Source organism: Pseudomonas sp. SWRI50 (assembly GCF_014269095.1).
In the GTDB taxonomy this organism is placed as follows: domain Bacteria; phylum Pseudomonadota; class Gammaproteobacteria; order Pseudomonadales; family Pseudomonadaceae; genus Aquipseudomonas; species Aquipseudomonas kermanshahensis.
This window is the reverse complement of sequence record NZ_JABWRW010000008.1, coordinates 1-115343: the sequence shown is the minus strand read 5'-3', so window position 1 is coordinate 115343 and position 115343 is coordinate 1. Positions and strand designations below refer to the sequence as shown.

93 protein-coding genes, 6 tRNA genes and 2 pseudogenes (1 of these 101 running past the window's edge) are annotated in these 115343 nt (G+C 59.1%); 55 read left to right on the top strand and 46 right to left on the bottom strand.

Annotated features, from left to right (window positions below):
- The 4 genes in view from HU750_RS11390 to HU750_RS11375 are tightly spaced (at most 56 nt apart) and all read left to right on the top strand, a layout consistent with a single transcriptional unit that may run on beyond the window.
- Nucleotides 1–271: the end of a fimbrial protein gene (locus tag HU750_RS11390; RefSeq protein WP_186679583.1), read on the top strand. Its footprint begins 275 nt before the window's first position; 271 of the gene's 546 nt are visible here — the last part of the coding sequence; its start codon lies beyond the left edge, outside the window; its stop codon occupies nucleotides 269–271.
- Between the two features lie 56 nt (nucleotides 272–327).
- Complete coding sequence (locus HU750_RS11385; protein ID WP_186679581.1) at nucleotides 328–1107, top strand: fimbrial biogenesis chaperone; 780 nt, start codon at nucleotides 328–330, stop codon at nucleotides 1105–1107.
- 35 nt (nucleotides 1108–1142) lie between these two features.
- Nucleotides 1143–3656: a fimbria/pilus outer membrane usher protein gene (locus tag HU750_RS11380; RefSeq protein ID WP_186679578.1), complete on the top strand. Its 2514-nt coding sequence runs from the start codon at nucleotides 1143–1145 to the stop codon at nucleotides 3654–3656.
- Complete coding sequence (locus HU750_RS11375; RefSeq protein ID WP_186679576.1) at nucleotides 3653–4726, top strand: fimbrial protein; 1074 nt, start codon at nucleotides 3653–3655, stop codon at nucleotides 4724–4726. The genes HU750_RS11380 and HU750_RS11375 overlap by 4 nt, the downstream gene beginning before the upstream one ends.
- Nucleotides 4727–4799: 73 nt before the next feature.
- Here HU750_RS11375 and HU750_RS11370 read toward each other — a convergent pair whose 3' ends face one another.
- From HU750_RS11370 to HU750_RS11345, 6 genes are read right to left on the bottom strand one after another with little or no spacing between them, the layout of a single operon-like run.
- Nucleotides 4800–8717, bottom strand: coding sequence for an RHS repeat domain-containing protein (locus tag HU750_RS11370; protein ID WP_186679574.1), 3918 nt, complete (start codon nucleotides 8715–8717; stop codon nucleotides 4800–4802).
- Nucleotides 8718–8759: 42 nt separating this feature from the next.
- Complete coding sequence (locus tag HU750_RS11365) at nucleotides 8760–9233, bottom strand: hypothetical protein (protein WP_186679572.1); 474 nt, start codon at nucleotides 9231–9233, stop codon at nucleotides 8760–8762.
- A gap of 1 nt (nucleotide 9234) precedes the next feature.
- Nucleotides 9235–12276 (bottom strand): hypothetical protein, encoded by a 3042-nt coding sequence (locus tag HU750_RS11360; protein ID WP_186679570.1) that lies wholly within the window; start codon nucleotides 12274–12276, stop codon nucleotides 9235–9237.
- A 48-nt stretch (nucleotides 12277–12324) separates the two neighbouring features.
- Nucleotides 12325–14589, bottom strand: coding sequence for a hypothetical protein (locus tag HU750_RS11355; RefSeq protein WP_186679566.1), 2265 nt, complete (start codon nucleotides 14587–14589; stop codon nucleotides 12325–12327).
- 20 nt (nucleotides 14590–14609) lie between these two features.
- Complete coding sequence (locus HU750_RS11350) at nucleotides 14610–17105, bottom strand: hypothetical protein (protein ID WP_186679563.1); 2496 nt, start codon at nucleotides 17103–17105, stop codon at nucleotides 14610–14612.
- Between the two features lie 29 nt (nucleotides 17106–17134).
- Complete coding sequence (locus HU750_RS11345; RefSeq protein WP_186679561.1) at nucleotides 17135–18916, bottom strand: hypothetical protein; 1782 nt, start codon at nucleotides 18914–18916, stop codon at nucleotides 17135–17137.
- Between the two features lie 195 nt (nucleotides 18917–19111).
- On the opposite strand from HU750_RS11345, the gene HU750_RS11340 reads away from it, so the two are divergent.
- The 4 genes from HU750_RS11340 (at nucleotide 19112) to HU750_RS11325 (ending at nucleotide 30187) form a co-directional block, all read left to right on the top strand.
- Entirely contained in the window at nucleotides 19112–24028 is a 4917-nt protein-coding gene (locus HU750_RS11340; RefSeq protein ID WP_186679559.1) for an RHS repeat-associated core domain-containing protein, read from the top strand.
- A gap of 78 nt (nucleotides 24029–24106) precedes the next feature.
- Nucleotides 24107–26137, top strand: a complete 2031-nt coding sequence (locus tag HU750_RS11335) for a hypothetical protein (RefSeq protein ID WP_186679557.1) — start codon at nucleotides 24107–24109, stop codon at nucleotides 26135–26137.
- Between the two features lie 198 nt (nucleotides 26138–26335).
- Complete coding sequence (locus HU750_RS11330) at nucleotides 26336–28546, top strand: autotransporter outer membrane beta-barrel domain-containing protein (RefSeq protein ID WP_186679555.1); 2211 nt, start codon at nucleotides 26336–26338, stop codon at nucleotides 28544–28546.
- A 60-nt stretch (nucleotides 28547–28606) separates the two neighbouring features.
- A complete protein-coding gene (locus tag HU750_RS11325) occupies nucleotides 28607–30187 on the top strand; it encodes a hypothetical protein (RefSeq protein WP_186679553.1) in 1581 nt (526 codons plus the stop codon).
- A 136-nt stretch (nucleotides 30188–30323) separates the two neighbouring features.
- On the opposite strand, the gene HU750_RS11320 is transcribed toward HU750_RS11325, so the two are convergent.
- The 5 genes from HU750_RS11320 to HU750_RS11300 form a co-directional block, all read right to left on the bottom strand.
- Nucleotides 30324–30399: transfer RNA gene (locus tag HU750_RS11320), tRNA-Gly, on the bottom strand.
- A gap of 87 nt (nucleotides 30400–30486) precedes the next feature.
- Nucleotides 30487–30562: transfer RNA gene (locus tag HU750_RS11315), tRNA-Gly, on the bottom strand.
- A 3-nt stretch (nucleotides 30563–30565) separates the two neighbouring features.
- Nucleotides 30566–30641 (bottom strand) — tRNA-Glu (locus HU750_RS11310).
- A 92-nt stretch (nucleotides 30642–30733) separates the two neighbouring features.
- Nucleotides 30734–30809 (bottom strand) — tRNA-Gly (locus tag HU750_RS11305).
- 4 nt (nucleotides 30810–30813) lie between these two features.
- Nucleotides 30814–30889, bottom strand: a tRNA-Glu gene (locus HU750_RS11300).
- Between the two features lie 333 nt (nucleotides 30890–31222).
- Between HU750_RS11300 and HU750_RS11295 the strand changes: the two genes are divergently transcribed.
- Complete coding sequence (locus tag HU750_RS11295) at nucleotides 31223–31990, top strand: hypothetical protein (RefSeq protein WP_186679551.1); 768 nt, start codon at nucleotides 31223–31225, stop codon at nucleotides 31988–31990.
- Nucleotides 31991–32102: 112 nt separating this feature from the next.
- Here HU750_RS11295 and msrC read toward each other — a convergent pair whose 3' ends face one another.
- Nucleotides 32103–32585 carry a free L-methionine (R)-S-oxide reductase MsrC gene (gene msrC / locus HU750_RS11290; protein ID WP_027596054.1) on the bottom strand — a complete coding sequence of 161 codons (483 nt, stop codon included), beginning with the start codon at nucleotides 32583–32585 and terminating at the stop codon, nucleotides 32103–32105.
- The gene (locus HU750_RS11285) at nucleotides 32586–33473 is read right to left on the bottom strand and encodes an ATP-binding protein (protein WP_027596053.1); all 888 of its coding nucleotides are present in this window, start codon (nucleotides 33471–33473) and stop codon (nucleotides 32586–32588) included. It lies immediately after the preceding gene.
- 205 nt (nucleotides 33474–33678) lie between these two features.
- Here HU750_RS11285 and HU750_RS11280 point away from each other — a divergent pair, with 205 nt between their 5' ends.
- Nucleotides 33679–36036: a hybrid sensor histidine kinase/response regulator gene (locus HU750_RS11280; protein WP_186679548.1), complete on the top strand. Its 2358-nt coding sequence runs from the start codon at nucleotides 33679–33681 to the stop codon at nucleotides 36034–36036.
- Here HU750_RS11280 and HU750_RS11275 read toward each other — a convergent pair.
- Complete coding sequence (locus tag HU750_RS11275) at nucleotides 36026–36514, bottom strand: glutathione peroxidase (protein ID WP_027596051.1); 489 nt, start codon at nucleotides 36512–36514, stop codon at nucleotides 36026–36028. The genes HU750_RS11280 and HU750_RS11275 overlap by 11 nt on opposite strands.
- A 13-nt stretch (nucleotides 36515–36527) precedes the next feature.
- Nucleotides 36528–36923, bottom strand: coding sequence for a peptide-methionine (R)-S-oxide reductase MsrB (gene msrB / locus HU750_RS11270; protein ID WP_027596050.1), 396 nt, complete (start codon nucleotides 36921–36923; stop codon nucleotides 36528–36530).
- Between the two features lie 167 nt (nucleotides 36924–37090).
- Between msrB and HU750_RS11265 the strand changes: the two genes are divergently transcribed.
- Together HU750_RS11265 and htpX are read left to right on the top strand one after the other, a co-directional pair.
- Nucleotides 37091–38302 (top strand): pyridoxal phosphate-dependent aminotransferase, encoded by a 1212-nt coding sequence (locus HU750_RS11265; RefSeq protein ID WP_085273706.1) that lies wholly within the window; start codon nucleotides 37091–37093, stop codon nucleotides 38300–38302.
- Nucleotides 38303–38546: 244 nt separating this feature from the next.
- Nucleotides 38547–39434: a protease HtpX gene (gene htpX, locus HU750_RS11260; protein WP_016715101.1), complete on the top strand. Its 888-nt coding sequence runs from the start codon at nucleotides 38547–38549 to the stop codon at nucleotides 39432–39434.
- Nucleotides 39435–39494: 60 nt separating this feature from the next.
- Here htpX and HU750_RS11255 read toward each other — a convergent pair whose 3' ends face one another.
- The gene (locus tag HU750_RS11255) at nucleotides 39495–40145 is read right to left on the bottom strand and encodes a thiopurine S-methyltransferase (RefSeq protein ID WP_186679545.1); all 651 of its coding nucleotides are present in this window, start codon (nucleotides 40143–40145) and stop codon (nucleotides 39495–39497) included.
- 111 nt (nucleotides 40146–40256) lie between these two features.
- Between HU750_RS11255 and HU750_RS11250 the strand changes: the two genes are divergently transcribed.
- Nucleotides 40257–41024 carry a DODA-type extradiol aromatic ring-opening family dioxygenase gene (locus HU750_RS11250; protein WP_186679542.1) on the top strand — a complete coding sequence of 256 codons (768 nt, stop codon included), beginning with the start codon at nucleotides 40257–40259 and terminating at the stop codon, nucleotides 41022–41024.
- Between the two features lie 182 nt (nucleotides 41025–41206).
- Here HU750_RS11250 and HU750_RS11245 read toward each other — a convergent pair whose 3' ends face one another.
- Both HU750_RS11245 and HU750_RS11240 read right to left on the bottom strand, forming a co-directional pair.
- Nucleotides 41207–42889 carry a DEAD/DEAH box helicase gene (locus tag HU750_RS11245; RefSeq protein WP_027596046.1) on the bottom strand — a complete coding sequence of 561 codons (1683 nt, stop codon included), beginning with the start codon at nucleotides 42887–42889 and terminating at the stop codon, nucleotides 41207–41209.
- 432 nt (nucleotides 42890–43321) lie between these two features.
- On the bottom strand, nucleotides 43322–44077 hold the full coding sequence (locus tag HU750_RS11240) for a spermidine synthase (protein WP_186679539.1): 756 nt from the start codon (nucleotides 44075–44077) through the stop codon (nucleotides 43322–43324).
- Between the two features lie 116 nt (nucleotides 44078–44193).
- On the opposite strand from HU750_RS11240, the gene HU750_RS11235 reads away from it, so the two are divergent.
- On the top strand, nucleotides 44194–45540 hold the full coding sequence (locus tag HU750_RS11235; protein ID WP_186679536.1) for a class II 3-deoxy-7-phosphoheptulonate synthase: 1347 nt from the start codon (nucleotides 44194–44196) through the stop codon (nucleotides 45538–45540).
- 24 nt (nucleotides 45541–45564) lie between these two features.
- On the opposite strand, the gene HU750_RS11230 is transcribed toward HU750_RS11235, so the two are convergent.
- The gene (locus HU750_RS11230) at nucleotides 45565–45783 is read right to left on the bottom strand and encodes a DUF1127 domain-containing protein (protein WP_027596043.1); all 219 of its coding nucleotides are present in this window, start codon (nucleotides 45781–45783) and stop codon (nucleotides 45565–45567) included.
- A 96-nt stretch (nucleotides 45784–45879) separates the two neighbouring features.
- Here HU750_RS11230 and HU750_RS11225 point away from each other — a divergent pair, with 96 nt between their 5' ends.
- Complete coding sequence (locus HU750_RS11225) at nucleotides 45880–46731, top strand: LysR substrate-binding domain-containing protein (RefSeq protein WP_027596042.1); 852 nt, start codon at nucleotides 45880–45882, stop codon at nucleotides 46729–46731.
- 142 nt (nucleotides 46732–46873) lie between these two features.
- On the opposite strand, the gene HU750_RS11220 is transcribed toward HU750_RS11225, so the two are convergent.
- A complete protein-coding gene (locus HU750_RS11220) occupies nucleotides 46874–47623 on the bottom strand; it encodes a sulfite exporter TauE/SafE family protein (RefSeq protein ID WP_186679533.1) in 750 nt (249 codons plus the stop codon).
- Between the two features lie 113 nt (nucleotides 47624–47736).
- On the opposite strand from HU750_RS11220, the gene HU750_RS11215 reads away from it, so the two are divergent.
- From HU750_RS11215 to HU750_RS11205, 3 genes are all read left to right on the top strand, one after another.
- On the top strand, nucleotides 47737–48693 hold the full coding sequence (locus tag HU750_RS11215) for a LysR family transcriptional regulator (protein WP_186679531.1): 957 nt from the start codon (nucleotides 47737–47739) through the stop codon (nucleotides 48691–48693).
- 54 nt (nucleotides 48694–48747) lie between these two features.
- Entirely contained in the window at nucleotides 48748–49203 is a 456-nt protein-coding gene (locus HU750_RS11210; RefSeq protein WP_027596039.1) for a MarR family winged helix-turn-helix transcriptional regulator, read from the top strand.
- 140 nt (nucleotides 49204–49343) lie between these two features.
- Nucleotides 49344–49772: an organic hydroperoxide resistance protein gene (locus HU750_RS11205; protein ID WP_027596038.1), complete on the top strand. Its 429-nt coding sequence runs from the start codon at nucleotides 49344–49346 to the stop codon at nucleotides 49770–49772.
- A 58-nt stretch (nucleotides 49773–49830) separates the two neighbouring features.
- Here HU750_RS11205 and efp read toward each other — a convergent pair whose 3' ends face one another.
- Nucleotides 49831–50400: an elongation factor P gene (efp, locus tag HU750_RS11200; protein ID WP_099428595.1), complete on the bottom strand. Its 570-nt coding sequence runs from the start codon at nucleotides 50398–50400 to the stop codon at nucleotides 49831–49833.
- Nucleotides 50401–50448: 48 nt separating this feature from the next.
- Nucleotides 50449–51582, bottom strand: a complete 1134-nt coding sequence (earP, locus tag HU750_RS11195; RefSeq protein ID WP_186679529.1) for an elongation factor P maturation arginine rhamnosyltransferase EarP — start codon at nucleotides 51580–51582, stop codon at nucleotides 50449–50451.
- Between the two features lie 131 nt (nucleotides 51583–51713).
- On the opposite strand from earP, the gene HU750_RS11190 reads away from it, so the two are divergent.
- Together HU750_RS11190 and HU750_RS11185 are read left to right on the top strand one after the other, a co-directional pair.
- Complete coding sequence (locus HU750_RS11190) at nucleotides 51714–52100, top strand: hypothetical protein (RefSeq protein ID WP_186679520.1); 387 nt, start codon at nucleotides 51714–51716, stop codon at nucleotides 52098–52100.
- Nucleotides 52101–52102: 2 nt separating this feature from the next.
- The gene (locus HU750_RS11185) at nucleotides 52103–52573 is read left to right on the top strand and encodes a GreA/GreB family elongation factor (RefSeq protein WP_186679516.1); all 471 of its coding nucleotides are present in this window, start codon (nucleotides 52103–52105) and stop codon (nucleotides 52571–52573) included.
- A 98-nt stretch (nucleotides 52574–52671) separates the two neighbouring features.
- Here the strand turns inward: HU750_RS11185 and HU750_RS11180 are convergent, their stop codons facing one another.
- Complete coding sequence (locus HU750_RS11180; RefSeq protein WP_186679513.1) at nucleotides 52672–53610, bottom strand: LysR family transcriptional regulator; 939 nt, start codon at nucleotides 53608–53610, stop codon at nucleotides 52672–52674.
- Between the two features lie 118 nt (nucleotides 53611–53728).
- On the opposite strand from HU750_RS11180, the gene HU750_RS11175 reads away from it, so the two are divergent.
- The 4 genes from HU750_RS11175 to HU750_RS11160 all read left to right on the top strand — a co-directional run bounded on the left by HU750_RS11175 (nucleotide 53729) and on the right by HU750_RS11160 (nucleotide 58605).
- On the top strand, nucleotides 53729–54478 hold the full coding sequence (locus tag HU750_RS11175; RefSeq protein ID WP_085273713.1) for a 3-oxoacyl-ACP reductase family protein: 750 nt from the start codon (nucleotides 53729–53731) through the stop codon (nucleotides 54476–54478).
- Between the two features lie 156 nt (nucleotides 54479–54634).
- Complete coding sequence (locus HU750_RS11170) at nucleotides 54635–55846, top strand: MFS transporter (RefSeq protein ID WP_186679510.1); 1212 nt, start codon at nucleotides 54635–54637, stop codon at nucleotides 55844–55846.
- A 63-nt stretch (nucleotides 55847–55909) separates the two neighbouring features.
- Nucleotides 55910–56290, top strand: coding sequence for a hypothetical protein (locus HU750_RS11165; RefSeq protein WP_186679507.1), 381 nt, complete (start codon nucleotides 55910–55912; stop codon nucleotides 56288–56290).
- A 182-nt stretch (nucleotides 56291–56472) separates the two neighbouring features.
- Nucleotides 56473–58605 carry a TonB-dependent siderophore receptor gene (locus HU750_RS11160; RefSeq protein ID WP_186679505.1) on the top strand — a complete coding sequence of 711 codons (2133 nt, stop codon included), beginning with the start codon at nucleotides 56473–56475 and terminating at the stop codon, nucleotides 58603–58605.
- A gap of 218 nt (nucleotides 58606–58823) precedes the next feature.
- Here HU750_RS11160 and HU750_RS11155 read toward each other — a convergent pair.
- Nucleotides 58824–58913: transfer RNA gene (locus HU750_RS11155), tRNA-Ser, on the bottom strand.
- A 199-nt stretch (nucleotides 58914–59112) separates the two neighbouring features.
- Between HU750_RS11155 and HU750_RS11150 the strand changes: the two genes are divergently transcribed.
- The 3 genes from HU750_RS11150 to HU750_RS11140 all read left to right on the top strand — a co-directional run bounded on the left by HU750_RS11150 (nucleotide 59113) and on the right by HU750_RS11140 (nucleotide 61644).
- Nucleotides 59113–59802, top strand: coding sequence for a crotonase/enoyl-CoA hydratase family protein (locus tag HU750_RS11150; RefSeq protein WP_027596028.1), 690 nt, complete (start codon nucleotides 59113–59115; stop codon nucleotides 59800–59802).
- Between the two features lie 88 nt (nucleotides 59803–59890).
- Nucleotides 59891–60610, top strand: coding sequence for a lysophospholipid acyltransferase family protein (locus HU750_RS11145; protein WP_186679504.1), 720 nt, complete (start codon nucleotides 59891–59893; stop codon nucleotides 60608–60610).
- Nucleotides 60611–60672: 62 nt separating this feature from the next.
- The gene (locus HU750_RS11140; protein ID WP_027596026.1) at nucleotides 60673–61644 is read left to right on the top strand and encodes a magnesium and cobalt transport protein CorA; all 972 of its coding nucleotides are present in this window, start codon (nucleotides 60673–60675) and stop codon (nucleotides 61642–61644) included.
- A gap of 89 nt (nucleotides 61645–61733) precedes the next feature.
- On the opposite strand, the gene HU750_RS11135 is transcribed toward HU750_RS11140, so the two are convergent.
- Entirely contained in the window at nucleotides 61734–62465 is a 732-nt protein-coding gene (locus HU750_RS11135) for an amidotransferase (RefSeq protein WP_186679501.1), read from the bottom strand.
- A 528-nt stretch (nucleotides 62466–62993) separates the two neighbouring features.
- Between HU750_RS11135 and HU750_RS11130 the strand changes: the two genes are divergently transcribed.
- Nucleotides 62994–63794, top strand: a complete 801-nt coding sequence (locus HU750_RS11130) for a cytochrome c (protein ID WP_186679499.1) — start codon at nucleotides 62994–62996, stop codon at nucleotides 63792–63794.
- Between the two features lie 92 nt (nucleotides 63795–63886).
- On the opposite strand, the gene HU750_RS11125 is transcribed toward HU750_RS11130, so the two are convergent.
- From HU750_RS11125 to HU750_RS11110, 4 genes are all read right to left on the bottom strand, one after another.
- A complete protein-coding gene (locus tag HU750_RS11125) occupies nucleotides 63887–64219 on the bottom strand; it encodes a ribonuclease E inhibitor RraB (protein ID WP_027596023.1) in 333 nt (110 codons plus the stop codon).
- Nucleotides 64220–64402: 183 nt separating this feature from the next.
- Entirely contained in the window at nucleotides 64403–64639 is a 237-nt protein-coding gene (locus tag HU750_RS11120) for a hypothetical protein (RefSeq protein ID WP_027596022.1), read from the bottom strand.
- Nucleotides 64640–64770: 131 nt separating this feature from the next.
- Nucleotides 64771–66843, bottom strand: coding sequence for an LTA synthase family protein (locus tag HU750_RS11115; RefSeq protein WP_186679497.1), 2073 nt, complete (start codon nucleotides 66841–66843; stop codon nucleotides 64771–64773).
- A gap of 135 nt (nucleotides 66844–66978) precedes the next feature.
- Complete coding sequence (locus HU750_RS11110; RefSeq protein WP_027596020.1) at nucleotides 66979–67170, bottom strand: PLDc N-terminal domain-containing protein; 192 nt, start codon at nucleotides 67168–67170, stop codon at nucleotides 66979–66981.
- A 126-nt stretch (nucleotides 67171–67296) separates the two neighbouring features.
- Between HU750_RS11110 and HU750_RS11105 the strand changes: the two genes are divergently transcribed.
- The gene (locus tag HU750_RS11105; protein ID WP_027596019.1) at nucleotides 67297–68235 is read left to right on the top strand and encodes a ZIP family metal transporter; all 939 of its coding nucleotides are present in this window, start codon (nucleotides 67297–67299) and stop codon (nucleotides 68233–68235) included.
- A 163-nt stretch (nucleotides 68236–68398) separates the two neighbouring features.
- Here HU750_RS11105 and HU750_RS11100 read toward each other — a convergent pair whose 3' ends face one another.
- Together HU750_RS11100 and HU750_RS11095 are read right to left on the bottom strand one after the other, a co-directional pair.
- Complete coding sequence (locus HU750_RS11100) at nucleotides 68399–68929, bottom strand: hypothetical protein (protein ID WP_027596018.1); 531 nt, start codon at nucleotides 68927–68929, stop codon at nucleotides 68399–68401.
- A gap of 59 nt (nucleotides 68930–68988) precedes the next feature.
- Nucleotides 68989–69516: an ankyrin repeat domain-containing protein gene (locus HU750_RS11095; protein ID WP_027596017.1), complete on the bottom strand. Its 528-nt coding sequence runs from the start codon at nucleotides 69514–69516 to the stop codon at nucleotides 68989–68991.
- Nucleotides 69517–69782: 266 nt separating this feature from the next.
- Here HU750_RS11095 and HU750_RS11090 point away from each other — a divergent pair, with 266 nt between their 5' ends.
- The gene (locus tag HU750_RS11090) at nucleotides 69783–70055 is read left to right on the top strand and encodes a DUF3509 domain-containing protein (protein ID WP_027596016.1); all 273 of its coding nucleotides are present in this window, start codon (nucleotides 69783–69785) and stop codon (nucleotides 70053–70055) included.
- A gap of 127 nt (nucleotides 70056–70182) precedes the next feature.
- On the opposite strand, the gene HU750_RS11085 is transcribed toward HU750_RS11090, so the two are convergent.
- From HU750_RS11085 to aroC, 3 genes are all read right to left on the bottom strand, one after another.
- Nucleotides 70183–70719 (bottom strand): oxidase, encoded by a 537-nt coding sequence (locus tag HU750_RS11085; RefSeq protein WP_186679495.1) that lies wholly within the window; start codon nucleotides 70717–70719, stop codon nucleotides 70183–70185.
- Nucleotides 70719–71873 (bottom strand): MFS transporter, encoded by a 1155-nt coding sequence (locus HU750_RS11080; protein ID WP_186679494.1) that lies wholly within the window; start codon nucleotides 71871–71873, stop codon nucleotides 70719–70721. Before HU750_RS11080 ends, HU750_RS11085 begins: the two co-directional genes overlap by 1 nt.
- A 183-nt stretch (nucleotides 71874–72056) precedes the next feature.
- Nucleotides 72057–73148 (bottom strand): chorismate synthase, encoded by a 1092-nt coding sequence (aroC, locus tag HU750_RS11075; RefSeq protein WP_186679493.1) that lies wholly within the window; start codon nucleotides 73146–73148, stop codon nucleotides 72057–72059.
- Nucleotides 73149–73392: 244 nt separating this feature from the next.
- On the opposite strand from aroC, the gene HU750_RS11070 reads away from it, so the two are divergent.
- Both HU750_RS11070 and HU750_RS11065 read left to right on the top strand, forming a co-directional pair.
- Nucleotides 73393–74355: an alpha/beta hydrolase gene (locus HU750_RS11070; protein WP_186679490.1), complete on the top strand. Its 963-nt coding sequence runs from the start codon at nucleotides 73393–73395 to the stop codon at nucleotides 74353–74355.
- 204 nt (nucleotides 74356–74559) lie between these two features.
- Complete coding sequence (locus HU750_RS11065; protein WP_027596011.1) at nucleotides 74560–75348, top strand: hypothetical protein; 789 nt, start codon at nucleotides 74560–74562, stop codon at nucleotides 75346–75348.
- Nucleotides 75349–75466: 118 nt separating this feature from the next.
- Here HU750_RS11065 and prmB read toward each other — a convergent pair whose 3' ends face one another.
- Nucleotides 75467–76375, bottom strand: coding sequence for a 50S ribosomal protein L3 N(5)-glutamine methyltransferase (gene prmB, locus HU750_RS11060; protein ID WP_027596010.1), 909 nt, complete (start codon nucleotides 76373–76375; stop codon nucleotides 75467–75469).
- A 180-nt stretch (nucleotides 76376–76555) separates the two neighbouring features.
- Between prmB and HU750_RS11055 the strand changes: the two genes are divergently transcribed.
- The 5 genes from HU750_RS11055 to HU750_RS11035 all read left to right on the top strand — a co-directional run bounded on the left by HU750_RS11055 (nucleotide 76556) and on the right by HU750_RS11035 (nucleotide 79328).
- Complete coding sequence (locus tag HU750_RS11055) at nucleotides 76556–77146, top strand: cysteine hydrolase family protein (protein ID WP_085273722.1); 591 nt, start codon at nucleotides 76556–76558, stop codon at nucleotides 77144–77146.
- Between the two features lie 89 nt (nucleotides 77147–77235).
- Complete coding sequence (locus HU750_RS11050) at nucleotides 77236–77556, top strand: hypothetical protein (protein WP_027596008.1); 321 nt, start codon at nucleotides 77236–77238, stop codon at nucleotides 77554–77556.
- A gap of 165 nt (nucleotides 77557–77721) precedes the next feature.
- Entirely contained in the window at nucleotides 77722–78282 is a 561-nt protein-coding gene (locus tag HU750_RS11045; protein ID WP_027596007.1) for a Smr/MutS family protein, read from the top strand.
- A 69-nt stretch (nucleotides 78283–78351) separates the two neighbouring features.
- Nucleotides 78352–78897, top strand: coding sequence for a GTP cyclohydrolase I FolE (gene folE / locus HU750_RS11040; RefSeq protein ID WP_186679489.1), 546 nt, complete (start codon nucleotides 78352–78354; stop codon nucleotides 78895–78897).
- Nucleotides 78898–78956: 59 nt separating this feature from the next.
- Nucleotides 78957–79328 carry a glutaredoxin family protein gene (locus tag HU750_RS11035; protein ID WP_186679488.1) on the top strand — a complete coding sequence of 124 codons (372 nt, stop codon included), beginning with the start codon at nucleotides 78957–78959 and terminating at the stop codon, nucleotides 79326–79328.
- A gap of 67 nt (nucleotides 79329–79395) precedes the next feature.
- Here the strand turns inward: HU750_RS11035 and HU750_RS11030 are convergent, their stop codons facing one another.
- Nucleotides 79396–79998, bottom strand: coding sequence for a glutathione S-transferase family protein (locus tag HU750_RS11030; RefSeq protein ID WP_085273724.1), 603 nt, complete (start codon nucleotides 79996–79998; stop codon nucleotides 79396–79398).
- Between the two features lie 145 nt (nucleotides 79999–80143).
- Between HU750_RS11030 and HU750_RS11025 the strand changes: the two genes are divergently transcribed.
- Nucleotides 80144–81334, top strand: a complete 1191-nt coding sequence (locus HU750_RS11025) for a benzoate/H(+) symporter BenE family transporter (RefSeq protein WP_186679486.1) — start codon at nucleotides 80144–80146, stop codon at nucleotides 81332–81334.
- Nucleotides 81335–81467: 133 nt separating this feature from the next.
- Here the strand turns inward: HU750_RS11025 and HU750_RS27560 are convergent, their stop codons facing one another.
- The 3 genes and pseudogenes from HU750_RS27560 to HU750_RS11015 form a co-directional block, all read right to left on the bottom strand.
- Nucleotides 81468–82331: a methyl-accepting chemotaxis protein gene (locus HU750_RS27560; RefSeq protein ID WP_422631647.1), complete on the bottom strand. Its 864-nt coding sequence runs from the start codon at nucleotides 82329–82331 to the stop codon at nucleotides 81468–81470.
- A pseudogene (locus HU750_RS27555) lies at nucleotides 82329–82856 on the bottom strand (HAMP domain-containing protein); the annotation flags it as partial. The pseudogene HU750_RS27555 and the gene HU750_RS27560, both read right to left, overlap by 3 nt.
- A gap of 669 nt (nucleotides 82857–83525) precedes the next feature.
- Nucleotides 83526–84923, bottom strand: coding sequence for an aminotransferase-like domain-containing protein (locus HU750_RS11015; RefSeq protein ID WP_186679482.1), 1398 nt, complete (start codon nucleotides 84921–84923; stop codon nucleotides 83526–83528).
- A 313-nt stretch (nucleotides 84924–85236) separates the two neighbouring features.
- On the opposite strand from HU750_RS11015, the gene HU750_RS11010 reads away from it, so the two are divergent.
- The gene (locus HU750_RS11010) at nucleotides 85237–86403 is read left to right on the top strand and encodes an MFS transporter (RefSeq protein WP_186679480.1); all 1167 of its coding nucleotides are present in this window, start codon (nucleotides 85237–85239) and stop codon (nucleotides 86401–86403) included.
- 77 nt (nucleotides 86404–86480) lie between these two features.
- Here the strand turns inward: HU750_RS11010 and HU750_RS11005 are convergent, their stop codons facing one another.
- Complete coding sequence (locus tag HU750_RS11005; protein WP_186679476.1) at nucleotides 86481–87242, bottom strand: SDR family oxidoreductase; 762 nt, start codon at nucleotides 87240–87242, stop codon at nucleotides 86481–86483.
- 312 nt (nucleotides 87243–87554) lie between these two features.
- Here HU750_RS11005 and HU750_RS11000 point away from each other — a divergent pair, with 312 nt between their 5' ends.
- Nucleotides 87555–88556: an NADP-dependent oxidoreductase gene (locus HU750_RS11000; RefSeq protein WP_186679472.1), complete on the top strand. Its 1002-nt coding sequence runs from the start codon at nucleotides 87555–87557 to the stop codon at nucleotides 88554–88556.
- Nucleotides 88557–88886: 330 nt separating this feature from the next.
- Here HU750_RS11000 and pyrF read toward each other — a convergent pair whose 3' ends face one another.
- Nucleotides 88887–89588, bottom strand: coding sequence for an orotidine-5'-phosphate decarboxylase (pyrF, locus tag HU750_RS10995; protein WP_027595997.1), 702 nt, complete (start codon nucleotides 89586–89588; stop codon nucleotides 88887–88889).
- A 182-nt stretch (nucleotides 89589–89770) separates the two neighbouring features.
- On the opposite strand from pyrF, the gene HU750_RS10990 reads away from it, so the two are divergent.
- Nucleotides 89771–89938 carry a DUF2897 family protein gene (locus HU750_RS10990; protein ID WP_016500979.1) on the top strand — a complete coding sequence of 56 codons (168 nt, stop codon included), beginning with the start codon at nucleotides 89771–89773 and terminating at the stop codon, nucleotides 89936–89938.
- A gap of 253 nt (nucleotides 89939–90191) precedes the next feature.
- On the opposite strand, the gene HU750_RS10985 is transcribed toward HU750_RS10990, so the two are convergent.
- Nucleotides 90192–90524: a ComEA family DNA-binding protein gene (locus HU750_RS10985; RefSeq protein ID WP_027595996.1), complete on the bottom strand. Its 333-nt coding sequence runs from the start codon at nucleotides 90522–90524 to the stop codon at nucleotides 90192–90194.
- A 438-nt stretch (nucleotides 90525–90962) separates the two neighbouring features.
- Nucleotides 90963–92627, bottom strand: coding sequence for a glucose-6-phosphate isomerase (pgi, locus tag HU750_RS10980; protein ID WP_186679468.1), 1665 nt, complete (start codon nucleotides 92625–92627; stop codon nucleotides 90963–90965).
- A gap of 813 nt (nucleotides 92628–93440) precedes the next feature.
- Between pgi and HU750_RS10975 the strand changes: the two genes are divergently transcribed.
- The 10 genes from HU750_RS10975 to HU750_RS27305 all read left to right on the top strand — a co-directional run bounded on the left by HU750_RS10975 (nucleotide 93441) and on the right by HU750_RS27305 (nucleotide 103153).
- The gene (locus tag HU750_RS10975; protein WP_186679466.1) at nucleotides 93441–94232 is read left to right on the top strand and encodes an ABC transporter permease; all 792 of its coding nucleotides are present in this window, start codon (nucleotides 93441–93443) and stop codon (nucleotides 94230–94232) included.
- A gap of 12 nt (nucleotides 94233–94244) precedes the next feature.
- Entirely contained in the window at nucleotides 94245–94898 is a 654-nt protein-coding gene (locus HU750_RS10970; RefSeq protein ID WP_085273734.1) for an ABC transporter ATP-binding protein, read from the top strand.
- Nucleotides 94899–94943: 45 nt separating this feature from the next.
- Nucleotides 94944–96050 carry a KpsE/RkpR family capsule polysaccharide export protein gene (locus HU750_RS10965; protein WP_085273735.1) on the top strand — a complete coding sequence of 369 codons (1107 nt, stop codon included), beginning with the start codon at nucleotides 94944–94946 and terminating at the stop codon, nucleotides 96048–96050.
- Nucleotides 96043–97128, top strand: coding sequence for a polysaccharide biosynthesis/export family protein (locus HU750_RS10960; RefSeq protein WP_085273736.1), 1086 nt, complete (start codon nucleotides 96043–96045; stop codon nucleotides 97126–97128). The genes HU750_RS10965 and HU750_RS10960 overlap by 8 nt, the downstream gene beginning before the upstream one ends.
- A gap of 130 nt (nucleotides 97129–97258) precedes the next feature.
- Nucleotides 97259–98251, top strand: coding sequence for a capsular biosynthesis protein (locus tag HU750_RS10955; RefSeq protein ID WP_085273737.1), 993 nt, complete (start codon nucleotides 97259–97261; stop codon nucleotides 98249–98251).
- On the top strand, nucleotides 98244–99773 hold the full coding sequence (locus HU750_RS10950) for a stealth family protein (protein ID WP_085273738.1): 1530 nt from the start codon (nucleotides 98244–98246) through the stop codon (nucleotides 99771–99773). Before HU750_RS10955 ends, HU750_RS10950 begins: the two co-directional genes overlap by 8 nt.
- Nucleotides 99774–99808: 35 nt before the next feature.
- Nucleotides 99809–100582 (top strand): acyltransferase, encoded by a 774-nt coding sequence (locus HU750_RS10945; protein ID WP_186679459.1) that lies wholly within the window; start codon nucleotides 99809–99811, stop codon nucleotides 100580–100582.
- Nucleotides 100583–100641: 59 nt separating this feature from the next.
- A complete protein-coding gene (gene tagD / locus HU750_RS10940) occupies nucleotides 100642–101061 on the top strand; it encodes a glycerol-3-phosphate cytidylyltransferase (protein WP_085273740.1) in 420 nt (139 codons plus the stop codon).
- 11 nt (nucleotides 101062–101072) lie between these two features.
- Complete coding sequence (locus HU750_RS10935; protein ID WP_186679446.1) at nucleotides 101073–102077, top strand: CDP-glycerol glycerophosphotransferase family protein; 1005 nt, start codon at nucleotides 101073–101075, stop codon at nucleotides 102075–102077.
- Between the two features lie 272 nt (nucleotides 102078–102349).
- Nucleotides 102350–103153 carry a CatB-related O-acetyltransferase gene (locus HU750_RS27305; RefSeq protein WP_085273742.1) on the top strand — a complete coding sequence of 268 codons (804 nt, stop codon included), beginning with the start codon at nucleotides 102350–102352 and terminating at the stop codon, nucleotides 103151–103153.
- Nucleotides 103154–103244: 91 nt separating this feature from the next.
- On the opposite strand, the gene HU750_RS10925 is transcribed toward HU750_RS27305, so the two are convergent.
- The gene (locus HU750_RS10925) at nucleotides 103245–107984 is read right to left on the bottom strand and encodes a CDP-glycerol glycerophosphotransferase family protein (RefSeq protein WP_186679443.1); all 4740 of its coding nucleotides are present in this window, start codon (nucleotides 107982–107984) and stop codon (nucleotides 103245–103247) included.
- Nucleotides 107985–108260: 276 nt separating this feature from the next.
- On the opposite strand from HU750_RS10925, the gene HU750_RS10920 reads away from it, so the two are divergent.
- Together HU750_RS10920 and galU are read left to right on the top strand one after the other, a co-directional pair.
- Nucleotides 108261–109058 carry a S1/P1 nuclease gene (locus HU750_RS10920; RefSeq protein ID WP_186679441.1) on the top strand — a complete coding sequence of 266 codons (798 nt, stop codon included), beginning with the start codon at nucleotides 108261–108263 and terminating at the stop codon, nucleotides 109056–109058.
- 59 nt (nucleotides 109059–109117) lie between these two features.
- Complete coding sequence (gene galU, locus HU750_RS10915) at nucleotides 109118–109957, top strand: UTP--glucose-1-phosphate uridylyltransferase GalU (protein WP_085273745.1); 840 nt, start codon at nucleotides 109118–109120, stop codon at nucleotides 109955–109957.
- A gap of 62 nt (nucleotides 109958–110019) precedes the next feature.
- On the opposite strand, the gene HU750_RS10910 is transcribed toward galU, so the two are convergent.
- Nucleotides 110020–110997 (bottom strand): XcbB/CpsF family capsular polysaccharide biosynthesis protein, encoded by a 978-nt coding sequence (locus HU750_RS10910; protein WP_186679439.1) that lies wholly within the window; start codon nucleotides 110995–110997, stop codon nucleotides 110020–110022.
- Between the two features lie 418 nt (nucleotides 110998–111415).
- Nucleotides 111416–112351 carry a KpsF/GutQ family sugar-phosphate isomerase gene (locus tag HU750_RS10905; protein WP_085273747.1) on the bottom strand — a complete coding sequence of 312 codons (936 nt, stop codon included), beginning with the start codon at nucleotides 112349–112351 and terminating at the stop codon, nucleotides 111416–111418.
- Between the two features lie 282 nt (nucleotides 112352–112633).
- Between HU750_RS10905 and HU750_RS10900 the strand changes: the two genes are divergently transcribed.
- On the top strand, nucleotides 112634–113674 hold the full coding sequence (locus HU750_RS10900; protein ID WP_085273748.1) for a phosphotransferase: 1041 nt from the start codon (nucleotides 112634–112636) through the stop codon (nucleotides 113672–113674).
- Between the two features lie 162 nt (nucleotides 113675–113836).
- A pseudogene (locus tag HU750_RS10895) lies at nucleotides 113837–115222 on the top strand (capsular polysaccharide export protein, LipB/KpsS family); the annotation flags it as partial.
- Nucleotides 115223–115343: the final 121 nt, after the last annotated feature.

Here is a 115343-nt window from a genome sequence, read left to right as displayed (position 1 = left end):
CAACGCCTACGTCCAGTTCGACGGTGCTGCCGACACCAGCGGCAACTACTTCAGGGTCGACCCCGTTGCCGGCGCGGCAACCAACGTCTCTATCGTCATCAAAGACATCTCCAACACATCGATCGCGCCCGGTGGCACCTCGGTTAATTACCCCCTCAACGCTACAGGGCCGACCGACCTTCGCTTCGATGCCTACTACCGTTCTACGGCCACAGGCGTACAACCAGGGCTTGCATCGGCCAAGGTTCGTTACACCGTCGCTTATCGCTAAGCACATGCACTACCTCTGTGCCTACTGGCACTAGCCAAACCATCCGGGCGTAGTTGATGCGCCTGGATGCAGCGAGTTATCCGATGATAAAACAGTTCATACTCACGATACCCGTCCGTGTCGTCGCTTGCGCCTGCCTGACCCTGGCGACGCTCACGCTGTCGATGGCCAGCCATGCCGCCTTGACATTGAACAATACACGCATCGTATTCGACAGCGATAAACGCAATACATCCGTTGTTGTCAGAAACCCATCCAACAGCAGTTACGCCGTACAGACCTGGATCAACACGGAGACGGATGACACCACCACCACTGTTCCATTTGCGACCTCCCCGCCGCTGTTCAAGATCAACCCCAACAGCGAACAACTTCTGCAAATCAACGCGCTGCCCAATGCATTACCGCAAGATCGCGAGTCGCTATTTTTCTTTAACTTGCAGGAAATCCCACAAGCCAGCAAGGAGCCCGGCAATCAACTCAATATTGCCATGCGTACGCGCATCAAACTGTTCTATCGACCGCAACAACTTAAAGGCAAGCCAACCGAGCAACTCAAGTCTTTAACATTTTCCGTGAATGAAAGCCAGGGCGTTAAACAACTGCTGGTCAACAACCCGACCCCATTCCATATCACCTTCATTCGGCTGGAAGTCAGTACCAACGGCCACCTCCACAAAATCAGCAACCCGGAAATGCTCGCGCCACTGTCTCAGCAGGCCTACCCGCTGGCGGAGATGCACTTGAACGAAACATCCAGCGTTCTTTTCTCCGTGATCAACGATTTTGGCGGTTACACCCAACCGATGACTTTGCCGCTTCAATCGACTCGCTAGAGCCGCACCGCGTCACACCGCAAGGAGTCGCTTTCATGCCCCCCTTTTCCAAGCGCTGGTCGATCTGCGGCCGGCGTCACGTATTGCTGTACCTGACCGGTAGCCTCGCTGCACTGCACCACATCGCTATCGTGGAGGCGAACTCCAACCTTGGCTTCGAATCGGGCTTCCTCCGTGAATCCGATGGGGCGGGTGTGCACGCGCTCAGTTTTCTGGCAAGCGAACAAAGCCTCGCACCGGGGCGCTATCCGGTGACCGTTCTGGTCAACCTGCAACCGGCCGGCCGCCATGAACTCGATTTTCAGGCTGATGCCGACAACGCATTGCAACCTTGCCTGCCATCCACACGCCTCGGGGAGTGGGGGCTGCGCCTGGACGCCCTGGCCGCAGCAGGAGATGCCAAACAAGCCTGCCTGGACCTGGCGTCGGCAATCCCAGGTGCACGCGTCGACTTCGACAGTAGCCGCCTGCGTCTATCCATCTCCATACCGCAGATCGCCATGCGCCGTGATATCGCTGGTGGTGTCGATCCGTCGCGCTGGGACAGCGGCATCAATGCTGCTTTCCTCAATTACCAAGCGTCCACCCTGCAGGGACATAGCCGCTACAGGGGCCGCTATAGCAACGACGACCTGTACCTCAACGGTGGTATCAACCTCGGCGACTGGCGACTGCGCACCACCCAGTCGTGGCGCCAGGACAGCAATGGCACGCGCGAGTGGGCGCGCGCGCAAACCTATGCGCAGCGTGACCTGCCTGGCAACCGCGCCAACCTCACCCTGGGCGAGACCTTCACTGATAGCGACATCTTCAACGGCGTGCCGATCACGGGGGTTCGCGTGGCCTCGGACATGAGCATGTTGCCCGATGCCCTTCAAGGTTATGCACCGGTCATCCGGGGTGTCGCGCAGACTCGCGCGAAACTGGAAGTCTGGCAAAATGGCTACCCCATCTACGCGACCTATGTCAGCCCGGGGCCGTATGCCATCGAAGACTTGAGCGCCGTAGGCAACGGTGAGCTGGAAGTAGTGCTGACCGAAGCCGATGGCCAGGTGCGGCGGTTCATCCAGCCCTATTCCACCCTGACCAACCTGCTGCGCCAGGGAACGTGGCGTTACACCGCCACGGTTGGTCAATACAACCCGGCCAGCAGTGTGGATAAGCCATTAATCTGGCAGGCAACCTTCAGTCGAGGCATGGAGTGGGATCTGACGCTGTTTGGCGGCCTGATGGCCAGTCAATACTACCGTGCCACCAATTTGGGTGTCGGTAAGGACTTGGGCAGCCTGGGAGCCCTGTCGCTTGATGTCACTCAGGCCAGCAGCCAAATTGATGTTGCCGGTAGCACTGATGTCCAAGGCCATAGCTATGCCCTTAAGTACGGCAAGGCTTTCAATACGGGTACCAACCTGCGATTCGCGGGTTATCGCTATTCGACCGAGGGCTACCGGGACTTCAGCGAAGCTGTCCAGCAACGCAGCCACGCCGCAACGTTCATGGGCAGCCGCCGCAGCCGCGTGGAAGCTTCGGTGCATCAGCGCCTCGGTCAGCGCCATAGCTTGAGCCTAACCTTGTCGCAACAGGATTACTGGAGACTGGACAACACCCAGCGTCAGTATCAGCTTGGTTTCAATACCTACCATGCCGGTATCAGCTATAACCTGTTTGCCTCTCAGTCGCTGACTGACACGCGCGGCAGCGATCGTCAATTCGGCCTAAGCCTGTCAATGCCCTTGGACTTCGGTCGCTCGGCCAATGCCACGTTCGATGTACAAAAACAGGCGCACGGCTACAGTCAACGCGCCGCCTTGAGCGGCAGCGCCCGCGACGGCCAGCTGAGCTACAACACCAGCATCAGTCAAGATGAACGCCGTCAGCGAACCGCTGCACTGGCATTGGGCTACAGGACCGACTATGCAAGCTTCGGGACGGGGCTAAGCGACAGCACCGACTACCGCAGCCTATCGCTCAACGCCAGCGGCGCCTTGCTACTGCATGCCGACGGCTTGGAGTTCGGTACCTATCTGGGCGATACCGCAGGCCTGGTCGAGGTTCCCGGAATCGCCGACGTCGGCGTGCTGAACAGTGCAGGCGCACGAACCAATGAACGGGGATACGCGATCGTTTCGCACCTGCAACCGTACCGCAACAATACGCTGACACTGCAAACCGAGCGGCTGGGCCCTGATATTGAAATCGAGAACGGTAGCGCTCAGGTCGTCCCGCGACGCGGAGCCATTGTGAAGCACCACTTCAATGCCCGTCATGTTTCACGCTGGGTGCTTACCCTGCTGCACCAAAACGGCGCTCCCGTGCCATTCGGCAGTGTGGTCCTCGATGCCAATGCGGTACAGGTGGGCATGGTCGGGCAAGCAGGTTTGGCGCTGTTGAGCGCCGTCGATGGGGCGCAGACACTTACGCTCAGCTGGGGCAACCAAGACGACCAACGTTGCCAGGTAGACGTCGACCCACAATCAATGCAACGCACAGAGGGCTACTACCTGCAAACCCTGACGTGCAGCCAAGCTGGCATCAAGGAATCGTCATGATCACTCTCTCCCGCATCGCCCTGCCACTGGGATTGCTGCTTAGCCTCGTATCGGCCGTCGGCCACGCTCAGGATTCCTATTGTCGTTTCCAGGACGGAGGGGGCGGCCCTGTAACGTTCGAGCGAAACCTCAACACGGTATTCATGCCTCGCGACGCCGTTGTAGGCAATGCGTTTTTTGATGCCGGCCGTTCGAGCATCCCCAGCAACGAGAGGCGGACGTTGGAATGCTGGAATGGAGGTCAAGCGATCATGAGGTTCAGCTTGATCCCCACTCGCCCACCCTTGCCGCTCGCCGTTTACAGTGAACCTGGCCAGATTCTGCCTACCAACATCCCTGGCATCGGCGCCCGAATCCAACTGATTTCACACTTCAATAGCGAAGCAGGCGCCGACTTCCGCTCCGAGGACGGGCATAACTGGGTGCCATTCAACGCAGTGCGTGATACGCGACATCAGTTTTCGGCGTTTAACCTTATCAGCCTGATAAACCGGGTGATGCTGGTCAGGACCGGCCCAGTCGCCCCGGGTATTCATCAGATCGATGCAGAGATGTTTCGTGGCCATCTGGACTTCGACAATATCGGTGACGCTTTCAGGTACCGTCTGCGCGCCGAAGTCATTCAATCGCAGTGCAGCGTAGGTGCTGACGCCGTTACGCCCAATCCGGTACCGTTGGGTGAATTCAGCCGGTCGGACTTTACCCACGTCGGTTATACGACGCCGAAGGTTGACTTCCAGATCACCCTTTCCGCTTGCCAGACCGACCCTGACCAGAACGCCTTCGCAACACTGGAACTGGATGGCAAGAATGGCTCGCTGCCGATCGGCCCCATCGCAAATGGTGTCTTCAGCCTCACCGCCGACTCAGATGCTGCAGGTGTCGGTATCCAGATATTCAAGCAAGATGGCCTGCCGATGCCTCTGCAGACCGAAGAGCAAATGGTGCCCTTGAGCACGGGCAACACCGTACTCAACCTCAGTGCCAGCTTTCACCAAACCGAGGACAGCCATGCCATACGGGCCGGGCTTGCCAAGGGCGCACTCAACTTCGTGGTGCGCTATCGCTAAAGGCAATCGAAAGACCGGCTGGCAGTGACGAACACCGCCAGCCGGCATGATTGCAACCCATTAATGCAATCGCTCAAAGCGGTGACGTACCGCTTAGAATGTTTTCTGCATCGTAATGATAGGAAGCGCCGACGCCAGGCTCATTGGCACTCCCCGCACGCGGTCGAACCTCCAACAAGCGGTTGAGCGCGTCGTAACGCAGCGTGCGCCCCACCTCATCAGTGGTCAAATTGCCGTTAAGGTCATACCTCAGAGCAATGTCTTTGTCGTAACTCGCGTGGGTGTTGGTAATTCTCAGCAACTGCGCAGGATCCTCCCTCTTTGCGGGGTCGCCAAAGTAATACCGTGCCCGGTTTGAACCGACAACGAACGTGCTGAGCACCAGCGTGATGTTATCGATATCACTGAACGTAAACACCTGCGCCTTGATCTTGTTGCCATACGGGTCCTGAGGCCAATAATGGTCGTCTGGATTTTCCGGTGAGCTGTTATCGGCCGCCGTACAGCTGTATCTGACCAGGCGGCCTCGCGTATCGTAGACATACCCTTCCTGGCGCAACAGTACGCCTGCAGTCACGTCTTCCAGGTGCCGCTCAACGATACCGTCGAACGCATCGTACCATTGGGTCAATCGCTGCACGTTGCCATCGCCAAAGTTGAAAGTACGCGTGACCTCCCTGTCGAAGGCGTCGTACTCCAGGCTCGTCGTCAATTGATTGCCGGTAAGGATATCTGTTGTGGTGAACGTCTGCGTGCGCCCAAACTCGTCATACGTGAAATCAGCCTGAAGCAATAACGGGCCAACAACACTTGCGCGGCGGTGTTTCGTCGGTAAAGCCCCCTGCAAACGAGTCTGTTGGAGCCGCCCGGCTTCGTCGTAGTCGTACTGCTGGGTTTGTCCGAGCACATCGGTATAGCTGAGCATCCTGCTGCGGTAGCTGTAATCATAACGCATCGTGTACTTGTCCCCCTCCACGACACGCACTTCGGACTTGACTTCGCCGTGGGTGAAATACTCACGGGTGACCGATTGATCCGGCACATCGCACTTTAACAGGCGCGCGTTCTGGCGATCGTACTCATAGTTCGCTGCAATACCGCCCAGCACCCGCTTTGTAGGCTCTTCATTCAAAACCGGCGAGTACTCATACGTCACCTCCTCCCCACTGGGCATCGTCACCCAGCGCGGTTGAAGTTCGCCGTCCTTATACCTGAATGTCTGCTCGCGATAGCCTGTAGTCGCGCGGGTGCGTCGGCCCAAGCCATCGAACGCCTGCGTGCCCAGCAACACGGTGCCCACTTTGATACTGACGGGCAGGTCATCGCGACTGTGGCCTGCGTAGGTGCGGTAAACGATCGCCCCGCCCGGCAAGGTATGTTCAAGGATGCGATCGAACGCATCGTAGCCGTACTCATTGATGCGCGTAGCGTCACCCTCTCCATCACGCTCTTCGTGCAAGCGGCCGAGCCCGTCGTACCTCAGTACTTTGAGGCTTTCTCGGTGTTTGATCTGCTCGTCACCCTCACCTTCCACGGTGTACCGCTCAAGCCGTGTCGGTTCCTCGAACAGGTTGAGCCACGTCTCCGACACACCGCTGCTCCTACCATCGGTACCGACACGCCAGCGCTTGGTGATGGGCCCTCTGTGTTCGGTTGTCCCCAGTGGATCAGTCACTGCAAAATTGGCCACACCGTCTGGCCCAGTTTCACAGGACTGTTCGCCCCAGTCGTCGTACTCGAACGTGCTGGTGAGTTCGAGCAGCGCGTCGCCCAGCCAATCGATCTCAGTCTGCGTCTGCAGTTGTCCGAGCCCATTGTAGCGCGCACGGTAGATAGACCGTGGCGCACCCGCAAAGACCCGGCTGTCATCGTCGTTACGCGCTTCGTAGACGACCTGGTTCAATCCATTCACGACTGAACGGGTCTTGACGCCCTTGACGTCGAACATCGACTGCTCAGCCCTGTCGTTTGCATGGGCACACAGGTGGTACTCATATTTGCGACTCGCCTCGTACTGTGTACCCGGGCCAACCGTCTCGAACGTGACACGTCGCAGTGCGTCGTACGTGTAAGCAATCTCCACATCGCTGTCATCGCGATTGAGCACTGGTTCGCCGTGGATGATCGAGTGTTGCAAGGTAATGATCTTCACCGCACCATCGTAGCCTGTGATGGTTTCCTCGGTTTGCACAACGGGCTCATCGGCATCGCGACCATCAACCAAGCTATAGGCATATGACTTAGTTGTGCTCAGCGCCCCATCCGCCCCTGGGTAACTGAGCACATTGCGTTGTATCCGACCGTGCAAGAACGCATCGTCCGGATCGTTGAAAATCGTGTAGCAGGTTTGCTCCAGCAATCGTTCATCCTGTTTGAGCGTTTCACTGTCGACTTGGTGCCTGCCGTAACCCCTCCACGCATTATCCGGGTCGTCCTCGTCGTATTCGCTATCGAACACTGCCGGTAAACGGATATAGGTGTAGTGCCGGGTCAAGGTCGGTGCTTTGCCAAATCCTGTGGGCGCGGGTGCAAGGGTGGCCTGCTTCAGGTGGCGTACAAAACCTTCCGGGTCAGGCGGGCATGCATTTTCTTCGCCCTCGACGGGGTACCAGACATAGGCTTCCTCGACCTCATTGACGCGCTTGCGCCAGATCAGATTGCCGTAGTTGTCATAGGTAGACGCTACCGATTGCGAGCGCGGCGGCCATGAGTTGTCTACCAGCCTCCAACGCTTTTGTTCCTCGGTGGCCAACTGAAAGTTGGCAGGTTGCTGCTCGAACGGTCTTTCTTCATTCACGGGGTACGTGTACAACGTGTCCTGCACCGCATTCCCCTGTCGGGTGCTTTCTAGTGTCAACAGGTGAAAGCGGTTGAAACGCCGCTCAGTGACTTTGACCGGTATATCGTCGACCCACTGTGTTTCCAGCATTCCGTAAACAAATCGCCCTTGGCGTTTATAAAGGTTATCGAGCCCGTCGTCTTCCCCCCACGGCGTCGCATCATCGCCCAGAAAGTTATTGCGCCCCCAGCCGTCTGGCTCGCTGTTGTCGTAGGCATAACGTACATCGATCAGGGCGTGTTCTATTTCCAGCTCTGGGTCCGCTTTACCTAAGGTTTTCGTATGGCGATTGACGCGTGGCAAGGCTGGCCGGCCACTGGCGCTCGGGAAGGGGTGTCCGCCATCGGTGTACTCAAGGTCCTCCCGCGCCCCCGTTGGCGTCCTGACCCAACTGACGGAGAGGTAGCTCAGGCTGGGATCATACTGATAACCAAGCTCCCAACATGCAGCGTTGGCGGTTGGCAAGATGATTTTCCCTACCCGATTGTCACTGCCCTCCAAGGTGAGGATAAATCGCGCAATGGAACCGACGCCCAGCGAGTGTTCACGGATTTCAACCCGCCCGCTGCTACGGTTGATTGTGAGCAATTCATACTCTGTCCCGTCATAGTCCACCTCGCTGACCGAAGCTAGCATCCTGTGGTCGCTATCAAAGGGGACATACTTGAGTTTCAGCTTATGGCCCAACGTCACCAGGCCAACCGGCAAGGCAACGCGGCCGCCCTGAAGTTCGAGAATTTCCTTGAGCCCCGAGCGATGCTCTACGCGAAAACGGGTGGTCGCCCCCAGCGCGGCATTGCCCTCTTTGTACACGTGGAAACTGGCGATTTTCTGCTGAGGTACCGTCAGGCGTTTGTCCTCGCGATTACTGTCCTCGAGCCGGTAGGACTCCCCCGAACTCAAGGCCAGCACCTGATTGTGTGGGGTATATTGCGTCAGCCCAAGGTTCCAGCCTCTGCCGAACCCAGAATCGGCAGTATTAAGCGGGTTAAACGTAAGCGCGACGTTGAAATCAGGCCCGTTCAGGGCATAAGACTTGAGACTCGGCAAGTCGATTGACAGGGTATACAGCCCGGTACGGGGGTCTACCCCGCCCCGGGTAAAACTCATGAAACTAAAGGCATTGGAATGGACGGACGTGACATTGCTCATGACGGCGAATCTCCAGAAACACCTGCGTGACAGAACGCGTATTCAGTATTCATATCCAAAGCAGGACAGCTTTCCATCGATTTTCCCTCTTACGACTTTCCGTTCGAGACGCAGGCCAGGCTTCACCTGGTCACCCACATCAGATTCATCAAGCTTCTCAATTTTCATCCATTCCGTGCCCAGCGGGTGCTTTGTGCCTTTCACGGTAAAGAAGAAGTTCCCGCCGCTTCCACAATCAGGATCGTCCGCTAGCCAAAGTAGTGCTGCAGAGGGGAAATTCTCCACCTTAAAGTAGTAGACTTGGTCGTTACCGCAGGCCATATCCTTAAGATGGATTTGTTTTTTGGTACTCCAACTAAACTCCTTGGTGCACGACTTACCCGGGTTTTGGTCTTTATCATTAGCAAACGAAATTTTCACGGTGTTACTTGACTGTGGCGTAGTCTCCGCATAGGCGCATCCGAACGCCAGAACAGTGACTGTACACAACGCGACACTCCATTTGAATGCGCTCATTTTAGCGATCTCCTTGATTCGAGAGAGTGACGCCCACAAACCGACTGTGTTTCAGATGATTACGATGTCCAACGATTGATTCTGGCAAGAATGAAATCTTTCGCTGATGTAGATTTCCGTTTCGGTCACGCAAGCGCACTGCCATTTCTCTGGAGAGCGTTGCGATGGCGTCGTTCTTTTTGGAATCGATCCAGCTCACGTCATCGCGACGATGGTTGGTAATGATCAAGGTCTCGACTTCAAACTCCTTGAAATCCACGGGAATTTCCAAATCGATCAAGGATGGGAGCTGCTTTTGCAATGCATCATCAAACCTTACATGCGTCGGCGGTTGAGTATCCTTATCCGTTTTCGCATAAAATATCCAACCTGTGAAACTGACCCCTTGTTCGCTGCGGTGGTTGTTCTCCCAGCTGAGCGTACTGACATTTAACTTTCCTTCCACATCAGGCGGCAAGGTTTCCAGCCCAGACGGGACAAACTCACAGGTCATAAACGCCGACAGCTTATATTTTAACTTCCAGTAATCCACCGTACGCGGGAACAGGTAGAAATCATCGTGCCCGGGAAGGTCAGGAAGTTCGTAATAGTTACCACCACCGTCTACGCGGTATCCTTTGAACGAGTAGAGATCGTCATCCGTAAAGTCAGGAAGCGGCTTCGCCGTCACCTCAATTTTTGAATTAGTATCGCTGGTGCTATTGGAGTAGAACCACTCATTACTGTCAGACTGCAACCCTGAATAAAACGTAGGAATCTCACCTGCCGTGCCCAGGGTATGCAAATAGAACGTCGAGGTTTGCTCCGTCGCAGACCTCGTCGTCGGCAGCGACGAAAGCAGATTGCCAGGGATGGCAGGGTCGAAGCGATTACGGAGCTTGCGCGTGGCCCAACGGAGCTTACCAGTCTCTATACCTTCAGCGTCTTCCAGATCAGGCAGTTCTTGACGGGCAGCGCCCTCAAAAATACGAATACTGTTGAGTTCTTTGATGCTCAAAGGGTAATGCTTGCCATCCACTTCTGCCGTATCAACCGTCACCTCGATCTGCAGTTGCTGGAACCCATTAGGGAAGAGCGCCCCTGTCGTGCCCAGGTTCGCACCGCCTTTGACCTTGATGTTGTGAACCCTTAACGATTTCCAAGTAGGTTCTTGCTGCATTTGAGATTGCTGCACCACGCTGTAATCAGTGGCATAAACCACACCGTCCTTCAACACTTCGCAGAGCACTACATTGTTTTGGGTTTGGGTGTTGTCCGAAGCCGTAAATTGCCCGCTTTGGTTGATCGCACCCTTCCCAGCCATAATTCGCCAACGCTTGGGCAGCGTCGACAACATGCCCGAGGTCTCTGCCAGCTTCACACTGGCCTGGGATTGCAACCGCGGCACGAAACGCGGCTCAAGCGCGAGCAGTTGTTGCGCATTGACCATGACCAGGGCAGCCGTGCCCTCTTCGCTGTCCTTTGCCTGGATCTGTTGAACCGCCAGCGGCCTCAAGGTGGTATCCGCAAAGGGCACAAATACCGCCGAGTGCCCGTCGGTGACACCCAGCTCCCCCTGCTCAGCGCCTAGCAATCTCCAATCAATGGTTCCTGACCCACCCGTTTCCCAGGCACTGAGGTGAATTTCTCGTTGATTCGGGGCGAAACTGACGACCCGTGGCATCAGCTGGAGCCGTTCATAAGCGACTTGCACACGTGCAGACGCGATATACGTCTCACCGCCTTGATCAAACTCTGCCGTGACCAGCACCGTGAGGTTTTCGTGGCCAATATGGTCCACATCAGGCGCGCTATAGAGGCCTTTGGCTGTGATTTCCCCTTGCGCGGCAGCCGTATGATTAGTCAAGCCGGTGATGCTCCAGCGGCTGGCTTGCTGCTCTCGACCTGAACCGTCATACAGTTTGAACTGCACGTGCTCACCGGCATGAATGACGCGGCCAGAGGGCTGCACAGTCATGGTAGTACGCAGTGGATTGATGTTGCCAAACACCGCGAGATCACACGGCGTAGCTCGCTCGCGCTCGATGAATTCGTGGGAGGCCGGGAAGAGTATGCTATTGAGCAATACCAAATCGATTTCACTGGCATGCCCCAGCAAGTGGTCGGAAATCACCAACGTGGCGGAGTAGTCACCATCGGGTAGCAAATACGGAAAGTGCTGGTCGGGTGATGCACCGTCCCGACCATCTGCGCGCACGCGAATGAACACCAGTACCGCACCATCACCATAATTCATTGCACTTCTGACCTTCGCACCCGGTGCAGCCTGAGTTCGCAAAATAAACCCGGTAGGGGTCAGCGGGCCATATCCGTCAAGGTCGATAATCCCCAGCTCGAAAAGGCTGCAACGTGCCGGCAACCCTTTGAACCACTTGGCAAGGCTGGCAGTGAGTTGGGCATTGAGAACGCGGTTATCGGCAAACAGGTTGCACCGAAACGAACTGCCCTTGGCAAGGTCAAGCGTCACCCTGCCCCGGCGGTCCACCGAGCCAGTTACCATGGCCAGGTCTACATCGATCTCCACCTTGAAGTCCATGGCTTCACTGAAGTTGAATACCGAGAACAGCTTACTGTCGTCCCTGTTGGTACTCGAACAGGTGCCGGCAATGATGCTCATCGTCAGGCGGGCCCTGGAATTCGTCACCGAAGCCGTGCTGAATGACAGCAGCGGCGTACCCAGCTCGATATTCGTCAGGCTGATTGCAGTGGAGGGCGCTGAGGCACGATCGTTCTCAACTGCAGCCCCCTCATCGATATCTAGCGAGAGGTGCACGCGCGAATCGCTGACACGCTTGGCGCTGACCGAAGTCAATGAGGGGGCGCTACTGACAAGCTCGGGCTGCCCCCCAGTTGCCTCCCGCGCGCCTGTGCTCAGTTCAAGTGTCAGCAGTGGCAAATCCCGAGGGCCACCCAAGCGGTCTAGATACTGCTGGTGCAGCAACCGGTTGAGTCGCTCACGGCTATACACCGCCACGGCTCCCCACCCAAGGGTGACAGACTTTCCCCACATACGCGCCAGCACTTCCAGCATGGAATTGGACATGGTTTAATCCTCTTGACGATGCATCCGGTTCGATGCGTTGAATGATCACTAACCGATGGCGGCGTTACACGCCCTGCACGGCTGATTCAGTGGGCGTACCAAGTGCCCCTGCAGATCGCCAAACGGCGTATCGGGCAAGATGGCCGTAAACAGTGCATATGCAAGGGAGCCGTCATCGGGTGGCCAGTAGAGCCCAGCGTCTTCCAGGAAGCCGTCACCGAGCAGCTGTTTCCAGATCACCTTTTTGGTGAAGTCCGTACCGTTGAAGGACGCGCTCAATTGAACGCTACCGTCAGGCTTTGGTGCTCCTGCCTCTAGATACAGAAGAGGCTCTTCCTGCATGACCAGCACATGAACATGAGTGAGCTCACCCGTTTCACTGTTCTTCACCTCGATCTTTTCCAGCAGATAGGCCCCCTCATCCAGCTGCCAACCGGCCGTGTAGGTGCAACGGCGGCCGTCGTCACTGGGACTCACTTGCCCGCTTCCTTCCTGCTCAATGACACGCCACTGCGGGTCGCCACCCAGAGCGCCGGCGGTGAATGTCAGCTGATCGTCGAAGGAACAGACACGGATCTGCGGATTGGCAGTGATGCCCTGTGGTAAGACGGTCAGCATCGAGGTGCTGCGAGCACGGGTCTGGTTATCGGTCGCCACCACCAGCACACGGGCTTGGCGATAGCGCAACGCATGGGCCGGCGGGGCGCTGTAGCGGCCAGATACAGGGTCGATTTGCCCAATGTCCCCCGCATTACCGGGCATCCCTTCCAGCGCCCAGCTAACCGAAGCAAAGGGCGATTCGACCCTGAACGTATGAGTTTGCCCAGGCGATAGTCGTATGCCTTGATCAAGAATACGCAGGCGTTGAGCATTGCTAGCGATCGACCCGAACAACGCCAGGCCATGCGGAAGCTCCACATCCTGTCCAGCAAAGCGGTTGTTTCCGGCCAGGCTGAAGCCCTCGAGCACCCTCTCGGGGATTCTCGCCGTAAGCGTGCGCGACAACCCTTCAAGCAGTGCCTGCTTGAGTACTAATGCGACGAACTGATTGACCTCCTCACGCAGCGCCTCGGGAAGATTGCCTTCAAGCCCCTTACGCAGCGTGACCTCAACGTGCTCCGGCCAAGGCCATGCCACCTGAGCCATGAGCAAGCCGCCATCTGCCTCTTGCTCGGACGGTCGGAAGAAATAGAATCGATGATGCAGGCGAAATTCGAATGTTCCAGAAAGCCCCCGCCAGCCCTCTTCGCCCTTGGGTTTGTAGTCGAAGCCAAGGTCGCACTGAGAGTGCCAGTTCAGTTGCACTTCATCCTCATCGAACTCGGCGCGCAATGGCGTATCGCCTATCCACGCCTCAACGCTGAACCGCTCCGATTTGAACTCAAAGCGGTTGCCCTTGTGTTCAAGCCCAAAGACCGGAAGCTTTCCAGCAGTGGCTTGCATGCGTTCAATCACACCCTGCGGTGTCAGGCGGTAGTCGATCATGCCGCCTTCGATCATGGCCTCGAAGGCATAGGCATAGGCGGCCCGGTGCAACAGCCGCCGGGAGAGCAAAAGAGTGACCGGCGCACGCTCCGCCATCGCATCCGGCAGCAGGAAGGGTAAGTCCGAATCTTCCCTCGGATACTGGCCCACGGGGCCGTGCTCAAGCGCTGCAAAAACAACCAGCGCACCTTGCTTGTCAACACGACTGGTTTGGATCCGTGCCCCGATACCCCGCACCTGGAGGAATGGGTTATTGGATGTTGCTGAAACAGCCGCCAGCGCGTAAAGGCCACGGTCCTCAGGCAAGGTTTGAAGGAAGTCTGCAAGCTGCTGGCCACCTGCCCAACGTTCCTGAAGACTGTCACCCACATCGAACTCAAGGCTTTCAGCTTCAGGCCGTTTCAGGTCTAACCCAAGGCGAAGTGCCTGGGTATCAAAGCGCGTGCGCCCTCGCACCTGCAAACTGTCGAGCGCATCATGCGCAGAGACGGCCAGCACATCGTAGAAGTCATCCTCAATGATGTGTGTGCCGCCTTCCACCGCCAAACTGAAACTTACCCTGGGGTTATCGTAGGAGGCCACACGCCAGTCCAGAGACGGCGCGGTGAGCCGGTAGTTGTTCAGCACATGCGTTTGTTTGCTACTGGGAACCCTGATACTGAGCTGTTCCCAACCCACATCCCGCCCTTGAATGATGTGATTGATTTGGGCTTGCTCAACCAGTGAGCCGACCGTAGCGGGCGACATCGCGAAAATGAAATCCCAGTCCGACAGGTGTGGATTGCGTTTCATCCACTCCAACAAGGCCAATAGAGAATTACCAGGCATGGCGATCACCTCAAATGCGTTCAGGGCTTGGGCGCTTCAGTAGAAGCAGTGGAGGTCTGGGTGCTAGTGGCCAGGCGGCGGCGTCTCGTGACCGAGGACTGAGCTTCATAGGCTTCGATCGATGCGTCCAAAGGGAGTGGCAAAATAATGAAGCCTTCGAGATCACCCCATTCCTGGCTCTGGACACGCCCTGCAACTACGGCAAACCGGTCACGGCTGTTACGCTTGACCTCGTAGCGGTCCTGGCTGATGGTTCCCGGCCCGTACACTACGGACCACTCGACATCCTTTTGCTCGTCAGTGCCGACCCAAAGGGCTGGCCGAACCCAGTCCGTTTCGATTGAACTTCCCCACTCTTCGGGTGTGACCGGCATGGGCTTTTTCCGCTTCATGCGCGTTACCACACACGTGCTGCGCTCGCCGTAGACACCTTTATTGCGGACCGTGATGACGTCGACTTTGAATGCGTCGGTGCGCGAATCCGCACCTGCGATGTAAGTGTTGGCAGCACCTGAGGCATCTGGGTCAGCCAACCGACCATGAGGGTTCGCGTTAGCGAACGACCACTCAATGTCGACCGTTCCACCGTTCCCGGCAGTCAGTTCCAGCGACTCACCCGGCGCGGTCACCTCAAGCAACGGACTCAAGGCGATGGCATGATCGACCACGGTAACCAACGCTGAACGAGTCACGGCTGTGATTGGGTCCGTCGCGGTAATGCGTACTTGCGTGAAACCGCCTTTGAACCCAAGGGCAAACGGAGCGTGATAGGTCCCGTCGGGGTCAATGCTGCCGACCTCATCTGAAAACACCTGCAAGGCATCGACTTGCCAGCGCACGTTATTAACCGGCGGCTCGACCTTGAACTGTAAAGTGCCACCGGGCTGGAGAACGGGCTCCATTGGATGGACCGCAAAGTTATTGCCATCTGGGCTGACATTGCCAAAAACGGCAATGGCTTTAGCACCATGCACTTCATCGCCCACAAACGCATTACCAAAGTTAAAATGCAGCGTTTCCTTGACCAAGGGCTCAAGGAGCTGGTCCACGTTTAAATCCATGGCCAGCTTCTCCCGCAACAGCCCAACAACCTTATCCTCCACCGCTTTGCGGATAGCGTAGTGGTAAATCGCACGTATGAAGTTCTTGTGAAAATCGCCTAATCCCTTTCTCAAGCCTAATGACTGAGTGTTTGACGCTTCTAACCCGCCTGGCGACGCCTCTTCAAGACCGTCAAAAATAAAACTGGACAGTTCATAAGCACCGCCCTGACGGTCGGCACGACGATAGGCAATAAGGCACGTGATGTCCTTATTAATATTAACGACCTTGAGATCTGGGAAATCGTCAGCCGTGTGGAGGTTGTAGTTGTCTCTTAACGACAACATTTTGGCGCTGGCATTAAGTTTCATTAGCCACGTTACACGGGCGCCATCGTCATCGACTTCAACTCGAAGAGGTAACGCAGACACCGGCCCCCTCAAAGTTTCCATGTCAATTTCTACCAAATGACTAGGCCCTAGTGAAATAGGCACAGTGGTATTTATCATCGGCGATGAAATGACTCCCCAAAACTCACTTGCCCCTGTGAGCACACCCTTGGAATCTGCATCAATTTGATAACGTAGCCCGGAGGGCATCATCGGTATCATCAGTGACGTTAACCGCCCAAGCAGATGCTCCAGGATCAAACGGCGAGCGTTGAAAATTCCAGCGGCCGAAAAGTCCTTCGTCCCTTTGTCCGGGATCAAGTACCGAAAATCAGAGTTGCTGTCCGGCATGCTACCGCCTAGGCCCTTGTGCATGCGAATGAACGCAAGCATGGCGCCATCCCCTTCCTGGGAGCCCTCGGCAGCCGGCGCCAAGGCACTGGCTGGCTTGGCCTGCGTTCGCAATTTGAAGGACTCAGGGCGCAACAGGGGCCGGTTGCCCGACGCAATGGAGCCAAGCGGCCATACGCGCTGCTCATCCGGGAGACGCTGGAACAACTCTTTGAAGAAATTACCTCCTAACTCTCGCTCCTCTTCCTGATTGGAGAAGGTGAGCGTGAAGTTATCGCTCTTGCTGAGGTCGAGCATGATCGCTCCCCCGGCCGACACATCGCCGGGGACATCATCCAAGCGCAGATCCAGGCGCAACTCCGGCCCCGCCAACGGTCCAATCCAATCCAAGCGCTGCACATACCAGTGGCTGACATCCTTCCTCAACCCCAGTTGATTACCCCCGATAACAGCCATGCGCAACCGCGCCTTGGCATCAAACAGGTCAGCATTCTCAAACGACAACCGGGGGTGGGCGAGAAGAAAGTCATGAATAAGTGTCTTTGACTCATTGCTCACACTCAGCTCGCCATTGACCGGCTCAAGAAAACTTTGAGTATTGAAGCGACGAATATACTCCTGCGCCAACAGCGCATTGAGCTTGCCACGGTCAAGGGCCACAATCGCGTCCCAACCAAACAAACGGTCGTGTGCGCGCAACCACTGCAATACACTTTCAAGGGAAGTTGAAGACATGCTGCACCTCTCACGGTTCACGTGTGGTATCAAGCGATGAGTAAAATGTCGATGTGGCGGAAGCTTTTGAAACTGCGCCCACCGTCGAAGCTGACATTTGCCGATATCCGAAAATGTGTATTCACTTCCAGCTGACTCAGGAACGTAAGGGGTAAAGACGCCGAAGCGAGCCCGGCTTGATACTCGTCCCTGGTAATATCGGAGTCGCGCATCGACCAGCTGGCAGCGGTCTGGGACACCCCTTCTGCGACAATGCGCAACCGTTGCCCCTCGGCCATGAACGGCCAACTTCTCAACGTGAACAGCGCATCTGTATTAGATTCGGCAACTTCAGCCAAAGAAAGCTTCCCACCTCTGACTTGCATACTCTGTATGGGTGGAAAACTGCCAATCCCCAAATCAGCGATGCGCAGGTCGAACGGGTCTGAATCTTGTGGCCATTGGTCGGGTAGCGTAACGGTGTAGTACAAGCTCACGCGCTTGCCTAAGTTGGCGGGAATCGTGCCGGGCGGGACATTGAACAAACGGGGGTCGCCAACCGAAACGGGGAATTCCAGCGTTTCATGGCCCTGCCAAATCAACTTGACCTCCCCCCCACTGATCTCCGCGTTACCGGGAATACGCACTGTCGCGCCACTGCGTAAATCGGCCGGGTAAACCACGCCCTGATTTTCTTCACCTTCAGGTATCGAGTTTTCGACGATGGGCGCCGACAAAACCAACGGCTTACGCAACACCAACCCCAGCGCGTGCGAGTGCCTGTCCAGGTGTCGGCGGGCGTACTGATAGCTGATTGCGAAGGGCTTACCGAAGTTTTCGACATTGCTGACCCAGGCACGGTCGATTACCGCCATGAACTGGCTGTCCAGCGAGGTATGATCAACACGTGCGGCATAAACGACGCGCTCGACGCCTTCGATGTACACGATCAGTACATCGCCCATCCTCAATTCGGCGTTAGCCGGTATGATCAGTTCAATGCCATCTGGAAATGCGTCTGGATCCAGCGACCCACCCGAATGCCCTTTGACGCGCGGTGCCTCTAGCAGCGGCTCAGAAGGCGGTCGGCTGTAAGGGATATCAAAACGCTGCACTGAAGATTCAGTAAATCCACCGTTGGCATACTCAATGCGGTAGTGCAGATCAGCAAATCCATCTTCAAGCACGGCGATCTGATCATAGGGCAAGGTCCAGCTCACAGGGCGGCCAACATCTTCCGGCTTTAACGTATAGGAACGTACATACGGCTCAAACGGATCGTCTTCAGCAAAGTACCCCAACCACGTCAGTGTCAGAACGTCACCTGCTGTCATGGCCTGATAAGGGGGGGTTACTGCCGTTGCATCTTTATCTTCCAAGTCTTCGATTGCGATCTTCAAATCATGGGATTGGCGTACCTGAGCCACCCCCAACCGCAACCCAGCGGGTACGGGACGGTTGACGCGAAACGCGAGGCGCTTGGACTCCTCGCCTACAGCCCCGCCTGGCCCATCAAGCGCATAAGAGTAGAAAACATCGCCACCGTCCAATTCGCTCAGAATGGGGTATGGGATGTCGAGTTTGATGCGCCCTTCGTCATCCAGTTCTTGAACTTGAACACGGTCGACAATATCCCGCGCCTCACCGATTGCAGTGCGGCCCCACCAACGAATATGAAAGAAGTCATCAACGCTCATGGCCGGGGCCGGCAAGTACGTTGACAAGGCGCGACCGGCCAGCAGCGCGAGATCCACAGACTCAGTGTCGGGGTCTAGATAAGGTTCAGGGATGTGGGGTATGTCCATTGATTTCAATTTCTTATGGCGCCGCATGATTTCACCCTCATTGAGCGCTTGTGCTCGTTGAATGTGAGGAAGTATTAGCGCCAAGGTCCAGCGTTGAATACTAGTAAAAATGCCAGGTGACCCGTACCGCTCAAACAGATAGCGTGATCAGCAGCAATCGACTCTGCACCGACAGGAAGGTGCTAGCGCCTTCCCTCTCATGCACACGGGGGTTACTTCAAAATGTCGACCAATCTGTCACTGCATTCCAACGCGATGAACTTTCTAAGTTTCATGAAAAATGGGGTAGATCCGCGCACGGGGCAGTACACGTTGTCGGTCGAACTTCCCGCACTGCTCGGCAACCGCCAATGTGAGCCATCGCTTACCTTGAACCTTGACTTCAACCCTTTAAACCAGGCGGACTCTGGCTACGGAAAAGGGTGGAACTTAAACCTGTCACAGTATTCGACCCAGAATCAGATGTTGTCCCTGAGCACCGGTGAGTCCTTCCAATTGACAGACAGTAGTTCGGGGCAACGCCTGGGCGTGAGAGAACAAAAGTTGACCAGCTTCAATGTCTATAAAGAGGGCAAAGACAGCCTGGACAAGGTCACGCGGTTTCGAGTGATGCACCGTTCGGGCGTGGTCGAGATCCTTCAGGTGCATGGAAAAAGCACTGCACTTCCGGTGGAGATTCACTCACCGAATGGCCGCAAGTTGTATTTGACCTACACACATTTCCAAGGCGATGACTATGTCGTCAACACCATAAAGGACAGTGGCCAGGAACCCTTGTTGAAAGTTGAACGATCGGGCGGCCAGGTGACATTCGACTACTTGCCTTTTACCAAGGGTACGGCCACATCGCGCTTGCGTTACACCATGGTGTTGGAGGGCATCGAGAATTGGGTCAGCCAAATCACGCTGCCGGGTGATGAACCCGCCACGTGGCAATTCAGGTATCGAAACGTGCTCGGCATTCTCTGCCTGGATACCGTTCATACGCCCACCGGCGCTAGAGAATACCTGTCATACGAAGATGGCGGTCATCCGTTCCCAGGCAATATCCGCCAAAACTTACCGCGGGTGACCCGTCACCGCATCGAACCACGCTTCGGCCAGCCGCCCATGGAAGTCACTTACACCTACGGCTTCATGGACGCAGGCGGCGTGTTTCGTAACCACAGTTTCATCGGCAGCGGCACCAACATCGGCTGGGACGATTCAGGCCGAGACAACCTCTACAAGTACGTCGGTCCGTACGAGTATCGCTCGCAGGAACAGGCCAGGGTCAACGGCAATGTTGTTCGCACGGTCGAGCGCCGCTTCAATCGATTTCATCTGCAGACTGCAGAAATCACCACCCAAGGCAATTCGGTGGCTGAGGTGCTCAATGAATACGCCTCTATTGACGACAAGCCATTCGATCAGCAGCCCGCCACCTGCCAGCTCATTACCAAGGAGCAACGTCGCTGGCGCCTTCTCGACAATACTTGCCCGCCCCGCAGCGAGTACATCGAAACGACATACGATAACCACGGAAACATACGCACAAAAAAACTCGCCAATGGGGTGATCGAACGTTTCGAATGGTATTCCGCCGCGGGTGAAGAAGGCTGCCCGGCTGACCCAGAAGGCTTTGTCCGTCACCTCAAGCAAAAAACCACCACGCCTGCGCCCGCGCTGGGGGACACGCCAGCAAGGGTGCAATACGAGCGTTATCGCTACCTCACCCTGCCGCGCTTGAACGATCCCGAACACGACGAAACCAATCCGGACCACGCCTGGCACAAACAGCAGTGGCATGCCGTGCATAGTGAGACCCTGACCGAACAAACCGACACCGAACAGGTTCTTTCGCAGGCCCGTTACTACTATGCAAATTCAGCCGGTGATCTGCTGCTGCATGGCCGCCGTTACATGCAGGTCAAAGTGTGCAATGGCTTGGAAACCGTCACGCAGTGGCACTTCACCCAGGTCGATGGACCCGACGCAGGCCGACCCGTCCTGCAGACGGAGCAGGTACTGATCGGCTATGACGGCACCCGTCGCAGCACCCTGGACCAACGCTCATTGCAGCATGGCAAACCCCTGCTGGTACGCAACGAAAACGGCTTAGACACCTGCTACGAGTACGACCCACTGCTGAGGGTAACCAAGGAAACCGTGGCACCCGGCACTGCCTTCGAAGCCGTGCGCGAGTATGCCTATACCTTCGCCAACTCAACTGACAAACACACCTCCCAGACGTTGACCAACGCACGCAAGGTAAAGACCGTGACCTTGGTCGATGGCCTCGCCAGGGTCGTGGAAGAGCGTCGCGACAACGTATACGAGGGTTACCCACAACGCTTTCACACCACCCATACTCTACGTTACGACGCGCTCGGCCAACGCGCATCAGAAACGCGCTCGGACTGGCTCCACGCGCAAGGAAGCCGCGACCTGACCCAATACTTCGAGTATGACGAGTGGGGCCAGCAATGCTGCGTCATCGGCCCTGAAGGGGTGGACGCAACAGCGATCGGATCAGATGCCGTGCGTGTTTACGAAGTCACCAGCCCCCTCGGTAGCCGCGAGCATCCGGGTGGCCCGATCGTGACACGCTGGCGGCAGGTGGGTAAAGGAGCGGACAAGATCATCCGTGACTGGGAACAGGTCTGGCAGAACCTGTTCGAAAAACCCCAGCGCACCCTCCGCCTTGACGCATCGGGTGTGCAGTGCGTGACCCGAACTTACGCGTACGATGGCCTGGGCCGATGTGTAAGTGAGCTCGATGAGCGGTTGTATGCTACCGATTACAGCTATGACGGCTGGGGAAGGATGATCAGCACCCAGTTGGCGGATGGCACCCGCGTCGAACGCGACTACGCCCCTCATACCGAAGCAGACCTGCCCACCGGCATCACCGTCGTCCCTGACAATGCTAACCTTCCCCCCTGTCAGATTGGCGAGCGCTGGTTCGATGGCCTTGATCGGTTGGGCCTCAGCCGAACCGGTCCGCGAACCGAGTACTTCTACTACCGTGGCGGCGAATCGCAACCCCGCGAGCACAAAACGGCGGCAGGCGCCAGGGTCCTCTATGACTACAACCTGGCGCTTACCACAGAGCCGACCTCCAGCGTCGCTGAGGATGAGGAAAACGTTTTTGCCTTCAACCCGGTGAGTGCCCGTATTACAACCGCTGATAATGCTGAGAGTGGTCGCAGTTACGACTACAACATCGCCAATCAGATCGTTGAAGAGCGCTGGGTCAACCCGCAAGACGCAACGACCAAGTCGCGAAAATACCTCAGTTCCCTCGACGACCGGCTGCTGCAAAGCATTGAAGCCAATGGCATCACCACTCGGCACAGTTACGATTGTTATGGTCGACTGGCCACTACGGTACAAGGGGCAGTGAAGGTCGACCACGCGTATAACAAGCTCGCTCGGCTGTCGCGCATCACCACCCTTGATACCGTCACGTCCGCAGAGTTGGTGACTGAACTCACCTATGACCACCGAGACCGAGAGTGCCGAAGAACCTGGCGACAGGCCGGCCGACCGGACCGTCTCCAGGTACAGAAGTGGGGCGAAGACGACTTGCTGACCTGCCGCGAGCTGACCGAAAACAACCAGGTCTTGCTCAGGGAAACCTTCGTCTATGACAGGCGAAGCCGCCTTACCACTCATAAATGCGAAGGCACGCAATTGCCACGTGATGCCCTGGGGCGACCGATCAAATCGCAGACGTTCGTGATGGATGCTTATGACAACGTCAGCACGACTGTCACTCAATATGCGGATGGTTCACGCCAGGAACGCGCAAGGTACGTCTACGCCGCCAACGACCCCTGCCAACTGCGACGCATCGAGTACACCCCGGCACGCCCCACCGGCAACTCGGTGCTGCGCTACGATACCAATGGCAACCTGATCAGTGACGAACGCGGGCGCACGCTGACGTATGACAGCCGCAACAAGCTGCTCTCGGTCGATGCCACCCGCTACCGCTACGACGGTTTCGGGCACCTGCAGGGCAAGCAGGATGCCAGCGGTGAAGAGACCATGCTGTTGTTCGACGGCGACCGCCTACGCCTTGCCGTGCGTGGCAGCCTGAACAGCCTGTACTGCCACCTTGGCGACTGGCCGTTGGCGCAGCAGAGCAATGACGGCAAGGCGCCGCTGTTGTTACAGACGAACGCCAGCCACAGCGTCATCGCCGAAAGCCTGGCAGGTGACCATCGTTACGCGGCCTACACGGCGTACGGTGCTCAGCCTGTGAACCTCACCGAACCGCTTCGCGCAGGGCTGGGGTACAACGGCGAGGTAGTGGACGCTGACAGTGGCTGGTATCTGCTCGGCAATGGTTATCGTGCCTACAACCCAGCACTGATGCGCTTCCATAGCCCAGATGTTCAAAGCCCGTTCGGCGATGGCGGATTGAACTATTACGCCTATTGCCAAGGCAACCCCGTCAACTTCCGCGACCCGACCGGGGCGTCTGCTATCGGATGGAGCGGTCGGTTGCGCGAAGTCTATGAAGACGACCCAAACAACGGGACGGTGGGCGACGGGTCGACGACGTGGAGAACGATCGGGCTCTGGATCGCTTACGGCATCGGCGTTGTGATCACGGCTGTTACCGTGGCGGTAGCCGTGGTGGCTACCGCCGGCGCAGCCACACCCGCGGCATTTGCTGCGGCGGCATTACTCAAGGTCACTGCCGCCTCACTTGCGACCGCTTCAACGGTCGCCGGGGGTATTAGCTTGGCGGATCCTAATAATCAACTAGCGGGTGACATTGCGCTCTGGACAGGGATTGCAGCGGCTGCGACCTATCTACCAGGGGCAATTAATGCGGCTAGACAGGGTATGGGACAAGGGTTTAAGGCACTGGCCCAACATTCACCAAAATGGCTAAGCCACCATGCGAACAGAATAGGGATGGGCATGCCAAAATTCATGCGGTATGGGTTCAACAGAGTCCTTGGAACTCGGATAGGTAGCTACTCCGTCGAAGCGGCCGAATATGCTAGCTTCTCGGAAAGAATAATACCACAAATAAGAATCCCCATAGCCATCCCAGAGTTTGGTGAGGAACTGGCAAGCCGCTCTCATCGACTATTCGATGCCCAGCTAATTTCAAACGCAACATCATCTATACGACATTAAAACTATCTTCAACGACATTGAGTACGCCACACACGTATCTGCCCACGCATCCACCCGCCAGTCGAATGGAGCAAAACCATGAGCACACCACTCGCTTCATCCAACCCACGCAACACCGCCGAACAAGTTCGCCTTGATTACCGCACTGCACGCGAACAAGCCAGGCAATCACGCCTTGATGAATACGCAACACGTAAAAACACCAACCAGCCTCTGCAGCCTGTGGAGGTAAAAGACATGGTTCACCCCGACGGCACGTTGGCACGCAAAGCATTGGACAGCGACCTTGAGGTCACCATTCCCAGTTGGCAGTTGTTACCTGAAGATGGCGATACAGAGTATGTATACCTGCAACTTTCCAAAACGGGAGACACCGAGTCCGGCTATCAAGATGTCGCCTTCGAAACATTCAACGGGCCTACCGACGGTTCGATCTTCCCCTACCCCATGCACATCCCTCAGAACGAACTTCCTGCAAACGGCACCGTTCACGTCCGTTACCGTCATATCAACTTTGTGGGTCAACCTACTTTTTCCACTCCTCGCTCACTTATTTGCGACAGCCTGCCGCCGTGGGGAAGGGACGCTCAGCCCGAGGGCGTATTGTTTACCGCGCTGGTCATTGATGATTCGAACCTGGGTGCCGGCGTGCAAGGCACCCTCCCTGTCGACCCCCACGCCGGCGAGGGCGATACCTACGAACTGTATTTCCTCGACCGCTGGCCAGAAGAAGGCGACGATTTCGACAACCCTGTCGACAAGGGTATTGTACCTACTGACAGGTCCGTGGTGATTCCAGCTCACCACTTCACGTACAATGGGGACGGCAAATACCATGTGGCCTATTACCTTTGGGACAGGGCTGGTAATAAAAGTCGACTGTCCCTTCCTATTACGCTGAATGTGGTATTGGGTGATTTGCCCGATAACCTCAAACTTCCCACAGTGCCCCTGGCTCAACGCGATAACCTTATCGACCTGAAGGACGCGATCCAAGGCGTTACCGTGGAGATCGATCGATACGAGCACGCGCGCGAGAATGATCGCGTTGTGGTCCGCTGGGGTAACTCCGTGCTGGCCCCGGAGACCGTGGGGGTTAAAGATAAAATAACCGTACATGTCCCTAACCCGGTACTGCGCCGTGAGTTCGGTACCGCTGCAGGCCCGCTGACGACGACGGTCAGTTATCAGGTATTGCGCGGCGAGGTGCCTTTCCCTGCTGCCCCCTTGTCGGTGGCCGTCGAGGTCGATTTCAGCGTGGTCGGGCCTGAGCGCCCCGACCCCGACGACAGATGGCCTAACCCCGTCAACGATCAGCTCGTGGCACCGACCATTCGCGGGAAGGTATCTAACACCGACAACGTCCTGACACGCGCTGACAAAGAGCAGGATGCCACCCTGACATTTGCCCACTACCAGAACATCCTGAGCGGGCAGTATGTGGACTTTTACTGGGATGACGTGCGGGTCAGCGAGAAAGAATACGAGGTCGATACCAACGACCCTGATCCCATTTCGATCGATATCCCCTGGAAGTACATCCTGCAGGCCGGCAATAAACCTGACGTCAAGGTTTACTACACCGTACGTGCCGACATCGCTGCCCTGAATGAACAGTATTCCGTACCGCAATCGGTGAATGTGGATGCCATTGAACTCATCCTGCCGCTGCCCGGCTATGAGGGCATCGAGAACAATTGGCTGAACTGCGGCTCTTTGGCAGACCCGGCCAATCCAGGCGCGCCATTGTCACTTAGGGTGAAGATTCCAGATCTAAGCAACGATCTGAAGGTCGGTGATCGTGTGACCATGCACTGGGAACCCTGGATTGGTAGCAGTGACAACGATGGTTCCAGGCCTGTGCCCGGCGCCGCCGAAAGCAAAACCATCACACTGGACCCCGATAACATCGGTGGTTTCACCTGGCACATCGAACCTTATGCAGAGCGCTTGCTCCCGACATTCAACCCTTCGGTATCCATCAGGGCTCGGGCGCGCTTCCGCTACGCCAAGGAAGACGACTCGATCACGTCCGATTGGGCGGTGCAACGGCTCAGCCTGGCATCCGGTTCCAGTTCTTGCCCACTGCCGCCCCTACGCAAGCCGTAGTTAGCGAGGCCGTACCCACAGGGTACGGCCAGCTACTCCCCTGCCATTCAACGTGGGATTTTTCGCTTAGAGATGTAGGGGTTTTCCTACATCTTCGCGGAAACAAGGAATTTACGCTCGGCACCCTACCGATCCATCGACTGTTGGAGTCCTTCAGGATCACGTGTGTGACCTCACTTTCAATACAGGGTGCTCTCAATGACCAATCGCTCAACGCCCCAGCCCAACCTGCTGCTTCGCTTCGTGCCTACCTTGCTCGCCGGCCCGCTCTTGCTGCTTGGCACACCGGCGCTGGCACAGACCAACGTGACCAAGGACACTGTTATCAGCCCTGGGGCGCCTCTGGACAATTACCGGGTCATGAACGGCGCTACGCTGACCGGCAATGACGCCACGTTGCTCTATGTCGATGTCGAATCCGGCGCGTCGTTGGTGCTCAACGACGCCCAGGTCGATCCAGGCAGCAGGGGCGCGATCGGCGTAGCACTGGTGGGCGCCAATGCGTCCCTGAACCGCACCACGGTCACGGCCGCAGGCCGCGCTGTGACTGCGACCGTAGATAGCGCTGGCCGTGGCTCCCTGATCCAGGCCACGGATAGCATCCTTCACGGTGGCAACCGCGGCGCCGTGATTAACGACAGTCGAATAGAACTTGAGCGCAGCGAGCTGCGCGGGCTTGACGCGAACAGCGTTGGCGCAGAATTCTTCAACGGCACACTGGTGGCCAAAGACAGCAGCGTCAGCGGTGGACAAAACGGCGTACGCATGCGCGAAGCCCCCGGCGCGGCAGGCGGCGTTGCCACGCTGGTACTCGACAACAGCCTGGTCGAGGGCCGCGACGGCTCAGCGGTAGTGGTTGGCCGCGGCGCCGGACGCCCCACCTCGGCACAGGTCGAGGTGCGCAATGGCGCCGAGCTCCGCGCCAGCAATGGTGTGCTGCTGGAAGTTGCCGACAGTGCCACGGCAACCTTGCGCGTCAGTGACAGCAACACGCACCTGGTGGGTGACGTGCGCGTGGCGCAAGGAGGCAATGCCAGCGTAACGCTCGAACATTCCGCCACCCTCACAGGCCGCCTCGACAATGTAGAGCGGCTGGCAGTGGACAGCGGCGCGCAGTGGGTTACCGTCGGCGACAGCACGCTCGCCAACCTGGCGATGGCGGGCGGTAGCGTCCGTTTCGGCAACCCCGGCGACTTCCATACGCTTTCAGTAGACAATCTGTCCGGCAACGGCACCTTCATCATGGAAGGTAACTTTGCCACCGGCCAAGCGGACCTGCTCACCATCACCGGTAGCGCCACCGGCGAGCACACGCTGCGCATCGACAGCAGTGGCACGGACCCCGTGGCCGAAAGCAGCTTGCACGTGGTCCATGCCGCCAACGGCGATGCCCGCTTTGCCTTGGAGGGCGGCCCGGTAGACTTGGGCACATTCTCCTATGACCTGGTGAGCAAGGAAAACACGGACTGGTACCTCGACCTGACCACCCGCAAGGTAAGCCCTGCTGCAGGCTCGGTACTGGCCCTGTTCAACAGCGCACCCACCGTCTGGTACGGCGAGCTCGGCAGCCTGCGTAGCCGCATGGGCGAAGTGCGCCAGAACAGCGGCAAAGCTGGAGGATGGATACGTACGTTCGCCAACAAGTACAACGTTTCGGCAGCATCCGGTGTGGCCTACCAACAAGCCCAGCAGGGCTTTTCGTTCGGTGCCGATACGCCACTGCCGATCGGCGACGGCAACTGGCTGGCCGGTGTGACTGCAGGCTACAGCAGCTCCGAACTGAACCTTGACCGGGGCACATCGGCCAATGTCGACAGCTATCACCTGGGTGCATACACCACCTGGCTCGACCCGCAAAACGGTTACTACTTCGATGCTGCGGCACGGGTCAACCGCTACGAAAACAGCTCCGATGTACGCCTCAGCGACGGCCAGAAAACCAAAGGCAACTACAACAACCATGGCGTCGGTGTTTCCCTGGAGGGCGGCCGTCATCTGAAATTTGACCAAGGCTACTTCGTTGAACCCTTCGCCCAGTTGTCAGCACTGGTCATCGAAGGGAAAGACTACGACCTGGACAATGGCATGCGCGCCGAGGGCGGCAACACCCAGTCAGCGCTGGCCAAGCTCGGGACTACTGTCGGGCGCACCTACAACGTCGACGACGCACGCATGGTTCAACCTTATGTGCGGATGGCATGGGTGCATGAATTTGCCAACGACAATGCGGTCAAGGTCAACGGCAACCATTTCAACAACAACCTTTCAGGCTCGCGCGGTGAAGTGGGTGTCGGGGTTGCGGTGGCCTGGGCCGACAAATGGCAGGCTCACGCCGACTTCGACTACAGCAACGGCGAGAAGCTCGAACAGCCCTGGGGCGTGAATCTCGGGGTGCGTTACAACTGGTGATTTTTGTTCATGGGGAGGGTCGTCGGCGACCCTCCCCTTTTTGTCCATGGAGAACCGTCAATGGCCACTTCAAACACCTCGCCCAGCGGTAAACGATCAACCCCGGCTAAGCGCTCGAAAAGCAGCAGTACGCGTAATGACATGGTGTTCTATTTACCCCCCATCATTCCCGCCCTGCTCATGGACGTGGACGATGCGCCAAGCAATCAACTACCGTTCGCTGCCACCTACAAGCCACTGCGCGTGGAGTTCCCCAAATGGCTGTTCTCAGACCCTTCTGAGGAAGACCCTGAAACGCTGACGCTGTACATGGAAGTCTTGTATGACCTGGCCAGTGCCAGGACCGCCATGCGGGTCCCAGTCGCTTCTAAGACGTGGACTGCCCCGATTGCGGAAAACGACCTGTTCGTTGAAGTTCCCACCCGCTATTTGCGCGATGGTCGTTACAAGTACCACTATGAAGTCACGCTATTCAACGGCGATCTTACCCCGTCCAAAGAACTGATCATCAACATCGACACCACACCACCCTCGCTAGGCCAGACGCCCCTGTTCAGTTTCAACCCGGCTGTGGTCAGGAACACACTCACTGATGCCTACTTCCAGAACAACGACCAACAGCTCATAGGGGCATTGCCACCGCCTCGCGCTGAAGATATTCCACCAGGTTTCGAAGGCGAAACACTGCCTTATATCGGTGCTGCGGTCGGCGATGTGGTGATGTGGTACTGGAGCCAAGACCCCGCTGGCAATGAGTTGGTCGGCCGTCGTGAACTAAAAACGGTCGACTTGGGAAAGCCGCTGGAGGTGAGCTTTCCGGCTGACTTCATACGCCAATCCGGCAACGGGATGCATTTCCCTCGGTACGAAGTTCAGGACCGCGCCGGCACGGCGCTTCAGCGTTCGATGAGCGTGGCACTGAATTTTGAGGGTACTCCGGTTGCTGCCCGGACGCCGCCCAGCATCAAGGAAGCCTCTGGAAACGCGTTTTCCAGCGAACTCAAACCTGTCGATGCGAGCAATGGCGCAACAGTCCTAATACCGGCTTCAGCAGTAATCGAAGGGGCCAAAACCCGTGTGTATTGGGGGGCTCCTGGCACTGCCTTTGCCTATGAAACTGACACGCCAGTCTCTCCAGGTTCCAGAGAATATACAATCCCCAAGGCCTTCATTGCACCGCATATGAACAAGGTCGTCGAGGTCTACTACCACGTCCAAGTCGAGGGCGAGAAACCGTCGCAGATCCACCGCACCGCCGTGCAATGGATTACCGGCCTGCCCCGCACGCAGTCAGACCAGATCCAAGATGGGTTGTTGGTGTTGGATACCCTCAGCGGCGGCCCCGCCACCTTCACAATCGGCACTTGGTCACACATCGCCACCTCGCAGTACATCAGTGCCTGGATCGAAGGCGTGGAGCGCGGCAACGTGGAGAATGCAGTGATACTGCCGATCGCCACTGAGATGGAAGTGCCAAGCGAGGATACGACCATTACACTGGGCTCACTGGACAAAGCCATCCTCGAGAAGCTTGCGCCACTTTATCAGTTTCGGATCCACGTACGCGTAAGCTTCGACGATAAGGAAAGTTGGAGGGTCTTTCCGTTCGTGGACGCGACGTTGGTGGACTCCGAACGTTGAGCATTATTTGGAAAAAAAAACGCCACTCGATTGAGTGGCGTTTTTGTAACTGAATACTTAAATGCAACGAAAAAAGACGCCTAAGCGTCTATTTTCAATGATCCACAGAACAATAACGCCTCTGCAAATCAATAAATGGAGCGGGAAACGAGACTCGAACTCGCGACCCCGACCTTGGCAAGGTCGTGCTCTACCAACTGAGCTATTCCCGCATTGTGAAGCCTTTACCGCTAATCGGCGTGAAGCGCCTTGACGACCTTCACCACCACTGCACCGCATAGACGCCACAGTATTTAAACTGGAGCGGGAAACGAGACTCGAACTCGCGACCCCGACCTTGGCAAGGTCGTGCTCTACCAACTGAGCTATTCCCGCAAATGGCGTCCCCTAGGGGACTCGAACCCCTGTTACCGCCGTGAAAGGGCGGTGTCCTAGGCCACTAGACGAAGGGGACACACAACACTTTTCAGTGCGCCAGATATTGAACCTCACGATTCAACCTGGGCTTTCTTTTCCTGCCCCGCCGTTAAGCGTTGCCGGAGAAACTGGAGCGGGAAACGAGACTCGAACTCGCGACCCCGACCTTGGCAAGGTCGTGCTCTACCAACTGAGCTATTCCCGCAATATGGCGTCCCCTAGGGGACTCGAACCCCTGTTACCGCCGTGAAAGGGCGGTGTCCTAGGCCACTAGACGAAGGGGACACGCTGCAAGCATTTACATGCTGCTTTCACTCCCTGCCGCGTTTCGCTGTGTGCTTTACGCTGCAAGTGGCGCGCATTCTATGGATGCTTCGAAGATGCGTCAACCCCTTTGTAGAAATTTATTTAAATCAATGACTTCCGGGTGTGCCGAGCGCTGTTTCAGGCAGCCCGCAGGGGTTTGGCGTTGATTTTCTGGCGTCAAGTCAGCATTAATGTGCCAGCATCCAGCCATGGCACAGTTTGCCGATAGAAAAGAGAATGCCTGTCAGGGCCTCTCGCGAGCAAGCTCGCGCCTACACTCAATAATGCAAACCTATTCATGAGGCATTAACGGTGACACCACTTCTGATCACTCTGCTCATCGTGGCGGGTATCGCGTTGCTGATCGTGATCGGCTACCTCAACAATGTGGTCGAGAACAGCAAGCTGGAACGCGCACGGTTGAAGATCGAGCTGGCCGACCGCTTGCGCCGCTGCGGCGAAATCACCGAGACCTTCCCTGGCCAGTTCATGACACCGGCCCTCAAGCTGCTGCTGGCCCGCCTGGAGCTGAACCTCAACCAGCGCCAGCTGACGGTGGACAAGCACAATGCTGAACTCAAAGCGCGCATCGCCGAGCTGGAGGGCCTGATCGCCCTGGGCGAAAAGATCCCGGTGAACAACCCGCCTAACCCGATCCAGACCGAGGCCAAGGCCAAAGACGTACGTTTTCTGCTCGAAGCGCTGCACACGCAGGTCGCCCGCGCCGCACAGGAGGGCTTCCTGCCTGCCAACGAGGCCAAGCAGTGGGTTAAGGAGATCCGTCATATTCTGGTGCTGTTGCACATCGAGTTCTTCAACAACCTTGGCCAGCAGGCCTTGCAGAAAGCTCAGCCGGGCCAGGCACGCCTCGCCTTCGAGCGGGGTGTGCAGTATTTGCGCAAGCAGCCAGAGCCGAAGGTGTATGAAGAGCAGCTGACCTACTTGGAGAAACTGCTGGCACGGGCTAACGCCCAGGTGATGGACCGCATGGCGCCGGCGGAGGACGAGCACAACGAACTGACCGACGGGCTCAAGACCGACGAGGAAGAGACCTGGAAGAAGAAGGCGATGTACGACTGATTGCTAAACCTGCACTGGCCTCTTCGCGGGCAAGCCCGCTCCCACAGGGACCGCGCCGCCCCCTGTGGGAGCGGGCTTGCCCGCGAAGAGGCCGGAACAGGCAACCCAATTATCAGCAGTCGGTCAATTCCAGAAAGATCGCCGCCAACCGCTCCAACCCCACCTGGTCCGCCTCACTGAAGCGCCCCACCTTCGGGCTGTCCAGGTCCAGCACCCCAATCAACCTGCCCGCCTTCACCAACGGAATCACCAGCTCGCTGTTGGATGCGCTGTCACAGGCGATATGCCCCGGGAACGCATGCACGTCTTCCACCCGCTGGGTTTGCCGGGTGGCCGCAGCCGCACCACACACACCCTTGCTGAACGGAATGCGCACACACGCCACCTGCCCCTGGAACGGCCCGAGCACCAGCTCTTCATTGCGGTTCAGGTAAAACCCCGCCCAGTTCAGGTCGTCCACCTGGTTATAGAGAAACGCCGAAAACTGCGCGGCGTTGGCGATGAAGTCACGCTCGTCGGCAAACAGCGCCTGCACTTGCGCGGCCAGCAGGTTATAGCCATCGAGGCCAGCGCCACTGGCATTGAGGTCGATCATTTACTTTTGCTCCAGCAATTGCAGCCCGACCCAGTAGCGGGCGAACTGATAGGCACAACGGCCATTACGGTTGCCGCGGCCAGTGGCCCAGCGCACGGCGAGGATGTCCAGGGCTTCGTCACGCTGCCAGTTCAACCCGGCAGGGCGCGCCAACTGGCCGATCCAGTGTTCGACCACATTAAGGAAGTGGTCCTGGGTGAAGGGGTAGAACGACAGCCACAGGCCAAAGCGGTCAGACAGGGCAATCTTGTCTTCCACGGCTTCGCTGGGGTGCAGCTCGCCGTCGACGCGCTTCCAGTTCTCGTTGTCGCTCTCTTTTTCCGGCACCAGGTGGCGACGGTTGGAGGTGGCGTACAGCAAGACATTGTCGGGGGCTTGCTCCAGCGAGCCGTCGAGCACACTCTTGAGCACCCGGTAGTCGCCCTCCCCGGCTTCGAACGACAGGTCGTCGCAGAACAGGATGAAGCGCTGCGGCAGTTTTTGCAGTTGCTCGACCACCCGCGGCAGGTCGGCCAGGTGGTCGCGCTCGATTTCGATCAGGCGCAGGCCGGCACCTTCGTGCTCGGCCAGCAAGGCGCGCACCAGCGACGACTTGCCGGTGCCACGCGAGCCCCACAGCAAGGCATGGTTGGCCGGCAGGCCATTGATGAACTGATGGGTGTTGCGGCCCAACTGGTCGCGTTGCTGGTCGACCCCGATCAGGTCGCTCAGGCGGATGTCCAGGCTGACTTCAAGGGGCATCAGGTAACCGGTGCGGCCATCGCGCTGCCAGCGGGCGGCCAAAGTGGTGTGCCAGTCGATGTCCGGGCGTGGTGCGGGCAACAGCGGCTCAAGGCGCGCCAGTACCGATTCGGCGCGGTCCAGAAAAGCAATCAAGCGAGCGTCCATGACGACTCCTACAAATTTCAGTTTTTTGGGGCCGCTGTGCGTCCCTTCGCGGGGCAAGCCCGCTCCCACAGGGGCCGCGCAGAGCCAGGGGCTACGCTGTACCTGTAGGAGCGGGCTTGCCCCGCGAAGGGCTGCACAGCGGCCCCCGCTTGGCGATCAACTGAAATGAACAGACAGACCCGCCAGCAGCCGGGGCTATTCGGCTATGCTTGCGCAGCGCAAGGGACGTGAAACCGGCTCGGGACTCATGGATATCAAGTTCACCAATCGCCTGTCATACAAGCAAGCCCGGCTGACAGTCCTGGTCGGCTTCATCCTGGGAACATTGCTCAGTCTCATCCAGATCGGCATCGATTATGCCAGCGAAGACGCATCCATCAACCGTGAAGTGCGTGCACTGCTGCAAATCAGCCACAACCCGGCTTCGCGCATCGCCTACAACATCGATGCCGAACTGGCCCTGGAGCTGACCCGCGGCCTGCTGCAATCGCCAGCCGTGATCCGCGCCCGGCTGATCGACAACAACGATACCGTACTGGCCGACGTCGAGCGCCCGCGCCTCGAAGACCGCTACCGCCCGCTCAGCGACTTCCTGTTCGGCGAGCAGCGCCAGCTTCAAGACCGCCTGTTTCTCGCCCATATGCCCAATGAATACCTGGGCACCCTGTACCTGGACGTCGATACCTACGCCTTCGGCAGCCGCTTCCTCGACCGCGCCGGCATTACCTTGTTCAACGGCTTTGCCCGCAGCCTGGTGCTGACCGGGATCCTGCTGGCGCTGTTCTACATGATGCTGACCAAACCGCTGGTGACCGTGATTGGCGCGCTCAGCGGCAGCGACCCGCGCAAGCCGCGGCAAACCCGGCTGGAATGCCCCCACGGCCACGAACACGACGAGATCGGCGTGCTGGTCAAAGTCGCCAACCAGCAGTTCGTCAGCATGGCCACCGAGATCGAGCAGCGGCGTAACGCCGAAAACCGCCTGACCCAGTACCTGAACGAGCTGGAAGACATCGTGTCGGCGCGCACCGACCAGCTCAAGGCCAGCAACAGCAGCTTGAGCCTGACCAACCAAGAGCTCGAAGAAGCCCGGCGCCGGGCCCTGGACATGGCCCAGGCGCGCGCGGCCTTCCTGGCCAACATGAGCCACGAGATCCGCACCCCGCTCAACGGCATGCTCGGCATGATCGCCCTGGCCCTGGACAGCCCGCTGCCCAGTGAACAGCGCCAGCAGATGACCATCGCCCACGACTCGGGCAAGGTGCTGGTGGAGCTGCTGAACGATATTCTCGACCTGTCCAAGTTCGATGCCGGCCAACTGGAGCTGGAACGCATCGCCTTCGACATGAGCTCGATGGTCGAGGACACCGCCAACCTGCTGTCGCAGAACACCGCGCAAAGCGTCGAGCTGACCTGCCTGATCGCCCGCGACTTCCCCAGCAGCGTGCTCGGCGACCCGACACGGGTGCGCCAGATCGTCAGCAACCTCTTGTCCAACGCGCTCAAGTTCACCCGCTTCGGCCGCGTCGACATCCGCCTGGTGACGATTGTCGGCGGTGTGCGCCTGGAAGTGCGCGATACCGGCATCGGCATCCCCGAGGAGGCGCAGGCGCGAATTTTCCAACCCTTCACCCAGGCTGGCGCTGGCATCACCCGCCAGTACGGCGGCACCGGCCTGGGCCTGGCACTGACGCGCAACCTGTGCAAGGCCATGCAGGGGCACCTGCATATCCAGTCCGAACCAGGCTTTGGCAGCCGCTTCAGCGCAGAGCTGCCACTGGCCGTGCACACTGAAGCCATCCCGCCGGCGCCGCTGCAGGGCCGCGTGGTGGCCCTGAGCGATGCCAGCAGCGGGCTGCATGAGCTGCTGCAAGACCTGCTGCCCGCCTGGGGCCTGGCGTACCAACGGCACGACAGCAGCGCAGGCCTGCACACTGCAGCGTTCGACCTGCTGATCACCGACGACCTGGAGCACCTGCTGGCACTGCGCCCTGCACTGAAGACGCCCATCCTGCTGGTGACGGCCTACGGCAATTTCCTGCCCAATGAGCAATCCATCAACCTTGCACCGCTGCACCAGCTGGCCCGGCCACTGGCGCGCAACGCGCTGTACCAGACGCTGCGGCGCATCCTGCAAGGCCACGAGCCCGAGCACCCGCTGGCCAACCCGCACACCTCCCCGGAAGAAGGCCGTGCACGGATTCTGCTGGTGGAGGACAACCCGGTGAACCAACTGGTGGCCAAGGGCATGCTGGCCAAGCTCGGCTGCCAGGTACAGCTGGCTACCCAGGGCGCCGAGGCCCTGGCGTGGCTAGAACAAGAGGATTTCGACCTGGTGCTGATGGACTGCAACATGCCGGTGATGGACGGCTACGAAGCCAGCCGACGCATCCGCCAGAGCGGCCGCTGGCCAGACTTGCCAATCGTCGCGCTCACCGCCAATGCCATGCCCGAAGAGCGCGAACGCTGCCGGGCGGCGGGCATGAACGACTACCTGGCCAAGCCGTTCCGCCGCGAAGAACTGCTGGCGCTGGTCGAGCACTGGGTGCCGATCAGCGGCTGAGCAGGCGCTCGATGTCTGCTTCCAGTGCCTGCGGCTTGGTGGTCGGCGCGTAGCGCGTGACCTGGCCGCTGGCCGGGTCGACCAGGAACTTGGTGAAGTTCCACTTGATCTTCTGGCTACCCAGCAAGCCGGGGGCGCGCTGCTTGAGCTCGACGAACAGCGGGTGAGCACCCGGCCCGTTGACCTCGACCTTGCGAAACAGCGGGAAGCTCACGCCAAAATTGCGCTCGCAAAACTGCGCGATGTCCCGCGCTTCGCCCGGCTCTTGCTTGCCAAACTGGTTGCAGGGGAAGCCCAGCACCACCAGGCCGCGCTCGCGGTAGGCCTGCCACAGCTGCTCCAGGCCTTTGTATTGCGGGGTAAAGCCGCACTGGCTGGCGGTATTGACCACCAACAGGACTTTGCCCGGGAAGTCACCGAGCTTCTTGTGCTCGCCACCCAGGGTCACGCAGGGGATGTCCAGCATCGATCCAGCCATGTTCAGGCTCCGGTCAGTCACGTGGTCGAAGGTCGATGCACACCGAGTTGATGCAATAGCGCAGGCCGGTCGGGGGTGGCCCGTCGGGGAACACGTGGCCCAGGTGCGCATCGCAGCGGGCGCAGGTGACTTCGGTGCGGATCATGCCGTGGGTGGTGTCGCGAATCTCGATCATCGCGCTGTCTTCGATCGGCGCGTAGAAGCTCGGCCAGCCGCAACCGGAATCGAACTTGGTTTGCGCATCGAACAGCGGCAGGCTGCAGCAGATGCAATGGTAGATACCATCACGGCGCTCGCTGTTGTACTTGCCGCTGAACGGCCGCTCGGTGCCTTTGAGGCGGCACACCTGGTACTGCTCGGGGTCGAGCATCGACCGCCATTGTTCAAGTGTCTTCTCGATCTTTTGCATGTAGGGACCTCGACAGGCTTAATTTCACCCCGCGCCGTCTTTTCCGTAACGCGGGTGGCACGTATATTAGTTGGCTTCGTGTGCCAGGCGTTCAGTCTGGCACCCGCTTCCTGCCCTTTCAAACCTTTCGAAAGGGCGCGGTGCGTATTCTCAACCGGGACCCCATCATGCAGTTCAGCAAATCGAACAAGCTCGCCAATGTCTGCTACGACATTCGCGGCCCAGTGCTCAAGCACGCCAAACGCCTGGAGGAGGAAGGCCACCGCATCCTCAAGCTGAACATCGGCAACCCGGCGCCGTTTGGCTTCGAGGCGCCGGACGAAATCCTCCAGGATGTGATCCGCAACCTGCCCACCGCGCAGGGCTACAGCGACTCCAAAGGGCTGTTCAGCGCGCGCAAGGCGGTGATGCAGTACTGCCAGCAGAAGGAAATCGAAGGCGTCACCATCGAGGACATCTACCTCGGTAACGGCGTGTCCGAGCTGATCGTCATGTCGATGCAGGCGCTGCTCAACAACGGCGACGAAGTGCTGATCCCGGCCCCCGACTACCCACTGTGGACCGCCGCAGTGAGCCTGGCTGGCGGCAAGCCGGTGCACTACCTGTGCGACGAACAGGCCGACTGGTTCCCTGACCTTGAAGACATCAAGGCCAAGATCACCCCGAACACCAAGGCCCTGGTGATCATCAACCCGAACAACCCGACCGGCGCGGTGTACTCCAAGGAGCTGCTGTTGGGCATGCTGGAGCTGGCGCGCCAGCACAACCTGGTGGTGTTCTCCGACGAGATCTACGACAAGATCCTCTACGACGAAGCCGTGCACATCAGCACCGCCTCGCTGGCCCCCGACCTGCTGTGCCTGACCTTCAACGGCCTGTCCAAGTCGTACCGGGTGGCGGGTTTCCGTTCCGGCTGGCTGATCATCTCGGGGCCCAAGCACCACGCCCAGAGCTACATCGAAGGCATCGACATGCTGGCCAACATGCGCCTGTGCGCCAACGTGCCGGCCCAGCATGCCATCCAGACCGCCCTGGGCGGCTACCAGAGCATCAACGACCTGGTGCTGCCACAAGGCCGCCTGCTGGAGCAGCGCAACCGCACCTACGAGCTGCTCAACGACATCCCGGGCGTGAGCTGCGTGAAGCCGATGGGCGCGCTTTATGCGTTCCCGCGGATCGACCCGAAGGTCTGCCCGATCCTCAATGACGAGAAGTTCGCGCTAGACCTGCTGCTGTCGGAAAAACTACTGATCGTGCAAGGTACAGCGTTCAACTGGCCATGGCCGGACCACTTCCGCGTGGTGACCTTGCCGCGGGTGGACGACCTGGAAGCGGCGATCGGGCGGATCGGGAATTTCCTGCGGACTTATTCGCAGTAAGTGAAGGCCTCTTCGCAGCACAAGGCTGCTCCTGTAGGAGCAGCGTTGTGCTGCGAATGGGCTGCAAAGCAGCCCCAAAAGTTTCTTACATCCTGCAACGCTCTACCTCACAGCCCCCACCGCATCCTCTGCCATACTCCGCCGTACACAGTTTGAAATAGTCGCCCGATTGAATCGGCACGGCTTGCACCTTATATACCCCGCAGTAAGCAACACACTCATCCGTCAGGAGAACGTAACAACCATGATGCGCATTCTGTTGTTTGTAGCCACCAACCTCGCGGTGGTGCTGGTTGCAAGCATTACCCTGAGCCTGTTCGGTTTCAACGGGTTCATGGCCGCCAACGGGGTCGACCTCAACCTCAGCAGCCTGCTGGTGTTCTGCGCCGTGTTCGGCTTTGCCGGCTCCCTTGTCTCGCTGTTCATCTCCAAGTGGATGGCGAAGATGAGCACCGGCACCCAGATCATCTCCCAGCCGCGCACCCGCCACGAACAGTGGCTGTTGCAAACGGTCGAGGAGCTGTCGCGCGAGGCCGGCATCAAGATGCCCGAAGTGGGTATCTTCCCGGCCTACGAGGCCAACGCCTTCGCCACCGGCTGGAACCGCAACGATGCCCTGGTAGCGGTGTCCCAAGGCCTGCTGGAGCGTTTCTCGCCCGATGAAGTGCGTGCGGTGCTGGCCCACGAGATCGGCCACGTGGCCAACGGTGACATGGTCACCCTGGCGCTGGTGCAGGGCGTGGTGAACACCTTCGTGATGTTCTTTGCCCGCATCATCGGCAACTTCGTCGACAAGGTCATCTTCAAGAACGAAGAAGGCCAGGGTATTGCTTACTACGTCGCGACCATCGTTGCCGAGCTGATCCTGGGCATCCTGGCCAGCATGATCGTCATGTGGTTCTCGCGCCGCCGCGAGTACCGTGCCGACGAAGCCGGCGCACAACTGGCCGGCACGGCCGCGATGATCGGCGCCCTGCAGCGCCTGCGTGTGGAGCAAGGCCTGCCAGTCCATATGCCGGACACCATGAAGGCCTTCGGCATCAATGGCGGCCTCAAGCACGGCCTGGCCGGGCTGCTGATGAGCCACCCGCCGCTGGAAGACCGTATCGAGGCGCTGCGCCGTCGCGGATGATCCACCCAGCAAAAACAAAAAAGGGCGACTTCGGTCGCCCTTTTTTGTGGGTGGTCCCCTTCAGAGGCCTATGCGATACACCCGCTCGAGCAGGCTGGTAGCACCGGCCTGGGCGAACTTCGGGCTCTGCTCAATGATTTCCAGCACCGCCAGCGGCTCCACCTGCCGACCGGCAAAGCCGTGCCGCACCTCATCATCGGCGACCGAAAACGGCGGGCCAGCCAACAGCGCCTGGTCATAACCCAGCGTCACCAACAGCCCTTGGCACCCCGCTGGCAGCACGTCAGCCAACAGCCGCATGTAGCGCAGGCGCATCTCGGGCGGTAAAGCAATCAACGCCGCACGGTCATAGAACCCCGCGCAATCGGCCACATCCTCGGCCCGCAAGGCAAAGAAGTCCCCGCACCACAGCTCCACCTCGGCGCTTCTCCAAACCTCGAACGCGCCCTTCTGCGAGACTTCAGCCTCAAGCCCGTGCTCTTGGAAAAAGCCCTCCACTGCCCGCCGCGACAGCTCCACCCCCAGCACCCGATGCCCCTGCCCTGCCAGCCAGGCCAGGTCCAGGCTCTTGCCACACAACGGCACCAGCACACGGCTGCCAGCCGGCAGCGCCAGCACTGGCCAGTGCGCTTGCAGGTACGGGTTGACCTGCGCTTGATGGAAGCCGATCTGGTTGTCGGCCCATCGTTTGTGCCAGAACGCTGGCTCCATGGGTGCTCCTGTACTTATCAAGCGCTTCGATACATAGCGCAGAAAACTTGGTTTGGATTTCGATCGGTAACTGATCGAAGATGACTGCATCTTAACCCTCAGGACATCACCATGCTGCCCAGCCTGTTCATTTCCCATGGTTCCCCCATGCTTGCCCTGCAGCCGGGCGCCAGCGGGCCGGCCCTGGCCGGGTTGGCCAATGCCCTGCCGCAACCCAAGGCGATCGTAGTGGTGTCGGCGCACTGGGAAAGCCGTGAGCTGCTGGTGACCGGCAGCCAGCAGCCCGAGACCTGGCACGACTTCCACGGCTTCCCCCAGGCGCTGTATGCCGTGCAGTACCCAGCACCGGGCGCCCCTGCGCTGGCTGAGCAGGTGTGCGCATTGCTGGGCGCTGCCGGCTTGCCGGCGCGCACCGATGCGCACCGGCCGTTCGACCATGGCGCCTGGGTGCCGTTATCGCTGATGTACCCGGGCGCCAACATCCCGGTGCTCCAGGTGTCGCTACCCAGTCAGCTAGGGCCTGCCTTGCAGCTCAAGGTTGGCCAGGCACTGGCAGGGTTGCGCGCGCAGGGGGTACTGCTGGTGGGCTCGGGAAGCATTACCCATAACCTAGGCGAACTGGACTGGCACGCCGGGCCGGATGTGATAGAACCTTGGGCGCTGGCGTTTCGGGATTGGGTGGTGGCGCGGCTGCAGGAGGATGACCGGGATGCGCTGGTGGGTTACCGGCAAGCGGCACCGTTTGCGGTGCGTAACCATCCCAGTGATGAGCATTTGCTACCGCTGTTTTTTGCCCTCGGGGCTGGGGGCACGTTCGGCATCGTCCACCAGGGGTTCACCTTGGGGGCACTGGGGATGGATATCTACAGGTTCGACTGAAACACAGATCCCCTGTAGGAGCAGCCTTGTGCTGCGAAGAGGCCGGTGCAAGCACAGTGAATGCTCGCTGCTTGCACTGGCCTCTTCGCAGCGCAAGGCTGCTCCTACAAGGGGCCTTGTGCGCTTCACTCAGGCAAAAAAAATCCCCAGCTCAGGCCGGGGATTTTTTTATTACGCCAGGATCAATCTTCGCGGTAGCGACGCAGCTTCAGCTGCTTGCCAGCCACGCGGGTGTCCTTGAGCTTGGACAGCAGACGCTCCAGGCCATCTTCCGGCAGCTCAACCAGGCTGAAGCTGTCGCGTACCTGGATACGGCCGATAGCGTCACGGGCCAGGCCGCCTTCGTTGAGGATCGCACCCAACAGGTTCTTGGCAGCGATGCCGTCACGGGCACCCAGGGCAGTACGGCAACGCACGCGGCCTTCAGCCAGCGGCATTGGCGCACGACGCTCACGGTCACCACGGTCACTGCGCTCGCCACGCTCGGCACGCTCACCGGTACGCTCACGCGGTGCACCAACGCCCGGTACCAGCGGCTGCTCGCGCTCTACGGCAGCCAGGTCCAGCGCCTGACCATTGGTGGCTTTGCGCAGCAAGGCCGAAGCCAGGGCACGCGGGCTGCAACCCAGGTCGGTGGTCAGGCGGTCGAGCAGGTCGCCATGGCTGGCTTCCGATTCGGCCACCAGCGGCGCCAGGCTCGAGGTCAGTTTCTTGATGCGAGCATCCAGAACGGCCTGGGCATTGGGCAGGCGTGCTTCGGCAACTTTCTGCCCGGTAACACGCTCGATCACTTGCAGCATGCGGCGCTCACGCGGGGTGACCAGCAGCAGTGCACGGCCTTCGCGACCGGCACGGCCGGTACGGCCGATACGGTGAACGTAGGACTCTGGGTCGTACGGCATGTCGACGTTGAACACGTGCGTGATGCGCGGTACGTCCAGACCACGGGCAGCGACGTCGGTGGCGACGACGATGTCCAGGCGGCCATCCTTGAGCGAGTCGATGACGCGCTCACGCTGGTTCTGGGCGATGTCGCCGTTCAGCGCAGCAGCCTTGTAGCCCTTGGCTTCCAGCGCGGCGGCCAGGTCCAGGGTGGCTTGCTTGGTACGCACGAAGGCGATCAGCGCATCGAACTCTTCAACTTCCAGCAGACGCAGAACAGCCGGGATCTTCTGGTCGGCATGGACCATCAGGTGAGCCTGATCGATCGCGGTAACGGTCTGGGTCTTGCTCTGGATCTTGACGTGCTTGGGTTCACGCAGGTGACGTTCGGCGATCGAGCGGATCGACGACGGCAGGGTTGCGGAGAACAGGACGGTCTGACGGCTAGCTGGGATTGCGTCGAAGATCACTTCGAGGTCATCCATGAAGCCCAGCTTGAGCATCTCGTCGGCTTCGTCCAGTACCAGGTACTGTACGGTCGACAGGACTTTTTCGTCACGACGCAGGTGATCGCACAGACGGCCTGGGGTAGCGACGACGATTTGCGCGCCGTTACGGATGGCACGCAGCTGTGGGCCCATCGGGGCACCACCGTAAACAGCGACCACGTTAACGCCCGGCATCTGCTTGGCGTAGGTTTCGAAAGCGGTAGCAACTTGCAGCGCCAACTCACGGGTTGGCGCCAGGATCAGGGCTTGCGGTTCGCGCTTGCTCACGTCGATCTTGTTGAGGATCGGCAGGGCGAAGGCAGCGGTCTTGCCGGTGCCAGTCTGCGCCTGGCCGATCATGTCGTGACCGGCGAGGATGATCGGGATCGACTGATGCTGAATGGCGGACGGCTCTTCATAGCCGGTAGCCAGTACAGCAGCAACAATATTCGGATTGAGATCGAGAGCGGCGAATCCGCCGGTTTCCTGGGTCATGGGTCTGCCTCTAGGTGCATCCGCAAAGACCCATGCTCCAAAGCTGCACATGCCTTGAAAGACCAGAAGGTCACCCAGGCAGCTTTGGCGGCGGGGATTTGCGAAAACGATTGAAAAAGAAAAACTTGGGAAGGTCCGCCTAGCGGACGTGCAGCCGAAGCTGGACTCGGAGGATTTGCACCACCTGATTTTGAGGTCCGCTAAAAGACCGGCGCGTACTATACCCGAATTAGTGGGTTACGTGAGGAAAATTTTCAGTAGACCGGAGCCACCAGGTAGCCACTAGCGACCACGGGCTGAATCGTTAATTCACACCCCCTTGTAGGAGCAGCCTTGCGCTGCGAAGAGGCCGGTGAAAGCAGCAAGAATCTACGCTGCCTGCAAGGGCCTCTTCGCAGCGCAAGGCTGCGCCTACAAGGGGGTGTCAGCAGCTCAGGTCGCAGGCCGAATTTCTTTGATCAGCCCGTCAAGGGTATACCCCAACTGCGGCGCCAGCGCCTCGGCACGCGCCCGCAGCCCTTGCATGTCCAGCGTTTGCTCAAGGTCCGCCGGCACCAAGAGGATCACGTTGCCCTCCTTCACCGGCAACTCCCAATAATGCCGGTGGTACAAGCCGCGCAGCAGCGCCGCGCCCAGCGGCCTGCCGTCATCGCTGGCCCACTGGTTGATCACCAGCCACCCCCCAGGGTTGAGCTGTTTCTGGCAGTTGTCCAGAAAACCCCAGGCCAGATGCCCGACACCCGGGCCAAAGTCGGTGTACAGGTCGACGAAGACCAGGTCGGCCTTTTCTGCGCTGGGCAGCAGCTCGATGGCATCGCCCACCCGCACATACAGGCGCGGGTCATCATCCAGGCCCAGGTATTCCATGGCCAGGCGCGGCACGTCTGGGCGCAGCTCGATGGCTTCGATATCGTCCAGCGGCAGAAACTTCATGCAGGCCTGGGTCAGCGTGCCGGCGCCCAGGCCCAGAAACAGCGCACTCTCGGGCTGCGCGTGGCACAAGGCGCCGACCAGCATGGCGCGGGTGTAGTCATATTCCAGCCAGCTGGGGTCGGCGGTGAACACGCAGCTCTGCTCGATCGCGTCGCCGAATTCGAGAAAACGGTAGTCGTCCACCTCGTACACGCTGATGACGCCAAAGGCATCTTCGACCCGTGCCAGTAGCCGCTCTTCCCGTTCCGCCGTCATGTTCGCCACTCGCCCGTGCAAAAACGCGCATTGTCCGCCAACACCCCCGATGCAACAAGCGCGGCGGCAACTGTTACCATGACCCAAAGCCTACAACCCACAAGATCGAGCCCGAAATGAACGCACCGTGGAGCCCTGACAGCTGGCGTGCCCTGCCTATCCAGCAGCAACCGACCTACCCCGACGCCGCGCACCTGCTCAAGGTCGAACAGACCTTGGCCAGCTACCCGCCGCTGGTGTTCGCGGGCGAGGCCCGCGAGCTGCGCCGGCAGTTCGCCGAGGTCACCGAAGGCCGCGCGTTCCTGTTGCAGGGCGGCGACTGCGCCGAGAGCTTTGCCGAATTTTCCGCCGCGAAGATCCGCGACACGTTCAAGGTGCTGCTGCAGATGGCCATCGTCATGACCTTTGCTGCCGGCTGCCCGGTGGTCAAGGTCGGGCGCATGGCCGGGCAATTTGCCAAGCCGCGCTCTGCGGGCGACGAGACCATCGGCAACGTCACCCTGCCCGCCTACCGTGGCGATATCGTCAACGGCATCGGCTTTGATGAAAAAAGCCGTGTCCCCGACCCGGACCGCCTGCTGCAGGCCTACCACCAGGCCACCGCCAGCCTCAACCTGTTGCGCGCCTTTGCCCAGGGTGGCTTTGCCGACCTGCACCAGGTGCACAAGTGGAACCTGGACTTCATCGCCAACTCGGCGTTGGCCGACAAGTACCATCAACTGGCCAACCGTATCGACGAGACCCTGGCCTTCATGCGCGCCTGCGGGCTGGACAGCGCGCCGCAACTGCGCGAGACCAGCTTCTTCACCGCCCACGAAGCGCTGCTGCTCAACTATGAAGAAGCTTTCGTGCGCCAGGACAGCCTGACCGGCGACTACTACGATTGCTCGGCGCACATGCTGTGGATCGGCGACCGCACGCGCCAGCTCGACGGCGCCCATGTCGAGTTCCTGCGCGGCGTGCACAACCCGATCGGGGTCAAGGTCGGCCCCAGCATGAACCCCGAAGAACTGATCCGCCTGATCGACACCCTCAACCCGAGCAACGACCCCGGCCGCCTCAACCTGATCGTGCGCATGGGCGCCAACAAGGTCGGCGACCACCTGCCAGGGTTGATCCGCACTGTCGAGCGCGAGGGGCGCAAGGTGCTGTGGAGCTCAGACCCGATGCACGGCAACACCATCAAGGCCAGCAGTGGCTACAAGACCCGTGACTTTGCGCAGATCCTCGATGAGGTGAAGCAGTTCTTCCAGGTGCACCAGGCCGAAGGCAGCCATGCAGGCGGGATCCACATTGAGATGACCGGGCAGAACGTCACCGAATGCATCGGCGGCGCCCGCCCGATCACCGAAGACGGCCTGTCGGACCGTTACCACACCCACTGCGACCCCCGCATGAATGCCGATCAGTCGCTTGAACTGGCGTTTCTGATTGCCGAAACCCTCAAGCAGGTGCGTCGCTAAACCGCCGCACCTACAAAAAACGGCCTATTTGCGCAGCGGATCATCCCAGAAGTGCCGCTCGGCCTCTTGCTGGATATCCGCCCGGCTCAAGCCCAGGTCGTGCAATGTCGCATCGCTGAGGCTGGCCAGCTCCTGGCGCTGACGGTACAGCTCCCACCAACGCGCCGGGCGCTGCAGGGCTGCGTGCCACAGGTGGTTCAGGGAAAAGGCAGGTTGCTGGATGCTGCTGACATGACCTTTCATCGTGAAGCCCTCCGTGTTGATGGCTCCAGTCTCGCGCCGGGCTTAAGATCAATCCAACGAATGTTTCTGATGCCATGCATCTCGGAGATTGATGCAATGTCCCAGTATCAAAGCCTTGATGCCGACGTGTTGCGCACCTTCGTCGCCATTGCCGAGCAAGGCGGTTTCACCCGCGCCGGCGAGGTGGTCAACCGCACCCAGTCGGCGGTCAGCATGCAAATGAAACGCCTGGAGGAAGACATCCTGCAGCGCCAGCTGTTCGAGCGCGAGGGCCGCCAGGTACGCCTCACCGCTGAAGGGCAGGTACTGCTTGGCTATGCCCGGCGCATCCTCAAGCTGCACGGCGAAGTGTTCAATACCTTGCGCATGCCGCACATGGTCGGGGTGGTACGCATCGGCACACCCGACGATTACGCCATGCGCTTTCTGCCGACCATCCTGTCGAGTTTTGCCCAGGCTTACCCGCTGGTGCAGGTGGAGGTGCATTGCGATTCGTCAAAGCAATTGATGCTGCGTCAGGACCTGGACCTGACCATCGTCACCCGCGAACCGGGCAACGAAGTCGGCCAGCTGTTGCGCCAGGAACGGTTGGTGTGGGCTGCCGCCGAAGGGTTTTGCCCGCAGGAGCAACGGCCCATGCCGGTGGCGCTGTTCAACACCGACTGCTTTTGCCGCGCCTGGACCTGCAATGCGCTAGAAGCGCAAGGCATCGACTACCGCATTGCCTACACCAGCCCAAGCCTGGCGGCGATCTTTGCCATCGTCACTGCCGGGTTGGCGGTGACGGCACAGTTGCAGAGCCTGATCGGCGGCAACATACGGATTTTGGGCGAGAGCGACGGGCTGCCGCAGTTGCCGGTGGCCAATGTGATGCTGGTGCGCAGCACGCAGCACCCGTCCCCGATCACCGATTGCATGGCCGATTACATCGTCGAAGGGTTCAAATAGATCAGTGGCAGCCATAGCTTTGTGTAGGAGCAGCCTTGTGCTGCGAAGAGGCCGGTGATTTCAGCGACATTTTGCGCTGCTTGGACGGGCCTCTTCGCAGCGCAAGGCTGCTCCTACAGGGAGATGGCTGCAGCATGTACGCTCAAAGCTCAAACCCCAACATCACCGCACACACCACCAGAAACGCACAAAACATCGCCCGCAACACCTTCTCTGGCAGGGCATGCGCCAACCTCACCCCCCAGCTGATGCTGAGCAGCCCACCCACCGCCAAGGGGATCCCTACCCCCCAATCAACACTCTGGTGCACGCCATAGGTCAACAGGGTCACCGTCGTACTGGGCGCCGCCAACGCCAGCGACAACCCCTGCGCCACCACCTGCGTGGTCCCGAACACACTGGTCAGAATAGGCGTGGCGACTACCGCGCCCCCTACCCCGAACAACCCACCCATGGTCCCGGCAAAACTGCCCAGCACGCCCAGCCACGGCCAGGCGTAACGCAGTTCAGGGCTGGGCGGCGCGACCTTGAGGAACATCCGCGCCACGTTCCACACCGCCAGCGCCACCAGAAAGCCGACAAAGCCCAGCCGCATGGACTGGGCATCGATGCCCACCGCCCAAATCGACCCCAGCCAGGCGAACAGGAAACTGCACAGTGCCAACGGCAGCGCATGGCGCAGCTCGATGCGGTTGCGCTGGTGGTAGCGCCACAGCGCCAGCAACACATTCGGCACCACCATGACCAACGCAGTGCCCTGCGCCAGCTGTTGGTCCAAGCCGAACAACACCCCCAGCGCCGGGATTGCAATCAACCCCCCACCAATCCCGAACAAACCACCCATGGTGCCCAGGGCAGCGCCCAACGCGATATACAACAACCACTCGATCATCAGGGCCTCTGCGCCTCTCGCTTGTAATGGTGAGCATGCTACCGAGTCGGGGCTGGTGGGGAAACGCACAGCAGCGCACAATGGCTGTGCGTTTTATGCAAAGCCGAGCCACCATGAACCCCGATATCCTCACCGACCAACTCAGCCTGTTTCTCGACGTGCTGGAAACCGGCAGCTTCTCTGCCGCCGCGCGGCGCCACCCGTTGACGCCCTCGGCCGTTGCCCGGCGCATCGACAACCTCGAAAGCGCCGTGGGCAGCCGGCTGTTCACCCGCAGCACCCACGCGGTGCGTGCCACCCCGGCCGGCAACGCTTTTGCCGAACGCGCACGACGCATCATCGAGGAGCTGCGCCTGGCCCGCGCCGAAGCTGTCTCGTTGAGCAGCGCCCCGGAAGGCCTCATCCGCATCGACGCCCCCGCCGCGTTTGGCCGTCGCCACCTCGCCCCGGCCATCGCCGACTTCCTCGTGGCCTACCCCGGACTGGACGTGCACCTGCGCCTGATCGACAGCTTCGTCGACATGCAGGGCAGCCACCTTGGCGAAGTCGACCTGGTATTGCGTGCAGGCCCCCTGGCCGACACGCGCCTGGTCGCCACACCGCTGGCCTACATGGTGCGCATCGCCTGCGCCAGCCCGGCCTACCTGGCCAGCCGAGGCGTACCGGCGTGCCCCAGCGAGTTGCCTGCGCACGACGGCCTCGACTGGGACGGCCTGGCGCCACCGTTTGCCTGGCGCTTCAGCGTGGCCGGCCAGGCCCGCCTGTACCGGCCATCGCGCATGCGCATGGCCGCCAACAACGCCGAAACCCTGCTGTTCGGCGCCCTCGCGGGTTTGGGCATTGCCCATCTGCCCACCTGGCTGATCAGCGACTACCTGCTGCGCGGCGAACTGGTCCCGCTGTTTTGCGAAGGTGGCCTGCCAGCCGCCGAGTCCAGTGGCATTTATGCGTTACGCCTGGCACATGAAACGAACTCTCGCAGCCGTTTGCTGCTCGAATTTCTCAAGAGCCGTTTCAGCCCCATTCCACCCTGGGACCTGGCCCTGCGCAGTGAACTGCGCTGGCAATGAACGCACTAATGATCAGCGTGCTAGATTTCCCCATTGATTATTCCAAGGACCTGCATGAACGCCGACACCCAAGCCTCCTGTGACGAGCTGCTGCTGGACAACCAGGTCTGCTTCGCCCTGCATTCGACCTCGTTGCTGATGACCAAGGTCTACAAGCCGCTGCTGCAAGCGCTGGGCCTGACCTACCCGCAGTACCTGGCCATGCTGGTGCTGTGGGAGCGGGATGGCCTGACCGTGGGCGAGATCAGCCAACACCTGCTCACCGACCCTGGCTCGTTGACCCCGCTGCTCAAGCGCCTGGAAAGCGAAGGCCTGCTCAAGCGCACCCGCAGCCGCGAGGACGAACGGGTGGTACTGGTGCAGCTGACCGACAAGGGCCGTGATTTGCAACAACAGGCCAAACAGGTGCCCCCGTGCATCCTCAAGGCCAGCGGGCGCAGCCTGGAACGCCTGAAACAGCTGCAAGCCGACCTGCTCGAACTGCGCGACAACCTGCAGAAAAACCTCTGAGCGCTATGCTGTGTGATGGCCGTTCGGATGAACGGTGATGATTTATCTTGCGCGCAAACTAATTGCGCGCTAATTTAAATCCCACACCTACCCAGCGCCACCGCTACCCGGTAGCGCACAGCACATTAGCGAGGCTCAAGATGCAAAAGGTCACTCCGCTGTACATCGCAGAAGCCACCTCCACTGGCGGGCGCGACGGTAAATCCCGCTCCAGCGACGGCAAGCTGGAAGTCAAGCTGAGCACCCCCAAAGAACTGGGCGGCGCGGGCGGTGACGGCACCAACCCTGAACAGATGTTCGCGGCCGGCTACTCGGCCTGCTTCATCGGCGCACTGAAATTTGTCGCCGGGCAAGAGAAAAAAGCCCTGCCGGCCGATGCCTCGATCACTGCAAACGTGGGCATTGGCCAGATCCCGGGTGGTTTCGGCCTGGACATCGACCTGCACATCAACCTGCCGGGCCTGGCCCAGGCCGATGCCGAAGGTTTGGTGGAGAAGGCGCACAAGGTCTGCCCTTACTCCAACGCCACCCGCGGCAATGTGGATGTAAGGCTGCACGTGACGGTCTGAATGCAGGCATAAAAAAACCCGGCCGAGGCCGGGTTTTTTGTGCGCATCACAAGAAGATTTACTTCTTGGAACGGCCTTTGAAGCTGTTGTCGCGAGTGTCGATGTCGATCCACTCGTCGATCTGGATGAAGTCGGCAACCGAGATCTCGGTACCGTTTGCCAGCTTGGCAGGCTTCATCACTTTGCCGGAGGTGTCACCACGCGCAGCGTTCTCGGTGTAGACAACTTTACGGCTGATGGTGGTCGGCAGTTCAACCGATACCAGGCGGCCTTCGAAGAAGACGGCTTCGCAGATGTCTTCCATGCCTTCTTCGATGTACGGCAGAACGGCGTCGATGTCTTCGGCGTTCAGTTCGTACATGGTGTAGTCGGTGGTGTCCATGAAGGTGTACGAGTCACCGCTGATGAACGACAGGGTCGCTTCTTTGCGATCCAGGATCACGTCGTCCAGCTTGTCGTCCGCACCGTAGACGGTTTCGGTCTTGTAGCCGGTCAGCAGGTTCTTCAGCTTGGTTTTCATGATCGCGCTGTTACGGCCCGATTTGGTGAACTCAGCTTTTTGAACCAGCCACGGGTCGTTGTCGATCCGCAGTACGGTACCGGGTTTCAGTTCTTTACCAGTTTTCATTACGAAGTATCCGAATCTGGATGGATTTATAAAAATCGAGGCCGCATATCATAGCCAATTTCGGTAAAACTGTACCAGCGTCATGGCAAGGTCCGGCCGAGTGGCCTGCCGGGCCGCCCAATCTCGGGCATGCTGCTGCAGTTCTGGCCAGTGCCGCTGGGCCGCTTGCCACGCCTGGCCGACGTCGTTGTCCATGTTCCAGGCACGCCACAACGCAACCAGTGCGTCAGCGGCATCGTCTGACAGGCCCTGTCGATAATGCGCAAGGAACGCTTCGAGTTTTTCCCAGTGGGCGTTCTCGTCCTGCACGTAGATGTGCCACAGCATCGGCCGCCCAGCCCACTGCGCACGCACGAACGAGTCTTCACCGCGCACGGCATTGAAGTCGCAGGCCCACAGCAGGCGATCATAATCGTCCTGGCTGACGAACGGCAAAATTTGCACCGTCAGCGACCCGCGCAGGCGCACATCGCCCACCGCCAGCCCCGGCTCGCCCAGCCAATGGGCGACGTCAGCCAGGATGCGCCCTTGCGGTACCAGTAGGTGGGTCGGCTGGGTATCTGCTGCCAACGCATCCAGCCAGTTGCCCAGCTGGGTGTTCTCATAGGCGAACAGCGAGATCAGCCGCGCTTGCGCCTCGGGGTGTACACCCAGGCGCTGCAAGAATGCCTGCCGGGCTTCGGCAGACTGCGCGAAGGCTTCGCGCCGCGCCAGTAAATCGCCCTCACGCAACAGGCCACCGGTTTTTTCGGTAAAGCCTGGGAAGAAGAATACTTTGCGCAAGCCGTTGGGCTGGGGCGACGGCAAACCGTGGCAGCCCTCAACCCAGTCCTCTGCACTGAGGTAGTCGAGGTTCAGCCACAGCGGCGGCTTGGGCCGCGCACGCATGGCCTCGACATAGTGCACCGGCAGCTGGCAGGCGAACGCGCCGATCACCACCTCGGCAGGCTCCACCGGCAGCCACTCGGCAGGCCACTGGCGCACATCGACACCGTGCTGCCATTGTTGCAGCGCCGTGGCATCGGCACCGGGGCACATCGGCACGAAGGCGTTCAGGTCGTCCACCCACAGGCGCACCGCCAGATCGTGCTCGTCCACCAGTTGCCGCGCCAGGCGCCAGGTGACGCCGATGTCGCCATAATTGTCGACGACGGTGCAAAAGATGTCCCAGGTGGCCTTCATGTGCCCTCCCCCTCATGGTGCCCAAAACCGCGAATTCTGCGGATTAATTGCCGTGGACAAAAGCACCCACGGGTAAAATTCGCCGACAGCGTGCGACAATGCACCTCGAACTGCCCTGCCAGGAGGCTGCCATGCCCCGCCACCGCGAACTGAAAATCACCCTCAAGCCGTTGCAACTGATCCTCTGCGTGGCCTTTGGCCTGTGGCTGGGCGCCGTGGTCATCGCCATGAGCCTGTGGTTGGCGTTGCAGCTGTGGCCAGAGCAGGTGCAGCCGGTCGCCCAGGCCATGGCCCCTGCCCGCAGCCAACCCGCCGCGCCGCCACCGGCAGATGCCCAGGGCGAAATGTTCGAGCGCTACAAGGACATCCTGCACCAGCAGCAACTGCAACAGGCCGCCGAGGCCGCCCAAGGCAACCCTCGCAACCTTAACAGCCCCAAGTGCCAGTTCTGGCTGCAACAGAACCGCACCGCGCCCACCGAAAAAAGCCAGGCCCATGTGCTGGAGTTCTGTTACTGAAGATGGACAAGCCCCTGCTACTCACGCGCATCGTCGCGACCCTCGAACATGACGTAGACGTGCTGAGCCGCGCCGCGCAGACCGCGTACGAAGCCGCCACCGCGGAAGAGAACATCGCCGAAAACAAGTATGACACCTTGGGCCTTGAAGCTTCGTACCTGGCCACCGGCCAGGCGCGGCGTACTGCCGAGATTCGCCAGGCGTTGCAGATTTACCAGCAACTGCTGTTGCGTGACTACGACCCTGCGCATGGCGTGCAGGTGAGCAACCTGGTGACCCTTGAGGACGAGGATGGCCAGCAACGTAGGCTGTTCCTCGGGCCTGAGGCGGCCGGGTTGAAAGTGGGTGAAGGGGATGAGCTGGTGACCGTGATCACACCGCGCTCGCCGCTGGGGCAGCAGCTGGTGGGCAAGCGGGTGGATGACGAGGTGAGCTTGGGGGCGCAGGTATTTTTCATTGCTGATGTTGCCTGACCCGGCCTCTTCGCGGGGCAAGCCCGCTCCCACAGGTATTGCGCCATCCCTGTGGGAGCGGGTTTACCCGCGAAGAGGCCGGTTCAGGCAGCATCATTCTAGAGGCCCTGCAGCGCATCGAACTGCCCCGCCAACCCCTGCTGCGCGAACTGCTCCACGACAAAATCGATAAACGCCCGCGTCTTCCCGGGCAACAATTTGTGCTGGGCGAAATACACGCTGATATGCCCATCGTCCACATACCAATCCGGCAACACCCGCCGCAGCCCCCCGGCCTGCAGGTAAGGCACGGCAAACGGCAGACTGACCAAGGCAACCCCCAACCCCTGCTGCGCCACCGCGCAGGCCGCATCCGAATCACTCATGGTCATTGCTTGGCGCAGCACCAACGGCTGCTGCTCCTGCCAGCGACTGGTCAGTGGCCAGGAGCGCACCCGGCCGGTCTGCGGTGAGCGAATCAGAATGCCGGCGTGGCACTGCAGCGCCTGCGGGTCCTCGATCGGCGCCTGTTGGTCCAGGTAGGCAGGCGCTGCCACCAGCACCCGGTGCGCCGGGGTCAGCTTGCGCGCCACCACCCCCGGCGGCAAATCAAAACCGCCGCCGATGGCAGCATCGAAGCCTTGGCCGATCAGGTCGACCTGGCGATTGTCAAAATGCCAATCCGGGGTAATCGCCGGGTAACGGCGCAAGAATTCTCCCAACAGGGGTAACACGTACAACCGCCCAAACACCGTGCCCATGCTGACCCGCAGCAACCCGGCCGGTTGGCCTTCGGCACTGGCCAGGTTAGCCACGGCGTACTGGATGGTACGAAAACTGTCACTCACTTCACCCAGAAAACGCTGGCCTGCTTCGGTCAAGGTCAGCTTGCGGGTACTACGCTGGAACAGTCGCACGCCCAACCGGGCTTCCAGCTGAGCCACATGCTTGCCCACTGCGGCGGGGGTCAGGCTCAGGCGGCGAGCGGCCTCGGCGAAGCTGCCGACCTCGGCGCTGCGGATAAAGCATTCGAGGGCGTTGAAAGACTCCACGGCCATGATTAACAACCAAGGGTTTACTCTGCTAATAGTGATTGCCATCTTATCAGCAGGTAATTAGCCACCGATACTGCGCCCATCCAAGGCATTCGGCCTTGCTTCCCAGCAGGAGATCAGCATGTCCAAACAACTTCCACTCGACGGTAAGGTAGCCCTGGTCCAGGGCGGCTCCCGCGGCATTGGTGCGGCCATCGTGCGCCGCCTGGCCCGCGACGGTGCTCGGGTTGCCTTCACCTACGTCAGCTCCGCCGGCCCGGCAGAACAGCTGGCCCAGGAAATCATCGGCAACGGCGGCCAAGCCCTCGCCCTGCGCGCCGACAGCGCCGACGCCGCCGCCGTGCAATTGGCGGTGGATGACACCGCGAAGGCCTTTGGGGGGCTGGACATTCTGGTGAACAACGCCGGTGTGCTGACGGTGGCGCCGATCGCCGAGTTCGACCTGGGTGACTTCGACCGCATGCTGGCGGTGAATGTGCGCAGCGTGTTCGTCGCCAGCCAAGCGGCCGTGCGCTACATGGGCCAGGGCGGGCGCATCATCAACATCGGCAGCACCAACGCCGAGCGCATGCCCTTTGCCGGTGGCGCCCCCTACGCCATGAGCAAGTCGGCGCTGGTTGGCCTGACCCGCGGCATGGCACGCGACCTCGGCCCCCAGGGCATCACCGTCAACAACGTGCAGCCCGGCCCGGTTGACACCGATATGAACCCGGCCAGCGGTGAGTTTGCCGACAGCCTGATACCGCTGATGGCCATCGGGCGCTATGGGCAGGTGGATGAGATTGCCAGCTTCGTGGCCTACCTGGCGGGGCCGGAGGCGGGGTACATCACGGGGGCCAGTTTGACGGCGGATGGTGGGTTTGCGGCTTGAGGTGGGCGCAGTTCTAGGTGTCTGCCTTGGTTTTTTTTGCGCCTGTGAGATCGAGCGCCGCGCGGGCGGCGCTCGATCTCCCAGGCGCTAAACATCCCCCGCCATACCCTCAACGCCCTAGAATACAGCCCCCTGCCAATGCCCCCCGAGATCCCCATGAACGCCCCGACCCTCAGTCGCGCCCTGATCCTGCTGATGGCCACCGCCACCGGCCTGGCCGTGGCCAGCAACTACTACGCGCAACCGTTGCTGCACAGCATCGCCCTGCAGTTCGGCCTGAGCACCGCCGGCGCCGGCAGCATCGTCATCGCCGCCCAGCTCAGCTATGGCGCTGGCCTGTTGCTGCTGGCGCCCCTGGGCGACCTGTTCGAGCAACGCCGCCTGATCACGGTGATGACCGCCATTTCGACCCTCGGCCTGGTCATCAGCGCCTGCGCACCGAGCCTGCCGTGGTTGCTGCTCGGCACCGCGCTGACCGGCCTGTTCTCGGTGGTGGCGCAAATCCTGGTGCCGATGGCCGCGAGCCTGAGTGAGCCGCACCAGCGCGGGCGCGCAGTGGGCACACTGATGAGCGGCCTGTTGCTGGGCATTCTGCTGGCGCGTACGGCGGCCGGCTTCATGGCGGAGTTGGGTGGCTGGCGCAGCATCTATGTGCTGGCCGCGGTACTGATGGCCATCACCGCCCTGGCCCTGTATCGCAGCTTGCCGCAGCACCACAGCCATGCCGGTTTGAAGTACCCGGCCTTGATCGGCTCGGTGTTCCGCCTGTTCATCGAAGAGCCCGTGCTGCGCTTGCGCTCGCTGCTGGGCTTGCTGGCGTTCAGCCTGTTCGCGCTGTTCTGGACACCGCTGGCCTTCCTGCTGGCGCAAGCGCCCTACCACTACTCGGACGCGGTGATCGGCCTGTTCGGTTTGGCAGGCGCGGCGGGAGCGCTGTCGGCCAACTGGGCTGGGCGCCTGGCCGACCGCGGCAAAGGGGCGTTAGGCACCACGGTCGGGCTGATCGTACTGCTGCTGTCGTGGGTGCCGCTTGGTTTTGCCGAGTACTCGCTGCTGGCGTTGCTGCTGGGGGTATTGATGCTCGACCTGGCCGTACAGCTGGTACACGTGAGCAACCAAAACGCGGTGATCGCGCTGCGGCCAGAGGCGCGCACACGGCTGAATGCAGGCTATATCACTTGCTACTTCATCGGCGGTGCGCTGGGGTCGCTGCTGGGGACGCAGTTGTTCCAGCGTCAGGGCTGGATGGGCATTGTCGTGGCCGGCTTGGTGATCGGTACGCTGGCACTGTTGGCCTGGGCGCTGGCCGAGCGCAAGCGCATCAGCCGCGACATTGCAACGCACTACCCTCCGTCGCCTGAGCGTTGACTGCCTGCCTCGGGAGGGCTCAAGTAAGTGCTGGACAATGCCCCCTCCCTGAAGGACGACTTTATGACAAGACTCACGGTTCGATCCGGCGATTTCTTGCAAGGTGAAGGCGAGTATCGCAACGGATCGCTCACACTCAAGACCCCGCGCAGCCCCTCGCCTGGCGAGCGGATCTCACTCGCACGCATCAGTGACCTCAAGCTGTCCAGTTTGGAGTCCAGCCGCAGCCTGGGTACCGCCCTTGGCTGGGGTGTAGCTGGGGCCTTGGTGGCCGGGCCGGTGGGGCTGCTGGCCGGGCTCTGGCTCGGTGGCAAGGAAGAAGAAGCCACCTTCCTCGCCACCTTCAAGGACGGGCGCAAACTGCTGGCCGTCACCGATGGCAAGACCTGGTCGAAGATCGACGACAACTGGCGCCAGCACAAGCGCCCGGCCAGCAACGACTGAATATCGCGCGGGCGTGATCGTCCAATGTTGAAGGCGGCTGTTAAGATGCCGCCTTTTTCATGGCCTGTACCGGCCTCTTCGCGGGGCAAGCCCGCTCCCACAAGGGTTGCGCAAAATCCTGTAGGAGCGGGCTTGCCCCGCGAAGAGGCCGGCACAGGTGTCGCGTATCCAGGAGCCTCCGCATGCCCCCGCTTCGCCCCCGCCTGCCCCTGAGCTTGCTCAGCCTGGGCCTGGCCCTGCATTGCCCTCATTTGCTTGCCGAAGACAGCATCGTGCTGGACCCGCTGCGGGTCTCCGACAGCTATGGCAACGACGGCTACCAGGTGCGCGAAGCCTCGGTGGGTGGCTTCCAGCCCGCGCCGCTGCTCGACACCCCGGCCTCGGTCAGCGTGTTCAGCCAGCAACTGCTGGAGGACCGCCAGGTGCGCAAGCTCAGCGAAGTGCTGCAAAGCGACGCCTCTGTGGGGGAAAGCTATGCGCCCATCGGCTATTACGAAAACTTCAACGTGCGCGGCTTCGAGCTGAATGCCGCCAGCAGCTACCGGATCAATGGCCAGACTATCGCCGGCGAGCAGAACGTGGCCCTGGAAAACAAACAGCAAGTGGAATTGCTCAAGGGCTTGTCGGGGCTGCAAAGCGGCGTTTCGGAACCGGGCGGCCTGATCAACTACGTGACCAAGCGCGCCGAAGACGTGCGCAGCGTGACGGTATCGACCAACGAACAAGGCGAACGTTACCTGGCCACCGACCTGGGCGGCTGGTTCGGCAGCGAGCGGCAGTTCGGCCTGCGCGCCAACCTGGCCCATGAAGACATCCGCAGCTATGTCGACCATGCCGACGGCAAGCGCGACTTCGCCTCGCTGGCCTTCGACTGGCAGATCAACCCGGATGCCACGCTGCAGCTGGACGCCGAGTACCAGCACCGCGAACAACGCTCGGTGCCCGGTTACCAGTTGCTCGGCGGCACCGAGGTGCCACACGGTATCGACCCGCATGATCGCCTGGCCTACCAGCAGTGGGCCAAGCCGGTGCAGAACGATTCGCTGAACCTGGGCGGGCGTTTCGAGTACCGCTTCAACGAGGCTTGGACCGGCACGTTGAGTGCGTCGCGCAGCAAGGTGGTGATCGACGATTACAGTGCGTTTGCCTGGGGCTCGAGCGAGGGGGCGTTTTTCGGCAGCAATGGCGACTACGACATCTATGACTACCGCAGCCCGGATGACACCCGCCGCACCGATGAAGCACAGGCCACGCTCAACGGCCGCTTCGATGCCTTGGGCGTAGGGCACGACCTGACAATCGGCAGCAGCGCGCAACGCCGCACGGTGGATCAACGCCCCTATTACAACGAGTGGCTGGGTACCGGCAGTATCTACACCGGTGCGCCAGCACTCGCCCCGTCTGACAAGCCGATCGGCGCCAGCGAGCGCCGCCTCGACAGCCGCCAGTACGGCCTGTTCGTGAGTGATCGCATCAGCTTCAACGAGCAGTGGCAATCCGTGATCGGCGCTCGCGAACTGCGCCTGGACGAGCAGACCTGGGACGAGACCGGTGTTGCCGGGCGCCACACTCGCCAGTACCAGTTGCTGCCCAATGCTGCGCTCATCTACAAGCCACGCCCAGACACCACGCTGTACGCCAGCTATGCCAAAGGCCTGTCGGCTGGCGGTACCGCACCGTGGTTTGCCAGCAACGCGACTGAAATCCTCGCCCCCACCCTGTCACGCCAGCTGGAGTTGGGCATCAAACGCGACTGGCAAGGCATCAGCTTCAGTGCCGCACTGTTCCAGATCCGCCAGGCGTATCAATACGCACGCCCCGATGGCCAAGGCACCTTCACCTATGTCCAGCAAGGCCAACAGAAAAACACCGGCCTAGAGCTGGGCGCCAGTGGCTGGGTGACCTCGAACCTGCAAGTGCAGGCGAGTGCCGCAGCCATTCGCGCGCGGGTAAAAAACAGCGGGACCGAGGACTACGAAGGGCATCAGGCAATCAATGTGCCCAACCTGCGTGCGGCGTTGCAGGCCGAATACAGCCTGCCGGTACCAGGCCTGGCGCTGCTGGGCGGTGCGCGCTACAGCGCCAGCAAATATGCCAGCCAGGCGGGTAATGTCGAGGTGGGCGGTTATACCGTGTTCGACCTCGGCAGCCGCTACCGCACCCGCATTGGGGGGTATGACACGGTGCTGCGGTTGACCGTGGATAACGCGTTCGACAAGCGCTACTGGCGCGATGTGGGGGATTACCTGGGGGACAACTACCTGTTCCAGGGTGCGCCGCGTACGGCACGGTTGTCAGCGTCTGTGAGTTTCTGAAACCCTGCGCACTGCCTTTGTGTAGGCGCGGCCTTGCGTCGCGAAAGGGCTGCGAAGCAGCCCCAGCAATATGTGCGGCGACGCTGAAACCTGGGGCTGCTTTGCAGCCCTTTCGCGACGCAAGGCCGCTCCTACAGGGACCGCCATCACCTGACAGGTGAGCAGCCCAAAAACAAAAAGCCCCCGAGCTTTTCAGCGCGGGGGCTTTTTGTAGAATGTGGCGGTGAAGAAGGGATTTGAACCCTTGATACGATTTCTCGTATACACACTTTCCAGGCGTGCTCCTTCGACCACTCGGACACTTCACCGTTTTCTCTTCAAGCCTTTCAGCCTGTCGAGGCGCGCTAATTTAGTGGAAGGCCTTTCCTTTGGCAAGCATTTTTTTCAAATTTTTCATGCATTTGCATTTGAGGCCCGGTAAACGCTGACCGGCCAGTCAGCCTTGCTGCTTTACCTGGCCCACGGCGCTGGGTAACGTCGTCGCCACGCCAACAAAAGGACTCTGCAATGAGCGAGCTGATTACCTACCACGCCGAAGACGGCATCGCCACCCTGACCCTGAACAACGGCAAGGTCAACGCCATCTCGCCGGATGTCATCACTGCCTTCAACGCCGCCCTCGACCGCGCCGAACAGGAACGTGCCGTGGTGATCATCACCGGGCAGCCGGGCATTCTGTCTGGCGGCTACGACCTCAAGGTCATGACCAGTGGCCCCAAAGAGGCGATAGGCCTGGTTACCGCCGGCTCCACCCTCGCCCGCCGCCTGCTGTCGCACCCGTTCCCGGTGATCGTCGCCTGCCCCGGTAATGCCGTGGCCAAAGGGGCCTTCCTGCTGCTGTCGGCCGACTACCGCATTGGTGTCGACGGGCCCTACAAGGTCTGCCTGAACGAAGTGCAGATCGGCATGACCATGCACCATGCCGGCATCGAACTGGCCCGCGACCGCCTGCGCCGCTCGGCCTTCCACCGCTCGGTGATCAACGCCGAGATCTTCGACCCGCAAGGCGCACTGGACGCCGGCTTCCTCGACAAGGTGGTGCCGGCCGAGCAACTGCACGAGGCGGCCCTGGCAGCTGCCCGTGAACTGAAGAAGCTGAACATGCTGGCGCACAAAAACACCAAGCTGAAGGTGCGCAAGGGCCTGCTGGAGGCTCTGGACAAGGCTATCGAGCTGGATCAGAGCCACATGGGCTAACCCTGCCGATCGACAGACTCACCCCAGGTTTGCCTCTTTGAGTGCACAGTCGTACACTGGAATGCGACTATCTGGTGTGAGTCATCCCATGCTTTATTCGTTGCGCATGCTCCTGCTGGCCCTGCATTTTCTGTTGGTTGGCGCCGTCGGCCTGATTATCGGCCTGTGCCGCCCCTTCAACCCCGACAACAGCCGGGTATTTGCCCGGCTTTATAGCGTGCCGGCCGCCTGGCTGATGCGCGTCAAGGTCAAAGCCGAAGTCGGCCCATTGTTCGATCACCCGCCCGGTTGCGTCATCATCGCCAACCATCAATCCAATTTCGACCTGTTCCTCATTGGCCAGGCCGTGCCGCGGCGCACCGTGGCTATTGGTAAAAAAAGCCTGGGCTGGATCCCGTTGTTCGGCCAGCTGTTCTGGCTGGGCGGCAACGTGCTGGTCGACCGCAAGAATGCCTACCAGGCGCGCAAGGCGCTGCAAAAGACCACGCGGGTGCTGCAGGACGATACATCGATCTGGATTTTCCCCGAGGGCACCCGCAACCCGGCAGAGCACCTGCTGGCGTTCAAGAAAGGCGCCTTTCACATGGCCATCGAAGCCGGTGTACCGATCGTGCCGGTGTGCGTCAGCCGCTATGCCCGGCGTTTGAACCTGAACAGCTGGCGGCAGCGGACGGTGATCGTACGCTCGCTGCCGCCGATTGCTACCGCGGGTTTGAGCCAGCGCGACATCCCCGCCCTGGTCGAACAGTGCCGCAGCCAGATGCAGCAGTGCATCGACCGCATGGAAGATGAACTCGCACGCCGCTAGGTTGCCCTCTGGGCCCTTACAGCCCAAGCTGTAAGAGTGTTCAATCGAATAAGTGGACAACCATGGGTCGAGTCGTGGCGTCGGCGGTGTACAGCGCCGGCAGAAAGGTCACTAACATCAGCATCGACGAAGGCAGCGAATGGGCGCGCAAGCCCGGCCACTTCGTCTGGATCGGCCTCGAAGAGCCCAACGCCGAGGAGCTGGCCAACCTGCAGCGGCAGTTCAACCTGCACGAGCTGGCCATTGAAGACGCGCTGGAAAAGCACAGCCGGCCCAAGCTTGAAACCTTCGGTGATGCGCTGTTCATCGTCACCTATTCGCCGGTACGTCATGAAGGCAAGCTGGAGTTCATCGAAACCCATATCTTTGCTGGCAATGGCTACATCATCACCTGCCGCAACGGCCACTCGAAATCCTACGCCCTGGTGCGCCAACGCTGCGAAGCACGGCCGCTGCTGCTGGAGCATGGCGAGGACTTCGTGCTGTATGCGCTGCTCGACTTCGTGACCGAGAACTACCAGCCGGTCAGCGAGGCGATCCATGGCGAAATTGAAGAACTGGAACAAAGCGTGCTGGGCGGTTCGCTGCAAGAGGATGACATCCGCCGGCTGCACAGCCTGCGGCGCGACATCTTGCGCCTGCGCCGGTACGTGGCGCCGATGCTGGAGGTGAGCGAAGAACTGCAGCGCCTGAGCTTTCCGTTCATCGACAAGAACATGCGACCGTATTTTCGCGATGTGCAGATTCATGTCACGCGGCAGATGGAAGACCTGGTCGGCATTCGCGATATCGCCAGCCAGACCATCGAGATCGGCATGTTGCTGGAGTCGTCGCGCCAAAGCATCGTGCAACGCAAGTTCGCGGCCTGGGCGGCGATTCTGGCCTTCCCCACGGCGATTGCCGGGATTTATGGGATGAACTTTCAGAACATGCCGGAGTTGGCGTGGCAGTACGGGTATTTTGGTGTGTTAGGGGTGATTGGGTTGGGGTGTGCGGGGTTGTATGCCAGCTTCAAGAAGTCGGGTTGGCTTTGAGATGTTGGGGCCGCTGTGCGGCCCATCGCAGGCAAGCCAGCTCCTACAGGTACAGCACTGATGTTGGGGCCGCTGTGCGGCCCCCGCCATCACGCCACGCCGTCTTTACTCACCGACTGCCCAATGAACCGCAACATCCACTCGCCCACCAGGTCGCCCTGGTGCTCGGTGGCCAGGCTGGCAATGGCCTTGTGGTACACCTCATCCCCCAACGACGTCTGCCGCGCATCCAGCAACGCCCGGGAGTAGTCATGCACGAACTCCGGGTGCCCCTGGAAGCACAGCACCTGGTCACGAATGTGGTAGGCGGCGTTGGGGCAGAAGTCGCTGGAGGCAATTACGGTCGCGCCTTCCGGCAGCTCGGTGACCTGGTCCTGGTGGCTGATCAGCAGGGTCAGCTCGGAAACCTCCGGGTCCATCCAGGGCGCATGCGCCGCCAGTGAATAACGGTGGATGCCCACACCCCAGCCCTTCTCGGCACGCTCGGCCTTGCCACCCAGGGTCAAGGCCAGCAGCTGATGGCCAAAACACACGCCCAGCAGCTTCTCGCCCCGTGCGTAGAGTTTCAACAAGTAAGCCTTGAGCGTCTGGATCCAGGGATCGGAACCGAACGAATCGGCCTTGCTGCCCGTCACAAGGTAGGCATCGAACACTTCATCGTCGGCGGGATAGTCGCCGTTCATCACGTTGTACACGCGAAACTCGGCGGCGATCGGCTGACGCGAGAACAGCTGCTCGAACATCCTGCCATAGCCGTGGTACTGCGCCGTCAACTCCGGTCGCAGGACATCGGTTTCCAGGATGCAGATGCGTAACGACATAGAAATAGTCCTGAACGACATGGGTGGGAATCTGCTGTAGAGACTGCCGCGAAAGGCACGTACAAGCAAGTAGGCCGCACTGACGAACGGTCATATTTCGCCGGCGTGTCGTTTGCAGTAACGCCACTGTCTAGCGAGAGCATGCCAGCCAGCTGGCCATTGGCCTCATAACCCAATGAAATTAACCAGCCTTACAATTAGAACAAAGGGTTCTCAAACATGGATGACGCACACCCTACTGTTGGTTGTATATCGACTTTCAAGAGGCAAGCAGAACAGGCGTCAACTTACGCCACTGCGATCGACCCGAAACGCGACAGGGAAGCCAACGGGTATTCAGGAATAACAACAAGAAGGCGGTCCGCCATGTTCAGACAATCGAAAATACGCCAAGCAGGGCTCATTCTCTTCGCCACGACTCTACTGCTGATACTGCCGAACCTGACACGTTTGTTCGGCTGACGGTGGCTGTGGCGTCAACAGGCAGCGCGCATGTAACCTGCCGGCCTTGAAGGTCGGAGATTCCCCATGCGCCACTGCCTTGCCCTACTCGCCCTGCTTTTGAGCCTGCCACTGTCGGCGGCGCAGCTGCACCTTGAGCTGGGCGACACGTCGCGCCAGTGGAGCAGCGCCGAGCTGCTTGCCCATCCGCAGGCGCGCGACATCAGCATCGAGCAGGACGTTTCCTATAAGCGCCCCATGCAGTATCGCGCGGTCCCCTTGGCTGTGCTGCTGCAGGGTGTGGGTGTGAACGACCACTTGCAAGCCGTGGCGCTGGATGGTTTTGCTGCCGAAATGCCTGCCGCGCCGCTGCTGCAGCAAGGGCCGGCGCGTGCCTGGCTGGCCGTCGAAGACCCGGCCAAGCCGTGGCCCGCGTTGGGCAACGGCAAGCCGAGCGCCGGGCCGTTTTACCTGGTCTGGACAGCACCGCAGGCCAGCGGCATCCGCCCAGAGCAGTGGCCGTTCCAGATCGCCAGCATCCGCCGCCTGGCTTCGGTGGAGCAACGTTTCCCGGCACTGCTGCCAGACCCGAAGCTCCCGGCCGATAACCCGGTGCGCCAGGGGTTTGCGTTGTTCCAGCAGAACTGCCTGGCCTGCCACCGCCTCAATGGCGCGGGTGATGCCCAATTTGGGCCAGACTTGAACCTGCCGCACAACCCTACCGAGTACTTCCAGCCGGCATTTTTGCGCAAGCTGATACGTGACCCGCAAAGCCTTCGAACGTGGCCGCAGGCGAAGATGCCGGGGTTTACAGAGGCGGTGCTCAGCGAGCAGGAGCTGGATGCGCTACTGGCTTATCTGGGGCATATGGCGGGGCGTAAGCCCTGAGAGGTTGGGGCCGCTTGGCGGCCCTTCGCGGTACAAGGCCGCTCCTACAGGGAAGTGCATAAGCCTGTGGAGCGGCAGTGGGTGAGTCAGGGTCAGGCGCACAGTCGCTCTTGCTTGACGCCCCATCCTTCCACCTCGCCACCGTACGGTGAAACGAGTTGCTCGAACGTTTCTTCGAAGTCGCCAATCCCTCCATAAGTGGCATACATGACCTTGCTCAGTTCAAGGTGCCAGGCGCCGTCTTTGCGTTCGCGTACCTGGGCGTTGAGGGACTCGCCACGAAATTGCCCGGCTGCCCGTCGCGCGCCGGCTTCATCAGGGAATACTGCGTAGAACTCGATAGGGTGGATGCGGGTGAAGTCAAAACCGCCAGCTTTCATCTGGCGCAGGACATTGCTGCTGATATCGTCGTTCTGGCTGCTCATGAATCGTCCTCCTGCAATGCAATGGATAGACTTTCCGGGCACTACGTACCTGCCGGCGGTGCCGGACAGATCGAGTTGTATAGAGCTGATGCAAGACGCGAATGTTATGGGTGCCGACCCGCAGAATAGGTCGGCACCTGGGTCCAGCGTAGTGCCTGCGTGGGCACCACGTCAACGCAAGCTTCAGGGCGCTTCCTGGATACGGGTGATGGTGACGCCATTTTGCTCTTTGAGCCAGCGCGCCGTGGGGGATGGTGCACGGTCCTGGAAGTCGTTGAGGTCTAATTCATCCATGACCGGAAACAAGTGCGAGCGAATGGCACGGGCCGCGTCTTCTTCGCTGGGGCAATGTTCAGCCCGCAGCCGCAATGACGTCGGTTCGCCTTTCTGGTCGGCAAAGATGACTTCCCACTCTTTCATGGAACGAGCCCTCGATCTGAAGAACGCCGGGTGTGTGGCGCCTGTATAGCTTGACCTTGGGCGGGGGGATTTGTTCAGTTGGCAGGGCTTTGCGGTGGCGAAGGGGCCGCGAAGCGGCCCCTATTGCAGCGTTACTTCGGCGTGCCGTGCACGACGCCAGCGGTGTTGTCCAAGAGGCTCTTGGTCGCCGTCTGGATGTACGCTTCAAGTTTTTTCAGCATTTCCGGCTGGTCCGGGCTTTCGATCAGCTCGGCCTTGAACTCGCTGCCCAACTGGTAGCGGTACATGCGCGGGCTCATGTCCTTGGACTCGATGAGGATGCGGTCACCCTGCACCAAACCCACGATCTGCTCGCTGCCCGACGGCTTGATCATGCCCACGCCCTGGTCGCCCTCAGGCAGGTTGAGCAGGTCGCGACCCCAGCACTGATGGCGGGTCTGGCCACCCAGGCGGCCCATGATGGTCGGCACGATGTCGACCTGGGTACCGACGGTGTGGTCGACCGCACCGAACTTCTCCTGGATGCCCGGGGCAATCAGCAGCAGCGGTACGTTGAAGCGGCCCAGGTCCAGCTCGGTGACCTGCTGGTGGTTGCCGAAGCCGTGGTCGCCGACGATGACGAACAGGGTCTCCTTGAAGTACGGCTCTTTGCGCGCCTTCTCGAAGAACTGGCCCAACGCCCAGTCGGAATAACGCATGGCCGTCAGGTGCTCGTCCAGGCGGCCCTGGCCGGTCACAGGCGCTACGGGCAGGTCCTTGGGCAACGCGTAAGGCGTGTGGTTGGACAAGGTTTGCAGCAGCGCATAGATCGGCTTCTTGCCGTCGTGCTTGGCCAGCTCCTCAGCGCCACGGTCGAACATGTCCTGGTCGGACACACCCCAGGTCGGGTCGGAGAACACCGGGTTGACGAAGTCATTGCGGCCAATGAACGTGGTCATGCCTTGGTTGCCGAAGAAACCGGACTGGTTGTCCCAGGCGAAGTCACCGTTGTAGACGTACACGTCGTCGTAATCGCGGGCGCTGAGCAGTGCCGGCAGGCCCGACAGCTTGTGCCCGCCTTCCGGGGTCTGCATCAGGTATTCGAAGCCTGGCAGGTTAGGGAAGCAGGCCATGGTGGCGAACATGCCCTGGTGGGTATGGGTGCCGTTGGAGAAGAAGCGGTCGAACAGCAACCCTTCCTTGGCCAGTTTGTCGAAGTACGGGGTGATGTTGTTAGGGCTGCCCAGGGCGCCCACCGAGTGGCCGGCGAAGCTCTCCATGAGGATCACCACGACGTTCTTGATCGGCAGGGTACGGTCGGCCGGTGGCACGAAGTCACGGCGGATCGCCGCTTCGTCGGCGTCGACCAGGGTGTCGTGAGCGGTCAGCAGTTGCTCACGCACGGTCTGCGTGGCCAGCGGCTGGTCCAGCACCGGCTTCCAGATGTTGGCGCGGTCTTCGCCGAAGCGGCTCTTGGCAGCATCGATCAACGTCAGGGTGCCGTTCAGACCCAGCTGGTTGACGAAGTTGGAGTCGGTGGTGAAGGCATCACCCCAACGCATCGGCGGGCCCTGGCGCAGGGTGCCACGGGCGGCGACCACGGCCACCAGCAGGATCACCATGAACACCGCCAGGCGGTTGTACCACGGCGCTACGCTGCGCTGCGGGGTGGCGCCGGTCGGCTGGCCGCCGCGCGTCATGCGGTCGATGCCCTTGAACAGCAGGCTCAGCAGCCAGGTGCCAATGACCCAGGCCAACAGGTAACGGACCACCGGGAAGCCGTACCAGAGCATGCTCATGACGGTCTTGGGGTCTTCCTTGATGTACTGGAACACCAGGCCGTTGAGGCGCTGGTGGAACTCGCGGTAGAAGTCCATCTCCATCAGGCCGAGGAACATCACCACGCTGGAGGCGAGGGTCAGCCACAGCCGGAACACGCCACGCCGGGCCATGGCCCAAGGGCTGAGAATGGCCAACAGCAGCGGAATGCTGATGTACACCACCACCCGCAGGTCGAAGCGCAACCCGTTCAGGAAGCCTTCAGCGACAGTCGCATAGGGGGTATCGCCGATCATGTCGCTGTTGTAGACCAACAGCGCCAGGCGCACGAGGCTGAGCATCAGCATGATGACCAGGCCGCTGAGCAGCGTGTAGGCCAGGTGGGATTTCAGGGTCGGCGCGAACGACGCTCGCGCGCCCTGTTTCAAGGCATCCGTGTTAGCCATGAATGGGAAAGTCCTAGGATTGCGGGTTTGCGGAGATGGCGAAGGTTAATACCAACGCAGCATTGTGCGGGTGCGGATTCTGTTTAAACCAATGTGAAAATTTTGTCACGGCCGCATTTCTGCTTATGTCCGCTATCAGATCCGCACATTGCCCCTGGGCCCGGCAATTGCCCAAATCACCAGCCCTATCACCGGCAGCAGCGCGATCAGCAGAATCCACAGCACCTTGATGCCCACTTCGCTGCCACTTTTGATCACATTGAGGATCGCCCAGATATCCAGGGCCAGAATGATCAGGCCAACCAGGCTATTGAATGTAGACCCCATGCCGCTACTCCCTTGCAAAGACGTTGCAGCACAGCATAGCCAGCTATCACGTCGATAGAAGGGAATCCTTGGCCGATCGTGCAGGTCCTTGCTTAGACTGCCTGTATTCATTGATTCGAGGTTCGCATGCCCCCAGCCCATTCCGAAACCGCCACCCCACCCTCGCTGCTGAGCGCCTGGCGGCAACAGGTGCTGACGACCCCCTGGCTCAGCGCCGGCCTGGGGTTGAGCCTGCTGGCGGTGATCGTGCTATTGGCGGCAAGCCTGTGGAACGCGGTCAACGGCGACCATGCCGACAACCTGCACCTGGCGCTGCTGGGCGGTTTGTCCGGCTTTGGCGCCACCGCCCTGGGCGCGGTACTGGCGGTGGTGCTGCGTGATGTGAGTGCGCGCACCCAGGATGTGATGCTCGGCTTTGCCGCCGGCATGATGCTGGCCGCCAGTTCGTTCTCGTTGATTCTGCCGGGCCTGGATGCCGCCCGCGAGATCACCGGCAACGGCCCGGCGGCGGCTTTTACCGTGGTGCTGGGCATGGGCCTTGGGGTATTGCTGATGCTGGGCCTGGACCGCTTCACCCCACACGAGCACGAGAGCACTGGCCCTTGCGGCCCGGAGGCAGAGCGCATCAACCGGGTGTGGCTGTTCGTATTGGCGATTACCCTGCACAACCTGCCCGAAGGCATGGCGATTGGGGTGAGTTTCGCCAATGGCGACATGAACATCGGCCTGCCGCTGACCAGCGCGATCGCCATCCAGGACATCCCTGAAGGCCTTGCCGTGGCCTTGGCGTTGCGCGCCACGGGGCTGTCGAACATGAAGGCGGCGTTGGTGGCGGTGGGTTCAGGGCTGATGGAGCCGCTGGGTGCGGTGATCGGCCTGGGCATTTCCACCGGTTTTGCCTTGGCCTACCCGATAAGCATGGGGTTGGCGGCGGGGGCGATGATTTTTGTGGTGTCCCACGAGGTGATTCCCGAGACCCATCGCAATGGCCACCAGACGGCGGCGACCCTGGGGTTGATGGGTGGGTTTGGGGTGATGATGTTTCTGGATACGGCGCTGGGCTGAGTTCTGCGACTGCCTGTAGCGGCCTCTTCGCGGGGCAAGTCGGACCGCCGCACCGCCGCTCCCACAAGATCACCACACCCTAGAGGCCAGTGATGTCCTGTGGGAGCGGCGGTGCGGCGGTCCGACTTGCCCCGCGAAGAGGCCGGTACAGGCAACCGTCAAATCAGACGTGAACCGCGACCTTCAAAGCCTCCAAAGCCGGCTCGGTCTTGATCCCCACCTCAGCCCCCAACTCCAGCACCCGTGCCAGGTCATGCTGGCCGACCATCACCATCTGCAATTCATCATCCAGCAACTGGCTGAAGTTCAGCAGCACATACCCCCCCGCCTCCTTGTTCAACGCCCCCATCTGCACCTGGATGCGATTGAGCGCGGTCAGTGGCTCGGTGCGCGCCAGCTGCTTGGGCTTGAGGGTGAACGGCACGCTCTTGTCGAACGAGTCGGCGATGTTCTGGAACAGGTCCTGATAGCTGTCAGCCTGGAACAGCACGGTGTCCGGCAGGCTGCCCAGCACGATCCACTCCCCCAGCGGGATAGGGAAGGTGTCGTCGTAGTTGATGTCCGGGTTGGCCGCCAGGAAGGCGACGGGGTCGGCGTAGGCCTGGGCGGCCTCGTCGGCGATGCGCTCGATGTCTTCATCGCGCATGCAACCGGCGCCGATGAGGGTGATGAGTTCGAGCAATTGGTTTTTCATGAAGGGGGCCTGCGACCGGTGAAAAGTCGCCAAGGATAGCCGCAAACGCCCCCGAACAGTTAGCCGGCCAGCGCCTGCAGGCGCGCCACGGCGTCTGCCGCGCCCATGGTTTGCGCGGCCATCAGCGCGGTGGCGCCGCGGGCATCCTGGTGTGCCGGGTCGGCACCTTGGGCCAGCAGGTAGTCGAGGATCTCGCTGCGGTTGAACATCGCCGCCAACATCAACGCGGTGCGCCCGTCCTGCGCGGCGGCATCGACCGGCACCCCATGCTCCAGCAACAAGCGGATCATGGCCAGGTCGCCTTTGAACGCGGCGCCAGCGATTGGCAGTTGGCCATTGTCATTGGCCATCAATGGGTCGGCGCCGTGCTCCAGCAGCACGCGCACCGCGTCATGGTGGCCGTGGTAGCAGGCCAGCATCAACAAGGTGTCGCCCTTGTGGTTGCGCAGGTTGGCAGGCAGGCCACTGGCAAGCAACCGCTCAAGCATCGGGGCGTCACCTTGGCGGGCGCGTTCGAACACCTGCTCGGCGAAGGCCGCGGTTTCGTCATCGGTCATGGCGGCAGGCGAGGGTTGGACGGTGGACATGTTGAACCTCCTGGCAAAAATGGTTGCCCAAGTCTTTGTCAGGCAAGGCCATGCGGTCAAAGGTTCAGATTCTATCGGGCCGATAGGTGGCCGGCAGGCCGTGCAAATTGCACTGTGCAAAATGCACGACCTTGCAGGTTGCACGAAGAGATCCTTTCGGCAGCATCGTAAACCATTGAATTTAAAGGATTTTTAACTTAATCAGTTTCTGGCACGGTCACTGCAACCATCAACTCACGTCTGCCACACAACAGTCAGGAGTTGATATGGACCTCATCCAGGAAAAGTTCGTCTCGGTGTTTTCGGCCTACCAGGTCGCAACCCAGCCCCGCCCCGATGGTGGTGTCTTGCTCACCCTGCGCGCCGCTGATGGCAAGGTTACCCGCCGCGTGTTGACCTACGGCCAACTGCACAGCGCCGAGCAGCTGTCCTGGGCGATCAGCGCCATCCGCCGCGACCTGGCTGAACAGGCCAGCGAGCTGCCGGTGATTTCGATGCTGCAGAGCCAGCAGCGGTTTGCCTTGCCGACCTATCGTTGATTGCCAGCACCGGCCTTTTCGCGGGCAAGTCGGACCGCCGCACCGCCGCTCCCACAGGAATACCACTGACCTGTAGGAGCGGCGGTGCGGCGGTCCGACTTGCCCCGCGAAGAGACCCGCCCAAGCATTACAACTCGTCAATACCTAAAAACGCCCGGGCAGTCTCATCCCCGGTCAACCGCGCCTGCAGCCCCTGCTCACTGCCAAACAACCGCAGCGCCAGGCAGAACGGCGTCTCGCCCAGCTCAACCCAGCGCCGCGTGCCTGCCGGCACCACCAGCTGATCGCCCTTCTCGCACAGCACCGAATACACGAACTCGCCCAAGCGCAAACCCACTTGCGCCCGCCCGCTAACCACAGCGAACACCTCTTCGGCGTCATGCACATGCTCGTCACGTACATCCGCCTGTGCCGGGTCCACCCCGTCACGGTTGAGCAGTGTGAAGGCCGCACTGCCGTGGCCGGTCATCAACTGGTCGAGGTGCTCCCTGCAAGCTGCCATCACCTCGTCCTCCGCACTGCCAGGGCGAACCCGCAGCGCAAGCGGGTGATGAACAAAACGCACGCCCTGCTCGGCCAGTGTCGCGGCAATGTCGTCGTGGTGGGTCAGCAGCTTGTTCGGCAGGCCTGGGCTGGACGGGTGGAAAACGCTGAGGGTACTCATCAGTGGCGGGTCCTGGTCGATTGCGAACAAAGGGCAATGATAACGGCTGCGGCCAAGGCTGCGGCGCTGGCCATACCAAAGGTGAAGGTCGGCCCCAGCAGTTTCCAGCTGTAGCCCGAGTACAAGGCGCCCAGCGCACCGCCGGTGCCAGACAACGCCGCGTACAACGCCTGGCCCTGGCCTTGCTGGCGAGCGCCGAAGCTGGCCTGGACGAACGCGATGCAGGCGGCATGGAAGCAGCCAAAGGTGGCCGCGTGCATCACCTGGGCCAGCACCAGCACCGCCGGGTCATCGGCCAGGTTGCCGAGCAGCAGCCAGCGCAAAGACGCCAGCAGGAAACTGGCCAACAACACCCGCTGCACGGAAAACCGCGCAAAAATGCGGCTCATGGCCATGAACACCAGCAACTCGGCCACCACCCCCAGCGCCCATAAAAGGCCGATGGCGCTGCGGCTGTAGCCCAGGTGTTCCAGGTGCAGGGTAAGGAAGGTGTAGTACGGCCCGTGGCTGAGCTGCATCAGCGCCACGCACGCATAGAACGCGATAACCCCAGGTGCCCGCAGTTGCTGTAAAAAGCCGCCCGCCCCGCTGCGCTCGCCCTGCTCCACCGGCTGGGCATTGGGCACCCACAGGCTGGCGAGGACGATGCCCGCCATGATCGTCACCAGGGCGACCGGGTAGATGTCCAGGCTGAGCCATTCGAACAAGCGCCCCAAGCCCACCACCGTGAGGATGAAACCGATCGAACCCCACAGGCGGACCTGGCTGTAGCGGGCGGTTTGCCCGTGCAGGTGCGCCAGGGTGATGACTTCGAATTGCGGCAGCACCGCGTGCCAGAAGAACGCGTGCAGGGCCATGACCAGCGCCAGCCAGGCGTAGCTCTTGCCGAAGAAGATCAGGGCGAAGCTGGCCAGCGTGCACAACGCGCCCAGGCGCACGATCAGCAGGCGCTGGCCGGTACGGTCGCCCAACCAACCCCACAGGTTGGGGGCGACGCAGCGCATCAGCATGGGGATGGCCACCAGCTCGCCGATGCGCGCCGGGGAGAAACCCAAGTGGTCGAAGTACAGCGCCAGGAAAGGGGCTGTGGAGCCCAGCAGGGCAAAGTAGAAGAGGTAGAAGCTGGACAGGCGCCAGTAGGGGATTGGGGGCATGGAATGGGCCGATGGTGTGTTTAGCGTACCGGCTCGATCCCACTGTGTAGGAGCAGCCTTGTGCTGCGAAAGGGCCGGTGAAACCACTGCATGAATGTGCCAACTGCACCGGCCTCTTCGCAGCACAAGGCTGCTCCTACACAGAGGTGTGCCGGTGCATTCGGCACATCAATCACAAATGGATCAAAGCTGGCCCAGCACCGGCGTACTGACCCTCACGTCGGCATTCTGTGCGCGGTGGCGCAGCAGGTGGTCCATCAGGGCGATGGCCATCATCGCTTCGGCGATCGGCGTGGCGCGGATGCCGACGCAGGGGTCATGACGGCCCTTGGTGATCACTTCGACCGGGTTGCCCTCCACATCGATGGAACGGCCCGGCGTGGTGATGCTGGAGGTCGGTTTCAGCGCCAGGTGCGCAACGATCGGCTGGCCCGAGGAAATCCCCCCCAGAATGCCGCCGGCGTTGTTGCTGAGGAACCCTTCCGGGGTCAGCTCGTCACGGTGCTCGGTACCGCGCTGGGCGACACTGGCAAAGCCGGCACCAATCTCGACGCCCTTGACCGCGTTGATGCTCATCAGCGCATGGGCCAATTCCGCGTCGAGGCGGTCGAAGATCGGCTCGCCCAGGCCTGGCATCACGCCTTCCGCCACGACGGTGATCTTCGCCCCGACCGAATCCTGGTCGCGGCGCAGTTGGTCCATGTAGGCCTCGAGTTCCGGCACCTTGTCCGGGTCGGGGCTGAAGAAGGCGTTGTGCTCGACCGATTCCCAGGTTTTGAACGGAATCTCGATTGGGCCCAGCTGGCTCATGTAGCCACGCACGGTGATGCCCTGGGTGGCCAGGTACTTCTTGGCGATGGCCCCTGCCGCTACACGCATGGCCGTTTCGCGGGCCGAGCTGCGGCCGCCGCCGCGGTAGTCACGCTCACCGTACTTGTGGTGGTAGGTGTAGTCGGCGTGCGCCGGGCGGAACAGGTCCTTGATCGCCGAGTAGTCCTTGGACTTCTGGTCGGTGTTGCGGATCAGCAGGCCGATTGAGCAGCCGGTGGTGCGGCCTTCGAACACACCGGAGAGGATCTCGACCTCGTCCGGTTCCTGGCGCTGGGTGGTGTGCCGGCTGGTGCCAGGCTTGCGCCGGTCGAGGTCATGCTGCAGGTCGGCCAGGGAAATCTCCAGGCCCGGCGGGCATCCATCGACAATGGCGACCAACGCCGGGCCATGGCTTTCGCCTGCGGTGGTGACAGTGAACAGCTTGCCGTAGGTATTGCCGGACATGGACGCTCCGCGAGTCTGCCTGAGGTGAACGAAAGCGGCAGTATACGGAAAAATACCGAGGGATTGGTTGTCTGTGCTGGCCTCTTCGCGGGTAAACCCGCTCCCACAGGAATATCACTGCTTTCAGGCTAGGGGTAATCCTGTGGGAGCGGGCTTGCCCGCGAAAGGGCCCGCACAGGCAATTACCCACCGAACCTTCCCACAAACATTGGGTCAAACCGACATCTCCCCACCGTAGTACCCCATGATGCCGCGCCTCGTCGCCTTGTTGTTCATGCTCTGTGCTGGCCTCGCCCAGGCCGCCTCCCCCACCGTCTTGCAGCGCCCCATCGACCTCGACACCGGCCAGGGCGTGCTGCACGGCAGCCTGCTGCTACCACAACAGGCCACGCCGCCCCCGGTGGTGTTGATCATCGCGGGCTCCGGCCCCACCGACCGAGACGGCAACAACCCGGCCACGGGGCGTATCGACAACCTCAAGCGGCTGGCCCTGGTGCTGGCCAACGACCACATTGCCAGCGTGCGCTATGACAAGCGCGGCGTGGCCGCGAGCCAGCCGGCCACGCCCGATGAGCGTGACCTCAGCGTCGAGCGCTATGTCGCCGATGTGGTTGCCTGGAGCCACAAGCTCAAGGCCGACCCGCGGTTCGGCCCGCTGATTCTGGTGGGCCACAGTGAAGGCGCGCTGATCGCCAGCCTCGCCGCCGAACAGGCAGGTGCCAGCGCGGTGATCACCTTGGCCGGCGTCGGCCGCCCGTTGGCCGACGTACTGCGCGAACAGTTGGCCCAGCGCCTGCCGCCCGCCCAATTGGCCCGTGGCAGTGACTTGCTCGACCGCCTGCAGGCTGGGCAGACCAGCCTGGATGTGCCCGCGCCGTTGCGCCAGGTGTTCCGCCCCAGCGTGCAGCCGTACCTGATTTCGCTGTTCCGGCAGAACCCAGCGGCGGCGTTCGCGCAATTGCCGATGCCGGCGCTGATCGTCCAGGGCCGCAACGACGTGCAGGTCGACGTAACGGATGCCGAGCGCCTCAAGGCTGCGAAACCGGATGCGCAACTGGTGCTGATCGATGGCATGAACCACATGCTGCGCATCAGCCCCAAGGCCATGAGCGAACAGCGTGACAGCTACCTCAACCCCGAGCTGCCACTGGCCCGTGAGCTGGGGGAGCAGATCGTCACGTTCATCCAGCATTTGCCATCGGCCTGACCCTCAGGTCTTGGCCGGGGCTGCCGATAAGGCGGTATTGGCGGCGAATCCGGGGCCGCGTTGGCGGCCCATCGCCGGCAAGCCGGCTCCCACAGGTGCAGCAGTGCCCTTGAGAGCAGCGCGCCCTTGGTGGGAGCTGGCTTGCCAGCGATGGGCTGCGCAGCAGCCCCATTTGTCGCATGCCCGAACCTAAGGACAGCCCCCATGACTATTGCCCCCGCCGCCCAAGAGCCGGCCGACGAGCCACAACCCCAGGACGGCGCCGCGCTGCCTTGGGCCGACCTTGCCGCCGAACACTTCCAGCTGTTGCGCCTGGCCCCCTTGCCCACCGACCGCGCCACCGGCGCCCGCCCCCTGCGTTTTGTGCAGTTCGGCTACGCCGAGCGCCACGACAAAGCCCACAGCCTGCTGCGCATGGAAATCCAGCTGCCGGGGCAAAAGGTGCGCAAAGAACAGAACCACCTGGATATCCGCGTAGACCACGCCGAACGCCTGGTGCGCATTGGCAGCGACCAGGGCCTGCAGCTGGAGCCCCTAAACCGCGGTATCGGCCGCTTCATGCTGGCCCAGGCCGTGCAATGGTTGCAGCGCAGGTGGTCGCATTACCGGGTCGAAGGCATGGCACTGCCGAGCAAGGATGCCCTGAGCGAGGATTCACGCCTGCGCCGGGACCAGTTCTTGCGCGGGGTGGGTATCGAAGTGGAGTACGAAGACCCTCAGCACCTCAAGGGCCGTACCGTTGAAGCCACAGTGGGCCAGCTCAAGGGCGCCTGGAGCAGCGAGCGGCTGCAGCGGGTGGAGATTCTCGATGCGGCCAACTTGCTGCAGCAGGCCGATCAACAGTTGCAGGAAATGGAAGGCCAACTGCGCGAACGGGATGAGCGGGTGGCCAAATACCGGCGTGAAGATGGCGGGTTGCGCTTTACCATCACCTGCCTGGTGGCATTTGCGATGTTTCAGGCCGGGTTGTTGATCTGGATTGCTACCCGCTGAGACCGTGGCGCCTGCTTCGCGGGTAAACCTGCTCCCACAGGTGCAGCACTGGCCTTGAGAACGGCGCTGTACCTGTGGGAGCGGGTTTACCCGCGATGGGCTGCAAAGCAGCCCCCACTCAAACCCGGGCTTTGAACAGCTCTTGATGCTGCCGGCACTGCTCAGCCGTCAGCATGAACACCCCATGCCCGCCCCGCTCGAACTCCAGCCAGGCGAAATCCACCTCGGGGTACAGCGACTCGACATGCACCTGGCTGTTGCCCACTTCGACAATCAGCAACCCTTTGTCGGTCAGGTGGTCAGCCGCCTCGGCCAGCATCCGCCGCACCAGGTCCAGGCCATCGTTACCGCAGGCCAGGCCCAGCTCAGGCTCGTGGTGATACTCGGCCGGCATGTCGCCAAAATCTTCGGCATCGACATACGGCGGGTTGGACAGGATCAGGTCAAAGCGCTGCCCTGGCAGGCCATCGAAACCATCGCCCTGCACGGTGTAGACGCGCATGTCCAGGCCGTGACGCTCGATGTTCTGGTTCGCCACTTCAAGGGCATCGAACGACAGGTCGCCCAGCACCACTTCGGCCTCGGGGAACACTTCGGCCGCGACGATGCCGATGCAACCAGACCCGGTGCACAGGTCCAGAATGCGCGCAGGCTCTGACGCCAGCCACGGCTCGAAACGTTTTTCGATCAGCTCGCCAATCGGCGAACGGGGCACCAGCACGCGCTCGTCGACAATGAACGACATGCCGCAGAACCACGCCTCGCCCAGCAGGTAGGCGGTGGGCACGCGCTCTTCGATGCGCCGCTTGAGCAGGTGCTGCAGGCGCACGCGTTCGTCGTCCTCGAGCATGCAGTCCAGGTAGCTGTCGGCCACCTCCCATGGCAGGTGCACGGCGCCCAGCACCAGCAGGCGGGCTTCGTCCCAGGCGTTGTCGGCACCGTGGCCGAAGAACAGCTCGCGCTCGTGGAAGCGGCTGACCGCCCAGCGAATGTAGTCGCGCAGCGTGCGCAGACGGGATGTGATCACGGGGGTACTCCTAATTCAGACCGTACAAAAGTCTAACAGCCCAACCCGCACATTTGTTCCTTGGCGTTCCCCAAAGGGTAGCCACAGGCCAGTAACCACGCTGTTTGCGATGTCAACCATTCCCATTGACGCCAAGGCAAGGGACAATAGGTATACAAAAGCCCTTCCAAGGAGCCCTTGATGTCCGTTCCAACCACGATGTTCCGCCTCACTGGCCGCGACTACCCGCCGGCCAAGCTGAGCCACGCCAGCCTGATCATCATCGATGCGCAAAAGGAGTACCTCAGTGGTCCCCTGGCACTGTCGGGCATGGACGAGGCCGTGGCCAACATCGCCCGGTTGCTCGATGCCGCGCGCAAGAGCGGCCGTCCGATCATCCACGTCCGTCACCTGGGCACTGTCGGTGGCCGTTTCGACCCACAAGGCAGCGGTGGCCAGTTCATCCCTGGGCTGGAGCCACTCGAAGGCGAAACTGTCATCGAAAAGCGCATGCCTAACGCGTTCAAGAACACCAAGCTGCACGACACCCTGCAGGCGCTGGGCCACCTGGACCTGATCGTCTGCGGTTTCATGAGCCACTCCAGCGTCAGCACCACCGTGCGCCGCGCCAAGGACTATGGTTATCGGTGCACCCTGGTGGAAGACGCCTCGGCGACCCGCGACCTGGCGTTCAAGGACGGGGTCATCCCGGCCGCACAGATTCACCAGTGTGAAATGGCCGTGATGGCCGACAACTTCGCCTGTGTCGCCCCTACCGCCAGCCTGATCTGATCCAGGGCGGGTAACGACCGCCCGGCAGCCGGGCGGAACCCAAAGGGCGAGCGCAGGTCGAATTCCGGATATCCACAGAGGAAATCGGAATGAAGCTCAAAGGCAGTTTCGACGCCAAACGCCTGCGCACGCGCGAACCGCGCAATTGGGGCGCACGCCTGGCTGCCGGCCTGTCCGCCTTGCTGGCAACGCTGGGTGTGCTGCTGGCCATGGCCGGCATCGCCGGCCTGCTGGGCAATTACCCGGCCCTGCAAGAACTCAATGCCAACAAACCGCTGGCCAGCATCCTCACCGGGGCTGGCTTGCTGTTGCTGTGGCTGGGCGTGCGCTTCTGGCGGCGCAGCCGTATTCGCCTGCGTCGCGGGCGGGAATTGAACCTGTCGCCGCACTTGATGAAAAAACACGACTGAGTCTTTTGTATCGCCTGTGCGGGCCTCTTCGCGGGGCAAGCCCGCTCCCACAGGTTTGGCGCCGACACTGAACCTTGTGGGAGCGGGCTTGCCCCGCGAAGAGTCCCGCACAGGCTGCACACAGCCCCACAGTCGCGTAAACTACGCCGCCCACGTGGAGGCATCATGCAAGACGACGACTTTTCCCTGTTCCATGCCGAAGTGCGCGGCGTCAAGCCGATCAAGCACGACCGTGCCGAGGTCGGCAAACCCAAGGCCGACCGCAAGCAGCTGGCCGGCCTGCGGCAGGCGGCTACCGTGCGCAGCGACAAGGCGCTGGTGATCGACGGCATGTCCGACCAGTTCGTCATCGACGTTGGCGCCGAAGACGAGCTGATGTGGCGCCGTGACGGCGTGCAGGAAACCCAGCTGCGCAAACTCAAGCTCGGCCAGATTGCCTTCGAGGGCAGCCTCGACCTGCACGGCATGACCGTCGAGAAAGCCCGTGAAACACTCTGGGACTTCATCGCCGAGGCCACCAAGCTGGAAGTACGCTGCGTCCGCGTCACCCACGGCAAGGCGGCGCGCCTCGACGGCAAGCGCCCGATGATCAAGAGTCACGTCAACACCTGGCTGCGCCAGCACCCGCAAGTGCTCGGTTTTGCCTCGTGCAACCCGCGCCATGGCGGCACCGGCGCGGTGTATGTGATGCTTAAACGAACCATGCTCGAAGGACGCGACGAGTAACGCCGCGCTTGCAGCGCCGCCCTTGCCGCCGTACCCTTCGTTTTTGCGATTTTTCCCACAGGTAGATACATGTCCCTGGAACAGAACTACACCGAGATTCTCAGCCAGATCGGCGAGGACGTCTCCCGTGAGGGCCTGCTCGACACGCCCAAGCGGGCTGCAAAGGCCATGAAGTACCTTTGCCGCGGTTATGAGCAGACGCTGGAAGAAGTCACCAACGGCGCGCTGTTCACCTCCGACAACAGCGAGATGGTACTGGTCCGGGACATCGAGCTGTACTCGATGTGCGAGCACCACATGCTGCCCTTCATCGGCAAGGCGCACGTAGCCTACCTGCCCAAGGGCAAGGTGCTGGGCCTGTCGAAGGTGGCACGCATCGTCGACATGTACGCACGCCGCCTGCAGATTCAGGAAAACCTCAGCCGCCAGATCGCTGAAGCGGTCGAGCAGGTAACGGGCGCTGCCGGCGTGGCCGTGGTCATCGAAGCCAAGCACATGTGCATGATGATGCGCGGTGTCGAGAAGCAGAATTCGAGCATGATCACCTCGGTGATGCTGGGCGAATTCCGCGCCAACGCCGCCACCCGCAGTGAGTTCCTCAGCCTGATCAAGTGATTGGCTGGTTACCCTGAGCCGACCCTGCTGGGTCGGCTTTTTCTTTTCAGGAGTTGCCCATGATCGTCAAAGCCCTGCGGGTTGGCCTCGGCCAGCTCATCGTGTTCGGCGACTGGATCAGCCGCCCGGCCAAGCGCAAGCGCGATGCCGCCGCCCAGGCGCGTGTCGAGCAAGCGGCCAGTGGCCTTGCGCTGTACCAGTTCCATGCCTGCCCGTTCTGCGTCAAGACCCGCCGCACCCTGCACCGCTTGAACGTGCCAGTGGCGCTGCGTGACGCCAAGAACGACCCGCAGCATCGCCAGGCGCTGCTGGAAGGCGGTGGCCGCGTGAAAGTGCCGTGCCTGCGCATCGAGGAAGAAGGCAAGGTGAGCTGGATGTATGAGTCCAAGGCCATCATTGCCTACCTGGACAAGCGCTTCGCGTCCGTTTGACAGAAACGCGTGGGGGCTACCGGCCTCTTCGCGGGACAAGTCGGACCGCGAAGAGGCCGGTACAGGCTCAGCCCACCATCGGCACATGCCGCGGATGGCTGGCCACGCGCTCCAGCCAGGCCCTGACCGCCGGGTAATCCGTCAGGTCGAACCCACCCTGCTGCGCCACATGGGTGTAGGCATACAACGCCACGTCGGCAATCGAATACTGCTGCCCCACCAGGTACGGCGTCATCTGCAACTGCCGCTCCATTACCTTCAGCGCCTTGTACCCGCCCTTGTGCAGCTTGCGGTACTCCTCCAGCCGATCATCCGGCAGCCCCAGGTAAAACTGGATGAACCGCGCCACGGCAATGTACGGCTCATGGCTGTACTGCTCGAAAAACTGCCACTGCAAGACCTGCGTGCGCAACCGCGGCTCAGTAGGCAAGAACTCGCTGCCGTCGGCGAGGAAGTTGAGGATGGCATTGGATTCCCACAGGTACGTGCCGTCTTCCAGCTCCAGCACCGGCACCTTGCCATTGGGGTTCATCGCCAGAAATTCAGGCGTCTCGGTTTCGCCTTTTAGAATATCCACCGGGTGCCACTCATACGGCCGGCCCAGCAGGCTCAGCATCAGCTTGACCTTGTAACAGTTGCCCGACTGGTAATCGCCATAGACCTTGTACATCACCCCTCCCCTCCCATGCAGTTGCGCATTCGTGCCCAATAGTTGGCGACTGTACGGCTAAAAGCAATGGCCGCTGTATGGCAAGGATCAACCTTGCTCGCGTTAGTCTGAAAAAACTGCTTACACCTTTACAAGGATTTTGTTCATGACCGATGCCACTTCCGCACGCCTGCGGCCCCTGGCAGACAGCTCCCCGTCGGCGGTGGTCGCCGGCTTCATTGCCATGCTCACCGGCTATACCAGCTCACTGGTGCTGATGTTTCAGGCCGGCCAGGCGGCCGGGCTGACCACTGCGCAGATTTCGTCCTGGATCTGGGCGTTGTCGATCGGCATGGCGGTGTGCAGCATTGGCCTGTCGCTGCGCTACCGCACGCCGATCACCGTGGCCTGGTCGACCCCAGGCGCTGCGCTGCTGATTACCAGCCTGGGCGGCGTCAGCTATGGCGAGGCCATCGGGGCGTACATCACCTGCGCCGTGCTGGTACTGATCTGCGGCCTGACCGGCAGCTTCGAGCGCCTGGTCAAACGTATTCCGGCCTCACTGGCCTCGGCGCTGCTGGCGGGTATCTTGTTCAAGATCGGCAGCGAGATCTTTGTCGCCGCGCAGCACCGCACCGTGCTCGTGCTGGGCATGTTCTTCAGCTACCTGCTGGTCAAGCGCCTGTCGCCGCGCTATTGCGTGCTGGCTGCGTTGCTGGTCGGTACGGCGCTGTCTGGCGCCCTTGGCCTGCTGGACTTCAGCGGCTTCCGCCTGGAAGTGGCCACGCCGGTGTGGACCACGCCGAGCTTCTCGCTAGGGGCGACCATCAGCATTGGGATTCCGCTGTTCGTGGTGGCGATGACCTCGCAGAACATGCCCGGCGTGGCCGTACTGCGGGCCGATGGTTACCAGGTGCCGGCTTCACCGTTGATTTCGGCGACCGGGTTTGCCTCGTTGCTGCTGGCACCGTTTGGCTCGCACGGGGTGAACCTGGCGGCAATCAGCGCAGCGATCTGCACCGGGCCACATGCCCATGAAGACCCGAGCAAGCGCTACACCGCGGCGGTGTGGTGCGGGATTTTCTATGGCATTGCCGGGGTGTTCGGGGCAACGTTGGCGGCGCTGTTTGCGGCGTTGCCGAAAGAGCTGGTGCTGTCGATTGCGGCCTTGGCGTTGTTTGGCTCGATCATGAACGGGCTGACCGTGGCCATGGGTGAGGCGCGCGAGCGTGAGGCGGCGTTGATTACCTTTATGGTGACGGCGTCGGGGTTGACGCTGTTCTCGATCGGGTCGGCGTTCTGGGGGATTGTGGCGGGGGTTTTGACCCTGATGATCCTCAATCCGCGCAAGATCTAAGGTGTTGTAGCCTGCACCGGCCTCTTCGCGGGGCAAGCCCGCTCCCACAGGGATATCACCAAGCCTAAGAGCTGTGGAGTACCTGTGGGAGCGGGCTTGCCCCGCGAAGAGGCCGGTGCAGGCTACACAAAGCTCAAAGCCTGAAATGCCCCACCATCCCCTTCAAGTCCGTGCCCAACTGCGCCAGCTCGACACTCGACCTGGCATTGTCCTGCATCGCCAACGCCGCCTGATCGGCGCTGCCGCGGATCTGCGTAACGCTGCGGCTGATCTCTTCGGCCACCGAGCTCTGCTGCTCGGCCGCGGCGGCAATCTGCTGGTTCATCTGCTGGATCATTGAAACCGCCGAGGCAATGCTGCCCAGCGCACTTTCAGTCTGCAACACATCCGCCACCGCCAAACGCACCAGCTCGGTACTGCCGCGGATCTGCGCCACCGACTGCTGGGCGTTGCCGCGCAAGCTCCCCACCAGGGTCTCGATCTGCTCGGTCGATTGCCGGGTACGCCGAGCCAAGGCCCGCACCTCATCGGCCACCACCGCAAAACCACGCCCCTGCTCGCCCGCACGCGCCGCTTCGATCGCGGCATTGAGCGCCAGCAGGTTGGTCTGCTCGGCGACGCTCTTGATCACTTCCAGTACATCGCCGATGGTGTGGATCTCGGCACTGAGGCTGTCGATGCTGGCACTGGCCGTCTCGGCAGCCGACGCCAACTGCTCGATACGCTGCATGCTCTGACGCACCACCACTTGCCCAGACTCGACCTTGTCATCGGCAGACTGGGCCGCCTGCGCCGCTTCCTCGGCATTGCGCGCCACATCGTGCACGGTGGCCGTCATCTGCTGCATGGCGGTGGCCACCTGTTCGGTCTCCTCCTTCTGGCTGCCCACCTCGCGGTTGGTCTGCTCGGTCACCGCCGACAGCGCCTGCGCACTGCCGGCCAGTTGCTCGATACCCTGCTGCAGCCCGCTGACAATGCCCGACAGCCCGGCCGCCATCTGCTGCATGGCCTGCATCAACTGCCCCACCTCGTCGCGGCGCGGCGCTTCTGCTTCCAGGCTCAACTCGCCCGCGGCAATGCGCTGGGCACGGGCGATGACGCGCTTGAGCGGGCCGACCACCGCACGGGTGATCAGCCAGGCCGCCAGCACACCTACCAACAGCGCCAGCCCCGTGGCCAGGGCAATGGCCAGGGCATTGCGCGACAACTCACCTTGCAGGGCCTGCTCCTGCGCCAGGTAGGCCTGGTCGACCCGGCCGGTGACCTGCTCGGCCCGCGCCTGCAGCTGCGCCTTCAGGCCCTGCTCCTTGGCCAGCAGGTCGGTGTATTCGTTGAGTTTGTCGGAGAAACTGCCGATGTGCCCAGCCACTTCGCCCAGCACACTCTGGTACCCGGCATCACTGACGGCGGCCTTGAGCTGTTCGACCAGGCTTGCGGCTTCGAGGGTCTGGGCGATGCGCGTCTGGCCCGTGCCTTCTTCACCCTTGCGGCTCTTGTCCAGGCGCACGCGGGCTTCGTCCATTGCTTGCAGCATCAGCCGCGACACCTGCGCCACCTGCGCGGCCTGCTCCAGAAACTCGCCGCCCTGCTGGCCCTGGGATTGTTTGAGGGTGTAGGTGCCGTCGTCGGCCAGCCCGGCCTGCAGCACATCCAGGTTGTTGGCCACGCTGGACACCGACCAACTGGCCATGTCCAGCGCCAGTTCCTTGGCCTGCACCGCTTCGACAAAGGCCTCGAACGCCTGGCCATAGGCGCTTAGCTCAGCCTCGGCCGCCGCCAGCGCCGGCAAGCCACGGGCACGTTCGGCCATGCCCTGCAGGCCCGTGCGCAAGGCCTCGGCCTGCTTGATGTCAGAACTCATGGCAAAGGTTTGTTCGTGCTGGCGCAACCTGAGCAGGTCGGTATTGACCTGGGCCAGCTGGCGCAAGCCGTCGAAGCGTTGGCCCACGCTGTGCAACGCGGCGATGCCGATGGCCGCCACCGCCAGCGTCAACAACAGCACCAGGGTAAAGCCCAGGCCGAGCTTGCGGGCCATGCCCAGGTTGGCCAGAACACCGTGCTTGGTCGCGCCCATCGCCGATTCCCCTTCACCTTGTCAGGTTTTGCCGAAGGCCAAGCGTGGCAACGATACCCGTGCACTCACAAGGGCCTGACGCCAGAATAGTGTCAAATAGCTATGAGCGTGTCGCTTTCAGGGTGCTGGAGGTCGCCCTGCGTGTTTGAAGAAGGCCTGGGCGCGGGAATCCTGCCCGTAAGCGACATTGATGCGCAGCCAATCGCTGCTCGCACCCTGGTAATCGAAGGCGCTGCCAGGGGTGAGCAGCACCGCATGCTCCAGGGCCAGCCGCTCCAGGCTGGCAACGTCACGCCCGGGTACCCGCGCCCACACGAACATACCGCCGTAAGGCTCACAGAACACCTCCCACCCCGCCTGCTCCAGCTGCCCGAGCAACTTGGCCATGTGCTGGCCCAGGCGCACCCGCAGGCGTTGCACGCTTTTGCGGTAGCTGCCGTTGGCAAGCATCTGCCCCACCACCTGCTCGGCGAAGCGCGACGTGCCGATGCCACTGACCATCTTCAGCTCGGCCAGCCGCGCCAGCAGGGCCGGGTCGGCGACCAGGTAGCCGACCCGCAGCGAGCTGCTGAGGGTTTTGGAGAAGCTGGCCATGTAGATGACCCGCTGTTCGCTGTCCAGCGTGGCCAGGCGCGTGGCCGGGCCTTCCTGGAAGTCGGCGTAGATATCGTCTTCGATGATGCGCAGGTCGTGCTCGCGGGCCAGCTCCAGCAGGCGGTAGGCAACCTTGGGGGTCAGGCTGGTGCCGGTCGGGTTGTGGTACAGGCTGTTGATGAACAGGCAACGCGGGCGGTGTTCGGCCAGCAAGCGCTCCAGCGCCGCCAGGTCTGGGCCTTCGGCCAGGCGGGGCACGGGCAACATGCGCACCTGGTGTTGGCGCAGCAGGTTGTAGAGGTTGTAGTAACCGGGGTTTTCCACCAGCACCGTATCGCCAGGGTGCAGCAAGGTGCGCACCAGCAGGTCGAGGCCATGGCTGGCGCCTTGGGTGGTGAGGATGCGTTCGGGGCCGGCGGCGATGCCCTGGCGCGCCAGGCGCTTGTGCAGTTGCTGACGCAGGCTGGCCAGGCCCAGCGGTGGGCAGTAGTCGAACAGGTCCTGCGGGTTGCCGCGGCTGACCTTGCGCACCGCCTGGGCCAGCTCGGTGGCCGCACGCCAGCTGTTGGGCAACCAGCCACAGCCGAGCTTGAGCAGCTCGTCATGGCCCTCGCGAAACTGCCGCCAGTGGCCATCGCCAGCCTCGCCCCAAGGCAAGCCATCGTCCGCCTCGCCCACCGGTTTACGCTCAGCGACGAAAAAGCCGGTGCCATGCCGCGCCTCCAGCCAGCCGCTGGCGACCAGGCGATCATAGGCCTCGATCACACAAGACGCGCTGACCGCCTGGCTGCGCGCCAACGCACGGATCGACGGCAGACGGGCGCCGGGGCGCAGGCGTTGGTGGCCGATCCAGGTTTGCAGGTGGTTGGTGAGCTGCTGCACCAAGGGCGTGGGGCTGGTGCGGTCTAGAGGGAAGTGCATGGCAAGTGTTCGCAGGTTTTGAGCGAACAGTTAAGCATAAATGGGATGGCGGTGTGTCTGGTTGCGGGGGCTGCTTGGAATCATTGTTGCCTCACCGGCGCGGCCCTCACATCGCACGCGATTCGGGTAGGAGCACGCTGTACCTGTGGGAGCGGGCTTGCCCCGCGAAGAGGCCGGTGAAAACACCGGAAGTCTTGGCTGCTTTCACTGGCCTCTTCGCAGCACAAGGCTGCTCCTACCCGGATTTTTCACAGCCCATTGAACTGCGCTGTACCTGTGGCACTGCCCTTTGAAAAAAACCAGGATCTTACCCATGCCCCGCGCCCCCGCCAGACTGGCCTTCGCCCTATGCCTGATCACCCTCGCCGTCAACCTCCAGGCCCCGCTCTACATCACCTACGCCGACCTCTCCGGCCAGGGGGCCGCCGCCACCGCCGTGGCCTTCTCCGGCTACGTGCTGGGCGTACTCCCGGTACTACTGGCCCTCGGCGGGCTGGCCGACCGGGTTGGCCGCCGCCCTATGATCATCGCCGCGCTGATCCTGTCGATGATCGCCACCGTGCTCATGCTACTCGCCCCCAGCCTGCAAACCCTTGGCCTGGCGCGGCTGTTCCTGGGCCTGGGCACCGGCCTTGCCTCGGCCACGGCAACCGCCTACATGGGCGAGCTGATGGGCAGTGACGGCAGCCCCCGTGCCGCCAACTGGGTCACCGCCAGCACCTCGCTGGGCTTTGGCCTGGGCGCCGCGCTTACCAGCCTGTTCTTGCTGCGCGGCCCGAGCCTGACCCCAGGCAGCTTCCACCTGCAGCTGCTCCTCGCCGCCGTTGCCCTGGTGCTGGTCTGGCGCCTGCCCGACCCGCGCCCGACACAGCGCAGCGCCATGCTGCGGCTGCCGTGCTACCCCCGCGGCAGCGTTGCCTATGGCCTGGCCATCTTGCTGGCCTGGGCCTGCGTTGGCTTGGTCATCGCCCTGCTGCCGGGGATTTTGCGCCAGCATGGCTTGAGTGCCTGGTCGGGGTTTTCGACCTTCTGCGTGATCAGCTGCGGCTTGTTGTTTCAGCCGATGGCACGTCGCCTGTCGAGCCTCAAAGCCACGCTGCTGGGGCTGCTGATTCTGCCGTGCAGTTACGCGGTGCTGGCTTGGGGGGCCGATGCTGGGCGACTGGGGGCCGTGTTGCTGGGCGCGGTGGCGGCCAGCAGTGCGTGTTACGGGTTTATATACCTGGGCGGGTTGGCGGCGGTGAACCAACTGGCCGGCACAGAAAAAACCCGGGCCAGTGCCGGGTTCTTCCTACTGGCGTACCTGGGCTTCAGCTTGCCGGTGATCTTTACCGGGTTGCTGAGCGACCGCTTGGGGTCACGGATGGCCTTGCTGGTGTTTGGTGGGGTGCTGCTGGGGTGCGTGCTGGTTGGGTTGGCGTTGTGCTTGTCTGCGCGGACTGCTGCAGCGCAAAGCCCGCAGCTACAAGTACGCAACTGACCCTTGTAGGAGCGGCCTTGCGGCCCTTTCGCGACGCAAGGCCGCTCCTACAAAAAAGGTCACATGCCCCGGACTTGTCAGATCGCCGTAGCCCCGCCATCCACTGTCAGGCTGTGCCCCGTGGTGAAGGCTGCCCCATCGCTGCACAGGTACAGCACCGCGCTGGCAATCTCCTCCACCTTGCCGATGCGCCCCACCGGGTGCATCGCCGCCGCGAATTCCGCCTTGCGCGGGTCCGCTTCATAGGCACGGCGGAACATGTCGGTATCGATCACCGCCGGGCACACCGCGTTAACCCGGATGCCCTTCTTCGCATACTCGATGGCCGCCGACTTGGTCAGGCCGATGACCGCGTGCTTGGAGGCACTGTAAATGCTCATTTTCGGCGCCGCCCCCAGCCCCGCCACCGACGCAGTATTGACGATCGCCCCACCGCCCTGGGCCAGCAGCAATGGCAACTGATACTTCATGCACAGCCACACCCCTTTGACGTTGACGCCCATGATGGCGTCGAACTGCGCCTCGCTGCCCTCGGCCAAACGGCCCTGCTCGATCTCGATACCGGCATTGTTGTAGGCATAGTCCAAGCGGCCATAGGCGGCGATGAGCTGCTCATGCAGCTGGCGCACATCCGCTTCCCGGGTGACATCGCAGGCGATGAACATCGCATCACCGCCCGCCTCGTGAATCAACGCCACCGTGGCCTCACCGCCGACTGGGTCGAGGTCGGCCACCACCACCTTCAAGCCTTCACGGGCGAAGGCCAGCGCCGTTGCCCGGCCGATACCTGCGGCGCCACCGGTGACCAGGGCTACCTGGCCGGAAAAGGTCATGCTCATCGTTTGCTCCTGGTTGTTTTTTGGGGGATTGCATCAGGGCCGCTAGGTGCGGGGCTGGAGGGGGGCGGCGCTCGATCTCCCGGCCACCAAACATCTTCCGCCGAACACCTGCCGGCCATTACCCAATGCCGCGCCAAACACCCACCAACCATCACCCACCCGCTGCCCCAGAGCATAGTCACCCCCTTCCCCCCCGTGCAGCATCATCACACCCACGGTTGAGCTACCATGCCTACCAGTGATTTTGCGCTACAACCTGCATCAGCAAGGTAAATTGCCCTTACACCGATCAACTGCCCACAAGGACCCGCCATGACCCAGACCAACCGCCGCTTCCTGCTCGCCAAACGCCCGGTCGGCGCCGTGCGCCGTGAAGACTTCAGCTTCGAGGCAGTACCCGCCGAACAGCCCGGCGAAGGCCAGATTCTGGTGCGCAACCTGTACCTGTCCCTCGACCCCGCCATGCGCGGCTGGATGAACGAAGGCAAGTCCTATATCCCCCCAGTGGCCCTCGGCCAAGTGATGCGCGCCCTCGGCGTCGGCGAAGTGGTGGCCTCCAACCACCCCGACTACAAACCCGGCGACCACGTCAGCGGCCCGCTCGGCGTGCAGGACTACTTCACCGGCGAGCCCCAAGGCCTGCACAAGATCGACCCCAGCCTCGCCCCCCTGCCCCGCTACCTCTCGGCCCTGGGCATGACCGGCATGACCGCCTACTTCGCCCTGCTCGAAGTCGGCCAACCCAAAGCCGGTGACACCGTGGTCATCTCCGGCGCCGCCGGCGCAGTCGGCAGCATCGTCGGGCAGATCGCCAAGCTCAAAGGCTGCCATGTGGTCGGCATCGCCGGCGGCGCCGAAAAATGCCAATACCTCAAGGACGAACTCGGCTTCGACGGCGTCATCGACTACAAGGCCGAAGACGTACTGGCCGGCCTCAAGCGCGAATGCCCGAAAGGGGTAGACGTGTACTTTGACAACGTTGGCGGCGAGATCCTCGATGCCGTGCTCACCCGCATCAACCTCAAGGCCCGCATCGTCATCTGCGGCGCCATCAGCCAGTACAACAACAAAGAAGCCGTCAAAGGCCCGGCCAACTACCTGTCGCTGCTGGTGAACCGCGCTCGCATGGAAGGCTTTGTGGTGTTTGACCATGCCAAGGATTACGGCAAAGCCGCGCAGGAAATCGCCGGCTGGCTGGCCGCTGGCAAAGTGAAGAGCAAGGAAGATGTGGTGGAAGGGTTGGAGACCTTCCCAGAGACGCTGCTCAAGCTGTTCAGCGGCGAGAATTTTGGCAAGTTGGTGTTGAAGGTCTGACAGCGTAGGCCCTGGATTTCAGTGCCTGTCTCGATTGTTGTATCGGGGCGTAAATCGAGCGCCGCCCGCGCGGCGCATCGCTACGTTTGTTTTTGGCGAATAACGCCTGTAGCAGGCGCGCGCGACCGCCTTGGCGCATGGCGCGATATCGCGTCGAATAAACAAGGCGTTCGCGCGCGTTTGCCCCAGGAATAACTGGCCCGAAACAAACGTAGGAGCGAGCGTTGCTCGCGATGCGCCGCGCGGGCGGCGCTCGATCTCACAGGCACCAAAACTGCTGTGGCGAACCCCTACCGACGCAAACGCAAACGCAACCCTGCCCCTTACCCCTTACCCGCGAATTTCAGCTACAACCGCAGCCAAAGCCTGTGCCGGGTCCGCCGCCTGGCTGATCGGCCGCCCGATCACCAAGTAATCCGAGCCAGCATCCAGTGCCTGACGCGGGGTCAAAATGCGGCGTTGGTCATCCTGAGCGCTACCTGCCGGGCGAATACCCGGGGTCACCAGTTGCAGCGAAGGGTGCGCAGCCTTCAGTGCCGTTGCCTCCAGCGCCGAGCACACCAGCCCATCCATGCCCGCCTTCTCGGCCAAGGCAGCCAGGCGCAGCACTTGTTCTTGCGGGTCAACATCCAGGCCGATACCCGCCAAGTCTTCACGTTCCATGCTGGTCAGCACGGTCACGCCAATCAGCAACGGCTGCGGGCCGCTGCGCTTGGCCAGCACTTCACGGCAGGCCGACATCATGCGCAGGCCACCGGAGCAATGCACATTGACCATCCACACGCCCATCTCGGCGGCAGCCTTGACGGCCATGGCCGTGGTGTTGGGGATATCGTGGAACTTGAGGTCGAGGAATACTTCGAAGCCCTTGGCACACAAGGTTTCGACGATGCCCGAGGCACTGCTGGTGAACAGCTCCTTGCCAACCTTTACCCGGCACAGCGCAGGGTCAAGCTGGTCAGCCAGCTTCAGAGCGGCCTCACGGGTAGGGAAGTCGAGGGCGACGATCAGGGGCGTCTGGCAGGCGGACATGGTCAGGGTCTCTTGGCAAGTCGAAAACGGCGCGCATTGTAAACGAAGTGGCGCAGGCTTTGGGGGCCGCGGGTCATGGAATTGGCCCTGCAATGCCTGACTTCTATAATTGAACCAAAGGAACCGGCAATTGCTCAAATTTCATACAAGCGCCGCCCCATGATGATCAAAGGAGAACGACAATGCCCTGGTATGCCTGGCTGATACTCATCATAGCCCTCGGCTCGATTGTCGGCGGCTTGATGATGCTGCGAGATACGGCGAAGAAACTGCCGTTGACGGATGAGCAACTGCGCAAGGTGCATGAGCGCAATGCTGAGGCTGATGCGAAGGACGCACAGGACCGTTAAACCCCCTGCCCCATTCCCTGTAGAAGACAGCAACGTCCATTCGACGTCGCTGTCATGCCAACTGCAAAGGCCTTAGTCCGCCCCCTCTCAACCTGTGGCAGCTGGACTTGTGGGAGCGGGCTTGCCCGCGAAGAATCCAACACCCTCTCCGCTCGAGTTCCAGCTGGCTTTACCTATACCTCTCCATGGTCAAGTGATGCATACGTCCATAAATGGGCTGAGCCAAGCATCGCCTGCCCAGCCCGACTGCTGATTACTCCACCATTACCTTGTCCCGATTACGCTCCAGCAACGCATTGCCGATTCCCTTGATCTCCAGCAGCTCATCCACCGACGCGAATGGGCCGTTGGCTTCCCGGTAGGCGACGATCGCTTCAGCCTTGGCCTTGCCGATGCCGTTCAGTTCTTTTTGCAGGGTTGGGGCATCGGCCTTGTTCAGGTCTAGGCGGGTGGTCTGAGCTTCCATGTGGGTGACGATTGGCACTGGTTCCTGCACGGCGGTAGTGCTGGCGGGGGCGGCGCTGACCGAGAAGGACAGGCTGGCGAACAGGGGCAGAAGCAGGTAGGACAGAACGGTATTGCGCATTAGGGATCACTCCTTGGGTTGGTCTTATCTAGCAGCAGCTTTCCTTTGGCTGCGCAATCAACCCTAGCGGTATTCCATTGTTCTAACTAGACAGGCGGCTCGATGAATCGTTACTAAATGGGACAGCAAATAGCGGAGCTTCGTATACCCATATAAAGCGCCATGGCCCCACACTTCACATGATGACTAGCCTTAATCCAAATATTTTATAACCTGCACGAAAATTACCTTAAGGTAATACTTACATTCGGACTTCTGACTGTGAACATTCCTACAAAAACGCAAGCAAAGTAGTTCGCCCCTTAAAGCGAGACTCGACACCTAACTAGGGTAGATATAGGGCGCGCACTTGCGGGGCCGCATTCGTAAATCGCTCGTGCCCATTGCTTCTCAGCAATGGGCACGAGCGATTCGCTTATGACTTCTCGGCAAAAACAATCAGCCGCGGTGGCGACCACGGAAGTAATTGATCAGACCTTGCGTTGAGCCATCTTCAGCAGCCTCATCGTTACTCCCGACTAAACGCCCGTATACGCCGTTGCCCAGCTCCTTACCCAGCTCGACCCCCCACTGATCGAAGGCATTCACACCCCAGATCACGCTCTGCACGAAGACTTTATGCTCGTACATTGCAACCAGTGCACCAAGACGGCGCGGGTTAATGCGTTCGACAACCAAGGTGTTACTTGGGCGGTTACCCGGAATCACTTTATGCGGGGCCAGCTTCTCGATATCTGCTTCATTCAGGCCTTTTTCCCGCAGCTCGCTTTCTGCCTCATCGCGGGTCTTGCCCAGCATCAACGCCTGACTCTGCGAAAGGCAGTTGGCGTACAGCCATTGATGATGGTCAACCACTGGGTTGAAACTCACTACCGGTACGATGAAGTCAGCAGGGATAAGGTGGGTGCCCTGGTGCAAGAGCTGGTGATAAGCATGTTGCCCGTTGCAGCCAACGCCGCCCCAGATCACCGGGCCGGTTTCGGTCTTCACCGGCGTTCCATCCTGCAGGACGCTCTTGCCATTGGACTCCATGTCCAGCTGTTGCAAATGCTTGGTGATGTTTCGCAGGTAGTGGTCATACGGCAGGATCGCATGGCTGCGTGCGCCCCAGAAGTTGCCATACCACACGCCCAGCAGGGCCAGCAGCACCGGCATGTTCTGATCGAACGGCGCGGTCTGGAAGTGCTGGTCCATGGTGTAGGCACCAGACAACAGCTCCTTGAAGTTGGCGGTACCGATGGCCAAGGCGATCGGCAGGCCGATGGCCGACCACAGCGAATAGCGCCCACCGACCCAGTCCCACATCGGGAAGATGTTCTCTTCACGGATACCGAAGGCGACGGCGGCAGCCTTGTTGCTGGAGACGGCAATGAAGTGCCGGTACAACTCGGATTCCGCCCCGCCATGGGCCAAGTACCAGGTGCGCGCAGCCATGGCGTTCTTCAACGTCTCTAACGTGTTGAACGACTTCGACGAGACAATGAACAGGGTGGTTTCGGCGCGCAGGTTGGCCGACAGTTCGTGGAACTCACTGCCGTCGATGTTAGCCAAGTAATGGCAGCGTACGCCGCGTTGTGCGTAGGGCAGCAGCGCTTCGGAGACCAGTTCAGGGCCGAGGAACGAACCGCCGATACCGATGTTGACCACGTCGGTGATCGGCTTTTCGCTGTAACCGCGCCACAGACCGTTATGAATGCGTCCGACCAGTTCGGTGATCTGGTTAAGCACTTTGTGCACTTCCGGCATCACGTTGACGCCGTTGACGCTGAGCTTGTCGCCCACCGGGCGGCGCAGGGCGGTGTGCAGCACCGGACGGCCTTCGGAGGCGTTGATGATCTCGCCGCTGAACATCGACTTGATCGCATCCTGCAGGCCGACTTCGTTGGCCAGGTTCACCAGCAAGTCGCGGCTTTGCTCGGTGATCAGGTTTTTCGAGTAGTCGAGGAACAGGCCGCAGCTGCTCAGGGAGAATTGATCAAAGCGCTTGGCATCAGCGGCAAAGGCTTCGCGCATGCTGAAGTTCTGCATGGCCTCACGGTGGTGCTGAAGCGCCTGCCAGGCAGGGAGGGCCGTCACATCACGGGGGTTACGGTAGTACGGCATTGCGAATGATTTCCTTGATGCATAATCTGTCCATGAACAACAGCCAGCTGCTGCCAATTTCGGCGGGCATTATAGGCACTGTGCTCGCTAGGGGAATGGCTGGCGGAATAAATTGTAAGCTTGGCCACCATCGTGACATTGACTCTATTAGTCAGCCCCCCTCCAGAACTCAATCGCCCCCAAAAAATGCCGATCTGCCTGCGGAGAGACAGCTGGGACATCGCGTGCCCTATTCAAACCTGACGCAATTGATGCCTTTCGAACCAATCATACAGGCCTCAAAGAACGGTCTGAGCCCGTAAGCATCTGAATTCTATAGCCATAATGGATAAATTTTAGCCAGCATTGAGTCCTATTTTGTAGCAATTGTGCTGAGATAACAGTCGATTGAGCAGATCGCATTGGCAGCGCAATCGGTGGATATCGACGTTATAAGGGCCAAGACGGACCCACCGTTTAAGCTGGCACCTCCCGAGGTGACATCTTTTTGACATCACTCATAACTATGCAGCTCTTGGGCTACAGCTCCTAACCATCTAGCCCCTGCCGACATACGGATCTTGCAGCCAACTATTGAGATGTGCAGAGAGGTGACTGTGTCGCTATCACCACAGATCGAGTGAATCGAGCAGGCTTAAGATTGCAAATTCGCTCAATTTTCTTGACGCTTGCGTCTCATCGAATTACCCTCGCGCACCTTAGAACATGGAAGTATCCGGGAAATCCCCAGCCTACCCGCCAAGGGAATCGGGCCTTTCGTGAAGATGAATTCCGGCGTGCTTAGGCGCGCTGCTTTGCTTTGCGGTAACCATCTTGAAGCCTCGTTCGTCGCTGCAGATTCAGAAATCAGTCATCTTTGCCCTAGTCCTGCGCGAGGCACGAGCCCGCATTGGGGATCGACGCATGGGCGCGGTCTGGATCCTGATCGAGCCAATTTGCCATCTACTGATATTCTCACTGCTGTACACCATGATTCGTGGCCGGACGATCTCCGGGGTCGAGTATCCCGTTTTCGTGCTGGTGGGCATGGCTCCGTTTTTGCTCTACCGCAACACGGCACTCAGGTTGATGGACAGCCTACGGGAGAACCGATCCCTGTTCGGCTACAAACAGATCAAACCCCTCGACACCTACATAGCACGCGTAATCGTCGAAGCCTGCATCAGCGGGCTTGTCTACGCCCTTATCGTGTTCGGCTTTGCCTGGTGGGGGTTCGATATGTCCATCAACAACCCACTGATGTGGTTCATGACACTGACGCTTGGCCTGCTTTTTGCGTTCAGTCTCGGCATGGTATTGGCGCTGATCACGCATGCCTTACCTAGCCTGAAGCTGGTCATACGCATGGTTTTCTTCCCCCTCTATTTCATATCAGGGGTACTCATCCCTGCGGCGTACCTGCCACACGCATTGATGCCGATCCTGCTGCTCAACCCGTTTCTTCACTTGACCGAACTGATTCGCGGCGAGGTACTGCCGCATTACGCAATGGTCGACGGCATCTCAATCGGTTACGTGACTGGCTTCACCCTGGTGCTGTTGTTCATTTCGCTGGGCAGCTACAGGGCACGCAGGCTGCATTTGATTTCCACCAAGAATGGATAAGGCCCGGCTACCGTGTTCGAATTGAGAAACGTCACCAAGTCATATCTGACGCCCAAGGGGCGCCGATATGTCTTTCGGAATCTGTCGCTAGCTATTCCACCTGGGAAGAACATCGGCCTTATCGGCCGTAACGGCGCTGGCAAGTCAACACTCATGCGGCTCCTGGGTGGGGCCGACGTGCCTGACTCGGGCACGATTGTCACCGACAGAAGTATCTCCTGGCCGGTTGGTTTGACGGGTGGGTTCCAAGGCAGTATGTCCGGTAGGGACAACATCAAATTCGTCTGCCGAGTCTATGGCGCAGAAGGCGAAGCAATGCGCGAGAAGATTCGCTTTGTCCAAGAGTTCGCCGAAATTGGCACCTGGATAGACGAACCGATTAAAACATACTCGTCCGGTATGCGCTCTCGCGTTGCCTTTGGTCTAAGCATGGCGTTTGACTTCGATTACTACTTAATCGACGAAGTGATGTCGGTGGGTGACGCTCAGTTCAAACGTAAGTGCAGGAAGATTTTTCGCGAGAAGCTAAAGACCTCCAATGTTGTACTCGTGTCACACTCGATGTCAGAAATCAGCAAACTCTGCGATATCGTTTTGCTCGTGAAAGATGGCGAAATAGAGATTTACGAAGACGTGATCGAAGGCATCAAAGCTTATAGCGCCTAATAATATTTTTTTGCAAGACTGTTCCATTCAAGGATGCATCACATTATGAGCAGCACGGGTAAATTCAAGGGCTGGGGCCTAGCAATCGCAATGGTCGCCCTACCAATGGTCCTGGCGGTCGTCTACTACGGTGCGTTCGCCGTTGACCGCTTTGTCAGCTCTTCCCAAGTGGTGGTGCGTCAAGACGGCAATAACCAGGCAGCGCAGGTCCCAGGTCTCGCGACTCTTTTGACCGGGACCAACCCGGCGTCGCGAGAGGAAACGCTTTACCTTCGTGAGTACATAACGTCGACAGACATGATGTTGCTACTGGAAGAGCGCGTGCACTGGATTGAGCAGTATGCCGCCCAGCGCAGCGACATTTTCTTCTGGCTGGATGAGAATGCCGAACGTGAAGACCTGCTCAAGTACTACCAGCGCATGGTTTCAGCCCACTACGACGAAACGACTGGCCTGCTGCGCGTAGAAGTCCAGGCCTTCACGCCTGAGCTTTCCGAGAAGATGCTTCGCACCATCCTGCAAGCCAGCGAACACTTCGTCAACGAAGTCAGCCATAAGATTGCACGCGAACAAATGAAGTTCGCCCAAGGCGAACTGGAAACCGCACGGCTGAACTACGCCAAACGCAAAACTCAACTGCTGACGTTCCAGAACGAGAACAAGGTTCTTGACGGCGGCACCACAGCCCAAAGTCGGGCAACTATCATTGCCGACCTCGAGAGCCAATACACGAAGGAGCAGGCCCTCCTTACCGAGATGACCTTCAAACTGCGCAATGATGCCCCTCAGGTCAGGCAGCAGCGTCAGAAGGTTGAATCGATTACTCAACAGCTGAGTAAAGAAAAACGCCTTTTGGTCTCCTCCCCACAAGGTACACAGTTGAACGTAGTGGCCTCGCGCTTCCAACAACTGACGCTGGATGCCGGGATCGCTGAAGAAAGCTACAAGACTGCTGTTGCCGCTGTTGACAACGCCCGCATCGAAGCTAGTAAGAAAATTCGGACGCTAGTAACAGTTGTTAGCCCAAATACCCCACAACTCGCCCTGTACCCAGAACGTTGGTACAACCTGGCGACCATTTTGCTTGGCCTGTTGATGCTCTACGGCATCACCCGCTTCATTCTGGCTTCGATCGAGGATCATCGTGATTAAATCCCTGGCTGTCTCTCGCACCTTCAACCTGAAGCTGGCAGCACTGGCCCTGGCAAGCCTGAGCCTGGCCGGTTGCGGCGGTACGATTTCCGGCGCAGGCCCTTACAAAGGCGCGATCGAAAGTAAAACCGAGGCCTACACCCTCGTCGACATTGACGCGAAGACCATCGCGCCCTACATGCGAGGTGCTGTTCCACCGGTGCTGGCAACGGTCACCAAGCCCGTGCCGCCGGAAGTACGGCTAATGGCAGGTGACACACTCAATGTATTGATCGCTGACACCGCACCGGAAGGCTCGTCTCTGTTCGCCCCGCTGGCTACGGGTGGCACACAGCTCAAGTCTCGTATTGACTCTGAAGGGAAGCTATCTCTCCCTTATGTGGGCCGCCAATTCGTCGCCGGCATGACATTGAATCAAGTTGAAAACATGATCCATCGTCAATTGAAAGGCATTACTACAGACGTGCAGACTCACGTCGAGCTGGTAGGTGACCTGTCGGGCTCGGTACTGGTTGCTGGCGCGGTTAAAACCCCAGGACGTTTCAGCACCCTCCAGGGTCCGCTGACCCTGCTCGACGCTGTCAACCAGGCGGGAGGCCCGGTACTCGAGCCTCACTTGGTTAACGTGACTGTGCGCAACGGCAGCCAAGTCCAACAGTTCAACTATGAAGAAGTTTTGGCAGGCAACAACATGGTTTTGCGCCCGAACTCTGAAGTAGTGCTTGACAGGGCACGACAGCGCTTCGTCGCCATGGGCGCTGTAACATCGCCAGGGCTGAAAGACTTGCCCGACCGCAATACTAGCCTCCTCGATGCATTGGGCAGCGTAGGTGGCCTGCGCGAAGGCAGCGCCAACGCAGAAGGCGTCTTCGTCTTCCGCATGGAGGCTGGCAAACCGAAACCTGTCGTCCTGCGCCTGAACATGCGAGACCCTGCGGCCATTTTCTATGCCCGCCAGGTGATGGTTAAACCAGACGATACGATCTACGTAACAAACGCAGCCGTGTATGAGTGGCAAAAAGTCATCTCCCCGATCGTGCAAACCATGGTTCTGGGACGCGCGACTGGTGTGAATTGATAGCTGGCGTAAACATGCCCGGGCAGCCGGGCATGATTACGCGCAGCGAGTCAGATGGACCACCTCATCGTCACCGACTCTTGAATACACCGGCATAACCGTCAGTCCTGAGTAAACAGCAACCTGAACGATGAATGACATCTCGATTATCGTACCTCTCGACTTATCACAACGTCCGCTGGATATTCTGCGAAAAGCAGTCCGGATGTCGGACGCTGCCGAGAGCGCGCGCATACCTCTGATTTTCTCGCTCAACGATCAGAACAGCCTCAATGACCGGCGCCTCAAAAAAAGCCTAGAGAACAACCGCTATACTACGCTGCTGGCCAAAAAGCACTATACAGGTTCAGTGAACCCATCTTTGCTCCGAAACAGAGCATTCGAAGTGGTGAACACGGAGCTGATTGCCTTACTGGACGTCGACATTTGGCCCGACTTTTCCCTCCTGGAAAAATACAGAGACCTTATAGCCGCCAAGCATTCCCCGTTCTATTTCCTCCCCTGCATGTATCTGACGGCCAAAGGGTCAAAAGACCTTTGCAAGGGGAAAACAACCCCAGCTTTACTGAAAGAAAAATACTTCTCGTTTTCTCGAAAAGAATTCCTGCACCTGGCGAATCCCTCGTCTGTCACTTTGATGAAAAGTGATGACTACGCTGCCATCGGCCAGTTCAACGAATCCTACAGCGGGCATGGTTACGAAGACTTCGACTTCATGATGCGTTTGGCGCAGCATTATGGATCATTGCAGCCCTGCAGAGAAATGATGTCTAACAAGAGTGCGCGCTCGCCATTGTTCACCTCGGGGTTCAGGCGCGCGCTAGGCCGCCTTTCTCTTGATGCTCTATTAAACAAAGATTTTGTTTTCCATCTTTATCATGAACGACCTAATGTAATCGCGCACAAAGAGAGACGGGAATCTAATTACTCAAGATTCGTGGAAACTCACAACAGGAACTGGGGCGACGACATTTCCAAAAGCCTATTGGAAGAATTTATCGAAGCCTGTCGCCTGTCTGATCGAAGCGTCGACGACTACTCAGCGCTCTTCGAGAACAAACCAGGCCACATAGACAGATTCGATACTTTCAAGCGACGTTTGAGATTTTTATTAAATGAATAAAAAGCCAGTGAAGTACAAAAAAATACGGAAATTTCTTCGTGACCCAAACATGTTTTTCTATGACATGTTTCGTAAACGTGTCTTCAAGGATGCTCCACCTGCAGCTATCACCAAGACCGAAGCAAAACCTCAGACGGTGACACGCAGTGTCGACCTTTTAGAGGTGAATCGCCTGGGGCTGCCGGAGTACATTCGCAAGTATCTCAATGCTGGAATAGGCGCCGAGGACGGCGTCAACCCTAACAGCTTGGTACTGTGGAGCGGGTATCTCAACGGCCTGATCAGCTTCATCGCCGGACTAAAAGAATCCACACCGACCAATGTAACAATCTACACCCTAGGCGGTGGATTCAATCTAGCCTCGCGTGCAGATGACCGCTTTGATGTGAAAGCAGTCTGTTCAGCGCTAGCGCAACGTCCAGATTTTGTCGTCGAACTGTGCAATATCCTTGGCGAGACCCATGTTCTGCACTTCTACCTCTACGACCTCGCCGCTACGGGTGAAGCCACCATGCGCTCGGGCCGGGCATGGCAGCGCCGCTTCCCAATAGATATGTTTGAAGAAATCTACGCCCCCAAAGCCAAGCGCGTGGATTATCAGACCATCGACGCAGTTTACACCTGGGTAAACCACACAGACGAAAACTGGCAAACCTTATGGACAGAGTCCTTCCCGGAAGAAGGCTTCGATCCAGACCGCTATACCAATAACGACGAGCTCCGCTATTCGCTACGCTCGCTGAATAAGTACGCACCTTGGTTGAACAAGATCTATGTTGTCTCTAACTGCCAGAAACCAGAATGGCTGCGCGATGACAAAAAGGTAGTATGGGTTGATCACAACGAGATCTTCCCAGATACCGATGTGCTTCCGAACTTCAACTCGCACGCCATCGAAGCCTGCCTGCATCGGATACCAGGACTTAGCGAAAACTTCATCTACCTAAACGATGATTTTGTCCTAGGCCAGCCGTGCCTGCCGACTGATTTCTTCGATGAGATCGGGCGCTCACTTGCCTACTTCGAACCTTACGGAATGGCCGGTGACGCAATCAACGAAGAGACACCAGACTATTTGGTCGCTGCTAGCAACTCACGCAAGTTGCTACGGACTGTTTTCCCGAGTTACGAAGCCAAAAACCTCCATCGGCATGTACCCTACTGCTTGAAAAAGTCGGTATTAGAAAAGATCGAAGGGCTATTCCCAGAAGTCTTCACCTTGACACGATCGGCCAAACGCCGTAGTCCGGATGATATCAACCTAACATCATTCCTCTATCACCACTTTGCCTACGCATCGGGCTTGGCGGTCAAGGCAGATGCTCCAGGTATCATCATTCGCCCCACCAATATCTCCCGAGTGGTCAACAAAGAGCGCTTCAAGTACAAGCTCATTTGCTTTAACGATGGCAATGGCAGCGCAGAAGACACCACCTATAAGAATCAGACTCAGATTTTCTTCGATCAGCGTCTATTCCAAAGCGCCCCGTGGGAGCGTCATAGCCCCTCACCTAGTGCGTAAGCTTGCCTAGACGACCAGGATCAAGGAAAAATCCAGTGATTGAGAAGCTATTTAAATCAATGTTTCCCGAAACCAGCATCGATACGATGCTGGACGTAGAGACACGCACACTCCCGATCAAGGAGTATGCCCTGAGCGAGTTGGCGTCCAAGCAGATACTGCCGGACTTCTTCGAGCCGAGCTGCAAGCTATTCACCACAGCCAAGATCTACAACGATATTCTCCAACGAAAGAAGAATGTCGAAATCAAGTTCTTGGGAAAGAAGAAAGTTGTCAACTGCACACTCGTCATCCTCAGTGACACCGCCCAGATCCGGGTGATGTTCCGTCAGAGCCACGCAAAGGTATTCATTGGGGCGAAATGCGAAGGAAAGTTTGACATTCGCCTTAACAACCTCAAGCCGACAATTTGCGTGGGCGATGCTGTTACCTCACGGGGTATGCACATCGCTGTGCATGGCACCGGTATCAGTATTGGCAAGCAATGCCTGATTGGTGAAGATGTCGTCATACAAGGCCATGATGCCCATGGCATCGTCGATATCGACACGCTTGAGCTGATCAACGCTGAAGACGCTCAGACCATCATTGAACCACGCGTCTGGCTTGGCAAGCGCGTCATCGTTCTGCCGGGCAATAGAATCTGCCAAGGTGCGATAATAGGCGCGGCATCCGTGGTCACGAAAGATGTACCCGCGTGCACACTCGCGGTCGGCATCCCGGCAAAAGTCATTAAGCACGGGGTAACGTGGTCGCGATCACGTTACAAAGTCGATGAGGAATGTAAAGACTTTATCAACAGTCTTTGAAGCACTTCGTCCATTAACCATTCGATAACATTTTATCGACTCATAATCAGGAAGATCACATGAGCACTCGTGCTAAAACCGTAATCACCTACGGCACCTTTGACTTGTTCCATGTCGGCCACGTTCGCTTGCTCGAGCGCGCACGCTCCCTGGGCGACCGCTTGATTGTGGCCGTCTCCGAGGACAGCTTCAACGAAGGCAAGGGCAAAAAATCGTACTCTAGTTACGCCGACAGAAGCCAACTCGTAGCAGCCTGCCGTCACGTAGACCTCGTCATCCCCGAACTCACTTGGGAGCAGAAGCGAGAAGACATCATCGCGCATAATGTTGACATTTTTGTGATGGGGGATGATTGGCAGGGTAAGTTCGACTTCCTTAACGACATTTGCGAAGTCGTATATCTGTCTCGCACTCCAGAGATCTCCAGCAGCTTGATCAAATCTCACCTGAAAAACCCAGCGACCCCTGCGGTCGCCTGAGGTCGGATGCGATGAGTGACCGCAAACAGGTTCATTACACCTACGTTGCCAGCGAAAATCTCCGCTTGCTGGAGCAGGAATTTGCTGCGGGCATCGACGCACAGCTGCCCGACTGGGAATCAACGCAAGCGCCCGTGGTCACACGGGCAGGCGCGGTGAACGTAACGTTTTTCATTTATCGACGTGCACACGTCATGATGTCTCATGGCCTTGCCGATAAGAATTACCTGACCCGACGCGACCCTCAACGGGGCTTTGAGATCAACAAGTATCGAACGGTCTGCGTGCCGGGTGATTGGCTCAAGCGTAAGTTGCTCACAACCCGTGGCGTGGAATTGTCGGCTAATCAGATTAAGGTCGTAGGTTGGCCACGAATCGATACGCTGCTGGCTGCCCAGCGTAAGTACTTGTCAGAACGAACGCTGGCGGAGAAGCTCGGAAAACTCTCCCCCTTCCGCAAGATTAAGGTCTTGTGGGCGCCGACGCATAACGCTGAAAGCAAAGCTGGCGTGATTTCCAGCTATCCGGGCATTCTTCACTACGAAGATAGATTGCGTACGCTCTTCGATTACGATGTCTCGCTCCATCCAAACCTACGAGAGTCCAAAAAACCGACTTTTGAAAAGCTCATCGAAGCGGATGTTGTTATCGCCGATCGTGGCACACTTGTTTATGAAGCGTGGGCGCTGGGTAAACCTGTAATCTTCCCGTCTTGGCTTATTGGTGAAGGCAACCTTTATGACGATCTCGGCTCGGCGGAAAGCCATATATTCCATGAGCGTCTAGGACTGCATGCCAACAGCTTTGATGAGATGGTGGACATGATCCGCCAGGTCACCTGCCCAGATGCACGCACTCTACAGTTTATGGAGTCCTACTTACCCCGGCGCACACTCGGCTCATCCTACAAGCTAATTGCGGAAGCGGTAGACGAGGTCTGGGAATCCGGCAATCTCAGGATCGCAAAAAAAGTTCTTGCACCGAGCCGCGGAACACCTCCCTTGGTCGCTGTTTAAAGTACTTAATGCCCCACCTGTGAACAGGTGGGGCATTAAGTTTGGGTTGCCCACTGGGTGACCATGCTGCACTCTTTAAGCACTTTGAATGTACTTATAGGCTTGGGACTTTGAGAACTCCCTGCGGAGGCTTCTCTAGCTCTAAGAAGAATAATTGACATAGTTATAAAGGCACTCGATCATCGGGCGACCTCTACGCTCGGCTACGCTGGCCGGGCCCCACACCGCGCCACGTTGCCACTTGCCGGCGCGCAGCATGAGTAGGAAGTAAAATGATAATAACTCAAGCCCTGGCACAAGAGTTTTGGAATAACCGCATTCTTTTCAAACTCAACTCTCCGAAACCGTCGCAGAAAAAGTACGGCTGGCTGACCCTTGACCAACCGATTCCTTCTTGGCGGGCAGTGACAATAGAGAGCCACTCAGCTCTTTACAAAGGCTCATACAGAGGCAGCATAGGAGGAGGCAAGTACTCCGGCCTGTGCTCCATCGGCTCACTCTCATACTCATATTCAGCCCTGGCTGAATCAATGAAGGTAGGGCGATACTGCTCAATCTCGACTGGCCTCGTCATACTTGACTCTCATCACCCCATGGACCTCGTGACTACTTCTATCATCACGTTTAGGCCTGGTAACGATCTCGTCCGCGACTTCACTAACGAAGAGCAGACAAAGCAGTACAACTGGCACAAATATGACAGAAAGGCCTATCCGCAAATTGGAAATGATGTGTGGATTGGTCGCGATGTAACATTGAGGATGGGTATTACCATCGGCGACGGGGCCGTGATAGCCGCTGGTGCACTGGTTACAAAGGACGTCCCCCCCTACGCGGTTGTGGGTGGTAATCCTGCAAAAGTTCTGAAGTATCGGTTCTCGGAGGAAATAATTGCCGAACTGCTCCGGCTGCAGTGGTGGAATTACGACCCCAGCAAGATATGCCAAATAGGCTTTAAAGATGCAGAGAGGTTTTGCACCGAGTTACAGCACTCAATTGACGCGGCAGAGATCGAAGTTTTCAAACCGAAGACATTCACACTGCAACCCAACCCAAACGCTGCGATCAAAAAGTGAAATAAGCCAGCATCAGAAGGGGCACTTAGAATAAGCTCGGTGCCCCTCCCCCCCCCAAAAAAACGCCGGGACAAAACCCGGCGTTTTTTCGTTACTGGGCAGCGAGTGCAAAGTCCCCATAAGCGACCGCGTTATATTCGCGAGCATCAAACGGTCGCGGAATAAACTCCCCTTTGATAACTTGTTTAACACCTTCAGCCAAGCCCTCAGGAGTCAACGGGGTGAGTATACCCAAACCGTTCTCCAATACACTGTCAGGGCCAGGAATATCAGTGGAGACACAGGGAACACCCAACGTCATCGCCTCAAGCAAAACTATACCCTGCCCCTCGTAATCTGAAGACAGCACGTGACACTGCGAAGCCTTCACGAACGGGAAAGGATTGCGCTGAACGCCAAGCAGTATCACTCGATCCTTCAGCTCAAGCTCTTTAATCAGATTTTCCAACTCCGCGTGAAGCGGGCCAGTACCAAGTATATAAAGAGCAACATCATGCCCTTCTTCCACGAGTAACTTGACCATCTCGATAAGTCTTACTTGGTTTTTTTCGGGCCACATGCGCGCCACGTTGACAATCTTGAATCTCGGATCAGATTTAAGCAAATGATAACCAGCGTCATCAGGCTCCAATTCTGCATCAGTGATAATTCGATTTACATCCAAGCCGTTTCTAACGAGATGGAACTGATCAACGATACCAGGATTTATACCCTTGAAACTCTCACGATTGGTTTGCATTGAGCTTTCAGACACATTAAGGAAAGCATCATAGTCTCTATAAAACTCAAAAACTTTTCGCAAATTGGGAAGACGCTTCTCTGACTCCTCCAACATATCATTATGGAGGTAAATCAAATGACGATTAGCTGGAATAGCCGCCATGAAACCCGCCCAGAATGGGTGATAGCCCTGGTGATCAACACTGATCTCAGCCTCTAGGCCCGCGACCACACGATAGACTTCTTGCTGCATCGCAGATTCGTACACATCGCGCATTGTTTGCGAATAGAAGATACCTTCAGCGTTGAACTTATCAGAGACCCATTGCTGCTCGAGACTCATGGAAGTCCGACCACTTCGGAAGATCACATTCGCCACTTCCTCGAGTTTGCGTATCGCGTCAAACCCAGCCTCCTCCTTACGCAACTCTACCGTATCGAGAAGGAGCACTACATCTTTGCCTTGTGCAGCAAGATTCTGCACTAATGAAATTGCAGAAGTCGCAACACCATTGATAGTACCAAGCGCAGATCGTACAACAATCGGCTTTTTATCGTTACGCGGAGACGCTACTCCCCTTTCTTGGAAGAAGAACTCGACCACTCGCTGAGTCGAACGACCATCTTCAACACCACAGAAGCGCTCATGGAACTCTCGATAGGTTGCATTGACATACAAGCCTGGATCATTCAACGCACTATGAATCAAGCCGCGGAGCTCATCTGTCGTCTGGCATTGTGGCCACGGCAAGTCACTGCGCTCGAAGTACAGGCCGCGCTCGGACTTATACTCATCCCAGTCAGGAATGAAGTGGAGGACAGGACGCTGAAGCGTCATGTAGTCAATAATGATCGACGAATAATCGGAAATCAGAACATCTGCGACTGGCAACAAGGCATTAGTATCAATCGATTGAGGCGCCAGCTTTACTGGCAACTTCATCTCAACCAGCTGCTTTTCGACCAAATGATGGCCTCGGAAAAGCAGAGTGTAATCATCCGAAATAATGCTCTTCAACTGCTCGATCAGCACCTCAGCTTCTAGCTCAGGCGTATTCCAGCTACCGCGATAGGTAGGCGCAAACAGGACAACTGGTTTGCGACTTGAAATACCCAAAGTCCGACGAACTTCGTACAGCTTTTCCTGGTCAATCTTGTAAAGCTGGTCATTTCGTGGATAACCGCTAATCAACTGAGCGCCGCTCACAATCCGATCAATGCTATGACCTTCAATCTGAGTTAGGCGAGTGTGCTCATTAGGGAAAATCAAATGAGTCGCGTGCAGGAAGTTACGCGCCGTATTGGCACGCGTGTACGGTGGCGTATTCATTGCGCGGCCAAGCGTCTTCAGCGGAGTTCCATGCCAGGTATTCAGGTACTGCTGACCTGGCTTCCGGACAAAGTACTCTGCAAAGGTACCGTTACAAATCAGATACTTACACGAAGCAATCAAACGAAGGTAGAGTGCACTGCCCCGCTTGACAAAGAATACATTCTTTAAATTTCTAAATCTTTGCTCAACTTTAGTAAGATCGTTAATCACCCAGAAATGCTTATGATTGGCATATTCCTCACTAGCGAGAACATGCTCAAAAATTGCAAGCGGGTTACACGCCATTGATGACCCATTATGCACCTCATAGAGGATGCAATCATCCATTACGGGCAGTAGCTCGATATACTCTTTATACGTAGCATGGAAGTTGAGCGTGCTGTCGGTGAGGAACTTGTCTTCATAAGCACTGGTCGGACGCTGGATAATTTTGTACGAACGGAACGCTTCACAAGCTTTCTCAATCGCACCAGAGAGAGCCAACAATCTTCCGAGCTCATAATACAGACCAGCTTCATGCTGATTCGTACGCCAGATAGCCTGCTGGATCGCTTCAGCCGCGGCTGCCAGTTGCCCGACGACTACAAGGGCCTTGCTGTAGGAGATCCAAGTGGCCGGCTGGGTGCAATCTCTCTCCAAACGGCTTTCAATAAACTGAACTTCGGCGAGCTTCGTGTTTAACGAACCCGAAAGAGAGACAAGCTTCTGAACTTGTTCTTCTTGGGCGAAACGCACTGCATTTGCCAAGCTATCTCTTGCCGCACCGGCCATCCCAAGCTGTAGATTAGCCTCATAAAACTCATACCAAACACTACTCTTCTCCGCGTTGTCGGCCAACTCGGCTTTGATGGTATCGATACGATTTGACATTAGCGATGCTTCATATCGCTTTCTGTCAAAGTCTTGGTGAGCCCCGCTACCCTGCATCGACATAAACAGATTACAGGCCTCGTCTAACCTACCCAACTCCATGAGCAGAATACCAGCCCGATAACGCCACTCGGCAATATTTTTTCCGCCGAGCGTAATCGCGTACTTATACGAAGAAAGGGCTGCCTCGAACTTATTCTGACGCTCCAGAGTAAAGCCAAGTCGGAAATGCGATTCAGCCGATTTCATCCGCAATCCAACGGCATTCCGGAACGATACTTCAGCGTCAGCCCATAGATAGCATCGTTCCTGGGCACGACCAAGGCGGAAATGCAGATCGAAGTCAAATTTCACCAAGTTCAATTGCTCGGTAAACGAAGCATTTGCTCTGGACCAACGACCGGCGGCGGCATGAAACACGCCTATACCAAACTTACCTGCATTGTGCTTTTTGTCCAGCTCACAGGCTTTTTGATAGGCATTGATAGCAGCAGGCAAGTCAGCCGGCCCCTCATGACATGGTGTTTCATAGCAGTAGCCAAGGCGGTAGTACCACTCCGCAGGCACTGTCTTACTCAGCAAAATAGCATTCTCATAGGCGTTCGCAGCGGAGCGGAAATGCCCCATTTTTTTCTCAGCAACACCCAGTCGATGATAAATGTCTGCGCTATTGCGCACTACGCGAACAACAGCTTGCAGTGTCGCAACTACTTGCCACCACTTGTGCTGCCCTTGGTAAGCAATTGCCAATTTATTATTGAGGCTGGCATCCTCAGGATAAACCGAAACCAAGCTCATGAGCGCAGACTCGGCCTGTGCCCACTGATGCTCTTTCAAATATCGCTCAATATCCGCAAGCGTTTTCTCTTCACGCTCTTCCCACTGCGGATCACTTAGGTATTCCAGATGAGCACAAATCTTACTGGCGCTATTTGACTCTTCAAAATTGCTCAAATACTCGCGGCAAAAATCTTTGACCTCGGCGCTCACTTCAAGCTTGCTGCCAGCAACTATCAGTTCGAGCAACGCATCAAAACTCTCAGGATGGTAGCCCAGTTTTCGCCGATAGATTTCCGCCTCTGCAGAGTTTGGCGCCTTTTCCAAGATGGCATCCCCGAGGATCCACCGTGGAAAAATCACCGGTTTACCTAGGGCCCACGCCTCATATGCGACGGAGGTGTAGTCAGTTATAACAATATCAGCGTCTATCAGCTCACGCGTTACTGGCCGTTTATTGATCTTATTTCGCTGGTCCTCGGAAACGGTTAGCTCGCAGTGGTGCCCAAGCTCCTCTAGGTATTCCTGGAGACCCGAGCTAGAGCTCATAGGGTTTCCGGCCGCGTCAAACCAGTTACTATGAATCGGGGCAAAAAGAACACGGGGAGTCGTTCTCTCACCCGTCTCGCCGGCTTGCTCAGCCAGCGATCTTAGATAGTCAATCCTAGGAGCCCCCACAACCAAAACATCTGTGGCTTTTAAGCCGAGCCTTTTGTCGCCCAGCAGACTGCGCGCCATCCACTGCCCTGGAACAAGAATTTTCTTAAAGTTGCTAAGGGCTGACTTACCATCAGCTTGGATTTGATTGAGGTGCTGTCGGTCCGCCAGATCGAACATCAGGAAAACGTCAGCAGGAATGCCTGCAAACAACGAAACGGTCAGGCACGCGCCATCCTCAGCCTGCAAACCGTCTGGCAAGGCCTCTTGTAGAGCCCCTTCTAGAGCTTCTGGTAGAGCCTCGAACCATTCGACCTGACGGCCGCCTGTCGACTTGATTTGGGAAAAAATTTGCGTACGGAGAAGCTTCAGATTATCCGAATCATGCCCCAGCAGTTGAACCTTTCTCTTCCCGCTCACACGAAGAACTTCAGACAGCCGCAACGAATCGTCGACACTCACAACTTCAGTCATCCCAAACCCTTTTAAAATGCTTAAATCCATGAATCCAATATCAGAAGAATCTAATTATCGCCTGCTATCCATTTCTACTAAACGCTCCAACCCGATGAAGCGGCGAAAACTAAAAGCCCTGAAATTTTCAAAACGTGATGTCCTTCTCATTCGGACTTGCTTCATCTTCGATGAATGATACCCTAGCCACGCAATGAATTAAACAGGAAAGGATAATGTGCGTCAATTTAATGGCGCCTGCTTATTGACTTTCCTGGGCAGCCCAAAGGAGGCCAAATGCTCAATCGATTTAAAATAGCCCTTATCGCACTCCTCTCCATGGCCTATTGCCAGCATTCGTTCGGGTGGGGTGTCGAAGGACACAAAGTCGTGGCTCTAATCGCCGAGCAACAACTCACCCCGGAAGCCAGGACCGGCATTGATATCATCATGCATCGAGATGCCAATGGCAAAATATCCGACATTGCATCATGGGCCGACAAAATTCGCGGTAAAGAGCCTGGCCCTCAGATCAGCCACGTTGTTAAAATCCCATTCAAAGCTACAAGTTACTCGGCTAAACGCGACTGTTCTGGGAAGTACAAATGTGTTGTCTATGGCATCCTGAAAGCCGAGAGCGAATTAAAGGATGGCAGACGCGAAGACTCCGACCCCATAGAGCAACAGCGCGCTCTGAAGTTTCTCGTCCACTACATTGGAGACGTTCACCAACCTTTGCATGGGATACAAGAAACCGGCGCGATGCGCACCCAGCCCAGCCGACAGAAATGGGAACTCCACAAAGTTTGGGATACCATCATCATACGAAGCTCTAAGCAGAGCCCCGAGTCCATAGCTAAACGACTACTTGCCAAACACAAAACCGTGCAACAAGGCACCCCAGAACAATGGGCAATGGAGAGCCATGACATTGCCAAACGCATAATATATGGAGATAACTATGCTTTAGCTAAATCTAGACGCCCCATTTCCTTGGATAAGGATTACTACAAGGAAAATATGGAAATCGTTGACGAGCGACTATTGGCCGCTGGCCTGCGGCTCGGCAACGTACTGAATGATATTTTCAAATGATTCACTCTACCGAAAACTCTAGTCATTGAGATTTCGCGCCACTCAATTTAAGGTTACTCATGATCAAGAAATGCTTATTTCCGGCCGCTGGTTATGGCACTCGTTTTTTGCCAGCCACCAAAGCAATGCCTAAGGAAATGCTGCCGGTTGTAAACAAACCTCTCATCCAGTACGGCGTAGAAGAAGCACTGGACGCTGGCTTAAGCGAAATTTCCATTGTCACTGGCCGCGGCAAGCGTGCCCTTGAGGACCATTTCGACATCAGCTATGAGCTGGAAAATCAAATCAAGGGTACCGATAAGGAAAAATACCTGGTAGGTATCCGTCGGCTGCTTTCGGAGTGCAGCTTCTCGTACACTCGCCAGACTGAGATGAAGGGCTTAGGCCATGCAATCTTGACAGGCCGCCCACTGATCGGTGATGAGCCATTCGCCGTCGTGCTGGCAGATGACCTGTGCGTCAACCCTGAAGGTGATGGTGTTTTAACGCAAATGGTTAAACTGTACAAACAGTTCCGCTGCTCAATCGTTGCGATTCAGGAAGTCGACCCGCAAGAGACCCATAAATACGGAGTTATTGCTGGCGACATGATCCGTGACGATATCTTCCGCGTCACCAATATGGTCGAAAAACCGAAACCGGAGGACGCACCGTCCAACCTAGCGATTATCGGACGCTACATACTCACCCCAGACATCTTCGACATCATCGCAGATACTGAACCTGGAAAAGGTGGCGAAATTCAGATTACTGACGCCCTGATGAAACAGGCACGAAACGGTTGCGTAATCGCTTACAAGTTCAAGGGCAAACGCTTCGACTGCGGGGGCGCAGAGGGGTACATTGACGCAACAAACTTCTGCTTCGAGAACTACTACAAAGCAGGCAAGGCCTACTAAATAGAACAGGGGCCATCACCGATGGCCCCACTCCATACAATGAACGCAGTCGCCAATAGGCGTCAAACAACCTCGATATTATAAGTGTCTGGCTTAAGGTGATACATGGACATATTGATTAGCATTACAGCAATATTCACAGTCTGCACGCCCACATCAGGATGGTCATTAATCAAAGGGTTCAACGAATTTAAATAATTGAACTGCCTTCCCAGCTTCGACTCACGAACAATACTACCAATGTAACTGTACTGCGGCGAACGAGCTGAATAGACAATCGAAATCTTCTGCTTCAACAGCCTGTCCGACTCAAGAATCCTTGAGAACGTTTGTTGTTTAGTTTCTGGAAAAGTGCCCTGCGTAAAATGTGAGTCCGCAAAAACTCTCTCATAATACTCATCTGAGACTATTGGATCTACAACAACCGCATTAAACCCACCTGTGACGCCATGATACAGCGCAGCGGTTCCGCCCTTGGACGCTCCGTACAACGTCACGTTTTCCGCAGAGACCCTCAGATCATCACTCACCTTGTGAATCAAGGCCGTCACACGATCACCGAACGTCCGATCCGAATTATTATTCAGATAGAAGCTTCCCACCACAGATCCAATATCAGCAATTCGCAGAACAGCGGCATCGGCTGGAATGTACTTAGCAATAGATTTAAAATTAAAGGTAAACATCCTCATCAGGCTAGACATAAATATGTCCTCACCAATGGAGGAAAAAACAACCAAAAGTTTAGAAACCGCTGGATTTGCCGGAAGATCGACCTGATAAACCAGACCGTCTGAGGTTAGAAAGTCACCTTCCTTTACTCGATGCCAGAAATTTGCGATTTCGCTATTCCTAACAAATTTTGAAACATGCTCTTCCGATTTATAAAGACTAAAACCCGCATTGGCAAGTGCAACTACCAACTCTTTAGCGCCAGGGTCTTTTCGACTTACATGTAGTAAATTATCACAGGAAGGATAGGCCGAATGATCAACCATAAAGTAGTTGTATGCACCAATATCCGACAATGCATCACTCACATTACAGCCTAGTACAACTTTTTTCGATTTCACCGCCATACCAAACCCAAATCTCGAAGCCCGCAAAGCTACGAGTATCAGGGCGTGCCTAGCTCAAGTCAAGGGCACCCCTCGACTGGACATTAAAAGTCCTCACAGTCATCCAAATGCAATAACCACCCAAGGCTGGAGCACAGAAAAATCATTGCGATCGCGAATAAGGCAACTAGAAACATTATCCTGACCCTCCGAATATCGACACTCTAAGATCTATAGTCATCACTGAGCTGAATTGATCATAGAGCACCGAATATTTCAGTTTATGTATCAGGCAAGCACTGCTTCCAAAAAATCAGGGTCAACCGCAATACTACAGCTCACAACCATAGACGAAAGGCGCGCTCGAACACGCTGAAACACGCCCTTTGATGCCTCGGGATCAGTCAAAAATCTCCACAATCCCGCTCACTTCGCCCGTCAAAGCATCTCTCACCGCCAACGCGCGGATCTTGTTTTCATGCATGTATCCTTCAGCCTCAGATATCAACGCATCAGAAGCAATCTCGTGTGGCGTAGCCGTCATGAACGCCGAAACCTTCTCCCCTACCACCCCCGGGTTATCTAGCAAAGCGCGGCGCAGGTCTCCGTCAGTGACGATCCCTACCAGACGCCCTTCGTCACTCACCAACGTGAGGCCAAGGCGGCCCTGCGTCATCATCAGCAGACAGTCATGGAAGCTGGTGGACGGACTGACGAAGGGCGCCGGGCTGTGCATAACATCTGACACACGAGTCAAGAGCTTTCTGCCCAAGCTACCGCCAGGGTGATAACGAGCAAAGTCCATCGGTTTGAACTGGATGGCCTCGATCAACGCAACTGCCAATGCATCCCCCATGGCCATGGTGGCGATGGTGGAAGTGGTGGGTGCAAGGTTGTTCGGACATACTTCTCGCTCGACAGAGATATCCAGCCAGATGTCAGCATGCCGAGCTAGTGTTGACTGCCCATTGCCAGTCATTGCAATAAATTTGTTACCAAAAGACTTCAGGCTAGGAATCAGCTTAATTAATTCTTCGGTCTCGCCGCTGTAGCTAATCAGGATAAGCACATCGACTGGCTTGAGCATTCCCAAATCGCCATGGAAGGCCTCAGCCGGATGAAGGAAGAAACTGGGCGTCCCGGTAGACGCGAAGGTGGCCACCATCTTCTGACCGATAAGCCCGGACTTGCCCATACCGCAGACGACCGTACGCCCTTTACAGGCAAGAATGAGGTCGACAGCACTCTGAAACTCCCCGTCGATTCGGTCAGCCAGCTGACTGACAGCCTGGGCTTGAGCGATGAGGGCTTCTTTGGCAATGGTGAGATGATTCATGTCCGTCCCTGAATGCTGCAGGTTTGCAAGGGCACGAATATTAAGGGGTTTGCAACATTAAGCAAAGATAAGCTCTCCTGAACGATCCGGAATCAGACTACCGGGCTTCAGGCTTCATCCTACGCCCTATTCGCCCAAAAATCAGGCATTCAGACTAGCCTTGTGCCATCAAGCAATTGACCGCGCTGCGAAACTTTTCGTTGTGCGTGGTTCTCTTATGACGCAGCATACCGCCCCCTTAAAAATACAGGTCGGACCCCCGGCTATACCTGACTACAGCTAATGACTGCCCCTACCCAGCCCTCTGCCCAACATAAGACCTTCTTCCGCTGGCAGCGAGCTTCACTCGAGCACCATATCCACACCTTGATGCCTCAGTGGGGCGGGCTCCCCCTGACAATTCACAGCCGCGACCTGGAGTCGAATGCCTCATTCGTCAACTATGTTCGGTTCCATCGCCTGATTGACCCCATCACCGGCAAACCGATGGATGTAGTGGAGAAATCGATACGCAAGGTGGCATTCATTGGCAGTCAGGAAGCACGATTCCACCGCGCTGAGGGGATGCTCCAAGGCAGCGTCTATTTCCGCTATCCGCCCTGCCTAGGCGTGATCGAGACACCATGGGAAAGCCTGATCTTCACTCGCTACATTCGAGGGCGCCCTCCCCGTATGCAATCCATCGGCCGCCATTTGGGGCGAGGCATCGCCGAGCAAGAGGAACGAAGTAGCGCCTACATCGAGGCAATGCCACGAAATCAGACCCTGCTCTTATGGAGCATGGACTTTTTCCGTCCTTGGTTCCTATTGCGCCCACGTTTCAACTTCACACGCTGCCTGCCTGAGCTAGAGCGTTTGGCTCGCGAAGACTCCCGATTTACTGGGCTGGCGCAGCGTCTCAGAGCATTTGCCCCCGTAATTCGCACGCTGGCATCTCAGGCAAGGCGCAGCCCCCGATGCATAAGCCACATGGACTATTTGCGCAAAAACCTGTTCATACGCAAGCGTCGCCTTTATCTCATCGATTGGAGTGAGGCCAAAATTGGAAGGATCGGGTTCGACGGCGGCGCCTATCTGGGTAGCCTCTTCCGACGTAAGGAGATGTCAGAGTTCCTTTTAGCTCAAGCCCAATTCGAAAAAGCCTACCGCGAAGCGCTGGCTCCCCACTTCGACCAGGAAGACGCATTACGCAACCAGCGCTATGTCTTCTTGCAGACTGCGCTTTACCACTGCCTGCGCCCAGAAACCATCAAGGAATACCAAGAGCAGAATCGCATGCCGCTGCTGCTAGAAAAATACGAGTACCTGCTGACTCTGCTGTGAACAGATATCATTTTGATGTCATCCGTGGGGAACTGTAGGAATCTTCGGATTTCATCGGAAATTTTCGACTTGGGTCATCCTATGAACGTGAATTTGTATTAAGATTCGCGACCTCAAAATTCACTGGACCCTAAGGGCTTTTAGCCCTCAGCTGTCCGACGCATGGAACGCCGCTCCACGTTTATGGATGATGCTCTGCCTCGCCCACGCCTGCTGATCCTCTCAAAGGGAGCTCAGCAGATCACTACTTTGCCCTCGTTGCTGCCTGATTTTTCGCTGCAGAGCGGTGTCGTGGGTGATGTCGTGAAAACGGACTGGGTAATGGCATGGGGCCGTAAACCTAGTGCACTTCAGGCCATTGCTGAGGCTAAGAAAGCGGGCAAACCTGTCTTGACTCTGGAGGATGGCTTCCTTCGCTCGGTCGGTTTGGGTGCGGACGACCCACCACTCTCATTGATCGTCGATGACGTCGGTGTTTATTACGATTCCGGGCACCCTTCTCGCCTGGAGCAACTCATCGTCAAGCCACTCTCGCCCGAAGAACATGCGCGTGCACTTTCGCTTCAGGCACTATGGCAGCGAAATCGGGTATCAAAATACAACGACGCCAGAATCGAGACACCGACACTTCCCAACGACTGTGTACTGGTCGCCGACCAAACCCGGGGCGATGCCTCACTTCAAGGTGCTGGGCCCGCCGACTTCAAGGCGATGCTCGATGCGGCGTTAGCCCGCTACCCCCAACACACCATCTTGCTCAAAGTGCATCCCGACGTCGTCGCACGCCGAAAAACAGGACACTTTGACTTGACCGAAGTGGCCAAGCACCCGCGGGTCCGGATCCTTGCTCAGAACATTCATCCCGCTGAGTTGATGCCGCGCGTACGAGCAGTTTACGTAATGACCTCGCAACTGGGCTTCGACGCCCTGCTCTGGAACGTGCAGGTACACACGTGGGGCATGCCCTTCTATGCCGGCTGGGGGCTGACAGATGATCGCCTCCCTGCCCCTCATCGACGCACACCCGTGTGCCTGGCACAGTTGATCCATGCCAGTTTGGTGCGCTATCCGCGATATGTCTGTCCGGAGCGCGGCGACTCTTGCACGCCAGAAGCACTCATTAACTGGCTAGGCCTACAGCGACATCACCGCAGCTTAATGCCCCCACAAGTACAAATCTGTGGTTTCAGTCGCTGGAAAATGCCACTGGCTAAACTGTTTTTCGACGGCAGCGCGATTCGCTTCATCAAACCAAAGAAGCCTCTTTCGCCGTCGCTACCCGTCGTCTCTTGGGGCTGTAAACACGACGCCGAACTCCATGCCCACCCACAACAGGTTAACCGTGTTGAAGACGGTTTTCTGCGCTCTGTCGGCTTGGGCGCAGGTAAAGCACGACCATTGTCATGGGTGGTTGATGACCTGGGTATCTACTACGACGCTACTCGCCCCTCTCGCTTGGAGCAGATTCTCGCCAGCGGCAGCTTTGATCACGCCCTCCTGAGTCGCGCCGCAGACTTGCGCATGGCCATCTGTAGTGCTGGCCTGACCAAATACAATCTGAATCGCCCCTGGTTTACTAGACACTCTCCAAGCTCAGAAAATAGCGTTTCTCATACTCTACTGGCGACAGCTGCATAGCACTGCTGTGTCGACGCTTGGGGTTATAGAA

Excerpts from the sequence above, each read along its gene's own strand:
- HU750_RS11385 (WP_186679581.1), top strand. The coding sequence starts at position 328 with ATGCGCCTGGATGCAGCGAGTTATCCGATGATAAAACAGTTCATACTC.
- HU750_RS11380 (WP_186679578.1), top strand. The coding sequence starts at position 1,143 with ATGCCCCCCTTTTCCAAGCGCTGGTCGATCTGCGGCCGGCGTCACGTA.
- HU750_RS11375 (WP_186679576.1), top strand. The coding sequence starts at position 3,653 with ATGATCACTCTCTCCCGCATCGCCCTGCCACTGGGATTGCTGCTTAGC.
- HU750_RS11370 (WP_186679574.1), bottom strand. The coding sequence starts at position 8,717 with ATGAGCAATGTCACGTCCGTCCATTCCAATGCCTTTAGTTTCATGAGT.
- HU750_RS11365 (WP_186679572.1), bottom strand. The coding sequence starts at position 9,233 with ATGAGCGCATTCAAATGGAGTGTCGCGTTGTGTACAGTCACTGTTCTG.
- HU750_RS11360 (WP_186679570.1), bottom strand. The coding sequence starts at position 12,276 with ATGTCCAATTCCATGCTGGAAGTGCTGGCGCGTATGTGGGGAAAGTCT.
- HU750_RS11355 (WP_186679566.1), bottom strand. The coding sequence starts at position 14,589 with ATGCCTGGTAATTCTCTATTGGCCTTGTTGGAGTGGATGAAACGCAAT.
- HU750_RS11350 (WP_186679563.1), bottom strand. The coding sequence starts at position 17,105 with ATGTCTTCAACTTCCCTTGAAAGTGTATTGCAGTGGTTGCGCGCACAC.
- HU750_RS11345 (WP_186679561.1), bottom strand. The coding sequence starts at position 18,916 with ATGCGGCGCCATAAGAAATTGAAATCAATGGACATACCCCACATCCCT.
- HU750_RS11340 (WP_186679559.1), top strand. The coding sequence starts at position 19,112 with ATGTCGACCAATCTGTCACTGCATTCCAACGCGATGAACTTTCTAAGT.
- HU750_RS11335 (WP_186679557.1), top strand. The coding sequence starts at position 24,107 with ATGAGCACACCACTCGCTTCATCCAACCCACGCAACACCGCCGAACAA.
- HU750_RS11330 (WP_186679555.1), top strand. The coding sequence starts at position 26,336 with ATGACCAATCGCTCAACGCCCCAGCCCAACCTGCTGCTTCGCTTCGTG.
- HU750_RS11325 (WP_186679553.1), top strand. The coding sequence starts at position 28,607 with ATGGCCACTTCAAACACCTCGCCCAGCGGTAAACGATCAACCCCGGCT.
- msrC (WP_027596054.1), bottom strand. The coding sequence starts at position 32,585 with ATGATCGACCTCAATGCCAGTGGCGCTGGCCTCGATGGCTATAACCTG.
- HU750_RS11285 (WP_027596053.1), bottom strand. The coding sequence starts at position 33,473 with ATGGACGCTCGCTTGATTGCTTTTCTGGACCGCGCCGAATCGGTACTG.
- HU750_RS11280 (WP_186679548.1), top strand. The coding sequence starts at position 33,679 with ATGCTTGCGCAGCGCAAGGGACGTGAAACCGGCTCGGGACTCATGGAT.
- HU750_RS11275 (WP_027596051.1), bottom strand. The coding sequence starts at position 36,514 with ATGGCTGGATCGATGCTGGACATCCCCTGCGTGACCCTGGGTGGCGAG.
- msrB (WP_027596050.1), bottom strand. The coding sequence starts at position 36,923 with ATGCAAAAGATCGAGAAGACACTTGAACAATGGCGGTCGATGCTCGAC.
- HU750_RS11265 (WP_085273706.1), top strand. The coding sequence starts at position 37,091 with ATGCAGTTCAGCAAATCGAACAAGCTCGCCAATGTCTGCTACGACATT.
- htpX (WP_016715101.1), top strand. The coding sequence starts at position 38,547 with ATGATGCGCATTCTGTTGTTTGTAGCCACCAACCTCGCGGTGGTGCTG.
- HU750_RS11255 (WP_186679545.1), bottom strand. The coding sequence starts at position 40,145 with ATGGAGCCAGCGTTCTGGCACAAACGATGGGCCGACAACCAGATCGGC.
- HU750_RS11250 (WP_186679542.1), top strand. The coding sequence starts at position 40,257 with ATGCTGCCCAGCCTGTTCATTTCCCATGGTTCCCCCATGCTTGCCCTG.
- HU750_RS11245 (WP_027596046.1), bottom strand. The coding sequence starts at position 42,889 with ATGACCCAGGAAACCGGCGGATTCGCCGCTCTCGATCTCAATCCGAAT.
- HU750_RS11240 (WP_186679539.1), bottom strand. The coding sequence starts at position 44,077 with ATGACGGCGGAACGGGAAGAGCGGCTACTGGCACGGGTCGAAGATGCC.
- HU750_RS11235 (WP_186679536.1), top strand. The coding sequence starts at position 44,194 with ATGAACGCACCGTGGAGCCCTGACAGCTGGCGTGCCCTGCCTATCCAG.
- HU750_RS11230 (WP_027596043.1), bottom strand. The coding sequence starts at position 45,783 with ATGAAAGGTCATGTCAGCAGCATCCAGCAACCTGCCTTTTCCCTGAAC.
- HU750_RS11225 (WP_027596042.1), top strand. The coding sequence starts at position 45,880 with ATGTCCCAGTATCAAAGCCTTGATGCCGACGTGTTGCGCACCTTCGTC.
- HU750_RS11220 (WP_186679533.1), bottom strand. The coding sequence starts at position 47,623 with ATGATCGAGTGGTTGTTGTATATCGCGTTGGGCGCTGCCCTGGGCACC.
- HU750_RS11215 (WP_186679531.1), top strand. The coding sequence starts at position 47,737 with ATGAACCCCGATATCCTCACCGACCAACTCAGCCTGTTTCTCGACGTG.
- HU750_RS11210 (WP_027596039.1), top strand. The coding sequence starts at position 48,748 with ATGAACGCCGACACCCAAGCCTCCTGTGACGAGCTGCTGCTGGACAAC.
- HU750_RS11205 (WP_027596038.1), top strand. The coding sequence starts at position 49,344 with ATGCAAAAGGTCACTCCGCTGTACATCGCAGAAGCCACCTCCACTGGC.
- efp (WP_099428595.1), bottom strand. The coding sequence starts at position 50,400 with ATGAAAACTGGTAAAGAACTGAAACCCGGTACCGTACTGCGGATCGAC.
- earP (WP_186679529.1), bottom strand. The coding sequence starts at position 51,582 with ATGAAGGCCACCTGGGACATCTTTTGCACCGTCGTCGACAATTATGGC.
- HU750_RS11190 (WP_186679520.1), top strand. The coding sequence starts at position 51,714 with ATGCCCCGCCACCGCGAACTGAAAATCACCCTCAAGCCGTTGCAACTG.
- HU750_RS11185 (WP_186679516.1), top strand. The coding sequence starts at position 52,103 with ATGGACAAGCCCCTGCTACTCACGCGCATCGTCGCGACCCTCGAACAT.
- HU750_RS11180 (WP_186679513.1), bottom strand. The coding sequence starts at position 53,610 with ATGGCCGTGGAGTCTTTCAACGCCCTCGAATGCTTTATCCGCAGCGCC.
- HU750_RS11175 (WP_085273713.1), top strand. The coding sequence starts at position 53,729 with ATGTCCAAACAACTTCCACTCGACGGTAAGGTAGCCCTGGTCCAGGGC.
- HU750_RS11170 (WP_186679510.1), top strand. The coding sequence starts at position 54,635 with ATGAACGCCCCGACCCTCAGTCGCGCCCTGATCCTGCTGATGGCCACC.
- HU750_RS11165 (WP_186679507.1), top strand. The coding sequence starts at position 55,910 with ATGACAAGACTCACGGTTCGATCCGGCGATTTCTTGCAAGGTGAAGGC.
- HU750_RS11160 (WP_186679505.1), top strand. The coding sequence starts at position 56,473 with ATGCCCCCGCTTCGCCCCCGCCTGCCCCTGAGCTTGCTCAGCCTGGGC.
- HU750_RS11150 (WP_027596028.1), top strand. The coding sequence starts at position 59,113 with ATGAGCGAGCTGATTACCTACCACGCCGAAGACGGCATCGCCACCCTG.
- HU750_RS11145 (WP_186679504.1), top strand. The coding sequence starts at position 59,891 with ATGCTTTATTCGTTGCGCATGCTCCTGCTGGCCCTGCATTTTCTGTTG.
- HU750_RS11140 (WP_027596026.1), top strand. The coding sequence starts at position 60,673 with ATGGGTCGAGTCGTGGCGTCGGCGGTGTACAGCGCCGGCAGAAAGGTC.
- HU750_RS11135 (WP_186679501.1), bottom strand. The coding sequence starts at position 62,465 with ATGTCGTTACGCATCTGCATCCTGGAAACCGATGTCCTGCGACCGGAG.
- HU750_RS11130 (WP_186679499.1), top strand. The coding sequence starts at position 62,994 with ATGCGCCACTGCCTTGCCCTACTCGCCCTGCTTTTGAGCCTGCCACTG.
- HU750_RS11125 (WP_027596023.1), bottom strand. The coding sequence starts at position 64,219 with ATGAGCAGCCAGAACGACGATATCAGCAGCAATGTCCTGCGCCAGATG.
- HU750_RS11120 (WP_027596022.1), bottom strand. The coding sequence starts at position 64,639 with ATGAAAGAGTGGGAAGTCATCTTTGCCGACCAGAAAGGCGAACCGACG.
- HU750_RS11115 (WP_186679497.1), bottom strand. The coding sequence starts at position 66,843 with ATGGCTAACACGGATGCCTTGAAACAGGGCGCGCGAGCGTCGTTCGCG.
- HU750_RS11110 (WP_027596020.1), bottom strand. The coding sequence starts at position 67,170 with ATGGGGTCTACATTCAATAGCCTGGTTGGCCTGATCATTCTGGCCCTG.
- HU750_RS11105 (WP_027596019.1), top strand. The coding sequence starts at position 67,297 with ATGCCCCCAGCCCATTCCGAAACCGCCACCCCACCCTCGCTGCTGAGC.
- HU750_RS11100 (WP_027596018.1), bottom strand. The coding sequence starts at position 68,929 with ATGAAAAACCAATTGCTCGAACTCATCACCCTCATCGGCGCCGGTTGC.
- HU750_RS11095 (WP_027596017.1), bottom strand. The coding sequence starts at position 69,516 with ATGTCCACCGTCCAACCCTCGCCTGCCGCCATGACCGATGACGAAACC.
- HU750_RS11090 (WP_027596016.1), top strand. The coding sequence starts at position 69,783 with ATGGACCTCATCCAGGAAAAGTTCGTCTCGGTGTTTTCGGCCTACCAG.
- HU750_RS11085 (WP_186679495.1), bottom strand. The coding sequence starts at position 70,719 with ATGAGTACCCTCAGCGTTTTCCACCCGTCCAGCCCAGGCCTGCCGAAC.
- HU750_RS11080 (WP_186679494.1), bottom strand. The coding sequence starts at position 71,873 with ATGCCCCCAATCCCCTACTGGCGCCTGTCCAGCTTCTACCTCTTCTAC.
- aroC (WP_186679493.1), bottom strand. The coding sequence starts at position 73,148 with ATGTCCGGCAATACCTACGGCAAGCTGTTCACTGTCACCACCGCAGGC.
- HU750_RS11070 (WP_186679490.1), top strand. The coding sequence starts at position 73,393 with ATGATGCCGCGCCTCGTCGCCTTGTTGTTCATGCTCTGTGCTGGCCTC.
- HU750_RS11065 (WP_027596011.1), top strand. The coding sequence starts at position 74,560 with ATGACTATTGCCCCCGCCGCCCAAGAGCCGGCCGACGAGCCACAACCC.
- HU750_RS11055 (WP_085273722.1), top strand. The coding sequence starts at position 76,556 with ATGTCCGTTCCAACCACGATGTTCCGCCTCACTGGCCGCGACTACCCG.
- HU750_RS11050 (WP_027596008.1), top strand. The coding sequence starts at position 77,236 with ATGAAGCTCAAAGGCAGTTTCGACGCCAAACGCCTGCGCACGCGCGAA.
- HU750_RS11045 (WP_027596007.1), top strand. The coding sequence starts at position 77,722 with ATGCAAGACGACGACTTTTCCCTGTTCCATGCCGAAGTGCGCGGCGTC.
- folE (WP_186679489.1), top strand. The coding sequence starts at position 78,352 with ATGTCCCTGGAACAGAACTACACCGAGATTCTCAGCCAGATCGGCGAG.
- HU750_RS11035 (WP_186679488.1), top strand. The coding sequence starts at position 78,957 with ATGATCGTCAAAGCCCTGCGGGTTGGCCTCGGCCAGCTCATCGTGTTC.
- HU750_RS11030 (WP_085273724.1), bottom strand. The coding sequence starts at position 79,998 with ATGTACAAGGTCTATGGCGATTACCAGTCGGGCAACTGTTACAAGGTC.
- HU750_RS11025 (WP_186679486.1), top strand. The coding sequence starts at position 80,144 with ATGACCGATGCCACTTCCGCACGCCTGCGGCCCCTGGCAGACAGCTCC.
- HU750_RS27560 (WP_422631647.1), bottom strand. The coding sequence starts at position 82,331 with ATGGCGGCCGGGCTGTCGGGCATTGTCAGCGGGCTGCAGCAGGGTATC.
- HU750_RS11015 (WP_186679482.1), bottom strand. The coding sequence starts at position 84,923 with ATGCACTTCCCTCTAGACCGCACCAGCCCCACGCCCTTGGTGCAGCAG.
- HU750_RS11010 (WP_186679480.1), top strand. The coding sequence starts at position 85,237 with ATGCCCCGCGCCCCCGCCAGACTGGCCTTCGCCCTATGCCTGATCACC.
- HU750_RS11005 (WP_186679476.1), bottom strand. The coding sequence starts at position 87,242 with ATGAGCATGACCTTTTCCGGCCAGGTAGCCCTGGTCACCGGTGGCGCC.
- HU750_RS11000 (WP_186679472.1), top strand. The coding sequence starts at position 87,555 with ATGACCCAGACCAACCGCCGCTTCCTGCTCGCCAAACGCCCGGTCGGC.
- pyrF (WP_027595997.1), bottom strand. The coding sequence starts at position 89,588 with ATGTCCGCCTGCCAGACGCCCCTGATCGTCGCCCTCGACTTCCCTACC.
- HU750_RS10990 (WP_016500979.1), top strand. The coding sequence starts at position 89,771 with ATGCCCTGGTATGCCTGGCTGATACTCATCATAGCCCTCGGCTCGATT.
- HU750_RS10985 (WP_027595996.1), bottom strand. The coding sequence starts at position 90,524 with ATGCGCAATACCGTTCTGTCCTACCTGCTTCTGCCCCTGTTCGCCAGC.
- pgi (WP_186679468.1), bottom strand. The coding sequence starts at position 92,627 with ATGCCGTACTACCGTAACCCCCGTGATGTGACGGCCCTCCCTGCCTGG.
- HU750_RS10965 (WP_085273735.1), top strand. The coding sequence starts at position 94,944 with ATGAGCAGCACGGGTAAATTCAAGGGCTGGGGCCTAGCAATCGCAATG.
- HU750_RS10955 (WP_085273737.1), top strand. The coding sequence starts at position 97,259 with ATGAATGACATCTCGATTATCGTACCTCTCGACTTATCACAACGTCCG.
- HU750_RS10950 (WP_085273738.1), top strand. The coding sequence starts at position 98,244 with ATGAATAAAAAGCCAGTGAAGTACAAAAAAATACGGAAATTTCTTCGT.
- tagD (WP_085273740.1), top strand. The coding sequence starts at position 100,642 with ATGAGCACTCGTGCTAAAACCGTAATCACCTACGGCACCTTTGACTTG.
- HU750_RS10935 (WP_186679446.1), top strand. The coding sequence starts at position 101,073 with ATGAGTGACCGCAAACAGGTTCATTACACCTACGTTGCCAGCGAAAAT.
- HU750_RS27305 (WP_085273742.1), top strand. The coding sequence starts at position 102,350 with ATGATAATAACTCAAGCCCTGGCACAAGAGTTTTGGAATAACCGCATT.
- HU750_RS10925 (WP_186679443.1), bottom strand. The coding sequence starts at position 107,984 with ATGACTGAAGTTGTGAGTGTCGACGATTCGTTGCGGCTGTCTGAAGTT.
- HU750_RS10920 (WP_186679441.1), top strand. The coding sequence starts at position 108,261 with ATGCTCAATCGATTTAAAATAGCCCTTATCGCACTCCTCTCCATGGCC.
- galU (WP_085273745.1), top strand. The coding sequence starts at position 109,118 with ATGATCAAGAAATGCTTATTTCCGGCCGCTGGTTATGGCACTCGTTTT.
- HU750_RS10905 (WP_085273747.1), bottom strand. The coding sequence starts at position 112,351 with ATGAATCATCTCACCATTGCCAAAGAAGCCCTCATCGCTCAAGCCCAG.
- HU750_RS10900 (WP_085273748.1), top strand. The coding sequence starts at position 112,634 with ATGACTGCCCCTACCCAGCCCTCTGCCCAACATAAGACCTTCTTCCGC.